The organism is Nonomuraea sp. NPDC049309 (assembly GCF_043196965.1).
In the GTDB taxonomy this organism is placed as follows: domain Bacteria; phylum Actinomycetota; class Actinomycetes; order Streptosporangiales; family Streptosporangiaceae; genus Nonomuraea; species Nonomuraea fastidiosa.
Genome location: NZ_JBICSH010000003.1, coordinates 113,707 through 229,049, shown reverse-complemented (window position 1 = coordinate 229,049; position 115,343 = coordinate 113,707). Strand labels below are relative to the sequence as shown.

Annotated in this window: 92 protein-coding genes and 1 pseudogene (2 of these 93 only partly in view); 39 read left to right on the top strand and 54 right to left on the bottom strand. The window is 71.5% G+C overall.

Translation table 11 applies throughout. The features are described 5' to 3' along the window. A protein-coding gene (locus tag ACGFIM_RS21840) for an NAD(P)H-quinone dehydrogenase (protein ID WP_393202934.1) crosses the window boundary here: on the bottom strand, positions 1 to 1,227 show its 5' portion. 162 nt of this gene lie to the left of the window's left edge; only the first 1,227 of its 1,389 coding nucleotides appear in the window; its start codon is at positions 1,225 to 1,227; its stop codon lies beyond the left edge, outside the window. Between the two features lie 72 nt (positions 1,228 to 1,299). On the opposite strand from ACGFIM_RS21840, the gene ACGFIM_RS21835 reads away from it, so the two are divergent. Further along, positions 1,300 to 1,752, top strand: coding sequence for a gamma-glutamylcyclotransferase (locus ACGFIM_RS21835; protein ID WP_364059720.1), 453 nt, complete (start codon positions 1,300 to 1,302; stop codon positions 1,750 to 1,752). Here ACGFIM_RS21835 and ACGFIM_RS21830 read toward each other — a convergent pair. Next, on the bottom strand, positions 1,749 to 3,053 hold the full coding sequence (locus ACGFIM_RS21830; protein WP_393202932.1) for an MFS transporter: 1,305 nt from the start codon (positions 3,051 to 3,053) through the stop codon (positions 1,749 to 1,751). The genes ACGFIM_RS21835 and ACGFIM_RS21830 overlap by 4 nt on opposite strands. 110 nt (positions 3,054 to 3,163) lie before the next feature. On the opposite strand from ACGFIM_RS21830, the gene ACGFIM_RS21825 reads away from it, so the two are divergent. Genes ACGFIM_RS21825 through ACGFIM_RS21810 form a run of 4 tightly spaced genes read left to right on the top strand, consistent with a single transcriptional unit; the run spans position 3,164 to position 7,903 of the window. Next, positions 3,164 to 4,156: an Lrp/AsnC family transcriptional regulator gene (locus tag ACGFIM_RS21825; RefSeq protein ID WP_393202930.1), complete on the top strand. Its 993-nt coding sequence runs from the start codon at positions 3,164 to 3,166 to the stop codon at positions 4,154 to 4,156. Continuing rightward, positions 4,153 to 5,457: a M20/M25/M40 family metallo-hydrolase gene (locus ACGFIM_RS21820; protein WP_393202928.1), complete on the top strand. Its 1,305-nt coding sequence runs from the start codon at positions 4,153 to 4,155 to the stop codon at positions 5,455 to 5,457. The genes ACGFIM_RS21825 and ACGFIM_RS21820 overlap by 4 nt, the downstream gene beginning before the upstream one ends. A gap of 2 nt (positions 5,458 to 5,459) precedes the next feature. After that, entirely contained in the window at positions 5,460 to 6,275 is an 816-nt protein-coding gene (locus tag ACGFIM_RS21815; RefSeq protein WP_393202926.1) for a purine-nucleoside phosphorylase, read from the top strand. After that, the gene (locus tag ACGFIM_RS21810) at positions 6,272 to 7,903 is read left to right on the top strand and encodes a phospho-sugar mutase (protein WP_393202924.1); all 1,632 of its coding nucleotides are present in this window, start codon (positions 6,272 to 6,274) and stop codon (positions 7,901 to 7,903) included. The genes ACGFIM_RS21815 and ACGFIM_RS21810 overlap by 4 nt, the downstream gene beginning before the upstream one ends. Before the next feature lie 106 nt (positions 7,904 to 8,009). Here the strand turns inward: ACGFIM_RS21810 and ACGFIM_RS21805 are convergent, their stop codons facing one another. The 10 genes from ACGFIM_RS21805 to ACGFIM_RS21760 form a co-directional block, all read right to left on the bottom strand. Then, a complete protein-coding gene (locus ACGFIM_RS21805; RefSeq protein ID WP_393202922.1) occupies positions 8,010 to 9,278 on the bottom strand; it encodes an MFS transporter in 1,269 nt (422 codons plus the stop codon). Between the two features lie 317 nt (positions 9,279 to 9,595). Beyond that, positions 9,596 to 10,081, bottom strand: a complete 486-nt coding sequence (locus ACGFIM_RS21800) for a GyrI-like domain-containing protein (RefSeq protein ID WP_393202920.1) — start codon at positions 10,079 to 10,081, stop codon at positions 9,596 to 9,598. 283 nt (positions 10,082 to 10,364) lie between these two features. Beyond that, on the bottom strand, positions 10,365 to 10,973 hold the full coding sequence (locus ACGFIM_RS21795; protein WP_393202918.1) for a PH domain-containing protein: 609 nt from the start codon (positions 10,971 to 10,973) through the stop codon (positions 10,365 to 10,367). After that, positions 10,970 to 12,043 (bottom strand): adenosine deaminase, encoded by a 1,074-nt coding sequence (locus tag ACGFIM_RS21790; RefSeq protein ID WP_393202916.1) that lies wholly within the window; start codon positions 12,041 to 12,043, stop codon positions 10,970 to 10,972. Before ACGFIM_RS21790 ends, ACGFIM_RS21795 begins: the two co-directional genes overlap by 4 nt. Positions 12,044 to 12,178: 135 nt before the next feature. Further along, positions 12,179 to 12,529 carry a cupin domain-containing protein gene (locus ACGFIM_RS21785; protein ID WP_393202914.1) on the bottom strand — a complete coding sequence of 117 codons (351 nt, stop codon included), beginning with the start codon at positions 12,527 to 12,529 and terminating at the stop codon, positions 12,179 to 12,181. Between the two features lie 6 nt (positions 12,530 to 12,535). Continuing rightward, entirely contained in the window at positions 12,536 to 13,252 is a 717-nt protein-coding gene (locus ACGFIM_RS21780) for a hypothetical protein (protein WP_393202912.1), read from the bottom strand. 37 nt (positions 13,253 to 13,289) lie between these two features. Further along, on the bottom strand, positions 13,290 to 19,376 hold the full coding sequence (locus ACGFIM_RS21775) for a hypothetical protein (RefSeq protein WP_393202910.1): 6,087 nt from the start codon (positions 19,374 to 19,376) through the stop codon (positions 13,290 to 13,292). 6 nt (positions 19,377 to 19,382) lie between these two features. Next, complete coding sequence (locus ACGFIM_RS21770) at positions 19,383 to 19,685, bottom strand: type VII secretion target (protein WP_393202908.1); 303 nt, start codon at positions 19,683 to 19,685, stop codon at positions 19,383 to 19,385. Continuing rightward, positions 19,682 to 20,080: a YbaB/EbfC family nucleoid-associated protein gene (locus ACGFIM_RS21765; RefSeq protein WP_393202906.1), complete on the bottom strand. Its 399-nt coding sequence runs from the start codon at positions 20,078 to 20,080 to the stop codon at positions 19,682 to 19,684. Before ACGFIM_RS21765 ends, ACGFIM_RS21770 begins: the two co-directional genes overlap by 4 nt. Before the next feature lie 30 nt (positions 20,081 to 20,110). Next, entirely contained in the window at positions 20,111 to 21,634 is a 1,524-nt protein-coding gene (locus tag ACGFIM_RS21760; RefSeq protein ID WP_393202904.1) for an MFS transporter, read from the bottom strand. 88 nt (positions 21,635 to 21,722) lie between these two features. On the opposite strand from ACGFIM_RS21760, the gene ACGFIM_RS21755 reads away from it, so the two are divergent. After that, complete coding sequence (locus tag ACGFIM_RS21755; protein ID WP_393202902.1) at positions 21,723 to 22,121, top strand: MarR family winged helix-turn-helix transcriptional regulator; 399 nt, start codon at positions 21,723 to 21,725, stop codon at positions 22,119 to 22,121. A 121-nt stretch (positions 22,122 to 22,242) separates the two neighbouring features. On the opposite strand, the gene ACGFIM_RS21750 is transcribed toward ACGFIM_RS21755, so the two are convergent. From ACGFIM_RS21750 to ACGFIM_RS21720, 7 genes are all read right to left on the bottom strand, one after another. After that, the gene (locus ACGFIM_RS21750; RefSeq protein WP_393202900.1) at positions 22,243 to 23,520 is read right to left on the bottom strand and encodes a thymidine phosphorylase; all 1,278 of its coding nucleotides are present in this window, start codon (positions 23,518 to 23,520) and stop codon (positions 22,243 to 22,245) included. Continuing rightward, positions 23,520 to 23,915 (bottom strand): cytidine deaminase, encoded by a 396-nt coding sequence (locus ACGFIM_RS21745; protein WP_393202898.1) that lies wholly within the window; start codon positions 23,913 to 23,915, stop codon positions 23,520 to 23,522. The genes ACGFIM_RS21750 and ACGFIM_RS21745 overlap by 1 nt, the downstream gene beginning before the upstream one ends. Then, positions 23,912 to 25,192 (bottom strand): ABC transporter permease, encoded by a 1,281-nt coding sequence (locus ACGFIM_RS21740; protein WP_393202896.1) that lies wholly within the window; start codon positions 25,190 to 25,192, stop codon positions 23,912 to 23,914. The genes ACGFIM_RS21745 and ACGFIM_RS21740 overlap by 4 nt, the downstream gene beginning before the upstream one ends. Then, complete coding sequence (locus tag ACGFIM_RS21735; protein WP_393202894.1) at positions 25,189 to 26,331, bottom strand: ABC transporter permease; 1,143 nt, start codon at positions 26,329 to 26,331, stop codon at positions 25,189 to 25,191. Before ACGFIM_RS21735 ends, ACGFIM_RS21740 begins: the two co-directional genes overlap by 4 nt. Next, positions 26,331 to 27,938: an ABC transporter ATP-binding protein gene (locus tag ACGFIM_RS21730; protein WP_393202892.1), complete on the bottom strand. Its 1,608-nt coding sequence runs from the start codon at positions 27,936 to 27,938 to the stop codon at positions 26,331 to 26,333. Before ACGFIM_RS21730 ends, ACGFIM_RS21735 begins: the two co-directional genes overlap by 1 nt. Before the next feature lie 89 nt (positions 27,939 to 28,027). Beyond that, the gene (locus tag ACGFIM_RS21725; RefSeq protein WP_393202890.1) at positions 28,028 to 29,095 is read right to left on the bottom strand and encodes a BMP family protein; all 1,068 of its coding nucleotides are present in this window, start codon (positions 29,093 to 29,095) and stop codon (positions 28,028 to 28,030) included. 548 nt (positions 29,096 to 29,643) lie between these two features. Further along, positions 29,644 to 30,867, bottom strand: coding sequence for a M20 family metallopeptidase (locus ACGFIM_RS21720; protein ID WP_393202888.1), 1,224 nt, complete (start codon positions 30,865 to 30,867; stop codon positions 29,644 to 29,646). Positions 30,868 to 31,415: 548 nt separating this feature from the next. Here ACGFIM_RS21720 and ACGFIM_RS21715 point away from each other — a divergent pair. After that, complete coding sequence (locus ACGFIM_RS21715; RefSeq protein ID WP_393202886.1) at positions 31,416 to 32,807, top strand: peptide ligase PGM1-related protein; 1,392 nt, start codon at positions 31,416 to 31,418, stop codon at positions 32,805 to 32,807. Here ACGFIM_RS21715 and ACGFIM_RS21710 read toward each other — a convergent pair. After that, on the bottom strand, positions 32,779 to 33,006 hold the full coding sequence (locus tag ACGFIM_RS21710; protein WP_393202885.1) for an SCO4848 family membrane protein: 228 nt from the start codon (positions 33,004 to 33,006) through the stop codon (positions 32,779 to 32,781). The two genes, ACGFIM_RS21715 and ACGFIM_RS21710, sit on opposite strands and share 29 nt — an antisense overlap. An 83-nt stretch (positions 33,007 to 33,089) precedes the next feature. On the opposite strand from ACGFIM_RS21710, the gene ACGFIM_RS21705 reads away from it, so the two are divergent. Then, the gene (locus ACGFIM_RS21705; protein ID WP_393202883.1) at positions 33,090 to 34,226 is read left to right on the top strand and encodes a D-alanyl-D-alanine carboxypeptidase family protein; all 1,137 of its coding nucleotides are present in this window, start codon (positions 33,090 to 33,092) and stop codon (positions 34,224 to 34,226) included. On the opposite strand, the gene ACGFIM_RS21700 is transcribed toward ACGFIM_RS21705, so the two are convergent. Further along, positions 34,215 to 35,186, bottom strand: coding sequence for a YihY/virulence factor BrkB family protein (locus tag ACGFIM_RS21700; RefSeq protein ID WP_393202881.1), 972 nt, complete (start codon positions 35,184 to 35,186; stop codon positions 34,215 to 34,217). The genes ACGFIM_RS21705 and ACGFIM_RS21700 overlap by 12 nt on opposite strands. Before the next feature lie 244 nt (positions 35,187 to 35,430). Between ACGFIM_RS21700 and ACGFIM_RS21695 the strand changes: the two genes are divergently transcribed. Then, complete coding sequence (locus ACGFIM_RS21695) at positions 35,431 to 36,621, top strand: helix-turn-helix domain-containing protein (RefSeq protein ID WP_393202879.1); 1,191 nt, start codon at positions 35,431 to 35,433, stop codon at positions 36,619 to 36,621. Between the two features lie 121 nt (positions 36,622 to 36,742). Then, positions 36,743 to 36,949: a hypothetical protein gene (locus ACGFIM_RS21690; protein WP_393202878.1), complete on the top strand. Its 207-nt coding sequence runs from the start codon at positions 36,743 to 36,745 to the stop codon at positions 36,947 to 36,949. 55 nt (positions 36,950 to 37,004) lie between these two features. Here ACGFIM_RS21690 and trpS read toward each other — a convergent pair whose 3' ends face one another. Then, a complete protein-coding gene (gene trpS / locus ACGFIM_RS21685) occupies positions 37,005 to 38,003 on the bottom strand; it encodes a tryptophan--tRNA ligase (protein WP_393202877.1) in 999 nt (332 codons plus the stop codon). A 14-nt stretch (positions 38,004 to 38,017) separates the two neighbouring features. Further along, positions 38,018 to 39,331, bottom strand: a complete 1,314-nt coding sequence (locus ACGFIM_RS21680) for a hemolysin family protein (RefSeq protein ID WP_393202876.1) — start codon at positions 39,329 to 39,331, stop codon at positions 38,018 to 38,020. 86 nt (positions 39,332 to 39,417) lie between these two features. On the opposite strand from ACGFIM_RS21680, the gene galE (ACGFIM_RS21675) reads away from it, so the two are divergent. Beyond that, positions 39,418 to 40,365: a UDP-glucose 4-epimerase GalE gene (galE, locus tag ACGFIM_RS21675; protein WP_393202874.1), complete on the top strand. Its 948-nt coding sequence runs from the start codon at positions 39,418 to 39,420 to the stop codon at positions 40,363 to 40,365. Positions 40,366 to 40,402: 37 nt separating this feature from the next. After that, a complete protein-coding gene (locus tag ACGFIM_RS21670; protein ID WP_393202873.1) occupies positions 40,403 to 40,555 on the top strand; it encodes a hypothetical protein in 153 nt (50 codons plus the stop codon). Positions 40,556 to 40,641: 86 nt separating this feature from the next. Here ACGFIM_RS21670 and ACGFIM_RS21665 read toward each other — a convergent pair whose 3' ends face one another. The 6 genes from ACGFIM_RS21665 to ACGFIM_RS21640 all read right to left on the bottom strand — a co-directional run bounded on the left by ACGFIM_RS21665 (position 40,642) and on the right by ACGFIM_RS21640 (position 48,574). Beyond that, positions 40,642 to 41,628, bottom strand: a complete 987-nt coding sequence (locus ACGFIM_RS21665) for a malate dehydrogenase (protein WP_393202871.1) — start codon at positions 41,626 to 41,628, stop codon at positions 40,642 to 40,644. A 55-nt stretch (positions 41,629 to 41,683) separates the two neighbouring features. Further along, positions 41,684 to 44,020, bottom strand: coding sequence for a serine/threonine-protein kinase (locus tag ACGFIM_RS21660; RefSeq protein ID WP_393202869.1), 2,337 nt, complete (start codon positions 44,018 to 44,020; stop codon positions 41,684 to 41,686). 241 nt (positions 44,021 to 44,261) lie between these two features. After that, entirely contained in the window at positions 44,262 to 45,290 is a 1,029-nt protein-coding gene (locus tag ACGFIM_RS21655; protein WP_393202867.1) for a polysaccharide deacetylase family protein, read from the bottom strand. Between the two features lie 595 nt (positions 45,291 to 45,885). Then, entirely contained in the window at positions 45,886 to 47,103 is a 1,218-nt protein-coding gene (locus tag ACGFIM_RS21650) for an NADP-dependent isocitrate dehydrogenase (protein ID WP_393202865.1), read from the bottom strand. 53 nt (positions 47,104 to 47,156) lie between these two features. Then, on the bottom strand, positions 47,157 to 47,456 hold the full coding sequence (locus ACGFIM_RS21645) for a DUF3017 domain-containing protein (protein ID WP_393202863.1): 300 nt from the start codon (positions 47,454 to 47,456) through the stop codon (positions 47,157 to 47,159). Beyond that, positions 47,453 to 48,574: a citrate/2-methylcitrate synthase gene (locus ACGFIM_RS21640; protein WP_393202861.1), complete on the bottom strand. Its 1,122-nt coding sequence runs from the start codon at positions 48,572 to 48,574 to the stop codon at positions 47,453 to 47,455. The genes ACGFIM_RS21645 and ACGFIM_RS21640 overlap by 4 nt, the downstream gene beginning before the upstream one ends. A gap of 181 nt (positions 48,575 to 48,755) precedes the next feature. Here ACGFIM_RS21640 and ACGFIM_RS21635 point away from each other — a divergent pair, with 181 nt between their 5' ends. Further along, entirely contained in the window at positions 48,756 to 49,403 is a 648-nt protein-coding gene (locus ACGFIM_RS21635; RefSeq protein ID WP_345396031.1) for an FHA domain-containing protein, read from the top strand. Positions 49,404 to 49,785: 382 nt separating this feature from the next. Here the strand turns inward: ACGFIM_RS21635 and ACGFIM_RS21630 are convergent, their stop codons facing one another. Then, positions 49,786 to 51,315, bottom strand: coding sequence for a glycoside hydrolase family 10 protein (locus tag ACGFIM_RS21630; RefSeq protein ID WP_393202859.1), 1,530 nt, complete (start codon positions 51,313 to 51,315; stop codon positions 49,786 to 49,788). An 86-nt stretch (positions 51,316 to 51,401) separates the two neighbouring features. On the opposite strand from ACGFIM_RS21630, the gene ACGFIM_RS21625 reads away from it, so the two are divergent. Both ACGFIM_RS21625 and ACGFIM_RS21620 read left to right on the top strand, forming a co-directional pair. Then, the gene (locus ACGFIM_RS21625) at positions 51,402 to 52,832 is read left to right on the top strand and encodes a glycoside hydrolase family 3 protein (RefSeq protein ID WP_393202857.1); all 1,431 of its coding nucleotides are present in this window, start codon (positions 51,402 to 51,404) and stop codon (positions 52,830 to 52,832) included. After that, positions 52,829 to 53,698 (top strand): MurR/RpiR family transcriptional regulator, encoded by an 870-nt coding sequence (locus ACGFIM_RS21620; protein WP_393202855.1) that lies wholly within the window; start codon positions 52,829 to 52,831, stop codon positions 53,696 to 53,698. Before ACGFIM_RS21625 ends, ACGFIM_RS21620 begins: the two co-directional genes overlap by 4 nt. A 120-nt stretch (positions 53,699 to 53,818) precedes the next feature. On the opposite strand, the pseudogene ACGFIM_RS21615 reads toward ACGFIM_RS21620, so the two are convergent. The 4 genes and pseudogenes from ACGFIM_RS21615 to ACGFIM_RS21600 form a co-directional block, all read right to left on the bottom strand. Continuing rightward, positions 53,819 to 55,280 (bottom strand): annotated as a pseudogene (locus ACGFIM_RS21615) (benzaldehyde dehydrogenase). Positions 55,281 to 55,302: 22 nt separating this feature from the next. Next, positions 55,303 to 56,898, bottom strand: coding sequence for a thiamine pyrophosphate-dependent enzyme (locus ACGFIM_RS21610; protein ID WP_393202853.1), 1,596 nt, complete (start codon positions 56,896 to 56,898; stop codon positions 55,303 to 55,305). Then, positions 56,895 to 57,056 (bottom strand): hypothetical protein, encoded by a 162-nt coding sequence (locus ACGFIM_RS21605; RefSeq protein ID WP_393202851.1) that lies wholly within the window; start codon positions 57,054 to 57,056, stop codon positions 56,895 to 56,897. Before ACGFIM_RS21605 ends, ACGFIM_RS21610 begins: the two co-directional genes overlap by 4 nt. Before the next feature lie 314 nt (positions 57,057 to 57,370). Then, positions 57,371 to 58,222 carry a bifunctional methylenetetrahydrofolate dehydrogenase/methenyltetrahydrofolate cyclohydrolase gene (locus tag ACGFIM_RS21600; RefSeq protein ID WP_393202849.1) on the bottom strand — a complete coding sequence of 284 codons (852 nt, stop codon included), beginning with the start codon at positions 58,220 to 58,222 and terminating at the stop codon, positions 57,371 to 57,373. 221 nt (positions 58,223 to 58,443) lie between these two features. Here ACGFIM_RS21600 and ACGFIM_RS21595 point away from each other — a divergent pair, with 221 nt between their 5' ends. Continuing rightward, entirely contained in the window at positions 58,444 to 62,748 is a 4,305-nt protein-coding gene (locus tag ACGFIM_RS21595; RefSeq protein WP_393202847.1) for an NEW3 domain-containing protein, read from the top strand. Between the two features lie 1,150 nt (positions 62,749 to 63,898). Here ACGFIM_RS21595 and ACGFIM_RS21590 read toward each other — a convergent pair. Then, on the bottom strand, positions 63,899 to 64,495 hold the full coding sequence (locus ACGFIM_RS21590) for a hypothetical protein (protein WP_393202845.1): 597 nt from the start codon (positions 64,493 to 64,495) through the stop codon (positions 63,899 to 63,901). Between the two features lie 55 nt (positions 64,496 to 64,550). Between ACGFIM_RS21590 and ACGFIM_RS21585 the strand changes: the two genes are divergently transcribed. Continuing rightward, a complete protein-coding gene (locus tag ACGFIM_RS21585; RefSeq protein ID WP_393202843.1) occupies positions 64,551 to 64,733 on the top strand; it encodes a hypothetical protein in 183 nt (60 codons plus the stop codon). Further along, complete coding sequence (locus ACGFIM_RS21580) at positions 64,733 to 65,881, top strand: ROK family protein (RefSeq protein ID WP_393202841.1); 1,149 nt, start codon at positions 64,733 to 64,735, stop codon at positions 65,879 to 65,881. The genes ACGFIM_RS21585 and ACGFIM_RS21580 overlap by 1 nt, the downstream gene beginning before the upstream one ends. A 180-nt stretch (positions 65,882 to 66,061) precedes the next feature. Here the strand turns inward: ACGFIM_RS21580 and ACGFIM_RS21575 are convergent, their stop codons facing one another. From ACGFIM_RS21575 to purN, 3 genes are all read right to left on the bottom strand, one after another. After that, positions 66,062 to 66,241 carry a hypothetical protein gene (locus ACGFIM_RS21575; protein WP_364068417.1) on the bottom strand — a complete coding sequence of 60 codons (180 nt, stop codon included), beginning with the start codon at positions 66,239 to 66,241 and terminating at the stop codon, positions 66,062 to 66,064. A 1,054-nt stretch (positions 66,242 to 67,295) separates the two neighbouring features. Continuing rightward, on the bottom strand, positions 67,296 to 68,837 hold the full coding sequence (gene purH / locus ACGFIM_RS21570) for a bifunctional phosphoribosylaminoimidazolecarboxamide formyltransferase/IMP cyclohydrolase (protein WP_393202839.1): 1,542 nt from the start codon (positions 68,835 to 68,837) through the stop codon (positions 67,296 to 67,298). Beyond that, positions 68,834 to 69,463: a phosphoribosylglycinamide formyltransferase gene (gene purN / locus ACGFIM_RS21565; protein ID WP_393202837.1), complete on the bottom strand. Its 630-nt coding sequence runs from the start codon at positions 69,461 to 69,463 to the stop codon at positions 68,834 to 68,836. Before purN ends, purH begins: the two co-directional genes overlap by 4 nt. A 144-nt stretch (positions 69,464 to 69,607) precedes the next feature. On the opposite strand from purN, the gene ACGFIM_RS21560 reads away from it, so the two are divergent. Next, the gene (locus ACGFIM_RS21560) at positions 69,608 to 69,958 is read left to right on the top strand and encodes a hypothetical protein (RefSeq protein WP_393202835.1); all 351 of its coding nucleotides are present in this window, start codon (positions 69,608 to 69,610) and stop codon (positions 69,956 to 69,958) included. A gap of 198 nt (positions 69,959 to 70,156) precedes the next feature. Here ACGFIM_RS21560 and ACGFIM_RS21555 read toward each other — a convergent pair whose 3' ends face one another. From ACGFIM_RS21555 to sucC, 3 genes are all read right to left on the bottom strand, one after another. Beyond that, complete coding sequence (locus ACGFIM_RS21555; protein ID WP_393202833.1) at positions 70,157 to 71,773, bottom strand: DUF6350 family protein; 1,617 nt, start codon at positions 71,771 to 71,773, stop codon at positions 70,157 to 70,159. Positions 71,774 to 72,004: 231 nt separating this feature from the next. After that, on the bottom strand, positions 72,005 to 72,880 hold the full coding sequence (gene sucD, locus ACGFIM_RS21550) for a succinate--CoA ligase subunit alpha (RefSeq protein WP_393202831.1): 876 nt from the start codon (positions 72,878 to 72,880) through the stop codon (positions 72,005 to 72,007). 3 nt (positions 72,881 to 72,883) lie between these two features. Beyond that, a complete protein-coding gene (gene sucC / locus ACGFIM_RS21545) occupies positions 72,884 to 74,065 on the bottom strand; it encodes an ADP-forming succinate--CoA ligase subunit beta (RefSeq protein ID WP_393202830.1) in 1,182 nt (393 codons plus the stop codon). 359 nt (positions 74,066 to 74,424) lie between these two features. Here sucC and ACGFIM_RS21540 point away from each other — a divergent pair, with 359 nt between their 5' ends. Beyond that, a complete protein-coding gene (locus ACGFIM_RS21540; protein WP_393202828.1) occupies positions 74,425 to 75,231 on the top strand; it encodes a hypothetical protein in 807 nt (268 codons plus the stop codon). Positions 75,232 to 75,433: 202 nt separating this feature from the next. Here ACGFIM_RS21540 and galE (ACGFIM_RS21535) read toward each other — a convergent pair whose 3' ends face one another. Next, positions 75,434 to 76,435 (bottom strand): UDP-glucose 4-epimerase GalE, encoded by a 1,002-nt coding sequence (gene galE / locus ACGFIM_RS21535; RefSeq protein WP_393202826.1) that lies wholly within the window; start codon positions 76,433 to 76,435, stop codon positions 75,434 to 75,436. A gap of 132 nt (positions 76,436 to 76,567) precedes the next feature. Between galE (ACGFIM_RS21535) and ACGFIM_RS21530 the strand changes: the two genes are divergently transcribed. From ACGFIM_RS21530 to ACGFIM_RS21515, 4 genes are all read left to right on the top strand, one after another. After that, positions 76,568 to 78,031, top strand: a complete 1,464-nt coding sequence (locus ACGFIM_RS21530) for a glutamate--cysteine ligase (RefSeq protein ID WP_393202824.1) — start codon at positions 76,568 to 76,570, stop codon at positions 78,029 to 78,031. A gap of 5 nt (positions 78,032 to 78,036) precedes the next feature. After that, positions 78,037 to 78,684 (top strand): neutral zinc metallopeptidase, encoded by a 648-nt coding sequence (locus ACGFIM_RS21525; protein ID WP_393202822.1) that lies wholly within the window; start codon positions 78,037 to 78,039, stop codon positions 78,682 to 78,684. 342 nt (positions 78,685 to 79,026) lie between these two features. Then, entirely contained in the window at positions 79,027 to 79,272 is a 246-nt protein-coding gene (locus ACGFIM_RS21520; RefSeq protein ID WP_393202820.1) for a WhiB family transcriptional regulator, read from the top strand. A 542-nt stretch (positions 79,273 to 79,814) separates the two neighbouring features. After that, positions 79,815 to 80,558: a CPBP family intramembrane glutamic endopeptidase gene (locus ACGFIM_RS21515; RefSeq protein ID WP_393202818.1), complete on the top strand. Its 744-nt coding sequence runs from the start codon at positions 79,815 to 79,817 to the stop codon at positions 80,556 to 80,558. 478 nt (positions 80,559 to 81,036) lie between these two features. On the opposite strand, the gene ACGFIM_RS21510 is transcribed toward ACGFIM_RS21515, so the two are convergent. Further along, positions 81,037 to 81,756 carry a PIG-L deacetylase family protein gene (locus tag ACGFIM_RS21510; protein ID WP_393202816.1) on the bottom strand — a complete coding sequence of 240 codons (720 nt, stop codon included), beginning with the start codon at positions 81,754 to 81,756 and terminating at the stop codon, positions 81,037 to 81,039. A gap of 287 nt (positions 81,757 to 82,043) precedes the next feature. Here ACGFIM_RS21510 and pcrA point away from each other — a divergent pair, with 287 nt between their 5' ends. Next, entirely contained in the window at positions 82,044 to 84,302 is a 2,259-nt protein-coding gene (gene pcrA / locus ACGFIM_RS21505) for a DNA helicase PcrA (protein WP_393202814.1), read from the top strand. Positions 84,303 to 84,742: 440 nt separating this feature from the next. On the opposite strand, the gene ACGFIM_RS21500 is transcribed toward pcrA, so the two are convergent. The 3 genes from ACGFIM_RS21500 to ACGFIM_RS21490 form a co-directional block, all read right to left on the bottom strand. Beyond that, complete coding sequence (locus ACGFIM_RS21500; RefSeq protein ID WP_393202812.1) at positions 84,743 to 85,741, bottom strand: L,D-transpeptidase; 999 nt, start codon at positions 85,739 to 85,741, stop codon at positions 84,743 to 84,745. A gap of 512 nt (positions 85,742 to 86,253) precedes the next feature. Then, entirely contained in the window at positions 86,254 to 86,886 is a 633-nt protein-coding gene (locus ACGFIM_RS21495; protein ID WP_393202811.1) for a response regulator, read from the bottom strand. Then, positions 86,883 to 88,091: a PspC domain-containing protein gene (locus ACGFIM_RS21490; protein ID WP_393202809.1), complete on the bottom strand. Its 1,209-nt coding sequence runs from the start codon at positions 88,089 to 88,091 to the stop codon at positions 86,883 to 86,885. Before ACGFIM_RS21490 ends, ACGFIM_RS21495 begins: the two co-directional genes overlap by 4 nt. Positions 88,092 to 88,108: 17 nt before the next feature. Between ACGFIM_RS21490 and ACGFIM_RS21485 the strand changes: the two genes are divergently transcribed. The 8 genes from ACGFIM_RS21485 to ACGFIM_RS21450 all read left to right on the top strand — a co-directional run bounded on the left by ACGFIM_RS21485 (position 88,109) and on the right by ACGFIM_RS21450 (position 98,909). Continuing rightward, positions 88,109 to 90,250: a PspC domain-containing protein gene (locus ACGFIM_RS21485; RefSeq protein WP_393202807.1), complete on the top strand. Its 2,142-nt coding sequence runs from the start codon at positions 88,109 to 88,111 to the stop codon at positions 90,248 to 90,250. Next, entirely contained in the window at positions 90,240 to 90,449 is a 210-nt protein-coding gene (locus tag ACGFIM_RS21480; protein ID WP_393202805.1) for a hypothetical protein, read from the top strand. Before ACGFIM_RS21485 ends, ACGFIM_RS21480 begins: the two co-directional genes overlap by 11 nt. 73 nt (positions 90,450 to 90,522) lie before the next feature. Next, positions 90,523 to 91,005, top strand: coding sequence for a (2Fe-2S)-binding protein (locus ACGFIM_RS21475; protein WP_393202803.1), 483 nt, complete (start codon positions 90,523 to 90,525; stop codon positions 91,003 to 91,005). Continuing rightward, positions 91,002 to 93,365 (top strand): xanthine dehydrogenase family protein molybdopterin-binding subunit, encoded by a 2,364-nt coding sequence (locus tag ACGFIM_RS21470; protein WP_393202801.1) that lies wholly within the window; start codon positions 91,002 to 91,004, stop codon positions 93,363 to 93,365. Before ACGFIM_RS21475 ends, ACGFIM_RS21470 begins: the two co-directional genes overlap by 4 nt. Then, positions 93,362 to 94,216 (top strand): FAD binding domain-containing protein, encoded by an 855-nt coding sequence (locus ACGFIM_RS21465; RefSeq protein WP_393202799.1) that lies wholly within the window; start codon positions 93,362 to 93,364, stop codon positions 94,214 to 94,216. The genes ACGFIM_RS21470 and ACGFIM_RS21465 overlap by 4 nt, the downstream gene beginning before the upstream one ends. Positions 94,217 to 94,349: 133 nt before the next feature. Beyond that, on the top strand, positions 94,350 to 95,114 hold the full coding sequence (locus ACGFIM_RS21460) for an SRPBCC family protein (protein ID WP_393202797.1): 765 nt from the start codon (positions 94,350 to 94,352) through the stop codon (positions 95,112 to 95,114). Positions 95,115 to 95,205: 91 nt separating this feature from the next. Beyond that, positions 95,206 to 97,851: a CDP-glycerol glycerophosphotransferase family protein gene (locus tag ACGFIM_RS21455; protein WP_393202795.1), complete on the top strand. Its 2,646-nt coding sequence runs from the start codon at positions 95,206 to 95,208 to the stop codon at positions 97,849 to 97,851. After that, the gene (locus ACGFIM_RS21450) at positions 97,848 to 98,909 is read left to right on the top strand and encodes a glycosyltransferase (RefSeq protein WP_393202793.1); all 1,062 of its coding nucleotides are present in this window, start codon (positions 97,848 to 97,850) and stop codon (positions 98,907 to 98,909) included. Before ACGFIM_RS21455 ends, ACGFIM_RS21450 begins: the two co-directional genes overlap by 4 nt. Before the next feature lie 126 nt (positions 98,910 to 99,035). On the opposite strand, the gene ACGFIM_RS21445 is transcribed toward ACGFIM_RS21450, so the two are convergent. From ACGFIM_RS21445 to ACGFIM_RS21435, 3 genes are read right to left on the bottom strand one after another with little or no spacing between them, the layout of a single operon-like run. Beyond that, positions 99,036 to 100,073 (bottom strand): sulfotransferase family protein, encoded by a 1,038-nt coding sequence (locus ACGFIM_RS21445; RefSeq protein ID WP_393202791.1) that lies wholly within the window; start codon positions 100,071 to 100,073, stop codon positions 99,036 to 99,038. 21 nt (positions 100,074 to 100,094) lie between these two features. Next, positions 100,095 to 101,072: a CDP-alcohol phosphatidyltransferase family protein gene (locus ACGFIM_RS21440; RefSeq protein WP_393202789.1), complete on the bottom strand. Its 978-nt coding sequence runs from the start codon at positions 101,070 to 101,072 to the stop codon at positions 100,095 to 100,097. A gap of 48 nt (positions 101,073 to 101,120) precedes the next feature. After that, the gene (locus ACGFIM_RS21435) at positions 101,121 to 102,599 is read right to left on the bottom strand and encodes a glycosyltransferase family 2 protein (RefSeq protein ID WP_393202787.1); all 1,479 of its coding nucleotides are present in this window, start codon (positions 102,597 to 102,599) and stop codon (positions 101,121 to 101,123) included. A gap of 156 nt (positions 102,600 to 102,755) precedes the next feature. Here ACGFIM_RS21435 and ACGFIM_RS21430 point away from each other — a divergent pair, with 156 nt between their 5' ends. Together ACGFIM_RS21430 and pseI are read left to right on the top strand one after the other, a co-directional pair. Continuing rightward, positions 102,756 to 103,247, top strand: a complete 492-nt coding sequence (locus ACGFIM_RS21430; RefSeq protein ID WP_393202785.1) for a GNAT family N-acetyltransferase — start codon at positions 102,756 to 102,758, stop codon at positions 103,245 to 103,247. Continuing rightward, positions 103,244 to 104,287, top strand: coding sequence for a pseudaminic acid synthase (gene pseI / locus ACGFIM_RS21425; protein WP_393202783.1), 1,044 nt, complete (start codon positions 103,244 to 103,246; stop codon positions 104,285 to 104,287). Before ACGFIM_RS21430 ends, pseI begins: the two co-directional genes overlap by 4 nt. Before the next feature lie 135 nt (positions 104,288 to 104,422). On the opposite strand, the gene ACGFIM_RS21420 is transcribed toward pseI, so the two are convergent. Continuing rightward, positions 104,423 to 105,430, bottom strand: coding sequence for a PseG/SpsG family protein (locus ACGFIM_RS21420; RefSeq protein ID WP_393202782.1), 1,008 nt, complete (start codon positions 105,428 to 105,430; stop codon positions 104,423 to 104,425). A 248-nt stretch (positions 105,431 to 105,678) separates the two neighbouring features. Next, positions 105,679 to 106,398 (bottom strand): cytidylyltransferase domain-containing protein, encoded by a 720-nt coding sequence (locus ACGFIM_RS21415; protein ID WP_393204160.1) that lies wholly within the window; start codon positions 106,396 to 106,398, stop codon positions 105,679 to 105,681. 113 nt (positions 106,399 to 106,511) lie between these two features. Between ACGFIM_RS21415 and pseB the strand changes: the two genes are divergently transcribed. Both pseB and ACGFIM_RS21405 read left to right on the top strand, forming a co-directional pair. Beyond that, complete coding sequence (gene pseB, locus ACGFIM_RS21410; protein ID WP_393202781.1) at positions 106,512 to 107,489, top strand: UDP-N-acetylglucosamine 4,6-dehydratase (inverting); 978 nt, start codon at positions 106,512 to 106,514, stop codon at positions 107,487 to 107,489. Beyond that, on the top strand, positions 107,489 to 108,613 hold the full coding sequence (locus ACGFIM_RS21405) for a DegT/DnrJ/EryC1/StrS family aminotransferase (protein WP_393202780.1): 1,125 nt from the start codon (positions 107,489 to 107,491) through the stop codon (positions 108,611 to 108,613). The genes pseB and ACGFIM_RS21405 overlap by 1 nt, the downstream gene beginning before the upstream one ends. Before the next feature lie 10 nt (positions 108,614 to 108,623). On the opposite strand, the gene ACGFIM_RS21400 is transcribed toward ACGFIM_RS21405, so the two are convergent. The 3 genes from ACGFIM_RS21400 to ACGFIM_RS21390 are packed head-to-tail and all read right to left on the bottom strand — an operon-like array spanning position 108,624 to position 113,244. Continuing rightward, the gene (locus tag ACGFIM_RS21400; protein WP_393202779.1) at positions 108,624 to 110,510 is read right to left on the bottom strand and encodes a glycosyltransferase; all 1,887 of its coding nucleotides are present in this window, start codon (positions 110,508 to 110,510) and stop codon (positions 108,624 to 108,626) included. A 20-nt stretch (positions 110,511 to 110,530) separates the two neighbouring features. Continuing rightward, the gene (locus ACGFIM_RS21395) at positions 110,531 to 112,150 is read right to left on the bottom strand and encodes a hypothetical protein (RefSeq protein WP_393202777.1); all 1,620 of its coding nucleotides are present in this window, start codon (positions 112,148 to 112,150) and stop codon (positions 110,531 to 110,533) included. Next, positions 112,147 to 113,244 (bottom strand): hypothetical protein, encoded by a 1,098-nt coding sequence (locus tag ACGFIM_RS21390; protein WP_393202775.1) that lies wholly within the window; start codon positions 113,242 to 113,244, stop codon positions 112,147 to 112,149. The genes ACGFIM_RS21395 and ACGFIM_RS21390 overlap by 4 nt, the downstream gene beginning before the upstream one ends. 164 nt (positions 113,245 to 113,408) lie before the next feature. Between ACGFIM_RS21390 and ACGFIM_RS21385 the strand changes: the two genes are divergently transcribed. Together ACGFIM_RS21385 and ACGFIM_RS21380 are read left to right on the top strand one after the other, a co-directional pair. Beyond that, positions 113,409 to 113,657, top strand: coding sequence for an acyl carrier protein (locus ACGFIM_RS21385; protein ID WP_364068490.1), 249 nt, complete (start codon positions 113,409 to 113,411; stop codon positions 113,655 to 113,657). Positions 113,658 to 114,627: 970 nt separating this feature from the next. Next, positions 114,628 to 115,343, top strand: the 5' portion of a protein-coding gene (locus tag ACGFIM_RS21380; protein ID WP_393202773.1) for an SDR family NAD(P)-dependent oxidoreductase. It continues 175 nt past the right edge of the window; only the first 716 of its 891 coding nucleotides appear in the window; its start codon is at positions 114,628 to 114,630; the stop codon falls past the right edge of the window.

The following is a 115,343-nucleotide window of genomic DNA, read 5'->3' as shown; positions in this document are numbered from 1 at the left end:
CACCACGCCGCCCAGCACGATGCCCGTGTGAGGGCGGCAGAACAGCTTCACGAAACCGTCGTTGAAGCCCTGCATCTTCGCGCGGGCGTTGGTGGCGAGCGGCAGCTTGACCACGTTCGCGTCGATCTCCCCCGCCTCGATGGCCCGCTGCGCCACGCCGACGGCGGCGATCTCGGGGTCGGTGAAGATGTTGGAGGCGACGGTGGCCAGCCGCAGCGGCTGGACGGCCTCGCCCAGCGCGTGCCAGACCGCGATGCGCCCCTGCATGGCCGCGACGGAGGCGAGCATCAGCACGCCGGTGCAGTCGCCCGCGGCGTAGACGTTGGGCGCGGACGTGCGCGAGACCTTGTCGACCTTGATGAAGCCGTTGCGGTCGAGCTGCACCCCGGCCTCCTCCAGGCCGATGCCCGAGGTGTTGGGCACCATGCCGACCGTCATCAGCGCGTGGGAGCCCTCGGCGGTGCGGCCGTCCTCCAGCGTCACCACCACGCCGTCGGCGGTGCGCTTGACCGAGGCGGCCCGCGAGCGGCCCATGACGTTCATGCCGCGCCGCCGGTAGACCTCTTCCAGCACCTCGGCGCCGTCGGCGTCCTCGTTGGGCATCATGCGGTCGCGGCTGGAGACCAGCGTGACCTCCGAGCCCAGTGACCGGTAGGCGCCGGCGAACTCGGCGCCGGTGACGCCCGAGCCGATGACGATCAGGTGCTCGGGCAGCTCCTCCAGGTCGTAGAGCTGGCGCCAGTTGAGGATGCGCTCGCCGTCGGGCTCGGCGCCGGGCAGCACACGCGGGGTCGCCCCGGTGGCCACCAGCACCACGTCGGCCTTGATCGTACGGTCGCCGGCCCGCACGACCTGCGGATCGACCAGCCGGCCCCGCGCCCTGATGATCTCGACGCCCTCGGCCTCGACCCGCGTCGCGATGTCGGCCGACTGCGCCTGTGCGAGCTCCTTGACCCGCTTGTTGACCAGCGGCAGATCGACCCCCACCGAGCCGGCGTCGCCATCGGCCCCGCCGGAGAACGACACGCCGAGCGAGGGGGCGTCGAGCAGCGCCTGCTTGCGCACGGAGGTCGCGATCAGCGTCTTGGACGGCACGCAGTCGGTCAGGACGCACGCGCCGCCGGGGCCGTCCTGCTCGACCATCGTGACTTGCGCGCCTAGCTGAGCGGCCACCAGCGCCGCCTCGTAGCCACCTGGTCCGCCGCCGATGATCACGATCCTCGTCACGTAACCATTGTCCCGCATGCCCGATGCCGAGAGCGAAACGGGGCGTGGTATCACGCGCTACTCTTGTTCGCTGTGCCTGTCTACGCCGCCTACGGCAGCAACATGGACCCCGAGCAGATGGCCATGCGCGCCCCGCACTCTCCGATCAGGGGCGTCGGCTGGCTGCCGGGATGGCGCCTGACGTTCGGGGGTCACGACATCGCCTGGGAAGGCGCGGTCGCCACGATCGTCGAAGATCCCAACGAGCACGTCTTCGTCGTGCTCTATGACGTGCCCGAGTGGGAGGAGACCTCGCTCGACCAGTGGGAAGGCGCCGTGCGCGGCGCGTACCACAAGGTGCGGCTGCGCGTGCAGACACTCGAAGGCGAGGTCGTGGCCTGGTTCTACGTGCTCGACGGCTACGAGGGCGGCCTGCCATCGGCCCGTTACCTGTGCAGCCTGGCCGAGGCGGCCGAGCGTGCGGGCGCTCCCGACGACTACGTCAAAGAGCTGCGAGAGCGCCCCTGCACGTCTTACGGCGGCTAGCTGAGCGGCCTGTCCTTGGTCTCCTTGAGCACGAAGAGGTAGACCAAGGTCGAGATCAGCGCCAGCGCCGACATGTACCACGGGAAGGCGCCGGGGTTGCCGGCGTCCTTCAGCGCCGTGCCGATCAGCGGGGCGGTGCCGCCGAAGATCGCCACGGTCAGCGAGTACGGGAACCCGGCGCCCGCCGCCCGCACCCGGGTGGGGAAGAGCTCGGAGTTCACCGCCGCCGAGATCGAGGTGAAGCAGCCGAGGAAGACCATGCCGATGAGCTGGATGATCAGCAGGCTCGCGTACGAGTCGGTGAGCAGCCCGAGCAGCGGCACCGGCAGCACGAGGAACCCGATGCCGAACGTGACCAGCATGGGCTTGCGGCCGATCTTGTCGGACAGCATGCCGAGCAGCGGCTGCAGGATCATGAAGAAGACCAGCGAGATCGTGCCGATCTGCAGCGAGTCGGCCTCGTCGAATCCGACGGTGATCTGCGCGTACGTGGGCAGGAACGTGGTCCACGTGTAGTAGGCGACGGTGCCGGCGATCGTGATGCCCACGATGGTGGCCGCGGCCTTCGGGTAGTTCTTGAGGAACTCGAACATCTTGGGCCGCTCGGCCTTGCCGCTCTTGACCTCCTCGGCGAGCGCGGAGGTCTCGTCGGCGCCCTTGCGGATCCACAGGCCGACGAGGCTGAGCAGGGCGCCCACGAAGAACGGGATGCGCCAGCCCCACGACTTCATGTCGGGTTCGAGCAGCAGCGTGGTCAGCAGGGCGGCCAGGCCGGAGGCGAGGAGCTGGCCGATGGTGGTGCTGACGTACTGGAAGCTCGAGTAGAGGCCGCGGCGGCCGGTCGGGGCCGACTCCACGAGGAACGTGGTCGCGGCGGCGAACTCGCCGCCGACCGACAGGCCCTGGATGAGCCTGGCCAGGGTCAGGATGACGGGGGCGAGCAGGCCGACGGCCGCGTAGGTGGGCGTCAGGCCGACGATCAGCGAACCCACGCCCATCAGCACGATCGTGAACGTCATCGCCGCCTTACGCCCGTAGCGGTCGGCGAACGCGCCGACCACCAGGCCGCCGAGCGGGCGCATGAAGAAGCCCACCGCGAAGACGGCGAACGAGCTGATCAGCGGTACCAGGGAGTTGTCCGAGTTCTCGGCGAAGATCAGACCGGAGAAGATGGGAGCGAGAAAGCTGTAGGCGTACCAGTCGTACCACTCGACGACGTTGCCGATGCTGGCCGCCATGAGCTGGCGGGTGCGGCTCTTGGGGATGCCGAGGGGTGAATGCGCCACCGGGGAAGTCGCCACGTGGGCTCCTTTGCTGACAACTGCAGTGATGGCCTACTGTGCAATCGGACGACCGAAACAGTCAAATGTCATCACAAACTTTTACAAACCAGACATAGAAACGGCATCAGGTGGATGTTCTCGACCGGCGACTCGTCGCCGCCCTGCAAGTCAGCCCCCGCGCATCGTGGGGCGAGATCGGCAGGGCCGTCGGCGAGCACGAGCGCACGGTCGCGCGGCGGCTGCAGCGGCTGATGGCCGACGGCGTCGTCCGCGTCACCGCCATCTACGACGACCTGCGCACCGGCCACGGCCGCCCCGTGCACCTGCACGTCCAGACACGCCCGGGCTCGGTGCCCGAGGTCGCCAGGGCGCTGGCCGCACGCAACGACACCCGCTCGGTCTACGCGCTGACCGGGGCCGCCGACATCGGCTGCGAGCTGGTCGCCCCCAGCAGGGAGGACCTGCACCACATCCTGTCGGCCGAGGTCACCGGCATCGACGGCGTGCTGCAGACGCAGACCCAGGTCGTGCTGCACACGTTCAGAACCGTCGCCGAGTGGCACGCGCCCTACCTGACCGAGCGCGAGGTCGCCGAGCTGCGCCCGCCGCCTCCCCCGGAGCCGCTGCCCGACGAGGAGGGCCTGACACCGCTGGAGATGGAGATCGCCGAGCTGCTCGCCGCCGACGGGCGGATCGCGTTCACCGCCGTCGCCGAGCGCCTCGACGTCTCTGTGCCCACCGCGCGCAGGCGGCTCACCTCGCTCATCGAGCGGCGGCTGCTGCTGCCGCGCGCCGAGGTGGAGCCCGCGCTGCTCGGCCTGGAGGTAGAGGCCATGCTCTGGCTCAAGGTCCGCCCCCACGGCCTGGACAGCGTCGGCCGGCAGCTCGCCGCGCATCCCGACGTCCGTTACTGCGCCGCCACCACGGGCACCCATTCCCTCATCGTGCAGGTCGTCGCCGCGCATGAAGCGGCGCTCTACCGATTCATGACCGGCGTCGTCGGCAAGTACGACGAGATCACCGACGTCGACCTCACCCTGATCACCCGCGCCTACAAGCGCGGTCACCTTCACAAGTCCGGATTGCTCACGCTCGATCACCGTTGGGAGAACACACCATGACCCCTGCCGAGAGGGAAGTCGCCGACCTGTGCGCGGAGCTCATCCGCGTCGACAGCAGCAACTACGGCGACGGCAGCGGCCCCGGTGAGCGGGCCGCCGCCGAGGTCGTCATGGCCAGGCTGGCCGAGGTCGGCATCGAGCCGACGTACGTTGAGAGCGAGCCGGGCCGCGGGAACGTCATCACCCGCATCGAGGGCACCGACTCCTCGCTGCCCGCGCTGCTCGTGCACGGCCACCTGGACGTCGTGCCGGCCAACGCCGCCGACTGGTCGGTGGACCCGTTCGCGGGCGAGGTGCGCGACGGCTACATCTGGGGCCGCGGCGCCGTCGACATGAAGGACATGGACGCGATGATGCTGGCCGTGCTGCGCCGCTTCAAGCGCGAGGGCGTCAGGCCGCGCCGCGACATCGTCTTCGCCTGGGTGGCCGACGAGGAGGCCGGCGGCGTCTACGGCGCCAAGTACCTCACCGCGAACCACCCCGAGCTGTTCGAGGGCGTCACCGAGTCGATCAGCGAGGTCGGCGGCTACTCGCTCGAAGTGGACCCGTCGCTGCGGCTCTATCTCATCGAGACCGCCCAGAAGGGCCTGGCCTGGATGAAGCTCATCGCCGACGGCACGGCCGGCCACGGCTCCATGCTCAACGACGACAACGCCGTCACCGAGATCGCCAAGGCGGTGGCCAGGATCGGCGCCCACGAGTGGCCGCTGACCTACACCGAGACCGTGCGCCGCTTCCTCACCGAGGTCGCCGACGCCTTCGGCATCCCGTTCGACGAGGACGACCCGCAGCCGATCCTCGACAAGATCGGGCCGCTGGTGCGGTTCGTCGGCGCGACGCTGCGCAACACCACCAACCCGACCCAGCTCGGCGCCGGCTACAAGTCGAACGTCATCCCCGGCCAGGCCACCGCCGTCGTGGACGGCCGCTTCCTGCCCGGCCACGAGGAGGAGTTCTTCAAGACGATCGACGAGCTCATCGGGCCGAAGGTGCGCCGCGAGTTCGTGCACCACGACATCGCGCTGGAGACCTCGTTCGACGGCGCGCTGGTCGAGTCGATGATCGCGGCGCTCAAGGCCGAGGACCCGTCCGCGCGGGCCATCCCCTACTGCATGTCGGGCGGCACCGACAACAAGACGTTCTTCGCCGACCTCGGCGTGCGCGGCTTCGGTTTCGTGCCGCTGCGGCTGCCCGCCGACATGGACTTCGCCTCGATGTTCCACGGCGTGGACGAGCGGGTGCCGGTGGAGGCGCTGCAGTTCGGCGTACGGGTGCTGGACAGGCTGCTTCTAAACTACTGAAGGTGACGAAAGACGCATACACCCTGGCCAGTGAGGCCGCCGCGGCGCTGCGCAGCGCCGCGGGCCTCGACAAGCTCGACGCGCCGCTCGACGTGGCGCTCGTCATGGGGTCGGGGTGGGTGCCCGCCGCCGACGCGCTCGGCGAGACGGTGAGCGAGATCCCCTTCACCGACCTGCCGGGCTTCCGCGCCCCCGCCGTCGCCGGGCACGGCGGCAAGATCCGCGTCGTCCGCACCCCCGGCGGCCGGCACGCGCTCATCTACCTCGGCCGCACCCACCTCTACGAAGGGCTCGGGGTGGACGCGGTGGTCCACGGCGTGCGCACGGCCGCCGCGGCAGGCGTGCGCACGCTCGTGCTCACCAACGCGGCGGGCGGCCTGCGCCCCGAGACCCAGAACGTCGGTGACCCGGTCCTGATCAGCGACCACATCAACCTCACCGGGGCCAACCCGATCACCGGCACCACGTTCATCGACCTCACCGAGGTGTACTCCCGGCGGCTGCGCGCGCTCGCGCGCGAGGTGGACCCGACCCTGGCCGAGGGCGTGTACGTGGCCTTCAGGGGCCCGACGTACGAGACGCCCGCCGAGATCCGCATGCTGCGCACGCTCGGCGGCGACATGGTCGGCATGTCCACCGTCCTCGAGGCCATCGCCGCCCGCGAGGCCGACCTGGAGGTGCTCGGCATCTCCCTCGTCACCAACCCGGGTGCCGGGCTGACCGACGAGCCGCTGAACCACGAGGAGGTCCTCGAGGTCGGCAGGGCCACCGCCGCCCGCATGGGCGTGCTGCTGGCCAAGGTGGTGGACCGGCTGTGAGCCTCCTGGAGGAGGCCCGCGCCTGGCTGGCCCAGGACCCCGACCCCGACACCAGGGCCGAGCTGTCGGCGCTCATCGACGCCGACGACCTGCCCGCGCTGCGGGAACGCTTCGGATCCCGGCTGGAGTTCGGCACCGCGGGCCTGCGCGGCGAGCTGGGCGCCGGGCCCAACAGGATGAACCGGGTCACGGTGATGCGCGCCGCCGCCGGCCTCGCCGCGGTGCTCGGGCCCGGCAAGCACGTCGTCATCGGCTACGACGCCCGGCACAAGTCCGACGTCTTCGCCCGCGACACCGCCGCCGTGCTCACCGGCGCCGGGGTGCACGCCTCGCTGCTGCCGCGCCCGCTGCCCACCCCCGTCCTCGCCTTCGCCGTACGCCACCTGGGCGCCGACGCCGGAGTGACGGTCACGGCCAGCCACAACCCGCCCCGCGACAACGGCTACAAGGTCTACTGGGGCGACGGCTCCCAGATCGTGCCGCCCATCGACGCGGAGATCTCGGCCGCCATCGACGCGGTCGGGCGGGTGGACGAGCTGCCGCTCGGCGGCCCCGGCACGCTGACCGAGCTGGACGACTCCATCGTCGGCGACTACATCGCCGCCCTGACCGCGCTCCCCCTCGGTGACGCGCGCGAGCTGCGGGTGGCGTACACGCCGCTGCACGGCGTCGGCGCGGACACACTGACCCGCGCGTTCCTCGCCGCCGGGTTCGACGCCCCGATCGCGGTCGAGGAGCAGCGCGACCCCGATCCCGGCTTCCCCACCGTCGCCTTCCCCAACCCGGAAGAGCCCGGCGCGATGGACCTCGCCGCCGCGCTCGCCGCCAAGATCGGCGCGGACCTGGTGCTGGCCAACGACCCCGACGCCGACAGGTGCGCGGTGGGCGTGCCGCTGCCGGACGGCGGCGTACGCATGCTGACCGGCGACGAGGTCGGAGGCCTGCTCGCCGAGCACGTCATCGCGCACACCAGCGGCGACCGCATGGTGGCCACCACCATCGTCTCCTCCAGCCTGCTCGCCAAGATCGCCCAGGCGCACGGCGTGCGCTACGGCGAGACGCTGACCGGCTTCAAGTGGATCATCAAGGCGGGTCCCGGGCTGGTGTTCGGCTACGAGGAGGCCATCGGCTACAGCGTCGGCTCCGACGCCGGCCTGCCCGTCCGCGACAAGGACGGCATCGGGGCCGCGCTCACCGTCGCCGCCATCGCCGCCGCCGCCAAGCGCGACGGGCGTACGCTGCTCGACCTGCTCCACGATCAGGCCCGCCGCTACGGCCTGCACGCCACCACCCAGCTCTCCTTCCGCGTCGCCGACCTGTCGCTGATCGCCGATGCCATGGCGCGGCTGCGCGCCGAGCCGCCCGCGAGCCTCGGCGGCCTCACGGTGACCGCCGCCGACGACCTCACACGCGGCGACGGCGGCCTCCCGCCCACCGACGGCCTGCGCTACCGGCTCGCCGGCGGCGCCCGTGTCGTCGTCCGCCCGTCCGGCACCGAGCCCAAACTGAAGTGCTACCTGGAGGTCGTCGTCCCCGTCACCACGACGCCCGCCGACGCCCGCGCGCTGGCCGCCGAGCGCCTGGAGGCGATCAAAGCCGACCTCGCCACCCGGCTCGGCCTCGGCTGACGGCGGCCGAACGCTCCCCGGCCCCCGGTTCTCGCCCTGGCCCGCCCGCCCCGCCTCGCGCGGGTGCTCGCGCCGCGCGGTGGGTGCGGGCGGGCCGGCGGAGGCCTCAGCTTGCGGGGGCGCTGACGGCTTCGGCAGGGAGGCGCTTGGCGAGGCGCAGCAGGCCGCCGGCGGCGAGGGCGAGCAGCGTGCCGAGCGCCGCCCACAGCAGCGGCGGCGAGCAGCTCACCAGCGCCGAGAACCCGGCGGGCGCCACCACCTGCCCGACCGCCCACGTCATCTGATGCACGGCCAGATAGCGGCCCCGCGACCCTGCCGGTGCCGCCCCGGCGGCCAGCGACGCGGCCGGAGCCGTGTGCATCAGCTCGGCCAGTGTGAAGACGAGGGTCGCCACGACCAGCACCACCACCCTGGGCGCACCTGGCGGGGCCAGGGCGGTGACCCCGTACAGGGCGCAGGCCAGCACGAACACGCCACCGGCCAGCGCCATCGCGTGCGTACGGCGGGCATGCCGCTGCACATGCCGCACCGGAAGCTGCCCCGCCGCGACGAGCAGCGTGTTGACCGTGTAGAGCACGCCCAGCAGCGCCGCCGGCAGCTCCAGGACGGAGACGGCGTACAGCGGCAGGCCCACGGACAGAATCAGGTGAGCCAGCGTGAACGCCTGCTCCGCCGCCACCAGCCCCATGAACGGCCGGTCGGCGAGCACCCGCCGGTACCCCGCCGCCCGCCGCCCACCAGGCACTCCGCCGCCCGCCGGCTCCTCCTCCGGGGACCCTCCGAGCCGCCGGGAATCGCTCAAGGGGCTGCTGCCGGGGAGGAGAAGGCAGGTCGCGGCGAGGGCGAAGCTGGCGGCGTTGAACAGGGCGATCAGTGTGAAACCCGGCTGACCGGCGAGCGACACCGCTCCCGCCGACAGCAGGCCGCCCAGGCCGAAGGCGACGTTGCGGGCGGTGGCCTGCATCGCGTACAGCCGGTCCCGGCCGCCGCCCGCCGCGATCGCCGCCACGTGACTGCTGGACGCCGGGTAGTAGGCGCGGTCGCCGACCGCGATCACGGCGGCGATCGCGATGAGCGCGCCGAAGCCGTCCACCAGCGGGTACAGGACGAAGGCGAGCGCGCGGATCACGTACGTGCCGACCAGCACCGTACGCGCGTCGAACCGGTCGATGAGCACGCCCGCCACGGGGTTGGCCGCGAGCCCCAGCCCGGCCGCCACCGTCACCCCCAGCCCCACCGTCGCCGGCGGAAGGCCGGTCACCTGCTGGATGAAGAGCAACGTCAGCGGGACGTACAGACCGTTGCCGAGCGCGTCGACGAACATGCCGACGAGGAAGAGCCGCACGGAGCGGTCACCGGATGGGGAGAGTCGCACCCGCACGAGTCTCGCGGCGAAGAGCCGCCCTGCGGATCCGGCACAGGCCCGGGAACGGATCGGCCATCCGTCCTAGGACCCGCCACGCACGAAGGACCACCGCTACCCGATCCGACGGGATCGGACTCGGCCGGAGGACGCGCCCGTCAGGCGGCCCAGGCCGGGGAACCGTCAGGCGGCCCAGGCCCGGGAACCGTCGGACGGCCCAGGCCCGGGAACCGTCAGACGGCCCAGACCCGGGAACCGTCGGATGCCCCAGGCCCGGGAACCGTCAGACGGCCCAGGCCCGGGAAGACGAAACCGGCCCAGGCGCCCGGCTACGCCAGGCGGATCTGGAGCTCAGTGAGCCAGCCGGCGGGGTCGGGTTCGGTGCGTGGGTCCGTGGTGTACAGCTCCAGGCGGCAGCCCCAGTGCTCGGCGCCGTCTCGATCGGTCACGTCCCACTTCACGCCCTGCTCCGCGCCCCATGCGAGCAGCGCTCCCGTGGCTCCGGCGAGGCCGTCGAAGGGGCCGCGGTGGGTGGCGGTGGCGTAGCGGCCGGCGGGCAGCACGCCGGCGAAGTAGTCGCCCTCCGCCTCCACCGGCTCGGCGACCGGGACGCCGGCCTGCAGCACCATCGCCTCGCCGTCCGGCTCGAAGCTCTCGTACCGCAGGAACGGCGCGCCGGCGGGGGCGACGCCGCGGCCGGCCAGCCAGCCGACGATCTCGCCGATCCGGTCGGCGATGGTGGGGATGGTGCTCATGGTGACGGTGCCGCGCAGCCCGATGTAGGGGCGCTCGGGGAGTTCCACGATTTCGGGCATGCTGAAACCTCCTACTCCCCCTTACAGACCGGCCACACCCGCACAACTCATCGCCCGGCTCAAGGGGATGTCCCGGGGGTCCTGGCCCTCGCCCTCAGGCGAACCCGGTCAGCCCCGGCCTCGGGCCCCAGCCCCGGCCCCAGCCCCGGCCTCGGCAGCAGGCTGAGCCGATCGGACCCAACCCCCGGCAGCAGGCTGAGCCGGTCGGGCTCAGCGCCGTCCCGAGGTGGTGACGCCAGTCGTCCCAGCGGTGGACCTCGGCTCGGCGATGCCGGTCACCGTCCTACGCGACGATCGCCGCGATCACCAGCACCAGCGCGATCGCCAGGACCGCGATCGAGTCGTACGACCACGTCACCCGGGCGGGCCCGGCCTCCTCGGAGCGGCGCTTGGCGGACTCGGCGCGCTCGCGGATCTGGTCGCCGACCCAGTCGGCGTGCGTCTTGCCGGCGAACGCCTCGGCCGCCGCCTGCTCGGCCTTCGGCAGGACCGGCTCGGTGGCGAAGCGGCCCCGCTGCTTGGCGGGCGTGCCGCGCTGCTGCGCCTTGGCCCGCTCGCGGGCGCTGCTCATCGGCGTCCACAGCCGGAGGACCTGGTCGTCGCCGTAGCGGACGTTGATCGAGTGGGAGACGCTGACGTCCTCGATGGAGGCCCACGGCAGGAACGTGGTGCGGAACGGGTTGCGCCCGACCAGCCCTTCCTCGGTGAGCACGGTGGCGGGGCGCAGCGCGACCGCGTAGACCAGCGCCGTCAGCGCGGCGAGCACGGCCAGGGCCACCAGCGACGACTTGCCGCTGTAGCGGACGATCAGGTCGACGACGTTGAGCGCGACGAACACCAGCCAGACCCACGCCATGACGTAGGCGGCCTTGCTGCGGTAGACCTGCTTCACGGCTGCCACTTGAGCTGCGCGAACCCGGGCTTGATGACGCCGTTGATGAGCGCGAGCCGCTCGTCGAACGGCAGGAACGCCGACTTCATCGCGTTGACCGTGAACCACTGCAGGTCGTCCCAGCCGTAGCCGAACGCCTCGACCAGCTTGTGGAACTCCTGCGAGACGCTGGTGGAGCTCATCAGGCGGTTGTCGGTGTTGACGGTGACGCGGAAGTACAGCCGCCGCAGCAGCCCGATGGGATGCTCGGCGATCGACGGGGCGGCGCCGGTCTGCAGGTTGGACGTGGGGCACATCTCCAGCGGGATGCGCTTGTCGCGTACGTACGCCGCCAGCCGCCCCAGCTTGGCCGTGCCGTCGCTGGACACCGAGATGTCGTCGATGATGCGCACGCCGTGGCCGAGCCGGTCGGCGCCGCACCACTGGATGGCCTGCCAGATCGACGGCAGCCCGAACGCCTCGCCGGCGTGGATGGTGAAGTGGGCGTTCTCCCGCTGCAGGTATTCGAACGCGTCGAGGTGGCGGGTGGGAGGGTAGCCGGCCTCGGCGCCCGCGATGTCGAACCCGACCACGCCGACGTCGCGGTAGCGCACCGCCAGCTCGGCTATCTCGCGGGAGCGGGCCTGGTGGCGCATGGCGGTCAGCAGCGTGCCGACCCGGATGCCGCGCCCCTGCGAGCCGCGCTCGAAGCCCTCGAGCACGGCCTCCACGACCTGGTCGAGGCTCAGCCCCAGGGTGGTGTGCTGCTCGGGGGCGAAGCGCACCTCGGCGTAGACCACCCCGTCGGCCGCCAGGTCCTCCGCGCACTCCTGGGCGACCCGGATCAGCGACTCGCGGGTCTGCATGACGGCGACGGTGTGATCGAACGTCTCCAGGTAGCGTTCGAGCGAGCCGGAGTCGGCCGCCTCTTCGAACCACTGGCGCAGGTTGTCGGGATCGTGGGTGGGCAGCCGGCCGTAGTCGGTCTCCCGGGCCAGCTCGACGATCGTCTCGGCGCGGAGCCCGCCGTCGAGGTGATCGTGCAGCAACACCTTGGGAGCCCGCCGGATCTCGTCAAGCGTGGGGCTCATCCGCCCATGATATGAGGACCGTCCGGCTCTCGGTCGCCCCCGGTCGCCGGGCACACACGGCTTTACACCGCATTTCGCCCGCCGCTCGCGCCGCGTTCGCTCTCAGCGCGCCGCCCGCGTGCGCGCACGGCCGCTCTACTCGCGGCCGGCGGTCTCGGGTGAGAAGGCGGGCAGGCAGACCGCGATGTACTCGGCGCCCTCGGGCCCGGCGCTGTAGCGGACCTTCTCCCCCGGCGAGGTCACCACCGACTGCCCCGCGTCGACCCGGGTGGTGCCGCCGTCGTGCTCGACCAGCACGGTGCCGCGCAGCACCACGGTGTACTCGGTGAACGACGGCGTCTGCGGCGGCTCCTCCCAGCCGGGCGGTGCGATCATGTGGGCGATGGACACCGCCTCGTCGCCGCTGTTGACGCGGCCCACGTGCTCGTCGATCACCTTGCCACCGGGTACGGGGATGCGCGAGGCCCCCTCGATCTTTCTCACCACGACAGGTCAGTGTGCCACGTCGAGCACGAGCCGGTCCGGCGACCCCTGCTCGGTGACCCGGAAGCCGGCCCGCCTGGTCAGCGCGAGCCCGATGCCGACGCGGCCCTCGAAGTCGCCGGTCCTGACGACCTTGGTGACGTTGCCGAGCCCGGCGGTGTAGACGGGACCGCCGCGCCAGGTCGGCTTGCCGTTGTCGTTGTGCGCCTGCGCGGGGAAGAGCGTGAGCAGCAGGTACGCCCCGCCGGGCACGTCGATGGGCTTGCCCGAGCCGTCCTGGACGAACTCCTCCACCCACGTCACGTCGTATCCGGGGATGCCGCCGCGCAGGTCCACCACGACCCGGTCGTAGGTGTCGTGCGCCGCGTACCGCACGCCCGTCACGATGGCCGGCTCCATGCCGCCGCGCTCGACCTTCACCTCGGCGGTGTGCGTCGGCGCCGGCTGCCCGGCTGCGGTGCTCTTCCCGGGCGATGCCGTGGGCGGGGTCTGGGAGAGCGTGGCCTGATGGACGTCGCCGCACCCCGCCAGCACGATCGGACCGGCGAACACGGCGAACGCGGTCAACACGGCCAGGCGGGCGGGCGCCCGGCGCATCGGCTGGGCGCGCGACGGCCGGCCCGGCTGGGGCACGCGGGCGCGGCCCGGCTCCGCCGGATCCCCACTGCTCGGCTGCGCCGGGCGGGCGCGCGGCGGCCGGCCCGGTGGCGGTGATGACGTGCGCATGCCCGGTAAATGCCCAGCGTGCGGGCCTGGCAAGCGCTTATCGTCCGAGCGCTCCCGGGTGGGCCTCCTCCAGCGCGGCGAGCCCTTCCGGCGTGAGCCTCAGGTAGAGGCCCCGCTCCACGTCCAGCACGAGCGGCGTGCCCTTGCCGCGGACCACCACCGAGACGTCGCACTCCAGGTGCGTGTTCTCGTGCTCCGTCTCCAGGTAGTTGCGTTCGCGCACGTCGGCGTTGCGCGACCCGGCCTCCTCGCGGGTCTTCCAGCCGCCGCCTGCGCCGCCGTACGCCACGGTCTGCGGCCCCGCGTGATGACCGCCTTCGGAGCCCGAGCCGTGGCCGCCTTCCCCACCGGGTGACGAATCGCTCAGGCTGCCGGACAGGCCGCCGCGCCCGGCCCGGCCGCCGCCCTTCGACTCGCCGTGCCCGGTCGTGTCCATGGCCTGCGCGTACACGCGCTGCTTGACCTGGGCGTGGGCGATCTCGCGGACCCCGGTGACCTCGATGCCGACCGTGCCGACACCGGGCAGCGGGTACGCGTGCGACAGCAGGTCACCGAGGTGGGCCCGCATCGTGCGTTCCTTGGTGGCCTCGTTCAGCGCGATGCCCTCGGGGCGGGAGAGCTCGAACCCGGCGGGCCGGTCGGCCGTCGCGGGCACCTCGGCGCGCAGCCTGGGCGCCACCGCCGCGAGCGGCGCCCACTCCTCCAGCACCCTGGCGGCGGGGAAGGCGACCTGGTTGACGTCTCCCTTGGGCACCCCCTGTCCGAGCGTGGCGGTCAGCGGGCCAGGCCCGCCCGGCTCCGCCCAGCGCGGCCGGTCCGCGACGACCTCGGTGCGCGCCGTGACCGGCGTGCCGTGCGGCACCTCCGTGGTCAGGTGGCCGGCCACCAGCAGCCCGACCTCGCCGTGCGCCTTCGCGCCGGTCGTCGTGGTGACCCCGACGTGCCGGTCGAAGAGGCGTACGGCGCCGTCGTGGCCGGTCAGCTCGCCCGCCCTGAGCAGCATGCCGCGCGCCGCGCCCTGCAGCGGCTCCATAACGGGGCCGACCTTGGTGCGTTCGAGCGTGATGTCGTACGTGACCGGGTGCCGGAACTCCTGCGGGGCCTCCCGGGTCTGGAAGCGGTTGATGTCCTTGACGTTGGTTCCGCGGGCCTCGACGCCGTGGGCGTCGTGGTAGGTCGCGGTCCCGGCCTCACCGCCGACGACGTCGCCGTCCGAGGTCCTGATGTAGCGGCCGAGCAGCTCGGCGCCGTGGTCGGTGCCCCGCTCGTGGAGCGCCTGGCCGCCGCTGAGCCGCTCGCTGCGCAGCATCAGGCCCGTGTCGGGGCGTGCTCCGACGTGGACGCCGTCGCCGAGCTCGGCGGTGACCCTGATGCCCACGCGCTCGGTGATCCGCCCGGCCCCGTCGGTGACGAACAGCCACGAGGACACGCCGTTCCCGCGCAGGTCGCCCAGCTTGGTGGCGAGCGCGCCCTGGCCGAAGTGGCCGCGCAGGTGCTCGGCCACCGGGTGCGTGGTGAGCTCCTGGCCGGGCGGGAGCAGGCCCTCGCCGCGCAGCGTCTCGACGATCGCGGGCAGGACACCGCGCGCGTCGAGGTGGTGCACGGAGGCGGTGCTCATCGCCGCCTCGGGTGCCACGTAGGCGCGCGCCACGTCCCCGGCCGTCTCCGGCTCCTCCGCCGCCTGCTCGGGGGGACGCGCCGCCTCCGCACCGGACGCCACGTCCCCGGCCGCCTCCGGCTCCTCCGCCGGGCGGGCGGGCGGTTCTGGGACGTCCAGGTCGTGGCGGCGGGCCAACTCGTCGGGCAGCACGATGTCCACGATGTCCGCCACGCGAAGATGGACCGGCTCCCCTTGCTCGACCACCCGCCCGTCGGTCCTGGTCGGCGTCACGGTCAGCACCAGGTCGCCCCGGTACCAGTGCGAGGTGCCGCCGTCGCCATAGGTGACGCGGCTGACGTCGCCGCCGCCCCGGTAGGACGTCTCCAGCGACATGCTCTTCGCGGCGGCGTGCACGCCGGCCCGAGCCATCAGCTTGTGCTCGGTCCCGGTGCCGGGGCGGCCGCCCTCGCCGTCGCCGCCGAGCGTGAGCCGCACGCCGGCCCGCGCGTGCCCGCCGACGCCGCGCGTGCCGCTCCCGCCCTCGATCACGCGCGAGTTGCTGCTGGCGTACGCCTCGTGCTCGACCCCGCTCTCCGACTTCACGTACGTCATGCCCGCCACGTCGGCGCGCACGTGCAGCTCGTACCGCCGGCCGCCGTGCTCGGCCACCAGGTGGGGCAGCCCTTCGGGATGCGAGGTGATCATGGTCTCCAGGCCGATCACGTCCACGACGTTCTCGATCGTGTACGGCACGTCGAGCCGCCGCACCGGCGCCGGCAGATCGGCCCAGGCGGCGTGGACCTCGCCCACCACCCGCGCGAGATCCGGCATCGCGCCCAGGCGGACGATCGCGTGCAGGCGGTCGTCGTGGGCCCACACGTCGCGCGGCGGCTCCGGCAGCCGCTCGATGCGGCCGACGCCGGCGACGTCCTCCGCCAGCAGCGGCGTCCGCTGCAGGTGCGGCTCGGGCACGACGATCTCCGCCCGGCTGCCGTCCACCCGCCAGGAGGTGTCCGCGACCACCTCGCCGTCCCGCGAGATCCGCATGTCGACGTCGAACGACAGGTCCCTGGTGAAGGTGAAGCCGCCGCCCGCCTCCGTACGGTCGTAACGCGTGTGCCCGGAGGAGACCGCGACCGCGTCGGCCTTCGTGCCGCTGACGATGCCCGCGATGTTGGGGGCGTCCACCTTCACCATGCCATGGGGCACGCCGGTGCTGAGCGCCTTGCCGATGTCCACGCGTGCCACGGCGGCCACCTCGCCGCGCAGGCCCGCCGAGACCTCACGCTGGCTGGTGCCGTTCCAGGCGGTGATGCGGCGCTCGTTCAGCACCTGGCCGGCCGCGCCGGCCTCCTGCCTGGCGCCGAGCTCGCCCCGCGCCACCACCTCGATCGTGTGGCCGGCGATGGTGCGTTCGTACCTGATGCCGTTCAGCGCGTAGGTCAGGTCCGCTTCCAGGGCGGCGCCGCCGAAGCGGAGCTCCAGGTCGCGGACGATCTGCCGCTTGACGCTCTGCGGCATGCCGGGCAGCGCCTGCTCGACGGCCTGGCGCAGCTCGGTGAACAGCCGCGTGTCCGCGTGGACCCTGATGGCGCTGCCCAGGCCGGGGCCGCGTCCGGCCGCGAGCGTGCGGGGTTCGAGCGGGTGGGGGTCGTAGGCCGTCCTGCCGGGGGCGAAGTCCCGGCGTACGCGGTTCAGCTCTCTGTGCAGGTCGGCCAGCTCCTGCTGGATGCGGCCGAACTCGCCGCGCGGGGTCAGCTCGTGGCCGAAGACGTCGCGTTCGAGTCCGGGCGCGTCGCGGGTGGGCAGGGCCAGCTCGGCGGGCACCTCCACGGTGAACGTGCCCATCGTCTCCGTCTCGACCCGCAGGCGCAGGTGGGCGTCGTACAGGGTGAGGTCGGCCCGCTCGGTGACCACGGTGTGGTTGCCGAGCGCCCTGTTCGAGGTCGCGATGTGATCGGAACCGAACCCGAAGCCGAAGACACCGCGCCCGATGGCCTCGGCGATGTGCCCGACGCGCACGCCGATCCTGCCGCCCACGTGCAGGTTGAGTTCCCTGCCCTGCCGGTGGCCCACGCTCTCGCCGTTGCGCCGGCCGAGGTCGTCCCTGAGCATGCCTTCGACGGGGGGACCGTCTGCGCGTACCGGCTCGACCCGCGCCACCTCGCCGGTGATCCTGATGGACTCCTCGGCCGAGCGCAGCATCGACGTCTTGAATCTGATCGCCTCGGAGACCGCCCCGCTCGACAGCAGCACCTGGCTGCGGTTCTTGATGCCCTGCTCCTGCAGGATGGTCGAGGTGAGGTGGTCGATGATCTTGACGACCTCGCCGGCGGGCACGCCCTGGGCGAGCGCGCGGCGCTGCACCTCCAGCACGAGCGGTGTCACGTCCAGGCCGCTGACCGTGATCCCGTGGTCGCGGAACTTGCCCGCCGCCGCCTGCGGCACCTCGTGGCGCGGGCGGGCCGGCGGATGGTCGGACGGCCGCGCCGGCCCCTCGCGGGTGAACTGCTCGGGGAACGGGAGGGTGACCGCCAGATCGGGGACCTTGCCCGTTCCCGCGAGCTTCGTGCCGTCGCGGTAGACGTCGATCGCGATGTCGGCGACGAAGTAGTCGTGCGTGGGCGAGATGACCTTGTGGCCGCTCATCACCTCGAGGGCGCTGCTGTGCGTGGTCCGCGTGGAGTCGACCAGGCCCGTACGGGGCAGCGCGGTCGACTCCTCCGCCGCGTCCGGCGACTCGGACAGGTTGCGGACCAGGCCGCCGTTGACCTCGCGCGAGGAGGAGCGTACGGACTTGCCCTCCACGCCGTCACCGCCGAAGGCGACCGGCTTCTCCGGGGCCACGTCCGGGTTCTCGACGTGCTTGAAGTCCTCGGGGCGCAGCTTGAGGTAGAGCGCCTTGTCCCCGACGCTCAGCGCGTGGCCCTTCGCCAGGCGCTTGGTCCAGGCGTCGCGGTCGCCGTCGGCGAGCACCCGCTCCAGCCAGTCGCGGACCGCCGCGTGCTCCCGCTTGGTGAGGCCGGCGACGCCGTCGGCCGTCGCCTGCGCGGCGGCCTTGGCATCGCGCGGGACCTTCACGTCGTGCACGGCCGTCTCGCCGAGCGCGCCGATCTCGACGGTACGCGGCGGGCGCAACGGCCCCCGCGCCTGCCCGGCCCCTTCCGAGCGAGCCGCCTGCCCGGCCCCTTCGGACTTCGCCGCCTGCCCGCTCCCCTCGGACCGAGCCCCCTGCCCCGCCCCCTCGGACCGAGCCCCCTGCCCCGCCCCCTCGGGGCGCGCCGCCTGGCCGCCGCCTTCGGACCGCGCGGCCTGCGGGGCCGCGCCTTCGGAGCGCGCGGCCTGCGCCGACGCCCCGCCCTGCCCGGCGGGCTCGGGGAGCGCCGCCTGGCCGCCGCCGTCCGGGTGGGCCGTCTGCAAGGTGGCCTCTCCCCTGGGCGCGGCAGGCTGCTGCGTGCCCGCCTGCTGAGAGCCGCTGTGAGACCCGGACTGCGGGGAGCCCGGCTCGCGGGGACCGCCGGGCTGAGGGTCCGGAGCCGAGGCGAGCGAGGTGCCGGGCATGGGCCCGCCCTGCCCGCCACTGGGCCCACCGCCGGGCCCGCCACTGGGCCCGCCGCTGGGCCCGCCGCTGGGCAGGGACGTCACCAGGTGCTGCCCGTCCGCGCCCAGCGCGCTGGACGTGACGCCCTTGGCCAGCATCTCCCAGCTGAAGTTCCCCTGCGCCAGCATGGTGCCCGCGGTGGTGAGGCCGCCGGCCACGGCGTACTGCGCCGCCTGGCCGTACAGCGAGGAGTGGGCCGCCGCGATCAGCTTCTCCGCCGTGGACATCTCGGCCTTGGTCAGCCCGGCGCGCAGGCCGGGGGTGGCCAGCCGGGACAGCCCGCCCGACATCAGGCCCATTAGCAGGCCCATCGCGCCGCCGCTCGCCGCCGAGATCGCGATCGTCTTGACGTCGAACTCGTCCCTGCGGCCCTGGTGGATCTGCAGCGCCTGGACGGCGGCCTCCATGCCGCCCACGATGGCGGCGTAGATGGCGATGTTGCGCAGGCATATCTTGGCGATCTGCATGACCGTCATGCGGGCGATCTGCAGGCGCGCGGGGATGAGCAGCAGCACCGCCTTGTTGACGATGGCCGCTTTGATCAGCACGGCGAGCTGGGCGATCAGCATCCAGACCGTGGCCTCGATCATGTATTTGGCCCATTGGATCTGCACGCCCACGCCGTTGAGCGACAGCGCGGCGTTCACCAGCCGCTCGACCAGGGTGGCGACCTTCGCGTCCGCCGTCTTCTTGACGTGCGCGGCGAAGGCGAGGTGCGCGTCGCCGTCCCAGTCGGCGCCGATCAGGCGGGCGCTCTGCGGCAGGTACGCGTCGGTGCCCTCGACCACCTGGTACGCGGCGGTGATGCAGGCGTCGGCCATGCGGAAGCAGCCGCTCTCGTCGCCCTCCGGCCAGTCCATGCCGACGACCCAGCCGACGTACGGCTTGGCCCAGTCGGGCACGAGGATCCCGTTGAACCCCATGGGCGGTCAGCCGCGCCGCTCCGGCGGCCGGTCCGCCGCCTCGTAATTACGGCTCGCCACGTTGAGTCCGGTGGTGAGGTCGTCGAGCTCGTCGAGGTAGGCCGTGAAGGCCTCCTCGATCTTCTGCTCGATGCCGGGGAGCTTCTTGGCCAGCTCGGCGCCGTACTCGTCGTTGCCGAGCGTCTTTCTGTCCCGGTCGAAGGCGGCGCGCAGGGCGGTCCTCGCCTCTTCGACGTTGGCCTTCAGTTCCTGGTAGCGGTTGCCGTGGCCGCGCAGCGACTCCGGCCGTACGTAGAAGCCGTCCTTCACCGGCCCGTCTCCCGCCGGGTCTGCGTCACGGAGCCGGGCGCGAAGGGGTCGATGCCGGGGTTCTCCCCGAAGAGCGCGTCGAGGTGCTCGGTGTCGGGCATGAGCGGGGCCATGAGCGCCCTGCCCCGCTCGGCGACCTCGGCGGCGGCGAGATCGGCCTGGCGCTTGATGGCCTCGGCCAGCTCGGACGGCGACAGGCTGCGGTAGACGCGCGGGTTCAGCTCGATGCCGAGCAGCCGGCCGCCGCTGCCGACGGTGACGGCGACCAGCCCGTCCTTGGAGCGCGAGGTGTGCTCGATCGCGTTGTACTCCGCGTACGTCTCCCGGACCCGAGCGACCTCCTGGTCGATCTCGCGCGCCATCTCCTCGATGGTCGCCTCGAACGCGTCGGCCACCCGGCCTCCTCCCCGTGTCGTCCCACGGGATCATAAGATGATCATCCTGACCCCAGATGGCGATTTTCGCACCATTGGTGGAGAGTTAACCCTTTTGTCACCTAGCCCCCACCCTGAGGAACTGTGGGGGCTATGCGATGACCACACCGTTTCGTAGGTCCGTACGGACTCTGCCTGCGCCGGAACCGCCTTGCGCGCCCGCAGCCCGGTCGCCGAGACCGCCAGCCCGATCAGCGCCAGCACCAGCGACACCACGATCGCCGCGCGCAGCGAGCCGATCGTGAGCGTCTCACCGCCGCCGCCCGAGGTGAGCACGGCGGTCACCACGGCCAGCACGATCGCGCCGCCCACCTGTCCTGAGGTGTTCAGCAGGCCGGAGGCCAGGCCCTGCTCGTCGTCGTCCACGCCGCTGGTGGCCTGGATGTTGAGCGACGGGAACGACAGCGCGAACGCGATGCCCAGCAGGATCATGCCGGGGATCACCATGCCGCCCAGGCTGGGGGTGCGGTCGATGCCGAGGAAGATCGCGTACCCGCCGGCCAGCGCGGCCGCGCCGATGACGATGAGCTTTCCGGTGCCGAACCTGTCGGCGAAGTCGCCCATCGTGGTCGAGGTGAGCGCGACGAGCAGGCCGGCGGGCAGGAACGCCAGGGCGGTGCCGAGCGCCGACCAGCCCAGCAGGTTCTGGAAGTACTGCATGGCCACGAACTGGAAGGCCACGTACGAGCCCATGAGGATGACCAGCCCGAGGTTGGCCCGCACGATGTGGCCGGAGCGCAGGATGCCGAGCCGCACCAGCGGGTGGCGCACCTTCAGCTCGGTGAACACGAACAGCCCGAGCAGCGCGGCCACACCCACCAGCGAGCCGATCGTACGGGCCGAGGCCCAGCCGGCCTCCGGTGCCTGCACGACCGTGAACACCAGCAGCAGCATCGACGCGGTGATCGTCACGGCGCCGAGGAGGTCGTGGCCGCCCTCGGCCCGCTCATCGCGGCCGCGCGGCAGCACCTTCAGCGCGGCGATCAGCGCGAGGATCGCGACCGGCACCGGCATCAGCAGCGTCCACCGCCATCCGAGCTCCGTCAGCAGCCCCGACAGCACCAGACCGAGGGAGTAGCCGCTCGCGCCGCAGGCGGCGAAGATGCTCAGCGCCCTGTTGCGCTGCGGCCCCTCGGGAAAGGTGGTCGTGATGATCGACAAGGCGGCCGGTGCGGTGAACGCGGCGGCCACGCCCTTCACGAACCGCGCCGCGATCAGCAGGCCGCCGTCGTTCACCACGCCGCCGAGCAGCGACGCCACGGCGAACACGCCCAAGGCGACCAGGAACACCCTGCGCCGCCCGAGCAGGTCGGCGGTCCTGCCGCCGAGCAGCAGCAGGCCGCCGTAGCCGAGCACATAGCCGCTCACCACCCACTGCAGCGACGAGGTCGTCAAACCGAGGTCGTGCTGGATGGCGGGCAGCGCGACACCCGCCATCGAGACGTCAAGAGCGTCAAGAAAGATCACTGCACAGAGGACGGCCAGCGCCGCCCAGCGCGAGGAAGAGGAGGTCATGACGCGACACAATACATGCACGCGCATCTTATGCAAATGCATTTAATGTCGTTGCATGCTCGTTTCACGTGGTGATAATCTCCGCGACATGGACGCGGAGCACGTGGTCGAGACCTGGCGTTACGTCCTGGCCAAACACTCCCAGGCGATGTGCGCGCTGGAGCGGGAGCTGGGCGAGCGTCACGGGCTCGGGCCCAGCGAGTTCGAGGTGCTCGACCGGATCGTCCACCACGACCGCAAGCTCCGCATCCAGGAACTGTGCGACGAGGTCCACCTCAGCCAGAGCGCGCTGTCACGGGTGGTAGGACGGCTGGAGAAGGCCAAGCTCGTCTCGCGCGGGGTCTGCGACGCCGACCGGCGGGGCGTGTTCGTCAGCATCACCGAGGAGGGCCGCACGCGGCACGCCGAGGCGCTGCCCACGCAGCGCGCCGTGCTCAACGAGATCTTCAGCGGCGCCCCCGCCCCCAGACCCGGCGCACCGGTCTAGGACGGCGGCACGCCGCCGCCGACCCGGAGAACGAGAACGCGCCACCGCGCGTGAGCAGCGCGATGGCGCGATGACGCGTCCCGCACGGCCCCGTCGGCCGTGCGGCGGTTCTGACGACGCGTCAGGGAGCGATGCGGTCGATGACGAGCGGCAGCCGCTCCTCGGCGGCCGCGCCCACCTCGTACGCGCCCTCCAAGGCTTCGAGCGCGCGCTCGAAGCGCTGGGCCTCGTCGGCGTGCAGCGTCATGAGCGGCTGCCCGGCACGCACCTCGTCACCGGGCTTGGCGTGCAGCACGACGCCCGCGCCCGCCGACACCGGGTCCTCCTTGCGCGCCCGGCCCGCGCCGAGCCGCCAGGCGGCCAGGCCGACCGCGTAGGCGTCGAGCCTGGTCAGCACGCCGGAGGCGGGCGCCTCGACCGTCAAGGTCTCGGCCGCCCTGGGCAGCGGCGCGTCGGGGTCGCCGCCCTGCGCGGAGATCATCCGCCGCCAGACGTCCATGGCCGAGCCGTCCGCCAGCGCCTTGGCCGGGTCCTTGGCCCCGCTGATCCCGGCGGCCTCCAGCATCTCGCGGGCCAGCCGCACGGTGAGCTCGACCACGTCCGCGGGGCCGCCGCCCGACAGCACCTCGACCGCCTCGGCGACCTCCAGGGCGTTGCCCACGGCCAGCCCGAGCGGCCGGTCCATGGCGGTGAGCAGGGCCACCGTGCGCACGCCCGCGTCGGTGCCGAGCGCGACCATGGTCTCGGCCAGCTCCCTGGCGTCGGGCACGGTCTTCATGAACGCCCCCGAGCCGACCTTGACGTCGAGGACGAGCGACCCGGTCCCCTCGGCGATCTTCTTCGACATGATCGACGAGGCGATGAGCGGGATCGACTCGACGGTGCCGGTGACGTCGCGCAGCGCGTACAGCTTCTTGTCGGCGGGCGCGAGGCCGGACCCGGCGGCGCACACGACCGCGCCGGCGGTGCGCAGCACGTCCAGCATCTCGGCGTTGGACAGCGAGGCCCGCCAGCCGGGGATCGACTCCAGCTTGTCGAGGGTGCCGCCGGTGTGCCCGAGCCCGCGCCCCGACAGCTGCGGCACGTACGCCCCGCAGGCCGCGACCAGCGGCGCGAGCGGCAGCGTGATCTTGTCGCCGACCCCGCCGGTCGAGTGCTTGTCGGCCGTCGGCCGGTCGAGCGAGGACCAGTCCATGCGCTCGCCCGAGCGGATCATGGCCATGGTCCAGTCGGCGATCTCGCGCCGGTTCATGCCGTTCAGCAGGATCGCCATGGCCAGGGCCGACATCTGCTCGTCGGCGACCTCACCGCGCGTGTACGCGTCGATGACCCAGTCGATCTGCGCCGTGGTCAGCTCGCGCCGGTCCCGCTTGGCGCGGATGACCTCGATGGCGTCCATCAGGAGCTCCTGCTGAGGTCCTGGGAGCCGAACGCGTACGGCAGGATCTCGGCCATGCGCTTGGGCCCGTCCTCGGTCTCGACCAGCAGGTCGTCACCGCCGAACTCGTACAGCAGCTGGCGGCAGCGCCCGCACGGCATGAGCAGCTCGCCGTGACCGTCCACGCAGGTGAAGGCCACCAGCCGGCCGCCGCCCGAGCGCTGCAGCTCCGAGACCAGGCCGCACTCGGCGCACAGGCCGACGCCGTAGGAGGCGTTCTCGACGTTGCAGCCGGTGACGACGCGGCCGTCGTCCACCAGTGCCGCCGCCCCCACAGGGAATTTCGAGTACGGCGCGTAGGCGTGCCGCATGGCTTCCGCGGCCTCCTCGCGCAGGCGGTCCCAGTCGATGCTCAATGTTGTTCCCCCCGGCGATAGCTCACGCCGTCCGCCTTGGGCATCCGCAGCCGCTGGGAGGCGACCAGGAGCACGAGCAGCGTGAGCACGTGTGGCGTGATGAAGACGAAGTCGTTCGGCAGCTGGTCGATGACCAGCCAGAGCCAGAACAGCACGGCCGCGCCCACGACGGCCAGAGCCATCAGCACATACTGCCTGACCCCCGGCGCGGCCGGCTCGGCGGGCCGGCCGGGCGCGGTCATGCGGCGGATCTGCAGGGCGATGTAGACCAGCAGCAGCACCGCGCCGAACAGGAAGAACGTGTTGACGGTCTGCGCGCTGCGCAGCTGCAGGCCGTTGGCGTAGCCGAACAGGGCGGAGCCCGCGGCCAGGCCGCCAGGCCGCCAGTTGCCGAAGATCATCGCGGCGAGGCCGATGAAGCCGCGGCCCTGGGTCTGGCCCTCGACGTACTTGTCGGAGACGAAGACCAGGAACACGCCGCCGAGCCCGGCGAACGCGCCGGAGATCACCACGGCGATGTACTTGATGCGGTAGACGTTGACGCCGAGCGACTCGGCCGCCCACGGGTTCTCACCGGCCGAGCGCAGCCGCAGGCCGAAGGCGGTGTGCCAGAGCACGAAGAACGTCAGCGGCAGCAGCAGCACGGCCAGCACCACGAGCAGGTTCATCTCGTGGGTGAGCCCGCGCAGCACGCCGGCGATGTCGGCGACCAGGAACCAGTGGGTCCTCTCCAGCGCGCCGAGCAGGTCGGGACCGGAGGACAGCAGCGGCAGGCTGATCGTGGGCGTGTCCCCGCTGATCGCGGGCGAGCTGGTGATGCCCGCGCCCGCCTCGGCGGCCGGCGTGCCCTCCTTGTAGAGCACCTCCGACAGGAAGCGGGTGATGCCGGGGCCGAGCAGGTTGATGGCGACGCCGCTGATGATGTGGTCGACGCCGAACGTGACGGTCGCGACGGCGTGCAGCAGGCCGCCGAGCGCGCCGCCGATCAGCCCGGCGACCAGCGCGGCCCATGGGCCCCACTGGTATCCGGCCCAGCCGGCGAACCAGGTGCCGAGCACCATCATGCCTTCGAGGCCGATGTTGACCACGCCGGCCCGCTCGGACCACAGGCCGCCGAGACCCGCAAGGGCGATCGGCACGGCGAGGATCACCGCGGCGCCGACGGTGCCGGACGCGGTGAGGTCGTCGAAGCCCGTCAGCACACGGACCAGCGACACCACCAGGATGAGCCCGGCGACGGCGATCAGCGCGAGGTGGTACTTGCGGACCCTGGTCATGCTGCCACCTCAACGGGGGTGTTCCTGCCGAGCTGCTGGGCGGCTCGCCGTTCTTCGATTCTCAGCGCGATGCGGTTCGTCACCTCGTTGGCCACGACGACCAGCAGCACGATCGCGCCCTGGATGATCGTGACGACGGAGGCGGGGATGTCGGCGAACTGCAGCGCGCCCTGCGCCCGGTCGAGGAAGGCGAACAGCAGGGCGGCGAACGCGATGCCGACGGGCTTGTTGCGGCCGAGCAGCGCCACCGCGATGCCGAGGAAGCCCAGCCCGGCGGTGAAGTTGTTGGTGTAGGCGCCGCGGTCGCCGAGGATCTCGGGCAGGCCGATGAGTCCCGCGATGCCGCCGGACAGCATCATGGCCGCGATGATCATCGTCTTGGGGTTGACGCCCGAGGCGAGCGCGGCCGGGCCGTTCAGGCCGCTGGCCTTGATGTTGAAGCCGAACCTCGTGCGTTCGAGCACCACCCAGATCACCACGCCCAGCGCGACGGCGACGAGCAGGAAGCCCCACAGGCCGCCGTTGCGGGTGGGCGGCAGCATGCCGAACCACTCGAAGACGAAGTTCAGGTCGGGGAACATGCCGGACTTCGGCAGCGGCGGCGTGGTCGTGTTGAGCTGGCCCTCCGCCCGCTCGCCCGCGAACGGCTCGCGCAGCAGGTACGCCGACAGCGCGATCGCGATGTAGTTGAGCATGATCGTGGAGATGACCTCGTTCACGCCCCTGGTCACCTTCATGACGGCGGGGATCAGCGCGTACAGGCCGCCGACCGCGGCCGCGACCACGATGATGATCGTGATCTGGACGGGGGCGGGCGCGGTGAACGTGGAGCCCACGAACGCCGCGCAGATGGCGGCGATGCGGTACTGGCCCTCGACGCCGATGTTGAAGAGGTTCATGCGGAAGCCGACGGCGACCGCGAGACCGGCGATGAACAGCGGCACGGCCCGGTTCAGGAGAGTGGCGACGGAGTTGGACTGCGCACGCGCGCTCTCTCCGAAGTCGAAGAAGGCGGCCAGCGCGTCGATCGGGCTGCCGCCCGCGACGACGATGGCCACGCTGCAGACGGCGATCGCCAGAACGACGGCCACGGCGGCGCCGACGACGGTGAGCAGTGCCCGGTTGAGCCCGGCGGGCATCACTTCTCCTCGTTTCCGGCGATGGCGCCGGTCATGTAACCGCCCAGCTGTTCGGGCGTGATCTCGCAGGGGTCGAGCGCGGCCACGAGCCGGCCGCGGTAGATGACCTGGATGCAGTCGGACAGGCCGATCAGCTCGTCGAGGTCGGCGGAGATGAGCAGCACGGCGAGCCCGGCGGCGCGGGCGTCGCGCAGGTGGTCCCAGATCGCGGCCTGCGCGCCGACGTCGACGCCGCGCGTGGGGTGCGCGGCGATGAGGAAGACGGGGTCGCCGCTCATCTCACGGCCCACGATGAGCTTCTGCTGGTTGCCGCCGGACAGGGCCAGCGCCAGGGTCTCCACGCTCGGGGTGCGCACGTCGTACGCGTCGATGATGCGCTGGGTGTCGGCCTTGGACGCCTTCCTGTCCACCCAGATGCCGCGCCTGGCGGGCTTTCTGGTCTGGTGGCCGAGCACCCGGTTCTCCCACAGCGACGCCTCCAGGAGCAGGCCCTGGCGGTGGCGGTCCTCGGGGATGTAGCCGATGCCGGCCTCGCGCCGCTTGAGCGTGGACCAGTGGCTGATGTCGCGGCCGTCGAGCTCCACCAGGCCGTGCGCCGGGCGGATGCCCATGATGGCCTCGATCAGCTCGGACTGGCCGTTGCCCTCGACGCCGGCGATGCCCAGGATCTCGCCCTTGCGGACCTGGAACGTGACGTCGTCGAGCAGCAGCCGCTTGCCCTCCTCGCGCAGCCTGGCGGCGTAACCGGCCAGGCCGGCCCCCTTGGGCGGCGGGTGGTGCCCGTCGGCCTCCACGGTCAGGTGGGAGACCTGGAGCGCGACGGTGTCGGTGACGGTGGAGTCGCGGGTCTCGGCCGTGGGCAGCTCGCTGCCCACCATCAGCTCGGCGAGCCGGCGCGCGGTGACCTCGCGGGGATCGACGCTGGCCACGGTCGTGCCGCGCCGGATGACGGTGATGGCGTCGGCGATGCCGAGCACCTCGTCGAGCTTGTGCGAGATGAAGATGACCGTCAGGCCCTCGGCCTTCAGCTCGCGCAGGTTCTGGAAGAGCTCGTCCACCTCCTGCGGCACGAGCACGGCGGTCGGCTCGTCGAGGATGAGGATGCGGGCTCCGCGGTAGAGCACTTTGAGGATCTCGACGCGCTGGCGGTCGCCGACGCCGAGGTCCTCCACCAGCTTGTCGGGGTCCACCCGCAGGCCGTGGGTCTCGGCCAGCTCGATGATGCGCCTGCGGGCCGATGCGGTGTCGAGCCGTCCCGCCCGCGTCGGCTCGGCGCCGAGAACGATGTTCTCCAGCACCGTGAAGTTGTCGGCGAGCATGAAATGCTGGTGCACCATGCCGATCCCGACCTCGATCGCGTCACTCGGCGTGCGGAAGCTGACCTCCGTGCCGTTGATCTTGATCGTGCCCTCGTCCGGCTTCTGCATGCCGTAGAGGATCTTCATCAGGGTGGATTTGCCCGCGCCGTTCTCCCCGACGATGGCGTGCACCGTGCCGGGCTGGACGGTGATGCAGATGTCGTGGTTCGCGACGACACCGGGGAAACGCTTGGTGATGCCCTCCAGCTCTACGGCGGGTCGCGCCGTGGCCAGGGTGTCAGCACTCATTTCGCCTCTCCTAGAAGCGGGTGGGGCGCATAGACAGAAGGCCCGAAGTGTACGGACTCCGGGCCCTCAGCTGTTCACTCCAACCCCGATTACGGCTTGGCAGGAACCGTGATCTTGCCGTCGACGATGTCCTTCTTGGCAGCGTCGAGCTTGTCCTTGATGTCGTCGATCTCGCCGCCCGTGGTGGACAGGCCGACGCCGTCGACCTTGAGGTCGTACGTCACGTCCGAGCCGCCCTTGGCGCCGCCCTGGAAGGCCTTGATGAACTCGAACACGCTGACGTCCACGCGCTTGAGCATCGAGGTCATGATGACCTTCTGCAGCTCGGGCTCCTTGACCGTCTCGCGCTGGTCGGAGTCCACGCCGATGGCCTTCTTGCCGGCCGCGGCCGCCGCCTGGAACACGCCGAGGCCGGAGTCGCCGGCGGCGTGGTAGACGATGTCCGCGCCGTCCTGGTACATCTTCTCGGCCGCGACCTTGCCCTTGTCGGGGGCCTTGAAGCCGCTGAAGTCACCGTCGGGGGTGAGGTACCGGACGTCGATCTTGGCGTCCGCCTTGACCGACTTCACGCCGGCCACGAAGCCCGCCTCGAACTTTTTGATCAGGTCGGACTCGACACCGCCGACGAAGCCGACGTGGCCGGTCTCCGACTTGGTCGCCGCGGCGACGCCCGCCAGGTAGGAGCCCTGCTCCTCGGCGAACAGCAGGCCGGTCACGTTGGGGGCGTTCGAGGCCGAGTCGACGATCGCGAACTGGATGTCGGGGTACTCCTCGGCCGCCTTCTTGACGTCCTCGGCGTAAGCGAAACCGACACCGATGATCGGGTTGTAGCCCGCGTCCGCCAGCTGGCGCAGCAGGTCACCGCGGTTGGAGCCGTCAGCGGACGGGCTCAGCTCCTTGATCTCCGCACCCAGCTCCGCCTTCGCCTTCTCCAGACCGGCGTACGCCGCGTCGTTGAAGGACTTGTCACCACGCCCACCGACGTCGAACGCGAGACCCACCTTCAGCGAGCCACCGCCCGCCTCCGAACTCGCGGCCCCCGTCGGCTCCTCACCGGCCGTGGTGTCACCACCGCCGCCGCCACATGCGGCGGCTGCCATGAGCATGACGCCCGCCACCGAACCGAGCATCAGCTTGCTGAATCGCTTGCCGAGCAAGGCGACTCCTTCCATTTCCCCGCCGCCGGATCTCATCGCAGGCGCGAAGAAACGCGCGGCACCTGCACGGAAGATAGTTGCTTGACCAGGGACAACCAAACCGTCGCACAGGGTCGCAACCGCTCCGTTATCGACATCACTCGCGTCCGTGACCTGGGATCTGAATCAGGCACGAAGCAGGCACACGGTACGACATCTGGAAAGTTTTCCCCAACTTCGCCCCACGCTCCCCTCTTGCCCCAGGGCTCATCGTGACGGAGATTCCCAGCGAAGGCCGAAAACTCTCATCGGAGCCCGCCTGCATCCTCCCCAGGCCCGCAGGAGGCTCGCCGTACCGCCGGCCGCGTTGCTCGTGGCCACGCTCACCGGCACCACGCCCGCCTCGGCGACGTCCGCATCTCCGGCACGCCGACCGTGAAAGTGCGAGCCTCGTTCAAGGACGGCGCCTCGCCGTACCTGACCCCCTACACGGAAGGACCCCCGCCGGAGTGGGGCGGAGGTCCTTCCACGGTGGTGGGTGGCCGCTCGTGCGGCCGCCCGAAGTGCGGTCAGGCCATGGCGTTGGTGATGGAGTCGATGGGGCCGACCTCCCACAGGGAGGTCAGGGCCGTGGTGGCCATCACGCGGATGCCGGCGGCGATCGCCTTCTCGTCCACGTCGAACGTCCCCTGGTGGATGTCGTACGTGACCCCGCCGGGCGAGCGGGTGCCGAGGCGGGCGAAGGCGCCGGGGATCGACTCGAGGTACCAGCCGAAGTCCTCGCCGCCGAGCGACTGCTGGGTCGGGACGACGGAGCCGGCACCCAGGGCCTGCTCGGCCGCGGCGGACATCATCTCGACGCTGAGCTCGTCGTTGACGACGGGCGGCACGCCGCGGGTGTAGTCGAGGGTGGCCTCGACGCCGTAGGCCCCGGCGACGGACTCGAGCAGCGACTTGATCAGGTCGGGCGCGGCGTGCCAGGCGTCCTCGTCGAGGCAGCGTACGGTGCCTTCGGCCACGCCGTCGTCGGGGATGGCGTTGGCCGCGGATCCGGCGGCGACCTTGCCCCAGACGAGGCTGAGCGAGGAGCGCGGGTCGACGCGGCGCGAGAGCGCGGCGGGCAGTTCGGTGAGGATCTTGGCCAGCGCGAAGACGAGGTCGGCGGTCAGGTGGGGGCGGGCGGTGTGGCCGCCGGGCCCGGACACGCGCACGGCGATCTTGTCGCAGGCGGAGGTGATGGGGCCGGTCCTGATGCCGAGCCGGCCGGCGTCGACGCGCGGGTCGCAGTGGAGGCCGAAGATGCGGTCGACGCCGCTGATGCCGCCGTGCGCCATGACTTCGAGCGCGCCGCCGGGCAGTTCCTCGGCGGGCTGGAAGATCAGGCGTACGCGGCCGGGCAGCAGTCCGGCCTCGGCCTGCTGGGCCAGGAAGAGCGAGGTGCCGAGCAGGACGGTGGTGTGCACGTCGTGGCCGCAGGCGTGGCAGGCGCCGGTCACGGTGGAGCGGTAGGGCACGTCCTTCTCGTCCTGCAGGGGCAGGGCGTCGATGTCGGCGCGCAGGGCGATGGTGGGGCCGTCGCCGCTCCCGACGTCGCAGATCAGCCCGCTGCCCTTGGGAAGTACGGAGGGCTTGAGCCCGGCGGCGGTGAGCCGCTCGGCGATCCGCTGCGTCGTGCGAAATTCGGCGAAGGCCAGCTCCGGGTGCATGTGGAGGTCGCGGCGGAATGCCACGAGCTCCTGCTCGGTCTCCGCCAGGAACGCGTCGAGCTCTCCTCGAAGCTCACGTCCCCGCATATGTCACCGTCCCGTCCTGTGCCATGCTCTGCCCGGGAAGCGCTGGGCGATGCATGACGTCATGCGCTCGAAAAGAACCACTCCATCGCCGCGTGGCCGCCAGCTGGTGAAAGCGGCCCAGTGCGGCGCGAGGTCGCGTCGCGGGATCCACCCCGCCTACGGGGTCTGAAGATCCACCCCGCCTAGTTGGCGTCGAATCGTAGGCGCACGGCAGCGTTCGTTCCATGTTCGCGAGCAGCCGTGGCCGCACCCAGGCCCACAGCGATCGGCCGTGCAGCCCGCGGCGATACCTTCGACTTTATCGCCCTCAGGCGCCTGCGGACCGACAGACTCCCCAAAAGTTGGCCTGGAGCACGTCCGAAATCGCAGGTCGCCACTCTTCGCGTGGAGGGACCTGATCCTGAAATAGTCACAAGGGATCAGTAGATCGTGACCCGATGCTGCCAGTTCAAACGTGGTCAGCGATTCCGAATCCTGTCACCTTCCGTCATGGTCATCAGTCTTCGACGGTTGATGTTTTTGGGAGGATTGCGTGTTTCACTCGCAATATGATCACTAAAATCCCGTTCGGGGAGAAGTATGCCGGGTTGAGCATCTTCGAGCCGGGCGAGGGGACCCTGGTGGTCGTACCCTCGCTCTCCCTTCCGCAGGACGAGCTCCGCCGGATCAAGGCGGCCAGGTCCTACGAGGAGCGCCTGCTGTTCCTGCTGCTGACGCTCCGGGAGCCCGGGGTCAAAGTGGTCTATCTGTCCTCCGCACCCGTCGATCCCGACATCATCGACTACTACTTCGGCTTCCTGCCCGACCCGGACGACGCGGCCAAGCGTCTGACGCTGATCACCCTCGACGATCCCTGGTCCCAGCCGTTGACCAGGGGTGTGCTCGACCGCCCCGACGTGATCGAGCAGCTGCGCGCGGCGATCGACGGGGACGCTTGGCTGGTGCCGTTCGTGCTGAGCGAGCTGGAGGAGGAGCTCGCCTCGCTGCTCGGCGTGCCCCTTTACGGACCCGCCACGTCGCTGTCCTATTACGGCTCCAAGAGCGGCGCCAGGGAGGTGGGCCACGAGGCGGGGGTGCCGATGGCCCGCGGCTTCGGCGACGTGCGGACGGTCTCGCAGATCGAGGAGGCGATCGAGGCCCTGCCGGGCGAGCGGGTGATCGTCAAGCTCAACGACGGCTACTCGGGGCTGGGCAACGCCATCGTCCAGCGCTCCGACCGGTCGATGATCAGCTTCTCGGCCGACGGCGAGAACTGGGAGAGCTTCACCGCGAAGATCCGGGAGCGGGGCGCGGTGGTGGAGGAGTTCATCGAGCACCGGCCGATGTACTACCCCAGCGCGCTGGCCGGCATCACGCCCGGCGGCCAGGCCCGGGTGCTGGCCACCCACGACCAGGTGCTCGGCGGCCCCAACGGGCACGTCTACCAGGGCTGCACGTTCCCCGCGGCGCCCGAGTACCGGGCGGAGGTGGGCGCGTCGGCCTCCCGCATCGCGCAGGTGCTCGCCGAGCGCGGCGTGGTGGGGCTGTTCGGCATGGACTTCTTCGCGCTCAAGGGCGACGCCGGGTACGCGGCGCTGCTGTGCGAGATCAACCTGCGCATCGGCGGCACCACGCACCCGTACGGGGCCGCCGTGCTGACGACCGGCGCCACGTACGACCCGGGCACCGGCCGCCTCATGGCCGGCGACCAGCCCAAGTACTACACCGCGACCGACAACTGCTCATCGGCCTGCCTGCGCGGCCGCACGCCCGGTGAGGTGATGCGGACCGCCGAACGGCTGGGCATCGGCTTCGACGCCCAGCGCCGTACCGGGAACGTCTTCCATCTGCTCGGGGCGCTGCCCGAGCACGGCAAGATGGGCTTCACGTCGATCGGCGACTCCCGTGAGGAGGCCGACGAGCTGCACGCGCTCACCCGCCGTCTCCTGTGCGGCCTCTGACCTCTCCCGAGCCGCGCCAGGCGCGCCAGCCGATGACCCCCAGGATCACGCCGAGCACGACGTTCACCACGATCAGCACCCCGTGCACCACGTAGAAGGCGGTGGGGTGGCCATCGGCCAAGTTAAACCCGAGGTTCACCCACTCGAAGATCATGAATGCGCCGAGAATGATGAGGAATCCGGCGATCTTTCGTGACACATGTGCCTCTCTAGCATCGAACGTGGATCTTCGGGGGATGTGTCGCCACATGTGCACCAACACGAAGCTACGCTGAGACCGCCATGTGGACGAAACTCGTGCCGGTCACGGCACTCATCGCCTCGGTCGCGCTCACCGGCGGGACCGCGCACGCCGAACCGACGACGCCGATCGGCGGCGAGGCGCTGGGCAGCCGCGGCCTGGTCGCCCCCGCAGGCGTCAAGAAGCCGCCCAAAAGCAAGGCTACTTCGTACGTCATCGCGGACGCCGACACGGGCGACGTGCTCGCGGCCAAGGACGCCCACGGGCGCTACCTGCCGGCCAGCACGCTCAAGACGCTGACCGCGCTCACGCTGATCCCCAAGCTGGACAAGAACCGCAAGGTCCGGCCCAGCAGGAACGCCTGCAACCAGGAGGGCAGCGCGGTCGGCCTGTCGCCGAAGGCGACGTACAAGGTCGAGGACCTGTTCAGGGCGCTGATGATGGCCTCGGGCAACGACGCCGCCATGGCGCTCGCGGAGACCAACGGCGGCGTGGCGAAGACCATGGCCGACATGAACGCCGAGGCCAAGCGCCTGCAGGCGTACGACACGGTGGCCAAGACGCCCAGCGGGCTGGACGAGAAGGGGCAGAGCAGCTCCGCCTACGACCTCGCGCTGATCGCCCGCGCGGGCCTGGCCAACCCCGACTTCCGCCGCTACATCAGCACCAAGACCGCCAAGTTCCCGGCGCCCAAGGGCTACTACGAGATCAGCAACCACAACAAGCTGCTGTGGCGCTACGACGGCATGATCGGCGTGAAGAACGGCTGGACGTCGAAGGCGCGGGCGAGCTTCGTCGGCGCGGCCACCCGCGGCGGCCACACGATCGTGGTGAGCATCATGCGGCACGAGGGCTTCTTCTGGGACGAGGTGGCCAAGCTGCTGGACTGGGGCTTCTCCGTACGCGGTAAGGCCACCCCGGTCGGCAAGCTGGTGGACCCGCTGCCCGCCAACGCCCCCGCCGGGCCGCAGGCCGTCAAGGCCTCGCCGTCGGCGGCGGCCTCGGGCGCCGCGTCCGTCACGCCGGCCGCACAGCCGCCGCTGCTCGACACCGCCGCCTCCAAGCAGACCGACTCCACGAGGATGGTCGGGTCGATCGTGATCGGCGGCGGGCTGCTGTTCGGGCTGCTCTGGCTGGGCTTCGGCATCCGCCGCAAGCGCTCGCGTTCAGGTCTCTGACGCGCGCTCCCGCTCCGGCTCCCCCGCGGCCGCCTGCCCGGCGGCCGGGATCGGAGAAGGAGCGGGCGGCGGGGCGAAGCCCGCCGTGGCCGTCCACGCGGCCGCGAACAGCACGAGCCTGGCCGAGAAGTTGATCCAGACCAGCAGGCCCACGATGACGGCGAAGACGCCGTACAGGGCGGAGTTGCCGAGCGTGTTGGCCAGCAGCAGCGTCGCGGCCTGCTTGAGCACGCCGAACCCGATCGCGCCGAGCAGCGCCCCCTTGGCGATCACGCGGAACGGCTGGTCCACACGCGCCACCCAGCCCAGCAGGATCACGAACAGCAGCCAGTCGGCGCCCACGCCGGCCCCCACCGCGGCCGTGCGGAGGCCGAAGGCGGCGAGCTCCGACTCGGAGCCGAACAGGAAGCTCATGACGTTGGTCGTGGCCGTGGTGGCGAACCCGGCGACCAGCACGGACGAGATCGCCGTCACCCCGATCAGCAGCAGCGAGACCAGGTCGCGCAGCTTGCCGAGGAAGAAGTTCAGCGGCGGCGCGCTGGTCATGTACATCTCGCGGAGCGCGCCGCGCAGCGCGTCGAGCGCGCCGAGCCCGGCGTAGAGCAGGCCGAGCAGGCCGATGATGCCGGCGGTCTCCCTGGCGGTGGCGATGGAGGTCAGGTCGAGCTGCTGCGAGATGCCGGGAAGGCGCTCCTCGATGGCCTTGGTCAGGGCCGCCTTGGTGGTCTCGCTGGCCGCCACCACATAGCCGAGCACCGCGTACGAGAGCGCCACCAGCGGGAAGAACGACAGGAACGCGAAGTACGTCACCGCCCCCGCGAGCCGGTCGCCCGACTGGAGCCGGTAGCGCTGCACGGCCCTGATGAGGTGGTCGAGCGCGGGCCTGCGCACCCGCCAGTCGGCCAGCCTGCCGCGTCCCCATGCCTTCGCCGCCGCCACGCGCTCCGCCAGACTCGCCATCACACCCTCTTACCCCGGGCACGGGGCGGGGATCATCCGACCATCGCCGCCCCTCGTGGGAAAGGCACTGCCCAGGACGTCTCGCGGCACGCCCAGGCGACCGCTTACGGGACCGAAAACGTGAGCGTTTCACGCGTTCCGCAGGCCGTCATATGTGCCCTGAGCAGGGCGGAAACCAGGACGGGCGGACTTCGCGCGGCCTAGCCTGTGCTGTGTTCCGACCGACCCAGGAGGCGTCACGCCCATGGCCGAAATCAGCACCGGGCACATGGTCAGGCTCCAGCGCGAGCGAAGGGGAATGAGCACCACGGCGCTGGCGACGCAGTCCGGCTGCACCCCCAGGCACATCGAGCTGATCGAGCACGGCAAGCGCACCCCGTCGCTCCCCCTGCTCAGGGAGATCGCCAAGGTGCTCGGCGTCCGTACGGCGGTGCTGCTCGGCGAGGCGCCGCGCGACTCGCACGAGCCCAGCAGGCCGCAGATCGGCGACATCGAGCGGGCCCTGTTCACCAGCCGCTCGCAGCGGCCCGACATCGAGCCGCCCGACGCCGAGCAGCTCGCGGAACGGGTGGCCGCCGCGCGCAACGCCTGGTTCACCTCCACCCGCCGCTACTCGATCCTCATGTCCGCGCTGCCCGCGCTCGTCACCGACGCCGAGAGCGTGGCCCTGGAGCGCACGCCGCGGGCCTGCGCGGCGGCGACGGACGCGTACCTGCTGGCCAGGGGCGTGCTCAAGCACCTGCGCAGGGTGGACCTCGCGCATCTCGCCGCCGACCGGGCCATGCGCTTCGCCGAGGAGTCGGAGGACCCGCTGATGACCGCGTGGGCGTACTGGAGCCTCGGCCAGTCGATGCTGTCGGACGACATGCACCAGATCGCCTACGACGTGGCCAGGCGCGGGCTCGAGCTCCTCGAACCGCACGTCCCCGACGGCGATGAGCGGCACCTCAAGGCGCTGGGCGCGCTCCACCTGCTCGCCGCCGTCGGCGAGGCCCGCAGAGGCGACGACGAGGCGGCCAAGGAGCGCCTGCGCGGCACCGCCTCGCGGCTGGCCGAGCGCGTGGACGACGCCTCCGGCTGCTACGACCTCGCCTTCTTCGGCCCCACGAACGTCGCCATCCACATGGCGAGCATCGAGAACGACGTCGGCCGCCCCGAGAACGTGCTGCGCATCGCCGACGACATCGACCTGCGCCGCACACCGTCCATCGAGCGGCGCACCAGCCACCTCGCCCAGGTCGCGCGGGCCTGCGAGGACCTCGGCGACGACGCGGCCAGCCTGCTCCACCTGCTGCGCATCGAGCGGGAGAGCCCCGAGGAGCTCGATCACAAGCTGCTGCTGCGGGAGATGGTCAGGTCGCTGGCACGCCGGGCCCGCCCGTCGTGGGCTCCCGAGGTGCGCCACCTGGCCGAACGGCACGACATCACCGTCTGAACCCCCGCGAACCCCGCCGGATCGACCGGCCGGACCGAACTCTCAGTTCGGTCCCTGCGAACGGGGAGATCTTTACCCCGAGTTCGTCACCGTCAGCCGCCGAGATGCCACGCTGCGTCCCATGACCAGAGCGCCGAGTGCCGATTTCGTCATGGAACACCTGCTCCAGGAGGCCACGCGGGAGTTTCCTGGATGGTCGTTCGAACGCGACCGCTCGGGCTGGATCGCCACCCGCGACCAGACCCGCCTGCGCAGGCCCAGCCTGGCCGCCCTGCGCGCCATCCTGCGCCTGCACCGGGCCGTCCGCCACGACGGCGAGCACGTTTGATCCAGGGCCCGGCCGCGCACGCGAGGCCGGGTCCTCGAAACCGCGGAGCGGAGCGTCAGACCAGGAAGCCGACGCGGTCGCGCACCTGCTCCATCGTCTGCCTGGCCACCGCCGACGCGCGCTCGGCGCCGATCGCGAGCAGCCGGTCGAGCTCCTTCTCGTCGGCGAGCAGCTTCTCCGTGCGCTCCCTGATCGGCGTGAACGTCTCGACCACCGCCTCGGCGACGTCCTTCTTGAACGTGCCGTAGCCCTGGCCCTCGTAGCGGGCCACCAGCTCGGGGATGGGCGTGCCGGTCAGCGCGGACTGGATGCGCAGCAGGTTGGAGATGCCCGGCTTGTTCTCCTCGTCGAACAGCACCTCGGAGCCGGTGTCGGTGACCGCCCGCATGACCTTCTTGCGCAGCGGCCCCGGCTGCTCCAGCACGTCGAGGATGCCCGCGGGGCTGGAGGACGACTTCGACATCTTCGAGGTCGGGTCCTGAAGGTCGGTGATCTTCTCGACCTCCTTGAGGATGTGCGGCTCGGGCAGCGTGAACGTCTCGCCGAAGCGGTGGTTGAAGCGCTGCGCGAGGTCGCGGGTCAGCTCGAGGTGCTGCTTCTGGTCGGCGCCGACCGGCACCCGGTCGGCCTGGTAGAGCAGGATGTCGGCGGCCTGCAGGATCGGGTAGGTGAAAAGACCCACGCTGGCCGCGCTCTCGCCGAACTTGGCCGCCTTGTCCTTGAACTGCGTCATCCTGCCGGCCTCGCCCATGCCGGTGAGGCAGATCAGGATCCACGCCAGCTCGGTGTGCTCGCGTACGTGCGACTGCACGAAGACCGTGGACCGCTCGGGGTCGAGGCCGGCGGCGAAGAGCTGGGCGGCGGCCACGCGGGTGCGGCGGCGCAGCGCGGCGGGCTCGGTCGGCACGGTGATCGCGTGGAGATCGACCACGCAGTAGAACGCGTCGTGGGTCTCCTGCAACGTGACCCACTGACGGAGAGCACCCAGGTAGTTGCCCAGGTGGAAGGAGTCCGCTGTGGGCTGGATGCCGGAGAGTACACGAGGTCTGGCCATAGCAGGCAATTGTGTCAGGAATCCTGCTCGGGTGCCGACTCGACGGGCGGTCGGCGTTTCACTCGGACGCGGGCGATCCTGCGTCCGTCGAGCTCGGTCACGATCAGTTCGAAGCCGGAGAACTCCACCCGCTCCCCCACCTCCGGCATGTGGCCGAGCATCGCCATGACGAAGCCGGCCAGCGTCTCGTACGGGCCGTCGGGCAGGCGGATGCCGGTCTCGGTGGCGAAGTCGTTGAGGTTCGTCAGGCCGTCGATCTCGATCTCGCCGGCGGGCAGGACGACGACCTCCTCCTCGAGGTCGTACTCGTCCCTGATGTCGCCGATCAGCTCCTCGACCAGGTCCTCCATGGTGACGATGCCGGCCGTGCCGCCGTACTCGTCCACCACGATCGCGAGGTGCTGGCCCTCGTCGCGCATCTCGTTGAGCGTGGTGAGCAGGCGCTTGGAGGCGGGCACGAACTTGGCCGGCCTGATCGGCACCACGGCGCTGATCGGCTCGGTGCGCCCGATCAGCTCGGGGTCCAGCAGGTCGCGTACGTGGACGAAGCCCACCACCTCGTCGTACGACTCGCGGTAGACGGGGAACCGGGAGTGCGGCAGCGTCGCGGCCAGGCGGGCGGCCTCGTTGAACGGCGTTTCGGCGTCCATGAACTCCACCTCGGTGCGCGGCAGCATCACCTCCCTGAGCTGCCGTTTGCCGGCGGCGAAGACCTCGACGATGAGCTTGCGCTCGTCGGCGGTGAGGTCGGTGTGCCCCACCACCATGTCGCGCAGCTCCTCGGTGGTGACCTCCTCCCTGTCGGCCGCCGGGTTGCCGCCGAGCAGCCGGACCACGAGGTCGGTGGACTTCGACAGCATCCAGATGACCGGGCGCGACAGCGAGGCGATGCGGTCGAGGAAGGGGGCGACGAAGAGCGACAGCCCCTCGGTGCGCTGCAGCGCGAGCCGCTTGGGCGCCAGCTCGCCGAGGACCAGGGAGACGTACGAGATCGCCAGCGTCACCAGCACCAGCGCGAGCACCTCCGCCACGGCCTCCGGCACCCCCCAGCCCACCAGGACGGGCGCGAACTGCGCGGCGAGCCGGTCGGCGCCGAACGCGGCCGACAGCATGGTGGCCACGGTCACCCCGATCTGCACGGCCGACAGGAACCTGTTGGGGTCCTGCGCCAGCTTGGCCACGCGCTCGCCGCGCTTGCCCTGCTGGGAGAGCCTGCGGACCTGGCTGTCGCGCAGGGACACCATGGCTATCTCGGCGGCGGCGAAGAAGCCCCCGATCAGGATGAAGAGCAGGACCAGGGCGATGTTGGCCGCGACGGTGTCGAACATGGTGGTTGGCAGCGTACTCGCCGTGTTTCCGGCGTATGCTGAAGCGCGAGCCTTACAAAATCAAACATATTTCCACAGGGGTACACATGCGGCTACTGGTCACCGGAGGGGCCGGATACATCGGCAGCGTCGTCGCGGCCCAGCTCATCGAGGCCGGGCATGAGGTGACCGTGCTCGACGACCTGTCCACCGGGCACGAGGACGCGGTGCCGGAGGGCGCCGGGTTCGTCCGCGCCGACATCGCCGAGGCCGGGCAGGCGCTCGACGGCGTCGACGCGGTGCTGCACTTCGCCGCCAAGTCGCTGGTCGGCGAGTCGGTGCAGCAGCCCGAGCGCTACTGGGCCAACAACCTGGGCGGCACGCTGGCGCTGCTCGACGCCATGCGGGAGCACGACGTGAACCGGATCGTGTTCTCCTCCACGGCGGCCACGTACGGCGAGCCCGAGCGCACGCCCATCGAGGAGACCGATCCCACGCGGCCCACCAACCCGTACGGCGCGACGAAGCTGGCCGTGGACAGCGCGCTCACCGCGTACGCGAAGCAGCGCGGCCTGGGCGCGGTGAGCCTGCGCTACTTCAACGTGGCCGGCGCCTACGGCCGCTACCGCGAGCGGCACGCGGTCGAGACCCACCTCATTCCCAACGTGCTCAAGGTCGCGACCGGCGAGCGGGAGTCGGTGAGCGTGTTCGGCACCGACTACCCGACGCCCGACGGCACCTGCATCCGCGACTACATCCACGTCGCCGACCTGGCCAGGGCCCACCTGCTCGCGCTTGAGGCGGTCACGCCCGGCCGGCACGAGATCTACAACCTGGGCAACGGCACCGGCTTCTCCGTGCAGGAGGTCATCGACGTCTGCCGCGAGGTCACCGGTCACGAGATCCCGGCGGTCGTGGGCGAGCGGCGGCCCGGCGACCCGGCCGTGCTGGTGGCGTCGTCCGCGAAGATCCAGCGCGAGCTGGGGTGGAAGGCCGAGCGGGCTTCGCTGCGCGACATCGTCGCCGACGCCTGGGGAGCGCTTTCTCGGAATTAGCCCTCCGAGGGGGCGATCTGTGCTGTGATACCGAAATGTGAGGAGCTTTTCACCAAGGGTCACGAAGGCGCTTTACGTCGCCCTCGTCGTGGTGGGCGGCCTCCTGACCGCCGCCGGCGTGGTCATCGCCACGCCGGACTCCGTACCGGCCGCCGACAGCGCGCCCTGCGTCGAGACGCGCCCCACGTGACCGGCCGGGACACCAGGCCCACGAACGCGAGCGCGCGCCCCCGCCGAGGCGGAAGGCGCGCGCACCGCGGCTCGACCTGACGGTGCTCAGATGAGGCCGAGCTCCTTGACCGCCCGGCGCTCCTCCTCCAGCTCGCGCACGCTGGCGTCGATGCGCTCGCGGGAGAACGGGTCGATCTCCAGACCCTGGATGATCTCGTAACGGCCGTCCACCGCGCGCACCGGGAAGGACGAGATGAGGCCCTCGGGCACGCCGTAGGAACCGTCGGAGACCACGGCGGCCGAGGTCCACTCGGTGCCGTGGACCCAGTCGTGGACGTGGTCGATCGCGGCGTTGGCGGCGGAGGCGGCCGAGGACGCGCCGCGCGCCTCGATGATGGCCGCGCCGCGCTTGGCCACGGTCGGGATGAACGTGTCGCGCAGCCACTCCTCCTCGACCAGCTCGGCCGCGGTCTTGCCGCCGACCTCGGCGTGGAACAGGTCGGGGTACTGCGTCGCGGAGTGGTTGCCCCAGATCGTCATGTGCTTGATCTCGGTGACCGGCACCTGGAGCTTGGCCGCGAGCTGCGAGATCGCGCGGTTGTGGTCAAGGCGGGTCATCGCGGTGAACCGCTCGGCCGGCACGTCGGGGGCGTGCTGCTGGGCGATGAGCGCGTTGGTGTTGGCCGGGTTGCCCACCACCAGGACCTTGATGTCGTCGGCGGCGTGGTCGTTGATCGCCTTGCCCTGCGGGCCGAAGATGCCGCCGTTGGCGCCCAGCAGGTCGCCGCGCTCCATGCCGGCCTTGCGCGGCATGGCGCCGACCAGCAGCGCGATGTTGGCACCGTCGAAGGCGACATTGGGGTCATCGGTGATCTCGATGCCGGACAGCAACGGGAACGCGCAGTCGTCCAGCTCCATCGCGGTGCCCTCGGCGGCCTTCACCGCCGCCGGGATCTCCAGCAGGCTCAGCTTCACCGGCGTGTCGGCACCGAGCATCTGCCCGGACGCGATGCGAAACAGCAATGCGTAGCCGATCTGGCCGGCGGCTCCGGTGACGGTCACCTTGACGGGCTCAGTGGCTGACGACGCCATGGCCTTCCCCTAACTCGCTGCGTGGTTCATTGACGTTCGGGATGTTACCCGCTCGTCATTTGCAGGTTTCCATCGCGGGCACCTTCAGCTCCTCGTCGAAGTCGACCTTGCTGAAATAGCTGGTCAGGAGCTGCTTGATGACGCCCTTGGCGTACATGTCGGCGATGATGCCGGACACGGCCTTGCAGGTCTTGACGTCGCCCTTCTTGATGCCGACCGCGTAGCGCTCGTTGCTGAGCTTGAGCCCGAGGATCTTGTAGCGGATGTTCTCGCGGGCCGCGAACCCGGCCAGGATGAGGTCCTCGCCGGGCACCGCGTCCACCCGGCCGGTGCGCAGCATGTCCATGCAGGCGGCGTAGTCGCTGGCGGCCACCGGCTTGACCGGCACGCGGTCCTGGACGGCGCCGACCGACGGGGAGTTGGGCGCGCAGATGGCCTTGCCCTTCAGGTCGCCGATGTCGTTGATGTCGCCCTTGCGCACCAGGACGTCCTGGTGCGCAAGGTAGTACGGCCCGGCGAACTGCGTGTCGCTGTCGTCGATCGAGTACGTGGCCACGACGAGATCGACCCGCCCCTCGGCCAGCGCGGACGCGCGGTCGAACCGGCCGACCCTGACGAACGTCGTCTGCCTGGCGCCCAGCTCCGCCGCGATGCGCTTGGCGACGTCGACGTCGAAGCCCTGGAAGGAGTCGCCGTTCTGCAGGCCGATGCCGGGAAGGTCGCCCTTGACGCCGATCACGATCTTCCCGGTCTCGGCCACCTTGTCCACGACCGAGGAGTACCGGGTCTTCCCCGACGGCCCCTTGCGCGGCGGCGTCGGGCCGGTCTGGTCGCCGAAGGCCAGCGGGTTCCAGCCGTTCGCTAACAGGGCGAGCGCCGCGGCGGCGAGCAGCACGAGCACCGCGGCCACCGCGATCCACAGCCGGGCCCGCCCACGCCGGGCGGGCGCGGCGGGCCCGGTCACCCCGTACGGCACCGCTCCCCCGTCCGGCGGCGCGACGCCGCCGGTGTGCCCGGGGCCGGTCGGCGGGTGCTGGATCCCGGAGGCCGCGGTGGGGGCGGTGGGAAGCCCCGCGGAAGGTACGGCGTGGGGGCCGGACGCGCCACCGTGAGGCACCGGCGTGCCGCCATGGGAGACGCCGGTCTGGGGCGCCTGGGCACCGGTCTGCGGCGCCGGCGCGCCGCTCTGCGGGGTCTGGGCGCCCGCCGGAGCCGCCGCCGCGCCGGGCTGAGCCGCCGACGTGCCGCTCCGCGGGGCTCGGGCGCCTGTCTGAGGCGCTGACGTGCCGGAACGGGTGCCGGACACCGGCTGCGCGCCGCTGCGGCCGCCCTGCGCGGTCTGGGAGCCGGTGCGCGTGCCCGGCACGGCGGAGGAGCCGGAGGTAGACGGCGCCCCCGCAGCCCCCGCAGCCCTCGCAGCCCCCGTGGCCCCGGCGGTCCCGCTCGTCCCCGTGGCCCTGGCCCCGGTCGCGCCCGGGCGGTCGGTGATCGACTTGGCCGACACCCGCAGGAACGGCGTGGTGTCGTCGTTGGCCATCTCGGCGCCCTTGGTCAGCACCGCCGTCGACGCGCCCTTGGCCGAGGAGGACTGACCGAGCAGCCGCAGCAGGATCTGGTCGGCGGACGGCCGGTCGGCGGGGTTCTTCGCCAGCGCCGAGCGCACCACGCTGCGCAGCGGCTCGTCCATCATGGTGACGTCGACTTCGTGGTTGAGTATGCGGTTCAGCACGACCGCGATCGACTTGCCCTCGAAAGCCACCTTCCCCGTGGCGGCGAACGCGATGGTCGCGCCCCACGAGAACACGTCGGTGTACGGCCCGATGTCGTCGCCGGCGATCTGCTCGGGCGCCATGTAGGCGGGCGTGCCGATGGCGCGGCTGGTGATCGTGCCGGTGGAGTCGATGATGCGGGCGATGCCGAAGTCGACCACGCGCGGCCCGTCCGCGGCGATCAGCACGTTATCGGGCTTGAAGTCGCGGTGGATGATCGAGGCGTGGTGGATGGCGGTCAGCGCGGTCGCGGTGCCGATGGCCAGGCGGTCGAGCACGGTGCCGGTGAGCGGCCCGTCGGTCTCGACGATCTCGCGCAGCGGCCGGCCGTCGATGTATTCGCTCGCGATGTACGGCGTGTCGCCGTCGAGGTCGGCCTCGATCACCCGGGCCGTGCAGAACGACGCGACCCGCTGCGCCGCCTTCAGCTCCCGCGCGAAGCGCGAACGCGCGATCTGGTCGCCGCTGAACTTGACGTGCAGCAGCTTGATCGCGGCTCGCTCACCCTGGCCGTTGACCCCCAGGTAGACGATGCCCTGCCCGCCCTCACCGATCCGTCCTGACAGCCGGAAGGACCCCAGCTCGGTGGGATCGCCGGCGACCAGCGGCGAGATCTGCGGCATGCGTCATCCCCACGTGTACTGAACCCATCGACGCAAACTTTACGACGCTCAGCAACATCTCAGGGATCGGTTGAGGCTTAGGCACGTCACGGCTTCGCCTCTTTCCCGCCCCGGCGGGCACCGCCAGGAGCCGGAACCGTGCGGCCGGGAAAAGCCGTCCGCCGCGGTCCCGTGAAGGGGGCCGCGGCGGACGGCGGAAGGTCAGTACCTGATCACTCGGCTTCGATCTGATGAGCATGGATCAGTAGGGCAGGCTCCAGGTGGCGAACGCCTTGCGCAGCGAGGGCGCCTTGAACTTCGGATACGCCACCGTGCTCACGTCGCCGTCGGAGGTGTAGCGCATGTCCGGGTTCTTCTTCAGCCAGTCGAGCCAGGCCTCGGAGCAGAACTGCGCGCAGTCGCCCTTCTTCTCCATGACCTTGATCCTCGGGATGCCGGCCGGGTCGAACGCCTTGCTGAACGGCGACTGCGACGGTGTGTAGCCCGCCAGGAACGCGCCGGCGTGCTTGTACGTCTTGCCGCGCAGCGCCCACTGCTTCTTGTTCGGCTGGTTGCCGTACGGCAGGGCGATGGTGACCGGCTTGATGTACGACAGCTCCTCGATCTGCTTGCCGATGGTGCCGATCTGCTCCTCGACCTCCTTCTGCGAGCGGCCGCGCAGGTTGAGGTGGTCGCGGGTGTGGTTGCCGATGTCGAATCCGTTCTCCTTGAGCCAGAGCAGCGCCTGCGCCTGCTCCTCGCGAACGGTCCTGCCGAACATGTCGCGCGTCACGTAGAAGGTGGCCTTCGGCTTCCAGCCCGGGTGCTTGGCGGCGACCTCCTTGAGGATCGCGACCGCGGTGTCCTTCTGGGGCACGCCGAGCGCGTTCAGCGTGAGCTGGGAGGGGGAGGAGTCGTCGAACGTGAGCACCACGGGGTGCTTGCCCGCCGGAATGTCGATCTTGCCGGTGACGAGCTCGGCCGCCGAGATGGGCACGTAGTCCTCTTTCACCAGCCGTTCCAGGTCGGCCCTGAACTGCGCGGGCGTCCGGTCGTCGGTGGTCTGCGGCTTGGGCACGATACGGTGGAACATCAGCACCGGGATCTGCCCGAGCTCGTTGGCCTTGACCGCGGCGGCGCGCTTGATCTTGGCCGCCCTCTCCGCCTTGGCCTTGGCGACGGCGTCCACCTTGTTGTTGGCCAGCTTGGCGGTCTCGGGCTGTGAGTCGCAGCCCGTCAGGATGGCGGCGGCGATGAGCGCCCCCAGCCCACTCAGAATTCGCAGTCGCATCCTAACCCCCCGAAACGCGTACGACTGTTCTGAGCTGGCTCTTACCCACGTGATCAACTACGCCACGCCGCTACACCGGTCAAGACCTGGGAAAACGCCGCGATCAAGGCCGCCAAGACACGCCCGGGAAGCTCAATGGCGAACGACCGCGGACAGCACGGCGGGGTCCTCGGGGCCCGTTCGCGGGCTCCTCTTCAGAGGTCCCGCCGTACTTCGGTGCCGTCCTTCGGGGAAAGGGGGGCGGTGGGCTTGCCGTCGCTCGCCCCGAGCCCCGGACGGACACAGCGCCGTGAGCGCAGAGCAGGAGGGCACAGCGCCTCTAGCGCAGAGCAGGAGCACACAAGCGCCGCAGACGAACAGCAGGAGGACGCGGCGCCGCGGACACAGAGCAGGTGGACGCGGAACCGGCAAGGCGGCCGTGGAAAGGGCGGACACCGGCAAAGCGGCCGTGGAAAGGCGGGCCCGGGGGAAGGCGCACCCCGAGAAGCGGCGCGGGAAAGCGGGCGCGGGAAAGAGCGGGCGCGGGAAAGCGGGCGCGAACAGCGAAACGGCCCCTGCCGGAGGGCAGAGGCCGTCGCGGAGAGCGAAGGTCCGTTCAGGCGGACATCTTCTTCTTGAGGTTCTCGTCCAGAGCGGCGAGGAACTCCTGCGTGGTGAGCCACTTGGTGTCGCCGCCGACGAGGAGCGCGAGGTCCTTGGTCATCTGGCCGCCCTCGACGGTCTCGATGCAGACCTGCTCGAGCTTCTCGGCGAACTCGGTCACCGCGGGGGTGTTGTCGAGCTTGCCGCGGTGGGCGAGGCCGCGGGTCCACGCGAAGATCGAGGCGATCGGGTTGGTGGAGGTGGGCTTGCCCTGCTGGTGCTGGCGGTAGTGGCGGGTCACGGTGCCGTGGGCGGCCTCGGCCTCGACGGTCTTGCCGTCGGGGGTCATGAGGACCGAGGTCATCAGGCCGAGGGAGCCGAAGCCCTGGGCGACGGTGTCGGACTGGACGTCGCCGTCGTAGTTCTTCGCGGCCCAGACGTAGCCGCCCTCCCACTTGAGCGCCGCGGCGACCATGTCGTCGATGAGGCGGTGCTCGTAGGTCAGACCGGCCTTCTCGAACTCCTCCTTGAACTCGGTCTCGTAGACCTCGGCGAAGATGTCCTTGAAGCGGCCGTCGTACGCCTTGAGGATCGTGTTCTTCGTGGAGAGGTAGACCGGGTAGTTGCGGGCCAGGCCGTACCGCATGGAGGCGCGGGCGAAGTCGCGGATCGACTCGTCCAGGTTGTACATCGCCATCGCGACGCCGGGGCCGGGGAAGTCGTAGACGTCGAGCTCGATCGGCTCGGAGCCGTCCTTCGGCGTGTACGTCAGCGTCAGCGTGCCCTCGCCGGGGATCTTCAGGTCGGTGGCGCGGTACTGGTCGCCGAAGGCGTGACGGCCGACCACGATGGGCTTCTTCCAGCCGGGCACGAGCCGGGGCACGTTGCTCATGATGATCGGCTCACGGAAGATCACGCCGCCGAGGATGTTGCGGATGGTCCCGTTGGGGGACTTCCACATCTTCTTGAGCCCGAATTCCTCGACCCGCGCCTCGTCAGGGGTGATGGTGGCGCACTTCACACCGACGCCGTACTTCTTGATGGCGTTGGCGGCGTCGATGGTGACCTGGTCGTCGGTCGCGTCCCGGTTCTCGATGCCGAGGTCGTAGTACTTCAGGTCGATGTCGAGGTAGGGAAGGATCAGCTGGTCCTTGATGAACTTCCAGATGATCCGGGTCATCTCGTCGCCGTCGAGCTCGACGACGGGGCCCTCCACCTTGATCTTGGGCATGCGAATGGTTCCCCTTCAATGAATGGATGCGTTGAGGCTATCGGACCGTCAGGTCACGGGGCGAAAAGGGACAGGATGATCGCTTTCAGCTCGTTGTTGCCGAGCAAGAGCGAGGTCAGAACGAGTACGAATCCGGAGACGGACAGCGTGACGACGTCGACCTTCTTGCTTCTGATCGCGAGCTGACCGCCGTATCCGGCGAAGCGCAGAGCGCCGGCGATCATGATGACGGCCCCCAGCACGAACCCGCCCCAGCGCGGGTCGGCCATGAACATGGTGAGCACACCGGCGACCGCACCCACCAGGATCAGCGGGTACGGCCCCCAGGTCTCGTGTTCGGTCCCGTTGCTCAACGCTCTTCTATCGGCTTCCACTTCTGGTCGGTCTCACCGATGTACTCACTGTCGGGGCGGATCAGCCGGTTGTCGGCGTGCTGCTCGATCACGTGAGCCGTCCAGCCGGCCATGCGGCTGACGGAGAAGACCGGCGTGAACAGGTCTGTCGGAATGCCAAGGTAGTGGTAGACGGAGGCGGCGTAGAAATCGACGTTCGGATAGAGCCCCTTTGCCTCGAAGACGACCTCCTCCATCTCCTTCGACATCCGGTAGTAGGTGTCGTCTCCGCTGGCCTCGGCGAGCTCGGCGGACATGCGGCGCAGGTGCGTGGCGCGGGGGTCCTCGGTCTTGTAGACGCGGTGGCCGAAGCCCATGATCTTCTCGCCGCGGGCGAGCCTGTCGCGTACGGCCTGGGCCACGCCGCCCGGCGAGATCGACTCCAGCGTCTTCATGACCTGCTCGTTCGCCCCGCCGTGCAGCGGGCCCTTGAGGGTGCCGATGGCGGCGACGATGGCGGAGTGCATGTCCGACAGCGTCGCGGCGCAGACCCGGGCGGCGAACGTGGAGGCGTTCATGGTGTGGTCGGCGTGCAGCACCAGGCACTCGTCGAAGATCTCGACCTCACGCGGGTCGGGGGTGCGGCCGGTGACCTGGCGCAGGAAGTTCGCGGCGATGCTCAGCGACGGGTCGGGGTCGGGGACCTCGGCGCCGGTGCGCGCGGCGTGGTAGCGGGCCACGAGCAGCGGCTGCTGCGCCACCAGGCGGGCGGCCTTGCGCAAGTTGGCCTCGGGTTCGACGGAGTCCTTGTCGGGGTCGTCGGCGCCGGCGAGGGAGACGAGGGAGCGCAGCGCCTCCATCGGTTTCTGTTTCTCGGCGATTTCGGCGATGTTCGCGGACACCAGGGCGCCCAGCTCGCGGCCCCGCGCCAGCTCGTCGCCGTAGGCGTCGAGCTCTGAGCGGGTGGGCAGCTTGCCACGTTGCAGCAGGTGTGCGGTCTCCTCGAACGTCGCGCGGCCGGCCAGATCATGGATGTCGTATCCACGGTAGAAGAGGCGACCGGCCTTTCCGTCGATGTCGCTCAGCGCGGTGGACGCGGCGACGACATCGGCCAGACCTTTCGTGGGCTTGTCCGCCATGAGTGTTTCCTCCGCTTATCTCCGCCCGAAGTCTACCCGTGAGCAGGCAAAACCGGCCGTAAAGGTCCAGACCAATTTCACGACGGATTCTCCTTACGGCAAAGGCGATTCCGCATCCCCTCGGTTGGGTAAGCCGGAGCTGTAGTAATAGTTACGGCGGGCTACCTGGGGAGGAACTGCCGTGGAGGGGCCGTTCATACGCATCGAGGACACTGGCGAGGTGGTCCCGTTGCGCCCCGAGATCACGACGGTCGGAAGGGGCCGGGGTGTCGATATCCGGCTCACCGACCCCAGCGTGTCTCGACTCCATGCCGAGTTCGTCAGACGAGGACCGTACCTGTATGTCGTCGACCTGGGGCTGTCCAGGAACGGCACGCGGGTGAACGGCAGGCCGATCGCCCGGAGGGTCCTCGACGACGGCGACGTCGTGTCCTTCGGCGCGGCGCGCGGCCGGATCGGTGGAGTCCCCCGTGAGGACTTCACCCCGGAGGTCGAGCTGCGCAGGGCGGCGGCGCCCGAGCTGACCAGGCGCGAGGTCGACGTGCTGACCTCGCTCTGCAGGCCGGCGCTGTCCGACGAGGCGTTCGTCGCTCCGGCGACGGCGCGCGAGATCGCCGACGACCTGGTCGTGACCGAGGCCGCGGTCAAGCAGCATCTGCTGCGGCTCTACCAGAAGTTCAGGATTCCCGAGGGCACCAACCGGCGCACGCGCCTCGCCAACGAGGTCGTGGCGCTCGGCCTGGTCCGCCCGACCCCCGTGGTGCCACCGCAGAGGTCGTCGGGAGCCGCCCCCGAGCAGGCTTCGGCCGCCGGGCGCAGGGCTTCGTAGTCTCGGAGTCTCAGGATCGCGACCTTCCTTCGCGACCGGGGCCACGGCGAGGGGTTCCGGCAGCGTCGGAACCTGAACATCCGACACCGTGCCCCCTTACATGCCCTGAGGTGTTCTCGGGGGCATGGGGGCACGGGCCCGGCATCGGCGTACGCCTGCGGGCAGGGGGCGCGGCCACGGCCGGTCGCCGGCCGGGACGGCGACACGTGCGCGTTCAGCGCGCCCTGATAACGGCTCGGCGCGCCAGTGAAATGGGTCGGCCGCGCCCTGATAACGGCACGGCGCGCCGTGGAACAGGCCACTCGCGCCGCGATTCCGGCCCGGCGCCGTGGAACAGGTCAGGGCGCCCTGAGACGGCTCAGCGCGCCCTGGAACAAGGCCCTCAGATCACCTTGAAGCCGTTGCTCGGCTCGCTGGTGCGGTTGGCCCGGTCCACCGCGAGCGCGTAGTAGTGGTGACCGCGCTCGCCGTCGGGGTCGGTCCAGCGGACCTGCCGGTCGCCCGGCACGATCGCGACCAGGTTGCGAGCGTCGTCGAAGGCGCCGGGGCCCGCGGGCCGGTCGAAGCGGAAGACGGCGTACAGGAAGGGCTCCTCCCTGCCGGTCGCGACCATCCGCACCTCGACCCCACCGTTTCGGCGCAGCGCGTACGCCACCACCGGCCGCGACGGCGCCTTGCCGCGCGCGAGCCTGGGCAGCACGGGCGCGAGCGCGGGCCGCTGGTAGTGGTCGGCGACCGCCGTCGAGATGGAGCCGATCCTGTCCACCTTGACATCGTTGGCGTTGTACCAGATGTCGCCGCTGATCTCAGGGTGGTCGCGGTTGAGCGTCAGGTGCCTGGACAGCTCGTCCGGCTGCTGCCACTCGGCCGCCTGAGCGGGGTCGCCCGCCTTGTACGCCGCCTGCCCGATCCACAGCAGCGTCTTGGTGCCCGAGGCCACGTCGGCCCACCACGGCACGAGCTTGGAGTAGTCGGCCGGCGGCTGCCCGATGTACCAGTAGAGCTGCGGCGCGATGTAGTCGAGCCAGCCCTTCTTGACCCAGCCGCGGGTGTCGGCGTGCAGGTCGTCGTACGACTGGCCGCCGCTGGTGTCGGAGCCGAGCGGGTCGCCGGCCTTGTTGCGCCAGATGCCCGACGGGCTGATGCCCCAGGCGATCTCCGGCTTGGCCTCCAGCACGCGCTGCTGCATCTCCTGGACCATGAGGTCCACGTTGTTGCGCCGCCAGGCGGCGAGGTCGGGGAAGCCGGCCCCGTACTCGGCGAACTCCTCGGCGTCGTCGAAGTCGGTGCTGCTGGTCGGGTAGAAGTAGTCGTCGAAGTGCAGGCCGTCGATGTCGTAGCGGAGCACCGCGTCCATCATCGCGTCCTGGCAGAACTTCCTGACCTCGGGGATGCCGGGGTTGTAGTAGAGCTTGCCGCCGTAGGGCACGATCCAGTCCGGGTGCTTGCGCCCGGGGTGGTCGGGGTGCAGCTGGGCGGGGTCGGCCTGCATCGAGACCCGGTACGGGTTGAACCACGCGTGGAAGGCCAGGCCGCGCTTGTGCGTCTCCTCGACGGCGAACTTCAGCGGGTCGTAACCGGGGTCCTTGCCCTGCTCGCCGGTGAGGTACTGCGACCACGGCTCGTACGGTGACGGCCAGAACGCGTCGGCGGTGGGCCTGATCTGCACGAAGACCGAGTTGAGCTTGCGCTGCACGGCCACGTCCAGCCAGGCGAGGTATTCCGCCTTCTGCTGTTCGGCGCTGAGACCGGGCTGCGACGGCCAGTTGATGTTGACCACCGACGCGATCCACATGCCGCGCATCTGGCGCAGCGGGGGCACGTACCCGGGCTGTGCGAAGGCCGGGAGGGGAACGGCCGATGCGGCGGCGGCGAGGGCGAGACCCTTCAGGAGAGTCCTTCTGCTGGGCATGGGGGGTGCCTCTCGGAAGTGGTTGTATCGAAGGCGACGATGACAGAAAATTACCTTCAGATCAACAACCATGAAGGAAAATGCCGATGAGCGGTGACCTGTACAGACTGGCGAGGACGGTGCTGCATCCGGGGTTCGAGGGGACCTCTGCTCCCGACTGGCTGCGCCGCGCGCTGGGCGAGGGTCTGGGCGGCGTGGTGCTGTTCGCCCGCAACGCCATCGGCGCCGGCCTGATACGCGAGCTCCGGGCCGAGAACCCGGACGTCGTCATCGCCATCGACGAAGAGGGCGGCACCGTTACCCGGCTGGAGGTGGAGGACGGCAGTTCCTTCCCCGGCAACCGGGCGCTCGGCGTGGCGGACGACGTGCATCTGACCGAGCGGGTGGGCCGCCAGATCGGCAGGATGCTCGCCGGCCTGGACATCACGCTCGACTACGCGCCCTCCGCCGATGTGAACGCCGACCCGGCCAACCCGGTGATCGGCGTTCGCTCGTTCGGGCCCACGGCCGAGCTGGTCTCCCGCCACACCGCCGCGTACGTGCGGGGCGTGCAGGGCGCGGGGGTGGCCGCCTGCGCCAAGCACTTCCCCGGGCACGGCGACACGGTCACGGACTCCCACCTGGCGCTGCCCACCGTCCACGCCTCGCGGGAGCTGATCGAAGAGCGCGATCTGCCGCCGTTCCGCGCCGCGATCGAGGCCGGGGTGCGCTCGATCATGTCCGGCCACCTGCTCGTCCCCGCGCTCGATCCGTCGCTGCCCGCGACGCTCAGCCGTACCGTGATGACCGAGCTCCTGAGGGGCGAGCTCGGTTTCGACGGGATGCTGGTCACCGACGCGATCGAGATGCGGGCGGTGGCCGCCATGTTCCCGCCGGGCGAGATCGCCGTGCACGCGCTCGACGCCGGCGTGGACGCGATCTGCGTCGGGCTGACCGATGAGGACGGCCTGCGCGAGATCGTCGAGGCGGTCGTCGCGGCCGTGCGCGAGGGCCGGCTGGCCGAGGACCGGCTGGCGCAGGCCGCCGCACGGGTGCGCGAGCTGTCCGCCTGGTACGCGGGCCAGGCCGAGTCGCGCGCCAAGGTCCACGGCGACGTGGACGAGGAGGTCGGCCTGGACGCCGCCCGCCGCGCGCTCACCACGACCGGCACCGGCAGGCTGGAGCGCGCCCCGCTGGTCGTCGAGGTCAACACCCGGCTCAACAAGGCCATCGACGCCGACACGCCGACCGGCGTCTCCGCCGCGCTGACCGCCCTGCTGCCGGGCACCGCGCGGCTGCGGCTGGAGCAGGGCGGCGAGCTGCCGCCGTTCGACGACAGACCGGTGGTGCTGGTGGTGCACGACGCGGCCAGGCACCCCTGGGTGCGCGAGACGATCGCCAGAGCCCAGGCGGAGCGGCCGGACGCGATCGTGGTGGACACCGGCGTGCCCGCGCCGGCCGGGTCGGGGACGCACGTGCACACGCACGGCATCTCCCGGGTGTCGGCGCAGGCCGCGGCAGAATGGCTGGTCCGATGAGCGCAGAACCCGCGAACCCCGTGGCGGCCGTACGCGCCGTCCTGCCCTCGCTCACCCCCGCCGCGCAGTCGATCGCCCGCCTCATCGTGGAGGACCCGGGCCTCGTCGTGCGCAGCACGATCACCGAGTTCAGCGCCGTGTCGGGGACGAGCGAGGCGACGATCGTGCGCACCGCGCGGGCGCTCGGCTTCGCCGGCTACTCGCAGATGCGCTTCGCGCTGGCCGCCGCCGTCGCCAAGGAGCCGGAGCGCCTGGTGCCCGGCGACCTCGCCCCGGACGACCCGCTCACCGACGTGATCGCCAAGGTGGCGCGGGCCGAGTCGGAGGCGCTCGCCGACACCGCCGCCCAGCTCGACCCCGACCGGCTCGGCGAGGTCGTCAAGGCCATCTCGGAGGCGCGGCGCATCGACGTGTACGGCGTCGCCGCATCGGGCCTGGTGGCCGCCGACATGTCGCAGAAGCTGCTGCGGATCGGGCTGTCCAGCCATCCCTTCAGCGACGCCCACCTGGCGCTGACCAGTGCGGCCCTGCTGCGCGAAGGCGACGTCGTGGTGGCGGTGAGCTGCAGCGGCGAGACGCCCGACGTGCTGGTGCCGGCCCGGACCGCGTCGGAGGCGGGCGCGTTGGTGGTGGCCATCACCGACAACCCGCGCTCGTCGCTTGCGCAGCTGGCCGACCACACGCTGGTCTCGGCGGGCCGCGAGACGGCCTTCCGCCCGGCCGCGCTGGCCAGCCGGATCAGCCAGCTCCTCATCGTGGACTGCATCTTCGTGGGGCTGGCGCAGCGGCGGTACGAGACGGCTGAGGCCGCCATCCGCGTCACCCGCGAGGCGACCGACCGCTACCGCAACCGGCAGTCCCGCTGATCACCCACCGCCCGGTCAAGCCACCCCGCCGCCGGCCGCTCTGACCCCGCACCGTGACCGCCCGCCACCGGCCGCTCTGACCCCGCGCCCTGACCGCCCACCACCAACCGCTCTGACCCCCTAGAAGGGATATTTCGCGATATCCCCCTGCATGGTGACCCACTGGGTCTCGGTGAAGGCGTCGAGGTTCGCGCCCGTGCCGCCGAAGCGGCTGCCGGTGCCCGAGGCGCCCACGCCGCCGAACGGCGCCACGGCCTCATCGTCCACCGTCTGGTCGTTGATGTGCACGATGCCGGTCGGCACCCGGTCGGCCAGCGCGAGACCCTTCATCACGTCCTTGGTGAGGATGCCGAGCGACAGGCCGTACTCGGAGTCGGCCGCCAGCGCCGCCGCCTCCTCCAGGGTGGAGAACGTGGTGACCGGCGCGACCGGGCCGAACACCTCCTCGGCGTACGCGAGCGCCTGCCTCGGCACCTCGGCGAGCACCGTCGGGCGGTAGAACAGCCCCTCGTACGAGCCGCCCGCCGCGAGCCTGGCCCCGGCCGCCACGCTCTCGGTGACCAGACGGTGCACCCGGTCGCGCTGCCCGGCGTCGATGAGCGGGCCGAGCGCGACCTGCCCGGTGGCCGGGTCGCCGACCGGCAGCCCGTCGGCCTTGGCGGCCAGGCGCTCGACGTACTCCCTGGCCACCGACTCGTGCACGATGTGCCGCCCCGAGGTCATGCAGATCTGGCCCTGGTGGAAGAACGACGCCCACGCGCCCGCCGAGACCGCCGCGTCCATGTCGGCGTCATCGAAGATCACTAAGGCGGAGTTGCCGCCCAGCTCCAGGTGCACCCGCTTGAGCGCGCGGGCGGCCGCCTCGCCGACCTTGCGCCCGGCCGCCGTCGAGCCGGTGAAGGAGATGACGGGGACGTTCGGGTCGGCGACCAGCGCCTGCCCGGCCTCGGGTCCGCCGGGCAGCACGTGCAGCAGCCCGGGTGGCAGCCCCGCCTCCTCGAAGACGCGGGCGATGGCGTACCCGCCGCAGACGGCGGTGCGCTGGTCCGGCTTGAACACCACGGCGTTGCCCAGCGCCAGCGCGGGCGCGACCGACCTGATGCCGAGGATGAGCGGGAAGTTGAACGGCGCGATCACCCCGACCACCGCCGACCGGCACCCTGCGGGCGAAGCTGAGCCGCTTGCGCGCCGTGGGCAGCACCTCGCCGGCCGGCCGGCTGGCCAGCGCCGCCGCCTCGTAGCACTCCTGGGCGGCCACGTGCGTCTCGAACGCGGCCTTGCCCGGCACCCCGCCCGACTCCCTGACGATCCAGTCCTGGATCTCCTGGGCGTGCTCTTCGAACAGACATCCCGCGCGGCGCAGCAGCGCGGCGCGCTCCTCGTACGACGTCTCCGCCCAGGCCCGCTGCGCCCGCCTGGCCGTCTCGGCGGCGGCCGCCACGTCGTCCGCACCCGCCGTGCCCGCCCGGCCGAGCTCCTTGCCCGTCGCGGGCTCGATGACGGGCGCCTCACCGGCCCGCGACGCGGTCCAGCTCCCGTCGAAGATCATCCCGGTCCACGTCTTCGGGTCTAGGAACGTCATGACTGCGCCTCCTCAGGGGCTTTCAGGGCTGGAACCGCTGGTCCACCGCCACGGCCACGTCGAGCAGCACAGGGCTGTCGCGGTCCGGCAGCAGGGGCATGATGTCGTCGAGCACGGCGGTCAGCTCAGCGTGCGAGCCGATCTTGACGGCCGGGCAGCCGAGCGACCCGGCCAGCGCGGCCATGTCGATCTCGGTGAACGCGGGCCACGGCGCCTTGCCGCCGCCGTGCCGCTCGGCCAGCCGGTCCATGATCGCGTACCTGCCGTTGGAGAGCACCACGAACAGCGCGCCGGCGCGGTAGTGCGCGGCGCTCCACAGGGCGTGCAGGCCGTAGAGCGCGGAGCCGTCGCCGACGACGGCCACCACCGGCCGGCCGGGCAGCGCCATCTTCAGCCCCACCGCGGCGGGCAGCGCGAACCCGAGCCCGCCCATCGCCGCCGACAGAAAGCCGAGCGAGGTCCTGGCGGGGACGAGGCGGTGCAGGTCGGGGCGGGCCGACGGGGCCTCCTCGATGAGCGCGGCGTCGGCGGGCAGCCGCTCGGCCAGCTCGCGCAGCACGTCGGCGGGCCACAGCGGCCCTTCCGCCACACTCTCCCGCGGCTCCTCCTGCGTCCCGCGCTCCGGGCGCGGGCGCGGGCGCTGCGGCAGCAGGGCGGCCAGGCGGGCGCAGACGGCGGCGGGCGCGGCGAGGACCGCAAGGCCCGCCGGGCTGCGGTGGGCCTCTGCGGGGTCGTCGGTGACCAGCGCGACGGTGGTGCCCTCCGGCACCAGCGGCCCCGGCACGTACGGGTACTGGCGGAACACCGGCGCCCCCACGGCGAGCACCACGTCGTAGGCCGCGAGCAGCTCGCGCAGCCTGGCCCTGTCGGCGGGCAGCACACCGGCGTACTGGGGATGATCCTGGGGGAATCCGGCCCGCCCGCCGAACGACTCCTGGTGCACCGGGCAGCCCAGCCGCTCGGCCAGCTCGACGAGCGCGTCCCAGCCGTCGCGGACACCCGCGCCGGCCACGATCGCCGGCCTGCGCGCCCCGGACAGCAGCTCCACCAGCGGGGCCAGCTCGGCGTCCGAGACCGCGGCCGGCCGCAGCAGCCGGGCCGGGGCCGCGACGATCTCGCCGTCGAACGGCGCGTCCCAGTCGTCCATCGGCACCACGACCAGCGCCGGCCCCCGGTGGGTGCGCGCCTCGTGCGCGGCTCTGGCCACCGCTCCCGGCACGTCCTGAGGGCGTACGGGCTGATCCACCCGGACCGGATAGTCGCCGGCCAGCCCCGCGAGCCGCCCGGCGAGGAACGGCTCAAGCGCGAGGTGCCGCCGGTCCTGCTGGCCGACGAGGACGACCAGCGGCGCCCGGTTCTCACGCGCGGTGGCGATCGCGCCGACCGCGTTGCCCAGCCCCGCGGTGGTGTGCAGGACGGCGAGCGCGGGCGCGTCGCGGCCGATCGCCCAGCCCGTCGCCATGCCGACCACCGAGCCCTCGTGCAGCCCCAGCACGAACCGCAGGTCGTCGGGGAGCCCGGTGAGCAGCGGCACCTCGGTCGAGCCCGGGTTGCTGAACAGCGTGGTCAGCCCGTGGCGGCGCAGCACGTCGAACACGGCGTCCTTGACGGTGGTCATCGCTTCCCCCTCGCCCGCTGGATCCGCCGGTAGACGTGCCCGCGCGGCTCGCCGACACGCGGCGGCGGCCCCACCGCCGCCCAGGCCCCGTCGATCGGCACCCTGCGCGGCGCGGCGGGCGCGACGGTTAAGGCGGTGCGGACGAGAGCGCGACGCACGGGCTGCTCCTTTGGTGTTCGCTCTGCGCACAGGCGTTCTCTTGCCGAACAACCCCGTATCGCGGAAGCTACGCTCTTGCAGGCCGCTGTCAAGGGGGCGTCCCATGGCCGGCCACGCGCGGTCGCTCGCCCGCGGCCCCGCCGTGATCCGGGCGTTCTGCGCCGACCGGCCGAGCCGACGCGACAGGCGTTCCCCTGACGCTCTCCGCATCGCCCGCCGGTGCCGCGGCCCTGGAGAAGCGCCGGCGAGCACGGCGACGCCGGCGTCCCGGGAACAGCGGGACGCCGGCGTCGGACGGCCGCGTCAGCGGAGGTCAGGGGTTGAGGCGTTCGGCGGCTTCGACGACGTTGGCCAGGAGCAGGGCGCGGGTCATCGGCCCGACGCCGCCCGGGTTGGGCGTGAGGTGGCCGGCGACCTCTTCGACGTCGGGCGCGACGTCCCCGGCGATCTTGCCGTCCACCCGCGAGACCCCGACGTCGAGCACGGCCGCGCCGGGCTTGACCATGTCACGGGTGATCAGCCCGGGCACGCCGGCCGCCGCCACGACGATGTCGGCGCGGCGCACGTGCGCGGCGAGGTCGCGGGTGCCGGTGTGGCAGAGGGTGACCGTGGCGTTCTCGCTGCGCCGGGTGAGCAGCAGCCCGAGCGAGCGGCCCACCGTGATGCCGCGCCCGACCACGGTGACCTCGGCGCCCTTGAGCGGTACGCCGTACTCGCGAAGAAGCAGCACGATGCCGTGCGGGGTGCAGGGCAGCGGCGCATCGACCATGTGGACCAGACGCCCCAGGTTGACCGGGTGCAGACCGTCGGCGTCCTTGGCCGGGTCGATGCGCTCGAGCAGCGCCATCGTGTCGAGGTGCTCGGGCAGCGGAAGCTGGACGATGTAACCGGTGCACTCCGGGGAGGCGTTGAGCTCGTCGATGGCCGCTTCGACGTCGGCCTGGGTCGCGGTGGCCGGCAGGTCGACGCGGATGGAGGCGATGCCCACCTCCGCGCAGTCGCGGTGCTTGCCCGCGACGTAGATCTGGCTGCCGGGGTCGTCCCCCACCAGAACGGTGCCCAGGCCGGGCGTGATCCCGCGTTCCTTGAGCGCGGCCACCCGCTTGGTGAGATCTGCCTTGATCTTTGCGGAGGTGGCCTTGCCATCGAGTTTCACAGCGCTCATGCGGCAATCCTGTCATGCCGTCCGACCTCTCCCGCACCGCCCCACGCTGCCGCCGCGGTGTCCGTACGCGGTGCATCGGTTGCGATCATCAGCGGCCGGTTATCCACAGGCAGCAGGCAGCGGATCCGGGTTATCCACAGCCGCCGGCTGACATCGTTGTCATCCCTCCGGCGAAGGCTTAGTGTTTTCGGCGCCAGCACACGCTCGCCCGGAGGTCCCCCTTGCCGTTCCGCCTCTTGTCCGCCGAGTCCACCGACCTGTTCGTCGGCTCGCCAGAAGAGCCGCACCAAGTCCTGCGCGTCACCGTGGCGGCGGGCGAGCGAGAGTCCTCGCTGGAGCTGCGCGGCGACGGCGTGCGCCTCGCCGGCCCCGTGACGATCCCGGCCGCCGAGGGGGTCCACGAGGTCCCGCTGGCGGTGTCGGTCCCGCCGGGCACGACCGTGCCCTGCCTGCTCACCCTCGACGGCGAGTCGCTGGAGGTGGAGGTCACGGCGGAGGAGCCGGGATGGACGATGTTCATGGTCTCCCACTTCCACTACGACCCGGTGTGGTGGAACACCCAGGCCGCCTACACCAGCCCGTGGGAGCTGCTGTCGGCCGACGCCACCACCAGGCCGCTCTGGGAGGGCAACGCGTTCGCCCTGGTCGAGGCCCACATCGACCTGGCGCTGCGCGACCCCGACTACCGCTTCGTGCTGGCCGAGGTCGACTATCTCAAGCCGTTCTTCGACACCCATCCCGAGCGCAGGGCCGACCTGCGCGCGCTCATGGCCGAGGGCAGGGTCGAGCTGGTCGGCGGCACCTACAACGAGCCCAACACCAACCTCACCGGCGCCGAGACCACGATCCGCAACCTCGTCTACGGCATCGGCTACCAGCGCGACATCCTCGGCGGCGATCCGCGCACGGCGTGGCAGCTCGACGTGTTCGGCCACGACCCGCAGTTCCCCGGCTACCTCGCGGCGGCCGGGCTGACGGCGAGCGCGTGGGCGCGCGGGCCGTTCCACCAGTGGGGCCCGATCAGCAAGAACTTCAAAGAGGCCAAGAACGACGCGGCGCTCATGCAGTTCCCCAGCGAGTTCGAGTGGATCGCGCCGTCCGGCCAGGGCGTGCTGACCCACTACATGCCGGCCCACTACTCCGCGGGCTGGTGGATGGACTCCTCGGCCTCGCTCGACGAGGCCTGCAAGGCGGTCTACGACCTCTACCGCTCGCTCAAGCCGGTCGCCGCGACGAAGAACATCCTGCTGCCCGTCGGCACCGACTACACCCCGCCCAACAAGTGGGTCACCGACATCCACCGCACGTGGGCCGCCCGCTACGTCTGGCCGCGCTTCGTCTGCGCCACCCCGCGCGACTTCCTCGACGCCGTACGCGCCGGGCTGTCGTCGTTCAGCCCGCAGACGCGGGACATGAACCCCATCTACACCGGCAAAGACGTCTCCTACATCGACACCAAGCAGGCGCAGCGCGCGGCCGAGGTGGCGGCGCTCGACGCCGAGCGGCTGGCCACCTTCGCCCACCTCCTGGGGCTGGGCGGCTACCCGCACACCGCGCTCGACAAGGTGTGGCGGCAGCTCGCCTACGGCGCACACCACGACGCCATCACCGGCTCCGAGTCCGACCAGGTCTACATCGACCTGCTGACCGGCTGGCGCGAGGCGTACGACCTGGCCGTGGAGGCCCGCGACAACGCGCTGGCGGCCCTGTCCGGCGAGATCGCGGCCGGGGCGCCGGGTGTGGTGGTCGCCAACACGCTGCCCTTCGCCCGTGACGGCCTGGCCTCGGCCGTCCTGCCCGAGGGCCACGTGCCCGCCGACGCGTCGGGCGCCCCGCTTCCCGCCGTGGCGGAGAACGGCACGCTCACGTTCCTGGCCCGCGACGTGCCGTCGGTGGGCTGGCGCACGTACGACGTGGTGCCCGGCACCCCCGAGACATGGCGGCCCGTCCCCGGCGTCACCATCGAGAACGACCGCTGGCAGGTCACCGCCGATCCCGCCAAGGGCGGCACCCTCGCCTCGATCCGCGACCGCGCCACCGGCCAGGAGCTGCTCACCGGCCCGGGCAACGAGCTGCGCCTCTACGACGAATACCCCCAGCACCCCGACATGGGCGAGGGCCCCTGGCACCTCATCCCGACCGGCCACGCCGTGGGCTCGTCGGAGGCCCCGTCCACCGATGTCCGTGCCGAGGCCAGCCCGATCGGCCGGCGGCTGATCGTCACAGGGCGGGTCGGCGAGATCACGTACGAGCAGGTCGTCACGCTGCCGGCCGGCTCCGACCGCATCGACTTCACCACCCGCGTCATCGACCACACCGGCGCCGACCGGCTGCTGCGGGTGCGCTTCCCGGCCCGCGTCGAGGGCGCGCTGCCGGTCTCCGACGTCTCGGGCGCCGTGGTGGGGCGCGGCTTCGCGCTGCCCGACGTCGACACCGCCGAACATCCGTGGACGCTCGACAACCCGGCCAACACCTGGTTCGGGCTCTCCGCCACCGCGAAGGTCGACCTGGGCGCGGCCGGCGCCCGCGCGCTCGGGGTGGCCGAGGTCGTGGTGCCCGCCCTCGAGGACGCCCCGCAGGCCCGCGACCTGGTGGTGGCCCTGGCCAAGGCCGGCGTCACCGCCACCACGTCGTCGGCCGCCGGCACCCGCTACGGCTGGCTCGACGTCGACTCCAACCTGCCCGACGTACGCCTCGTGCTGGGCGGCCCCGACATCAACCCGGTGGCCGCCGAGCTGCTCGCCCGGTCCGACGAGGCGTACGCCAAAGCGCTGAGCGAAGGGGCCGCCCGCGTCTGGATCCCCGCCGAGCGTCCCCTGGCCGAGGCCTGGCAGCCCAGCGCCGACCTGCGCGACCTGCGCGCCCTGCCCGCCCTCATCGTCACCGATCCCGTCGCCGACCTCGTGGCCGACCTCGCCGACGCGACCATCGAGGCCGTGTGCCCGCTGGGGGCCGAGCGGCTCGAAGACCGTACGGTGGCGCTGATCGCGTACGGGCTGCCCGGGTTCGCCGTCGATCCGTCCGGCGCCCTCCACCTGTCGCTCATGCGGTCCTGCACCGGCTGGCCGTCCGGCATCTGGCTCGACCCGCCCCGCCGCACCACCCCCGACGGCTCCGCCTTCCAGCTCCAGCACTGGACGCATGAGTTCTCCTACTCGCTGGTCTCCGGGCCCGGCGACTGGCGCGCCCTGCGCCTGCCCGCCGCCGCCCAGGAACACATCACCCCGCTCCACACCCGCGTCCTCGACGCCCCGCAGCCCGGATCCCTGCCGCCCGTCCACTCCCTGCTCACCGTCTCGCCGGAGCGCGACGTCCTGCTGAGCACCCTCAAGGCCACCGGCAACCCGCACGCCCACGGCCTGTCGGCCACGGCCGAGCTCGGCGAACCGGCCGGCGGCGAGACCGCGGACGAGACGGGGCACCAGACCACGGACGAGACCGGGCAGGCGGCCGGGGGCGACTCCGCCCGCTCCTCGGCGGGTTCTCCGGCCCGTTCCTCGGTGACCATCCGCCTGATCGAGTCCACCGGCCTGGGCTCGCGTGCCGAGCTGTCCTCCCCCGTCCTCCCGCTCGACGCCCTCACCCCCGCCACCCTCCTCGAAGACCCCACCTCCCCCGCACCCGCAGGGCGGCCCGGGGCAGCGGCCGCCGCCTCGGGGGCGGGCATCGACCTCGGCGGGTTCGAGGTCGCCACCTACCTCGCCTCCGCCCCGCTCCCGGCCACGGCGCCCGAGCTCGCCCGTACGACGGAGCAGGCCCAGCCCGTCTACAGCCGCTACTGGCTGCACAACAAGGGCCCGGCGCCGCTCGGCTACCTGCCGGTCTCCATCGCCGTCTCACCGGGCCTGGTGGAGTCGCCGGAGGGGCCGTTCGAGGTGGAGGTCGTCCTGGCCTCCCACCTGACGGACGCCCCGCACGAGGGGGTCGCCGAGATCCGCGTCCCGGAGGGCTGGACGGCCACCCCGTCGGCCCGCCCGTTCCGCCTCGCCCCCGGCGGGCACCTCCGTTTCCCCGTCACGGTGACGCCGCCCGCCGACCCCGCGCCCGGCCTGCACTTCGTCTCCGCGCGCACCCGTACGAACGGGCAGCTCGTCGAAGACGTCACCACCGTGGCCATCGGCCCCGCGCCCGAGCTGCCCGTCCCCGGCGAGTGGCCCGAGCTGTCCGTCGCCACCAAGGGCACCACCGCCGACACGGCGCGTCCCACGGGCCTGTCCGTCACCCCGGTCACGGACGCCCTCACGCTGCGGCCGGGCGACCGGGCCCGGCTCACGCTGCGGCTCGCCAACACCACCGCCGACGAGATCCGCGGCGAGGCCCAGCTCGCCTCCCCGTGGGGCACCTGGGCCATGCTCCCCGAGGTCATCCAGGGCTTCACGGTGGCGGCCGGGGGGACCGCCGAGGTGTCGTTCCCGGTGGAGGTCCCCCACGACCACGCGACCGGCCACGCGTGGGCGCTGGCCAAGGTCATGTGGTTCGGCCGCTGCCAGTACGCACCGGCAGTACGCCTGGAGGTGACCCGATGACCCCGCCGCACCACCCGGACGCGGACACCCGAACCGCGCCGATCGGCAGGCCGCCCGAAGACGGTGCGGCGGCGTCGGTGATCGGGTGGGTGGATGGCCAGCCGGTTCCCCGGGAGCGCCTCGACGCCCGCCTCGCCGCTCTGCGGAACGGCCCCCTCAGGGCCGCCCTTCCCGTCCCGGGCACCTCAGAGGACCGCCAGCTGGCCCGCTGGCTCACCCAGGTCATCCTCACCGAGGCCCTCTGCGAGTCCACAGCGGCCGACCTCGGCCTGACCCCGGGCCCACAACCACCCTCCCCGTCCTCACCACTGCCGGCTTCAGGTCTGCCGACCTCAACCACCCCGTCCGCCCCCACCCCGGCCTCCCGACCGGCACCGACCCCGGCCCCGTCCTCGCCGCCGGCACAGGGCGCGGCCCCGCCACCGGCACAGGGCGCGGCCTGGCCGCCGGCACAGGGCGCGGCCCCGCCCTCAACACCAGGCGCGGCTCTGCCCTCGCCACTGGGCGCGAGCTTTCCCGCGCCATCGGACACGGCTCACCCCACACCCTCAACACCGGGCACGGCCACCCCCTCACCATCGGACACGGCCCTTCCCGCGCCACCGAGCGAGGCCTCCCCCTCACCATCGGGCGCAGCCTTTCCTGCGCAGTCGGACTCGCCTTCCTCCTCACAGTCAGGCTCGCCTTCCTCCTCACAGGCGGCTTCGGCTCCTGTGACGGCGGCGGCTGGTGCCGCCTTGGGAGACCCGGGCGTAAGGGGCGAAACGGGAGCCTTTACTCTCGATCGGGTGGCCGCAGTAGAACTTGGTTCGATCAACGCCGCCGCCTACAACGGCAGCCCCTGGGTGCGAGCCGTGTTCGAGCACGTGACGGCCACGGTGACCGTTCCCGAGGAGTGGCGTCGTCCAGCGGCTCCCGAACAGCCGGCCCGGCATTACGTGCGCCACCGTCTCTTCGACACCTTCACGGAAGCGCAGGCGGCCACGCCGTCCGACCTCGAGCCCCTCGGCCCGATCACGCTCGACTCACTGCCCAGCGCGATCGCCGAAGCCCTGCAGAGCCACCCGTACGACACCCTGGTCGGCCCCGTCCGCGACGCCCTCGGCTGGCACGTGGCCACCGCCGCCCCCACACCCACATCCCCGGCGCCTCAGGCCGACACTCCCACGTCGCCCCAGGTGGACACGCCTACGGCGCCGCAGACGAACATGCCCACGGTGCCGCAGACGGACGGAGCCACCGCCCAGCGGACCAGATCCACCCGCCTCTCCCAGCCGATCACAATCACGCGGGCGACCCAGACGGCGGCCCCGACCGTGTCCTCGACCGAGACAGCCCCTGACGCGTCGCCGACCGAGACGACCCCGACCGCACCATCGACCCGGAGAACCTCTGCCGCGCCGTCGCCCCAGACGGCCTCTACCTCGACGCCGCTCAGGACGCCGCCCACCACGCCAGCGTCCCATGCGGCCCTCGCCACGTCGCCGACCGGGACCGCCCCGACCACGCCACCGACCGGGACCGCCCCGACCACGCCACCGACCGAGGCCACCCCGACCTCACCACTGGTCGAGGCTGCCCCGGCGGCGCCACCGGCCAAGACCACCACCACACCGCCGCCCCGGACGACCGCCACCGCGCGGCCGCCCCAGACGACCACCACCGCGCGGCCGCCCCAGACAGCCACCACCGCGCGGTCGTCCCAGGCGGCCACCACCGCGTCACAGCCTCCGGCAGCCGTCGCCACGTCACCCTCCCCGGCAGCCGGCGCCTCACCCCAGCCCTACGTACCGGAAGGAACCGTGCAGACACCGACCCGACACGCCTCCCGGCGGACAGGCCCCGACGCCGGCCTGCTCGCCGCGGCCAAGCGGAAAGCGTTCGCGCGCTGGCTCGACGACATGCGGGCCAGGAAGGTCACCCTCGTACCCGGCCTGGAGCATCCTGGCGACCCCCGCCAGCCCGACAACCACCACAAGCACTGATGAACTGCGTACTTGCCATTGACATCGGAGGGACCAAGCTCGCCGCCGCGCTGGTGGACGAGCATGGGGGCATCCTGCGCTCCGCGACCAGGCCGACCCCGCGTACGGAGGTCATGTCCGCCCTCACCGCCCTCATCGCCGAGGTGACGACCGGCGGCCCCGAGCCGCAGGCGGTCGGCATCGGCTGTGCCGGCCCGCTGGACCTGGCGACCGGCACCGTGAGCCCGGTCAACATGCCGAGCTGGCGTGGGTTCCCGCTGCGGGACGAGGTGCACAAGCTCACCGGGCTGCCGACGCTGCTGGCGGGCGACGCGCAGTGTTTCGCACTCGGGGAGCACTGGCTGGGCGCCGGACGCGGGTGTTCGTCGCTCCTGGGCATCGTGGTCTCGACCGGCATCGGCGGCGGCCTGGTCATCGACGGCGCCCCGCTCCTCGGCCCAACGGGCAATGCCGGGCATGTCGGGCACATGAGCATCGACCCGTACGGCGAACGCTGCGAGTGCGGCGGGCGCGGCTGCGTGGAGCGCTACGCCAGCGGGCCGAACATGACGCGCTGGGCGCTGGAGAACGGGTGGTCCCCCTCCCTGAACAGCGCCGACGACTCCCCTGTCGGTGCCCCCGTCCGCGGCGCCCCTGGAGACGCCAGCCGGGGCGCCCCCAGAGACACCAGCCGCGGCATCCCCGGAGACACCAGCCGGGGCGTCCCCGGAGACGAGGGACGCGTTCCTGGAGACGAAGGGCTTGTTCCCGGAGGAGGAGGCAGCCAGGCCCAGGGCGAAGCGACCCAAGCTCCGGGCGAAACGGGTCAGGCTCAGGGCGAGGGGCAGCGGCCGGATGCTCGGGCGCTGGCCAGGGACGCCGCCGCCGGGAACGAGATCGCGATCAAGGCGTTCGAGCGGGGGGCGCGGGCGCTGGCCGGGATGATCGCCTCCACGGCCGCCGCTGCCGAGGTCACGATGGTGGTGATCGGCGGCGGGGTGTCGGCTGCGGGCCCCGTGCTGTTCGATCCGCTGGAACGGGCGCTCGATGACGTGGCCGGGCTCGCGTTCGTACGGGCCGTCCAGGTGAAACAGAGCACGCTGGGGGTCCGGGCCGGGCTGGCCGGGGCCGCGAACCTGGCCTGGCAGGCGCTCGCGTCAGCGACCTGACCGCGCGGATGGGCGTTCGCACCCCTCTCGGTGGTGTCGCCTTGAGGAGGTCGTGGTGTCCTGCGCGGCGTATCGCGGCCGCGGGCGCGAAGAGGGGTGCTCCGTCTATGGAGTTCGCATCGCCGTTGGCGGCCGAGTGCCTGCGCGGGCGGGCCGGTGGGCGCGTGCGCGGGTGGCCGGCTACTCGCGTTCGGCGAGCTGCGCCTCGCGGCGCTCGATGATGCGGCGGGTGTACGGGATGAGCTCTACGACGCGTCCGCCCAGGTAGGCACCGATGAGGGCGAGCACCACGAGGACCACGGGGTTCGTGGCGAGGCCGTTCAGGGTGATGAATGCCTGCAGGAACGTGTCGAGGGCCATAGAGGGACTCCGAAGGACGGGTGAGGAGAGGTGTTCAGGCTAACCGCCGTCAACGGCTGATCGCCACATAAACGGATAAAAGCGACAAGATTTAACAAAGTTCTCTTGGGGATTGTACGAGAAGCGGCGGCCGGCATCAGTCCAGGGGCTTGAGCTGCCGGAACGTTGGTGGGAGCCGCCCGAACGTGTCGGCGGAGGCGCACGTCTGGCGGCGGGCGCCTCAGTGGCAATGCACGGAACGCGGCTCCCAACTGCGGACGCCTCAGCGGCAATGCGCCGAACGCGCTCCCGACTGCGGGCGGGTCAGCGGCAGCGCACGAATCCCGCGTCGACTCCACACCTGCTGCACTCCGGCGGCTCCCCGCCCCCCGCACGTCTGGCCGCACGCTTCCGGCTCCCCGCTTCCGCGCGCTTCCGGCGGCTCCCTGCCCCCGCAACATCCGCCCGCACACCTCCGGCTGCTCGCTTTCGGGCGAGCTACGGACGTGGCCGCTAGGGGTCGTGAGCTGCAGCGTTGTCGGTGCAGGTGATCGGTGGCGGGCGCCTTCGGTGCGGACGAAGGCATGGGGCGCCTCGACGGGCGGAGCCCCCACTCGACACGGACGGACACACGGGCGACGCACTGCCCGAGAGCCGCCACGACCACCAGGCCGTGCCGACGTCCCAGGCGCGGTGCCGACGTCGTCCCAGGCGCGCGGTGCCGAAGAACCGGGTGCGCAGTCCCGGCGGCCCCGGAACGCCTGCGTCCGTCCGGCCCGCGTCAGATCACCGGCATCCTGGGCGCCTCAGCCTCGCATGGACGACCTCTGCGCGCGTAAGGCACCCCTGCGTCCGGCGTCCTCCGCGTCAAACCACCATCGGCATTCCGTCGCCGCCTCGGAGTCGCAGAGCCCGGCCTCTGCGCGCCTGAGGCGCCCGGACGGCCGGACGCCATCAACGCCGCCGGGCACGGACGGCCGGGCGCCATCAACGCCGCCGGGCACGGACGGCCGGGCGCCATCAACGCGGCCGGGCACGGACGGCCGGGTCCTGCGGCGCGGTCGAGGTCAGTGGGTCAGTGGAAGAAGTGGCGAGTGCCGGTGAAGTACAGGGTGACGCCGGCCTTCTCGGCCGCCTCGATGACCTCGGCGTCACGTACCGACCCGCCGGGCTCCACGATCGCCCGTACGCCGGCCTCCGCCAGCACCTCCAGCCCGTCCGGGAAGGGGAAGAACGCGTCGGAGGCGGCGACGGAGCCGGAGACGCGCTCGCCGGCCCTGGTGACGGCGAGGCGGCAGGAGTCGACGCGGTTGACCTGACCCATGCCGACGCCCACGGTGGCGCCGCCGCTGGCGAGGAGGATGGCGTTGGACTTGACCGAGCGGCAGGCCCGCCAGGCGAACTCGAGGTCGGCGAGCACCTCGGGCGAGGCGGGTTCGCCGGTCTTGAGCTCCCACTGGGCGGCGGAGTCGCCGGGGGCGTCGACGCGGTCGGTGGTCTGGACGAGCAGGCCGCCGTCGATGCGGCGGAACTCGGTGGCGTTGGCGGGGCCTTCGGGGCAGCGCAGCAGGCGGAGGTTCTTCTTGCCGCGCAGCACCTCCAGGGCTTCGGCGTCGAAGTCGGGCGCGATGACGACCTCGGTGAAGACGTCGACGATCTGCCTGGCCAGCTCTTCGGTGACGGGCCGGTTGACGGCGATGACGCCGCCGAAGGCGGAGACGGGGTCGCAGGCGTGCGCTTTGCGGTGGGCCTCGGCGACGTCGGCGCCGATGGCGATGCCGCACGGGTTCTGGTGCTTGATGATGGCGACGCAGGGGTCGGAGAAGTCCCACGCGGCCCGCCAGGCGGCGTCGGCGTCGAGGTAGTTGTTGTAGGACATCTCCTTGCCGTGCAGCTGCTCGGCGCTCGCGAGCCCGCCTTCGCCCGCGGTGTAGAGGGCGGCGCGCTGGTGCGGGTTCTCGCCGTAGCGGAGGGTGGCCTTGCGCTCGTACGCCGCCCCGGTGAAGGCCGGGAGCTCCTCCCCGCCCACGTACGTGCCGGCGAACCAGTTGGCCACGGCCACGTCGTAGGAGGCGGTGTGGGCGTAGGCGATGCCGGCGAGGCGGCGCCGCTCGGTGAGCGTGAAGCCGCCCGCGTCGAGCGCGTTGCGGACCTCACCGTAGTAGGAGGGGTCGACGACGACGGCGCAGGTGTTGTGGTTCTTGGCCGCGCCGCGGATCATCGCGGGCCCGCCGATGTCGATCTGCTCGACGCACTCGGCGTCGGACGCGCCGGAGGCCACCGTCTGCTGGAACGGGTAGAGGTTGACGACGACGAGCTGGAACGGGTCGATCTCCAGCTCTTCGAGCTGGGCGACGTGGTGAGGCTTGCTGACGTCGGCGAGCAGCCCGGCGTGCACGCGCGGGTGCAGGGTCTTGACCCGCCCGTCGAGGCACTCGGGGAACCCGGTGAGCTGCTCCACCTTCGTCACGGGGATGCCGTAGGAGGAGATCGCGGCGGCGGTGCCCCCGGTCGAGACGATCTCCACCCCGGCAGCGTCGAGGGCTCTGGCCAGCTCTTCGAGCCCGGACTTGTCGTATACGGCGATCAACGCGCGCCGGATGGCGATGCGAGTCACGTGGTTTCCCCTCCTGTGTGGTTGCCGATGCGGACCATACGTCCGCTGACCGTCCAGCCCTCGCGGGCCATCCGGCCGACGGTTTCGACGAGCAGGCGCCGCTCGACCTGCTTGATGCGTTCGTGCAGGACCGCCTCGTCGTCGCCGGGAAGCACGGGCACGGCCGCCTGCGCCACGATGGGCCCGGTGTCGACGCCCTCGTCGGCGAGCATCACCGTGCAACCGGTGATCTTGACGCCGTACGCGAGCGCGTCGCGCACGCCGTGGGCTCCGGGGAACGACGGCAGCAGCGCCGGGTGGGTGTTGAGCACGGGGAACGCGTCGAGGGTGGGCGCGCCCAAGATCTTCATGAAGCCGGCGGACACGACGAGGTCGGGTTCGTACGCGGCGATGCGGGCCGCGATCGCGCGATCCCACTCTTCGCGCGTCGCGTAATCGCCCAATTTTTCGACAAAAGTCGGGACTTGTGCCCGTTCGGCCCTGGCCAGCCCTTCTATGCCATCCCTGTCCGCGCCTACCGCGACCACGCGGGCGCCGTACGACGGATCGGCGGAAGCGTCCAGCAGGGCCTGTAGGTTGGTTCCAGAGCCGGAGACGAGGACGACGAGCCGCCCAGCCTTAGACACGCACACTCCAAGTGAGGAAACAGGGTGGGGGTCACAGGGTATCTGTTCAACGTCCGGCGACGCAGAGGAGGTCAGGTGTCGACACCGGTGAGGGCACCGGCAGGCCAGCAGCCCGCGGAGTCAGCGGGCCGCCGAGCGATCTGGTTGTCCATCGCAGCGCTGGCCATGACGTTCATGTTGCCCCTCGCGGGCCTGGTCATGGCGTTGTTCGCGCTGATGGCGGGGATCCGGGCGCTGCCGTTGCTCAAGAGCGAGGGCAAGCCCACGGGCGTGGCGGTGGGCGGCATCACCGTCTCCTCGCTCGCGCTGGTGCTGTCGGCCATGGCCACGGCCATGCAGCTTTATCTCGCGGACGAATACGCCGCCTACCAGGAGTGCATGAAGGGCGCCGGTACGGTGGCAGCGCAGGGCGAGTGCTTCGCCGAGTTCAAGGAGGCGGCGCAGCGCAAGCTTCCCGCCGACGTCCTGCAGATGCTCGGAGCGATGCAGCCCTGACCCGATGCGGCCGTCGCGCGCGCTCCCGGGCCATCTTCCCCGCATCCGGCTCGATCGTCACGACCTCGTCACGGGTGCCGGTCACCGACACCTCGAGCGCGCGGCCGTGACGGCGGTTTTCCGCGGCTCCAGCCGTCGCGCGCTCCCGGACGGAGCGGCCGTGACGGCGGCCCTTCGCGGTCCCAGCAGTCGCGCGCGCTAGTCGCGATCCCAGGCGTACGGGTCGACGTAGATCACGTGACCTCCCTTGTCGTCCGACTCGTCCACGATGTCCTTGCGCGGTGGCCGTGGCCCCGACGGGTCGGGCCCTGCGGGCCGCGGCCTGGCCTGGGCCAGCGTCTCGGCCTCCGCCGAGGCGTGCTCGTCCTGCCAGTCGTCCCTGATGACGGGGATCTCCTGGGTGTCGGCCTCGGTGGCGTCGAGCCAGTGACCGGGCAGCGGGCGCGGGTCGCTCTCGGCGAGCCCGACCTTGCTCGCCGCCCTGGCCAGCGCGGCACCGGCCTTGCGTACGGGAGCCGCGGCCTTGTCCAGCGGCTTCCTGGCCCGCTTGTTGAGCAGCAGCAGGTTCGTCACGCCGGCGGAGATGCCGGCCGCCACGCCGACCTCCAGCGCCACCGACAGCGCCACCTCCCAGGGCGACGGCCCGACCGTGGCCAGCCGCGCGCCGCCGATCGGCCCGCCCGACAGGGCCGCGAGCACCCCGGCCGCGAGCCCGCTGGTGATGCCGGTGAGGAACCCCCACAGCGGCGCCGCCTCGTACGACGGGGAAGGCGAGATGCGGGCCACCATCACGCCCGCCACCGCGCCCGCCGCGAACGGCACCGCGATCACCGCCATCATCCACGCGGGCACGGGACCGCTCTCGGGCAGCGCGCCCAGCATCGGCAGGCTGGGCACGGTGCCGAGCTCCACGCCGGTGGGCGCGACCAGGGTGTCCGCGCCGATCGCGAACCCGGGCCCGGCGATGTAGGAGAACGCCCAGATGACGGCGTTCAGCAGGTAGAGCAGCTGGAGCAGGATGAGCAGCAGCCCGCCGACGAACCCCGGCGAGAGCACCTCGGACAGCTGCCTGACCTGGCCGAAGTTGAGCACGAGTGCGAGCAGCACCAGGGCGAGCCCGGCGACCAGCTGCACCGCCGTGGCGACCGCCGTGCCGACGGTCAGGGCGCGCACGCGCTCGGGCAGCAGCCGCAGCATGACCCGCCACGGCCCGATCATCCTGGCCGTGGCCAGCGAACCGGCCAGGAACGCCAGCAGGAAGTGGCTGAGCAGCGCCTCGCCGATGAACGGCTGGGTGATCTCGTTTCTGGCCACGAGCGCGATCAGGCCGGCCAGCATCGCGTACGGGGCCGCGAGCGACACCCCCGCCTGCACGACGAGCACGAGCTGGGCCCGGCGCCGCGCGGTCGCCTGCTCCTTGGGGCTGTTCTTGGGCAGCCGGGCGGGCAGGCGCAGCCGCAGGTCGGCGTCGCGGGCCATCCACCGCGCCGCGCGGTAGAGCAGCATGGCGGGCAGGATCACCAGGCCGAGCGGCAGCAGGCCGACGCGGCCGCCGGGGATCGCGAAGCCCGCGTGGTGCGCGGCCAGCCAGAGCTGCGCCGCCGTGCGGAAGACTCCGGGCAGCCCGGCGCCCAGCGTGCCGCGCGGCGCGGCTATCCAGCCGACGAGCGTGAGCGTGGTGAGCACGGCGAGGCCGACACCGAGGGTGCAGGCGGCGGCCAGCATTCCCGACACCGGCAGCGGCCGCCGCGTCTCGTCGTCGTCGCTCGGGGCTCCGGGGAGCTTGCCGAGTACTGACCGGGGGGCAGTACGCAACTGGTCGAGGATCGCCGTCACAGTAGGCGATTTTCTCAATCTTTCCCGACCGAAGCTTGGTTGACGCGCCGGGCGTCGCCTTGTTCTGTCGTCGTTCTGCCGTCGTTCTGCCGTCGTTCTGCCGGCTCTTCGGACACCGGCTCTTCGGACACCGGCGCGGGCGCGGGAAGGCCCCGGACACGCGAAGGGCTTCGCATGGCGGCATACCACGCGAAGCCCTGCGGGAAACGATCAGCGAGCCTGCATGATCTCGCGCATGAGGCGGGCCGTCTCGGAGGGGGTCTTGCCGACGCGGACGCCGACCTTCTCCAGCGCCTCCTTCTTGGCCTGGGCGGTGCCGGCCGAGCCGGACACGATGGCGCCCGCGTGGCCCATCGTCTTGCCCTCGGGGGCGGTGAAGCCCGCGACGTAGGCGACGACCGGCTTGGTGACGTGCTGCTCGATGTAGGCGGCGGCACGCTCCTCGGCGTCACCGCCGATCTCACCGATCATGACGATCGCGTCGGTGTCCGGGTCCTCCTGGAACGCCTGCAGCGCGTCGATGTGGGTGGTGCCGATGACCGGGTCACCGCCGATGCCGACCGCCGTGGAGAAGCCGAAGTCGCGCAGCTCGTACATGAGCTGGTAGGTGAGCGTGCCGGACTTCGAGACCAGGCCGATGCGGCCGGACGTGGTGATGTCGGCGGGGATGATGCCGGCGTTGGACTTGCCGGGCGAGGCGATGCCGGGGCAGTTGGGGCCGATGATGCGGGTCTTGTTGCCCTTGGCCACCGCGTACGCCCAGAACTCCGTCGAGTCGTGCACCGGCACGCCCTCGGTGATCACCACGCAGAGCGGGATCTCGGCGTCGATGGCCTCCTTCACCGCGTCCTTGGTGAACTTCGGCGGCACGAACACGACCGACACGTCGGCGCCGGTCTGCTCGATGGCCTCCTTGACCGTGCCGAACACGGGCAGGCCCTCGTGGACGGTGCCGGCCTTGCGGGCGTTCACGCCGCCCACGACCTTGGCGCCCGAGGCGAGCATGCGGCGGGTGTGCTTGGTGCCCTCGCCACCGGTCATGCCCTGAACGATGATCTTGCTGTTCTCCGTCAACCAGATGGCCATGGGTCACGCACCTACCGCAGCGAGCTGGGCGGCGCGCTTGGCCGCCTCGTCCATCGTGTCAACCAGCTCGACGCCGGGAAGCGCGGCGTCGGCCAGGATCTGCCGCCCGAGCTGGGCGTTGTTGCCGTCGAGCCGCACCACCAGCGGGCGGGTCACGGCCTCGCCGCGGCTCTCCAGCAGCTTGAACGCCGCGACGATGCCGTTGGCGACGGCGTCGCAGGCGGTGATGCCGCCGAAGACGTTCACGAAGATCGACTTCACGTCGGGGTCGGAGAGGATGATCTCCAGGCCGGCCGCCATGACCTCGGCGGACGCGCCACCGCCGATGTCGAGGAAGTTCGCGGGCCGCGGCTTGCCGGGGAACTCCTCACCGGCGTAGGCCACCACGTCGAGCGTGGACATGACCAGACCGGCGCCGTTGCCGATGATGCCGACGCTGCCGTCGAGCTTGACGTAGTTGAGGTCCTTCTCCTTGGCCCTGGCCTCGAGCGGGTCCTCGGCGGCCTTGTCGGCGAGCGCCTCGTGGTCGGGCTGGCGGAACGCGGCGTTGTCGTCGAGGGTGACCTTGCCGTCGAGCGCCTTCACCTGGCCGTCGGCCGACAGGATCATCGGGTTGACCTCGACCAGCGTGGCGTCCTCGTCGACGAAGCAGCACCAGAGCTTCTCGATGAGCTCGGCGGCGCCTTCGATGGCCTTCTCCGGCAGGCCGCCGGCGACCGCGATCTCGCGGGCCTTGGCGCGGTCGACACCGGTCAGCGCCGAGACGGGGACCTTGGCGACCTTCTCCGGCGTGGTGTGCGCGACCTCTTCGATGTCCATACCGCCCGAGGCCGAGCAGATGGCGAGGAAGGTGCGGTTGGCCCGGTCGAGCAGGAACGAGAAGTAGTATTCCTCGGCGATGTCGCTGGCCTCTTCGACCAGGACCTTGTGGACCGTGTGGCCCTTGATGTCCATGCCCAGGATCGCCTGGGCCTTGGCCACGGCGTCGGCGGCGTCGTCGGCCACCTTCACACCGCCGGCCTTGCCCCGGCCGCCGGTCTTGACCTGGGCCTTGACGACAACGCGGCCGGTCAGCTGCTCGGCCGCCGACCGCACCTCCTCCACGTTGTGGGCGACGATGCCGCGTGGCACCGGGATGCCGTAGTCAGCGAAGAGCTCCTTCGCCTGATGTTCGAACAGGTCCACGAGGGTCCGTCCTTGCTTATCCGACTGATGTTCGACGGCCCGGGCATCTGCGCTGATGGTCGCGTTCGCTTCGCCGTGCGCGGCTTCGTTCCTCGCTCTGCTCTGTCACGGCGAGCTCCTACGCTCAGGGGTCGTGCCGGGCGTTTCCGCCAGTGAAGCCTAGCCCGAAGCTTGACCTGCCCAGGTCATCGGGTCGCGGTTCTTCCGGTATGTGACGGTGATCTCACTTCTTCAGGACGGGCGTCAGATCTCAATTCCATCATTGAGCTGACATAAGGCACGGCGCTCGATATATCGTCGTGATCTTCCAATGTCAGGCTTGCTCGCCGCTCTTGCCTTTAAATGCTGAAGGAAACTCTATGAAGCGAATTATCGCGGGTCTGGCGCTGGCGTCTGCGACCGCGCTCGTGACCGCAACGCCCGCGCAGGCCGCGCCCGCGGACCCCGTGAAGGCGCTGAAGAAGCAGTTCGCCGCCGGTAAGGGCGTGCGGATCTCCGAGTCCGCCGTCAACAAGGTCACGGGTTCGAAGGCCGGCGCGCCCGTCACCACGAAGGGCGTCCTCGGTTTCGGTAAGTCCGGGGTCGTATCGGCGGACCTGCGTACCGGAGGGAAAGGCGCGGGCCTTCTCAGTTCGCTGCCGCCGCACACGATCACCGTCGGTAAATACACGTACGCGCAGGGCGGGTTGTTCAGCGAGCAGCTCCCCGACGGCAAGAAGTGGGTGCGCTACCCGAGCAGCGGCGCTCCGCGCACCGGCAACCAGCCGCTGGACATCTTCCGGCCCAACGTGCTCAAGGAGCTCGTGACCTCGGCCAAGAGCTTCAAGGGCGGCTCGTACCGGGGAGCCATCACCTTCGGACGGCTCGCCAAGCTCTACGGCGAGAAGCTCGACAAGAAGTACGGCAAGGTCGCCATCAAGTACGTGCTCGACGTCAACTCCAAGGGCCTGGTCAGCCGGCTCCGCACCGAGTACTCGCTGGACTTCGGCCTGCTCGGCAAGACCACGTCCACCGTGAGCACCCGCTACACCGGCTGGGGCGGCAAGGTCACCGTCAAGGCCCCGCCGACGGACCAGGTCATCGACTACACCGAGCTCGGCGAGGACAGCGGCGTACCGGAGGAGCTCCCCGACGGCTCGCTGGACTCGCTCAAGCCGGTCGAGTGACCACCCCGGGACCCGCCCACCGCGGGCCCCGGCCCCGCCCGACCGCCTCATGGCACCGGCCACCGGCCGGTAGCACCGTCGGCCCGAGGCGCGTACCGACCTGAGACGCCTGCCGACCCGGGGCCCGTGCCGACCTGAGGCCCCTACCGCCCCGAAGTTCGTGCCGGCCCGGGGCGCGTTGCGGGCCGGGGCGAGGATCGCCTCACTCTGACGCGGCCTCCGCGGGGTCGGGGAGGCGGGCGGGGCGGAGGGCGGACCATTGGAGCGAGTGGCGGATGCCGTCCTCCAGCGAGTAGCGGGCCCGCCACCCCAGCAGCTCGCGGGCCCGGTCGCTGCGGGTGTAGGCGCCGGCCACGTCGCCGGGTCGCGCGGGCGCGTCGACGGTCTCGATCGGCCGGTCCGCCACCCGGTTGAAGGCCTCCACCAGCTCGCGGACGGTGGTGCCCGAGCCGGTGCCGAGGTTGATCGCGTCGGTCTCCAGCGCGTCGAACCGCCGCAGCGCCGCCACGTGGGCCTCGGCGAGGTCCCAGACGTGGATGTAGTCGCGGATGCCGGTGCCGTCGCGGGTGGGGTAGCGGGTGCCGGTGATCTGGAACGGCACTCCTTCCTCGTACGCCTCGATCATCTTGCCCAGCGCGTGGCTGGGCCGGCGGAGCTGCAGGCCGGTGCGCATGCGCGGGTCGGCGCCGACGGGGTTGAAGTAGCGCAACGACAGGATCTTGATGGGCCGGCTCGCGGCGATGTCGGCGAACATGCCCTCGCAGACCGCTTTCGTCCGCGCGTAGGGGCTCTGCGGGGCGAGCGGCGACTCCTCGGTCACCGTGTGGTCGTCGCCCGCCTGGTAGATCGACGCCGACGAGCTGAAGATCATGCGCGTGCATCCGTTGCGGATGAGGTGTTCGACGAGATCGAGGCTCTTGGCGACGTTGGCGCGGTAGTAGCCGATGGGGTCGGACACGGAGTCGGGGACGACGATGAGCGCGGCGCAGTGGACGACGGCCGCGATGTCGGGATGCTCGGCGAAGATCTTGTCGATGAGCGGCCCGTCGCTGATGTCCCCCTCGTAGAACGCCCGCCCCTCGGTGAACTCCCGCCGTCCCGTGACGAGGTTGTCGAGGATCACGGGGTCGATCCCCGCATCGAGGCACGCCGAGGCGATCGTGCTCCCGATGTAACCGGCTCCGCCGGTGATCAGTACGCGCATGCCTGAACCCTAGCCAGGCCCGCGAGCACCGCGAGCCACCCTGTGGACAACGCTCCCGGCCCTGTGGAAAACCGGGGTTCCTTTGCCTTCGCGGTATGGCTTAGTGAGCTTCGGCGTGCGACATTTCGAGATATGGGCAGGGATGTGCCGGTCGTCGTGTTCAGCAGGGACGACCGCCGGCAATACCGGGAGAAGGTGCACCGCTGCCTCGACGTGCTGGCCACGATGCTGCGCGAGTCCCGCTTCGCGTTCGAACACCCGCTCGCCGGCCTGGAGATCGAGCTGAACATCGTGGACGCGCGAGGCGAGGCCGCCATGCGCAACGCCGACGTGCTCGCCGCCATCGCCCGGCCGGACTGGGCCACCGAGCTGGGGCAGTTCAACGTCGAGATCAACATCGAGCCCCAGGACCTGGCGGGCGACGGCGCCCTGCGCCTGGAGAACGACGTGCGGGCCCGGCTCAACCACGCAGAAAACCGGGCGCGTTCCGTGGGCGCGCACCTCGTACTGGTCGGAATCCTGCCCACGCTGCGCGAACAGGACATCGGCGAGGGCACGCTCTCGGCGAACCCCCGCTACCGCCTGCTCAACGAGCAGATCTTCGCCGCCAGGGGCGAGGACCTGCACCTGCTCATCGAGGGCGTCGAACGGCTCGACACGCACGCCGACAGCCTCGCCCCCGAGGCCGCGTGCACCAGCGTCCAGCTGCACCTCCAGGTCAGCCCCGACATGTTCGCCGCCTACTGGAACGCCGCCCAGGCCATCGCGGGCGCCCAGGTGGCGGTCGCGGCGAACTCGCCGTACCTGTTCGGCAAGGAGCTGCACAGGGAGACCAGGATCGCGCTGTTCGAGCAGGCGACGGACACGCGGCCGACGGAGCTGAAGGCGCAGGGCGTACGGCCGCGGGTGTGGTTCGGCGAACGGTGGATCACCAGCGTCTTCGACCTGTTCGAGGAGAACGTCAGCTACTACCCCGCACTGCTGCCCCTGTGCGCCGACGAGGACCCGCGCACCGAGCTGGAGCAGGGCCGCATCCCCGAGCTGCACGAGCTGACCCTGCACAACGGCACCATCTACCGCTGGAACCGTCCGGTGTACGCGGTCGTTGACGGAGTACCGCATCTGCGCGTGGAGAACCGCGTACTGCCCGCCGGGCCCTCCGTGGCCGACATCGCGGCCAACGCGGCGTTCTACTACGGGCTGATGCGGGTGCTGCCGTACGACGAGCGTCCGGTGTGGAGCCGGATGTCGTTCCAGGCGGCGGCGGACAATCTGGCCGCGGCTGCGCGATACGGTCTTGACGCGCGGCTGTACTGGCCGGGAGTGGGCGAGGTGCCGGCCGCCGAACTGATCTTGCGGCGGCTGCTGCCGCTGGCGCGTGAAGGGCTTGCCGAGTGGGGTGTGGACGGGGTCGTGGCGGACCGGTTGCTGGGGATCATCGAGGGGCGGTGCCTGACGGGGCGTACGGGGGCGAGCTGGCAGGTGGAGCAGGTGCGCGCGCGGGGCGGCGACAGGCACGCGGCGCTGCGGGCCATGACCTTGGAGTACATCGAACGCATGCACGCCAACGAACCCGTGCACACGTGGGACGTGTGAGGCCCATGGGGCGCGCGCTGGTCGCCGCCGTCCTGACGCTGGTGCTGGTCGCCGTCTCCGGCTGCGGGGTGATCCGGCGGCCGTCCATGGACCGGGCGGGGGACGACACGTTCGAGGGGGACGTACGGACGGCGCGGACGCTGACGGAGCAGTTCTGGCGGGCACAGTTCGAGGCGTCCGGACGGATTTATCGGCCTATCGCTGACTTCATCCCGTATTCGGGGCGGTTCGGGCCGAGTTGCGGTGACGAGCCGGCCGTTCCCAACAACGCCTTCTACTGCCCGATCGGGCACTTCATCGCGTTCGACCAGGACTGGCTGGAGTCCTTGTGGAGCGAAATGGGGGACGGATCCGTTTATGTCATCATCCCGCATGAGTTCGGGCATGCCGTTCAGGCGCAGCTTCGCACCGGCTTCGAACTGAACATCCAGATGGAGCTGCAGGCCGACTGCTACGCCGGCGCCACCCTGGCCGGCCTGGTCAACTCCGGCAGCCTGATCGCCGAGGAGGGGGACGATGACGAACTGCTCCTCAGCCTCGCCGCGGCCGGCGACCCCACGGACGACTGGCTCGACCCCTCCGCCCACGGGACGGCCGAGCAGCGGCAGGCGTCGTTCGCCACCGGCTACCAGAAGGGCGTTGGCGCCTGCTGACCACCAGGTCCGGCACCTTTGACCCCACGGCCTGCAGCCTGCCGGCTCCCGAGCCCGAGGCCTGCCGGCCACCACGCCCCATGACCTGCCGCCCCCATGACCCGAGGCCCGCCGATCCTCCACGAGCCCGGCCCGCCAGCCCCCACAGCCCGAAGCCTCTTGCCACCACAGCCCCGAGGCCCGCCAACGCCCACGACCCGAGACCCGCCGATCCCCACAGCCCGAGGCGTGCCGGCCACCACGGTCTGGGACGTGACCGGGACGCGTCACCGCCTGGTCGTACACCACAGTTCAACCCACAGGATGATGCCGCCGATCTTCCTTTGGGCCTACCGTTGCTGCATGCCACTGCAGGAGATCGGCTGGTTGCGCAGGGGGGCGTGCCGCACCAGCGACCCTGACCTCTTCTTCCCCCTCGCCCCCACCCCGACGCAGGAGGCCCAGGCCAAGGCGATCTGCGCCGGCTGCCAGGTGCTGGAGGAGTGCCGCGCGTACGCATTAGACGCCGGAGAGGCGGAGGGCATCTGGGGCGGCCTCACCCCGGCTGAACGCCGCCGCACCCGCCTCGCCCGCTCCACCGCCTCCTGACCCGGCGGTTGTGAAACCGTACCCGCGGCCCGTGGCTCGGGACGGCGACACCGTCGCGACCAACGCCCGGCACGTGACCTCCGCCTGGGCGACCCGTCGACTCAAGCATCCGCGCCCTCCCGAGCCGCCCCAGAGCCTGCCCGGCCGCCTGGCGCAGTGCGCAACCATCGCGCCCTGCTCGGCGTCTCCGCGCCCCAGGCAGCCCAGGTGAACGCGGATGCCTGCGCAAAGGCGAGCTCCGACGCAACGGCTGTCCAGGGCGCGAGTCCGCAACGGCTGTCCAGGGCGCGAGTCGATCGACCGGGGCGTGAGGTGACCCACCGCGGTCCGGGAGCGACCAGGGCACTGGGACCGCACGAAGCTCGCCTGGCCATGTCTCGCGTGGCCACGTAAAGCACGCGCAGCGGTGCGGGACCCTGAGGGCCGTACAGGACGTGACCGGAGGGCGACCCCAAGACACGGAGCCCGGCGAAACACACAACCGTGCGGGACCCGGAGAACCGTACAGGGCGTGGGGCGGGGCGGGGACGTAGCCTGCAAGGGTGCTGCTTCGCTCCTTGGCCGTGCTGGCCGCCGCCAACGTGCTCAACAACAGGGTCGCCCCGCGCCTCGGGCCCCTGACGTCGACGGTCGCCACCGGCGCGCTGGTGGCCATGGCGCGCAGGTCCGGGCTGACGTGGGAGGAGATCGGGTTCGAGCACGGGCGACGGGGAGCGGTCGCCGGGAGCGTGCTGGCGGCGGCGGTGGCCGCGGTGTACACCGTGGGCGTCGCGTCGCCGCGTACCAGGACGCTCTTCCGCGACGAGCGGGCGCTGTCGTTGTCGCGCGCCCGGGTCGTCGAGGAGGCGCTGCTTCAGGTTCCTCTCGGGACAGTGCTGCTGGAGGAGGTGGGTTTCCGAGGGGCGCTGTACGGCGTGCTGCGCAAGCGCCACGGCACGCTCGCCGCCACGGCCGCTTCCTCCGGGCTGTTCGGGCTGTGGCACATCCTGCCGTCCATCGACATGGCCAGGGCCAACCCGACACTGGGCGCGCTGACAGCCGGGGAGCCGCCGGGCCGGCTCGACGTGGCCCGGGTGGTCGCGGGCAGCGTCGTCTCCACGGCGGCCGCCGGGGTGCTCTTCTGCGAGCTGCGCCGGCGCCGGGGGCTCCTCACCCCCGCCATGCTCCACCTGGCCACGAACTCCCTCGGCTACCTCTTCGCCCGCGTCTCCGCCGCGCTCCCCACCCGCGACGGCCGGTCGTCGCCCGTCCCGGCTCGGTCCGTCCCAGAAGGCCCTCCGGCGTAGGGCCGGTCAGCGGGCCGCCCGACGTTCCCCACCGGCCGATGTGCAGGGCAGCCAGGCCGTTTTCACCGCTCGGCGCGTTTCCACCGCCCGGTGTGGAAGGCAGCCGGGCCCTCCCCTCACCGCTCGGTGCGGAGGGCTGCAATGCCCCCTCTTCACCGCTCGGTGTGGAGGGCCGACGCACCCCTCCCAACGCTCCACACGAAAGGCCGACGCACCCCCTCCCCACCGCTCGGTGTGGAGGGCCGACGCACCCCTCCCAACGCTCCACACGAAAGGCCGACGCACCCGTCCCCACAACTCGGCGTGGAGGGCCGACGCATCCCCTCACCACCGCCCGACGCGAAAGGCCGGCACGCCCCCTCCCAACGCCCCACACGGAAGGCAGGCGCACCCCCTCTCCACCGCCCGAGGCGCAGGACCAGCACCCCCTTCCACCGCCGGTGTGCATCGAGGGCGGGGGTGCGCTGGGGATTCGGGGTCAGGCGGTGGGGACTACCTGGAAACCTTCGGCGTAGTGGTCGGGGCCGAAGCCGGCCTGTTCGGCCCACGCCGCGAAGCGGCTCCTCACGGAGTCGGCGAAGCCCTCGACGTGGGCGACCTGGCTCACGTGAGACTGCAGGGCCGCGAGCTTGCGCTCCATGGTGGCGGTGATGTCCACCCAGTGGTCGGGGGCGGGCCCGCCGGTGAGCCAGACCTCTCGTACGGTCCACGCCTCCAGGCCTTCGTCCTTGAGCAGCTCGGGGAACGCGTACGGGTTGCGCGCGTCGGGGTAGACGGCGTCGAGGGCGGCGCCGCCGACGGCGCGGTGGTCGGGGTGGCTGGGGGCGATGAACGTGTAGTTGCGGTCGGGGTGGTGGGTGATGACCAGGTCGGGTCTGACCTCGCGGATGACGCGGGCGATGTCGCGGCGGAGCTCCAGCGTGGGGGTCACCCGCCCGTCGGGGTAACCGAGGAAGCGTACGTCGGTCACGCCCACGGCCTTGGCGGCGGCGAGCTGTTCGGAGCGGCGAAGCTGCGCCATGCCGGAGTTGTCGAGCGTGCGCTCGTTGCCGCCCGCATCGCCGTCGGTGACCAGCAGGTACGTGACCTGCACCCCCCGTTCGACGAACCGCGCCACCGTGCCCGCCGCGCCGAAGTCGACGTCGTCGGGGTGCGCGGTCACCGTGAGCACGCGGTCGATCTCGGTTTCAGCCAGCATGGTCCCTCTTTCCTGACTCACACGGGGGTTTCCTGACTCGCACAGGGCCCTGACTCGCACAGGGCCCTGACTCGCACAGGGTCCTGAAGGCGTACAGGGTCCTGGCTCGCACAGGGTCCTGAAGGCGCACAGGTCCTGACTCACTCAGGGTCCTGAACGCGCGCAGGTCCTGGCTCGCACAGGGTCCTGGCTCACCTCAGAGTTTCTGACCGCCTCGGGGGCCGACCGGAGGGCCCGTCGCCGGCATCCGGGCGCCTTTTGTCGGTGAAGCGTCTTACCCTGGGTGGGTGCCGACCCAAGTCTCTGTTGACCACCCCTTGCTCGATGGCCTCAACGCACAGCAGCGCGAGGCCGTGATCCATCATGGCAGTCCCCTGCTCATCGTGGCCGGGGCGGGCTCGGGGAAGACGCGGGTGCTCACGCACCGCATCGCCTACCTGCTGGCCGAGCGCGAGGTGCATCCCGGCGAGATCCTCGCCATCACCTTCACCAACAAGGCCGCCAAGGAGATGAAGGAGCGCATCGACAAGCTCGTCGGTCCGCGTTCCCGGGCGATGTGGATCATGACGTTCCACAGTGCCTGCATGCGGATTCTGCGGCGTGAGGCGAAGCGGCTGGGATTCCCGTCCGGTTTCTCCATCTACGACCAGACCGACTCGCAGCGGCTGATGGCGATGGTGTGCCGGGAGATGGATCTCGACCCCAAGCGCTATCCGCCGCGCTCGTTCTCCGCGCAGGTGAGCAACTTCAAAAACGAGCTGGTCGACTACGAGACCGCGCTCGACCGGGCGGGCTCGCATCTGGAGAAGACGCTCGCGCAGGCGTACAAGGCCTATCAGCTCAAGCTGACCGAGGCCGGCGCGATGGACTTCGACGACATCATCATGAACACGGTGACGTTGTTCCAGCTCTTCCCCGACGTCGCCGAGCACTACCGGATGCGGTTCAGGCACGTGCTGGTCGACGAGTACCAGGACACCAACCACGCCCAATATGTCCTGATCAGGGAGCTGGTGGGGCATCCCGAGCTGCGCACCGACGACGGCGAGCTGGTGCGGTCGGGCAGCGACATGTCCGAGCTGTGCGTGGTGGGCGACGCCGACCAGTCGATCTACGCCTTCCGCGGCGCGACGATCCGCAACATCCTGGAGTTCGAGCGCGACTACCCCGACGCCCGCACGATCCTGCTGGAGCAGAACTACCGCTCGACCCAGAACATCCTGGCCGCCGCCAACGCGGTCATCTCCCGCAACGAGTCGCGCAAGCCGAAGAACCTCTGGTCCGACCAGGGCGACGGCCCCAAGATCGTCGGGTACGTCGCCGACAACGAGCACGACGAGGCCATGTTCGTCGCCCAGGAGGTCGACCGGCTCAGCGACGAGGAGGGCGTCAGGCCCGGCGACGTGGCGGTCTTCTACCGCACCAACGCGGCCTCCCGCGTGTTCGAGGAGATCTTCATCCGCACCGGCCTGCCCTACAAGGTGGTCGGCGGCGTGCGCTTCTACGAGCGCAAGGAGGTCAAGGACCTGCTGGCCTACCTGCGGGTGCTGGCCAACCCCAACGACGTGGTCTCGCTGCGGCGCATTCTCAACGTGCCCAAGCGCGGCATCGGCGAGCGGGCCGAGGCGATGATCGAGGCGCTGTCGTCGCGCGAGCGCATCTCGTTCTGGGACGCGCTGCGCCGCGCCGACGAGGCGTACGGGATGGCCACGCGCTCGCTGAACGCCGTGCGCGAGTTCGTGGCGCTGATCGAGGAGCTGATCGGCAAGGCCGAGGGCATGCCGCCGTCGGCGCTGGCCGAGGAGGTGCTGGTCGCCACCGGCTACCGCGCCGAGCTGGAGGCCTCGGAGGACCCGCAGGACGAGTCCCGCCTGGAAAACCTCAACGAGCTGATCTCGGTGGCCCAGGAGTTCGAGGAGGCCAACCCGGAGGGCACGCTGGTCGAGTTCCTGGAGCAGGTGTCGCTGGTGGCCGACGCCGACCAGATCCCCGACGACGACGGCGGGCAGGGCGTGGTGACGCTGATGACCCTCCACACCGCCAAGGGCCTGGAGTTCCCTGTGGTGTTCCTGACGGCCATGGAGGACGGCGTGTTCCCCCACGTGCGCTCGCTCGGCGAGCCCAAGGAGCTGGAGGAGGAGCGGCGGCTCGCCTACGTCGGCATCACCAGGGCCCAGCAGCGGCTCTACCTGACCCGGGCGGCCGTGCGCAGCTCGTGGGGCGCGCCGTCGTTCAACCCCGCGTCCCGGTTCATCAACGAGGTGCCGGCCAAGCTCATCGAGTGGCGTACCGACCCGGAGAAATCCGCATGGAGCGCGGCCACGCGGCGCGAGCCGGCCGCGCGCCCGGCCCCGGCCAAGAAGAGCGGGGGCGGCCGGTCGGTGCCGTCGCTGGCGCCCGGCGACCGGGTCTCGCACGACGCGTTCGGTCTGGGCACGGTGGTGTCCGTCGACGGGGTCGCGGAGAAGACCAAGGTGAAGATCGACTTCGGGAGCGGCGGGGAGAAGACGCTGTTGCTGGCGTACGCGCCGCTGGAGAAGCTTTGAGCCGCACGCACGTACCGAGGAGCGGGCGGTACGGCGCTGCGTCGCTCTTGAAAGGGCCGTTACGGCACCGGAGCCGCGCTGTTCGAGAAGCCGGCGGTACGGCGCGCCCTCGCTCCTGAAGCGCCGGCCTGTACAGCGCTGGAGCCGCGCCATCGCTCCTGAAAAGCCGACTCGTACGACGAGGGCCGCGCCACCGCTCCTGAAACGACACTAGGGCCGCGCCGGCGCTCCTGGAAAGCCGACCCGTACGGCACTAACGCCGCGCCGCCGCTTCTGAAGGGGCGGCGCGTACGGTGGCGGATCTGCGCCGCCGCCGTCTTCAGGCGCCCTGCACCGGGCCGACGCCTGGAGCCGGGTGGCTCGGGTGTTCGCGTGCCAACGGCGCAGGGCCGCTCCCCCGGTCCGGGTGAGCGGCCCTGCGGCGGGACTCCAGAGGCGGGTCAGCTGCTCTTGAGCGCGCTGCCCTTCTTCCACTGGGTCCAGTTGAGCTGCCAGTAGCTCCAGCCGTTGTTCCACTGGAGCTTGCGCTTGGTGCCGGTGATCTTCACGACGTCGCCGCGCTGGGTGATCTTGTAGAACCACTTGGCACCGGCCGGGGTGGCGCGGACGCAGCCGTGGCTCTGGTTGGAACGGCCGAGGTACTGGTAGTAGCCGGCGCTCTGGTGGACGTACTCACCGCTGTCGGAGATCCGCACCGCCCACGGGATCTCCTCCTTGTAGTAGCGCGGGTCCTTCGGGTCGGTGACGCCCATCCAGGAGGACGTCATCGTCTCCATGGCCTTCTTGCCCATGGTGAGGTGAACGCCGCTGGTGGTGAGGTAGACGTCCACGCCGTTGCGGATGAGGCCGCCCCTGCCCGCGCTGATCGGGATCTTCTTCGCGAGCTTGCCGTTGCGGTACACCTTCATCTGGTGCGTCCGCGTGTTCACGACGGAGATGTTCTTCGCGCCCACCGCGAACGTGCGCGAGACGTCCTTCTCGGTGTTTCCGGGCAGTTCGGACAGCCGCGCGGTGAATCGCACCTTCTGGTACGGCTTCCAGTACGTCTTCGTCCGGTAGATCACCTTGCGCTTCGACACCCAGCGCCAGGCCCCCTCGACCGGCTTTTCAGGCTGCACGTCGAGCAGCGCCTCGACCTGAGCCTTGTTCTTCACATCGCGGTCGAAGGTGACGATGATCGGAAACCCGACCCCGACCTTCTCCGTCTTCTCCCCCATCGGGGTGATGTCGGCGATGCCCAGCTTGACCTTCTTCACCGTACGGGCCGTGCCGGACGCGGGGGTCGGCGTGGCCGCCGGAGCGGCGGTGGGGCTGGTCGTCACGGCCGCCGGGACGACGACCGCGCTCTGGGCTTTGAGGGCGGGGGCGCTCTGCGCCGCGCATGCCGGCGCGGCGGCGAGCGCGACCAGGGCCGGAAGCATCCGGGTGACGCGCTTCAAGGGGGTTACTCCTGGACTAAGTGCTTTCGACTACCTCCTTATCTGACAAACTGGGCGACCGATTCGACTGCCTAATGCGGGTAACTTTCTCGTAACGTCCAAAACTGAACAAAAAACTGCACGTTGGGTGGGTAATCCGGCCGGCCGCCGAACGCCACCGCCCCGCCGCACAGAGAAGGGCCTGTTCGGGCCAGAACGGCGATCACACGACCGCCGCACGGCCGGGGGTGTGAAGAGCCAGACGCCGGCGGGGCGGGCGACCACACGCAGCGTCGATCACGCAGCCGACGACGGCACGACTCCGGGGAAGCCCGATGAGAGGCGTGCGGCGGGGTCAGGCGACCACGCGGGCGGCGCGCGGCCCCGGGGATGCCCAGACCCCGGCCGGTCTCGACGGGCGGTCAGACGGCGGGCCGGCCGGTGATCGGGGTCGGACGAGGCGGCGGGCGGCGGGCCGGCCGGTGATCGGGGTCAGACCAGGCGGCGGGCGGCGGGCCGGCCGGTGATCGGGGTCAGACCAGGCGGCGGGCGGTGGCCCAGCGGGAGAGCTCGTGACGGTTGGAGAGCTGAAGCTTGCGCAGCACCGACGACACGTGCGTCTCGACGGTCTTGACCGAGATGAACAGCTCCTTCGCGATCTCCTTGTACGCGTACCCGCGCGCGATCAGCCGCAGCACCTCGCGCTCCCGCTGGGTGAGCGAGTCGAGCTCGGGGTCGATGGACGGCGCCTCGGAGGAGGCGAACGCGTCGAGCACGAAGCCCGCGAGCCGCGGCGAGAAGACCGCGTCGCCCTCGGCGACCCGGTTGATGGCGTCGGTCAGCTCCTTGCCGCTGATGTTCTTGGTGACGTAGCCGCGGGCACCGCCCCGGATGACGCCGATGACGTCCTCGGCCGCGTCGGACACCGACAGCGCCAGGAACCGCACCTGCGAGCCGGACCCGAGCACCCGCCGCAGCACCTCCTGGCCGCCGCCGCCCGGCATGTGCACGTCCAGCAGGACCACGTCGGGCTGGTGCTCGGCGATCGCCTGGACCGCCGACTCGACGTCCTCGGCCTCGCCGACCACCTCGATCGAGTCGCCCAGCTCGGCGCGCACGCCCGATCGGAACAACCGGTGGTCATCGACGATCAGTACGCGCGTCATGCCTTCTCCACCTTCATCGTCAACATCACTTCCGTGCCCTCACCCGGCGCGGTGCGGATGCGGGCGGTGCCGCCGTGCCGCTCCATTCTGCCGATGATGGACTCCCTGATGCCCATCCGGTCGACCGGGATCGCGTCGAGGTCGAACCCCTTGCCACGATCCTTCACGAAAATCGTGACTTCTTCACCCTCGACCTCCGCGTACACCGAGATGGACGGACTTTCAGAGTATTTCGCCGCGTTGACCATCGCCTGGCGGGCCGCCTTCAGCATGGCCGCGAGCTTGCCGCCCGGGTCGAGGTCGGCATCGCCCACGCAGACCACCTCGATGGGCACGCCGTGCGCGTCCTCTTCCTCGGCGGCGATCCTGCGTACGGCGGCGGCGATCGTCTTGTCGGCGTCCTGGGCCGGCTGGTAGAGCCAGTTGCGCAGCTCGCGCTCCTGGGAGCGGGCCAGCCGCGTCACCTCGCGCGGGTCGTGCGCCACCCGCTGGATCAGGGTGAGGGTGTGCAGCACGGAGTCGTGCACCATGGCCGCGACCTCGGCGCGTTCCTCCTGGCGGATGCGCTCGCGCCGTTCGAGCTGAAGCTCCTTCCACAGGCCGGCCAGCCACGGGGCGGCGATGACCGCGAGGCCGCCCACCACGACGACCGTGAACAGCAGCCCCTGGCTGGCCTGCACCAGCTCGCCCTGGGAGTACAGGAAGCCCGCCGCGCCGACCACCACCAGCGCGACGCCGAGGAGCGTGCGCACGCGGTTCTTCCTGATGCTCTTGGTCGCGCCGCTCATCCAGCTCCGGCGCCGCTCCGGGTCCGCCTGCTGCCACAGGATCAGCGCGCCGATCCCGCCCACCGCGAACGGCAGCATGCCGATGCCGCCCTGCGAGGCCCCGGTCAGCCAGCCGAAGGCCAGCAGCGCCACCCCGATCGCGCAGAACGCGGCGAGCTGGCTCCAGTCGCGCGGCGGGACCTGCCCCTCATGGGGCTCGCGCGGCGTCACCATCCACAGCACCGCGTACGCCACCGCGCCCACCCCGCCCACGACGGAGAGCAGCACGAACATCAGCCTGATCACGACCGGATCGAGCTTGAGCTGTGCCGCGAGCCCCTGGGCGACACCACCGAGCAGGCGGCCCTCCATGGGGCGCATCATCCGGCGATAAGGCGTGTCGCCGCTCTGCTCGGCGAGTGTCTTCTGGTCAGCCATAACATGGCCATGGTCACATGTCCCGGGGCGACAAGGCATCAGGGAACGGCCCCAGGGTCCGGTCAGGGGTCTCCCGGATGCGAGCAAGGCTCGCGCGCGTCACGATGGGGTACATGACAGAAGCACCGCCAAGGCAACCGGCCTCGCCCCCCTCCCAGCTGCGACGCAGCGCCGAGGGACGCTTCCTCATGGGAGTCTGCGCCGGGCTCGGGCGGTATACCCGCATCGATCCCGTGGTCTTCCGCGTCGCCTTCGCGGTGCTGCTGCTCGGGTCCGGTATCGGGCTGTTTCTGTATCTCGCGGCGTACCTGCTGATGAAGGAGCCGAACGGGCGGCCGGGGATCATCGAGCAGTGGACGCGGCGCGACTTCGACGCCGAGACCGTGATGGCGCTGCTGACGGCGGTGCTGGCGTTCGGGCTGGCGATCAACCTGGCCACCGTGTGGCTGGACACGGGCTCGCTCGTGGTCGGGGTGTTCCTGGCCATATCGCTGCTCGCGGCCCACACGCACGGCGTCGATCTGGTGGCGCTGGTCCGGTCGATGCCGGAACGCCTGAGCCGCCGGCGCCCGGCCGGGTCGGTCGCGTTCGACCCCGGCCCCGCCTCTCCGGTCTCCGCGCCGGGCTTCGGCGCTCCCGCCGGTGCGGCTCCGCCCACCACCGCGGTGCGCCGCCCGTCCCCGGCCACCGAGCCGGGCCGCGACCGCGTGGACTCCCCCGCCGGCCCGCCTCCCTCCGCGAGCGTCCCGGGGGGATCCGGTACGAGTACGCCGGAGAGGGCGGCCGCTGCCTCCCCGGACAGCGAGGCGGCCGTACGCCAGGAGGGACTGCCGGTCGAGGAGGCCGCCGGCACGACGACGCCGGTGGAGGAGCCCGCCGGCGAGACCACGCCGGCCACGGCCATCGAGGGCCTGCGCCAGGCGGCGGCGGGCGTCCGCGACGCCGCCTACCGGGCCAGCCGCCACCGCCAGGGCGACCGCGACACCGCCACCCCACCCGCCGCTCCGGACACGAACGCACAGGCGCAGAACGCGGACGCGCCGACATCGCACGCTGACGCACATGGCGCGGAGACGCCGCACGCGAGCACGCCGGTGCAGGCCGCGGACGCGCAGGACGCGGGCACGCAAACGCAGGACGCACAGGCGCAGGACGCGGGCGCGCAGCCGGAGGACACGGACGCGCAGGCGCAGGACGCGGGCCCGACCGCGGCGCAGGAGACGCCGCGCTCCACCCGCAGAGACTGGGAGGAGCGGCAGTACTGGCGGGAGCAGTTCGAGGGCCCGGCGTCGCCTGAGGCGGTGACGGCCGAGCACCCGGTGCCGCCGTACGCCCAGCAGCGACAGCAGGGCTACCGCCCCGACCCGCCGACGGCGGTGGATCACGGGCAGGGCGAGCCGTTCGCCCCGCACGGCCCGTACCGCCCGCTGGATCCGGCCAAGAGGGCCGCCGCCTACTCGCCGTACGATCCGGCGCTCTACCGGCGCCCGATGCCGGCGCCGGGGCCGCATCCGCGGCCGCCGCACCGGCCGAAGCGCACGCCGCAGCCGAAGTCGTACATCGGCGCCATCACCATTTTGCTCGCCATCATCGTTGGAGGGATCGTCGTGGTCGCACAAGCCCGGTCGGCAGCCGGGGTGAGCCCGACCATCGTCGGCGGCGCCATGCTCATCACCATCGGCGCGGGCCTGCTCGTGGCCGCCTGGTGGGGCAGGGGCGCCGGCCTGGTGGCGGGCGGCACGGCGGTGACGCTGGTCGTGGCCATGGGGTTCGTGCTCGGAGGCATACCCAAGAACATCGGCGTGGCGGAGTGGGTGCCGACGAGCGTGGCGGAGGCCGGCCGGCTCTACGACGTGGGAGTGGGCGACGGCAGGCTGGACCTGTCGGAGCTGGAGCTGCCACCGGGGTCGGAGGTGACGTTCAACGCGGCGGTGCAGGCCGGTGAGCTGGAGGTGATCGTGCCGCCGACGGTCAGGGTCGAGGTGCACGCGACGAACAAGGTCGGCGACATCACGATCGGCCAGTCGCTGCGCGGCGGTGTGGACCTGAAGGTGAACAAGGTGCTGGAGCCCGAGGTCGAGCCGGAGGGCAAGGTCGCGACGATCGTGCTCAACCTCAAGGGCGGCCTCGGCGACATGACGGTGCGCCATGCGGCGTGACCTCGAGGAGCAGCGGCCGCGCCGCGTGCACAGGACGGACTGGATGGCGCTGCTGAGCGGCGTCCTGTTCATAGTTTTGGGAATTTTGACGGTGACCCGCGCGCTCACGGATCCGCTGGTCCTGGTGGGCGTGCTGGTGCTGGGGCTGGCCTTCGCGGGCCTGGTGGCGATCATCAGCAAGGCGATCCGCGGTAAGTGACCCTTGACCGGGAAAGACACCGGCGTAGGTTCGGAGTGTCCGCTTTTCCCCCTGCCAAGTGAGGGAGGGACGTATGCCCCGAATCACCGTCACCGTCGACGGGGTCACGTACGAGGAGGACGTCGAGCCGCGGCTCCTCCTCGTTCACCTGCTACGAGAGCGGCTGGGAAAGACCGGCACGCCCGTCGGTTGCGACACCAGCAACTGCGGGGCCTGCACGGTCATGCTCGACGGCAAGAGCGTCAAGAGCTGTTCGGTGCTGGCCGTGCAGGCCGACGGCTGCGACGTCGTCACCATCGAGGGCCTGGGTGCGAACGGCCAGATGCATCCGATGCAGCGGGCCTTCCACGAGGAGCACGCGCTGCAGTGCGGCTACTGCACGCCCGGCATGGTCATGGCGGCGATCGACCTGCTCAGGGAGGATCCCGAGCCGTCGGAGGAGGCGATCAGGCAGGGCCTTGAGGGCAACCTGTGCCGCTGCACCGGCTACTGCAACATCGTGCGGGCCGTCCGCAAGGGCGCCCAGGAGATGGGGCAGGCGGTGAGCACGTCATGACCGTCCAGGAGATCGGCCGTCCGCGCAGGCGGAAAGAGGACACCAAGCTGCTGACGGGGCGCACGCAGTGGACGGACAACCTCTCCCGGCCCGGCATGCTGCACGTGATGTTCCTGCGCAGCCCGATGGCGCACGCGAGGATCACGCGGGTCGACGTTTCCGGGGCGCGCGACCTGCCGGGCGTGGTGGCCGCGTTCAGCGGCCGGGACCTCGCGGATGAGCAGGGCAGCCTGCCGTGCGCGTGGCCGGTGACCGAGGACATCGTGATCCCCGACCATCCGCCGATGGCGGTGTCGGAGGTCCGGTACGTCGGCGAGGCCGTGGCCTGCGTGATCGCGACCGACCGGTACCGCGCGGCCGACGCGCTGGACGCGATCGAGGTCGACTACGAGCCGCTGCCGGCGGTGCTCGACATGGAGGAGGCGCTGGCGCCGGACAGCCCGAAGGTCCACGAGGCGGGCAACAAGGCGTACAGCATGAGGACCGTCTCGGGCGACATCGAGGCGGCGTTCAGGGACGCGCCGGTCGTCATCGAGCGGACGTTCCGGCAGCAGCGGCTCATCCCGAGCGCGATGGAGCCGCGGGCGGTGCTGGCCGACACCGACGGCGAGTCGTTCACGGTGTACTCCTCCACGCAGATCCCGCACGTGCTGCGGGTCATGCTGGCCGTGGTGACCGGCATCCCCGAGCACAAGCTGCGGGTGGTGGCGCCCGACGTGGGCGGCGGGTTCGGCTCGAAGCTGCAGGTCACCGCGGAGGAAGTGCTCTGCCTGGTGCTGGCGCGCAAGCTCGGCAGGCCGGTCAAGTGGACGGAGTCGCGCTCCGAGGGCAACCTGACCGTGCATCACGGCCGCGACCAGATCCAGCGCCTGCGCCTCGCGGCCGACGCCGACGGGCGCATCCGCGGCCTGAAGGTGGAGCTGCTCGCGGACATGGGCGCGTACCTGCTGCTGCTGACGCCCGGCGTGCCGCTGCTCGGCGCGTCGATGTTCAACGCGATCTACAAGATGGACGCGTACGAGTTCGCCTGCACGGGCGTGTTCACCACGAAGATGCCCACGGACGCCTACCGGGGAGCGGGCCGGCCCGAGGCCACGTTCGGCATCGAGCGGATGATGGACGAGCTGGCCGCCGAGCTGCACCTGGACCCGCTGGAGGTGCGCAGGCGCAACTGGATCAGGCACGAGGAGTTCCCGTACACCACGATCTCGGGCCTGACGTACGACTCGGGCAACTACGAGGCGGCGACCGAGCGGGCACTGCAGCTCTTCGGCTACGACAAGCTGCGCGCCGAGCAGGCCGACCGGCGTGACAGGGGCGACCCGCTGCAGCTCGGCATCGGGGTCAGCACGTACACGGAGATGTGCGGCCTCGCGCCGTCGCGGCTGCTGGCGCAGGCCAGGTTCGGCGCGGGCGGCTGGGAGCACGGCGCGGTGCGGATGCTGCCCACCGGCAAGGTCGAGGTCGTCACCGGCAGCTCGCCGCACGGTCAGGGCCACGTCACGTCGTGGAGCCAGATCGTGGCCGACGCGCTGGGCGTGCCGTTCGAGGACGTCACGGTGCTGCACGGCGACACGGCGATCGCGCCGAAGGGCATGGACACCTACGGCTCGCGCTCGCTGGTGATCGGCGGCATCGCGGTGCTCAAGGCGTGCGAGAAGGTCAAGGACAAGGCGCGTACGCTGGCGGCGCACCTGCTGGAGTGCTCGCCCGACGACCTGGAGTTCGAGGCCGGGACGTTCAAGGTGCGCGGCACCGATTCGGCCAAGACGATCCAGGAGCTGGCCTACGCCGCGTTCACCGCCCACGACCTGCCCGACGGGGTGGAGCCGCGGCTGGACTCCGAGGTCACCTTCGACCCGGAGACGTACTCGTTCCCGCACGGCACCCACCTGTGCGCCGTGGAGGTGGACACCGAGACGGGCCGGACGAGGATCCGCTCGTACGTGGCGGTGGACGACATCGGCAAGGTGGTCAACCCGCTGATCGTGGACGGCCAGCTCCACGGCGGCATCGCGCAGGGCATCGCGCAGGCGCTGTTCGAGGAGGCCGTGTACGACGCCGAGGGCAACCTGCTGACCACGACCATGGCCGACTACCTGCTGCCGTCGGCCGCCGACCTGCCCTCCTTCACGCTGGACAGGACGGAGACGCCCTCGACCACGAACCCGCTGGGCGTCAAGGGCGTCGGCGAGGCGGGCACGATCGCCTCGACCCCGGCCGTGGTGAACGCGGTCGTGGACGCGCTGCGGCCGTACGGGATCACCGATGTGCAGATGCCGTGCACGCCCGAGCGGATCTGGAGGGCCCTCCAGGAACGGACGCAGCAGGAGCGCGCGCAGGAAGGAGTGCGGCCATGATCCCCGCGCAGTTCGACTACGTGCGTCCCGGCTCGGTCGCCGAGGCGTGCGAGGTGCTGGCCGGTGACGAGGACGCCAAGGTCCTGGCGGGCGGCCAGTCGCTGCTGCCGCTGCTGCGGCTGCGGCTCGCGTACCCGTCGACGCTGGTGGACGTGGGGCGGCTGGACGAGCTCAAGGGCGTGCACGACCGGGGCGACCACGTCTACATCGGCGCGTTGACCACGCACGACGAGGTCATGCGCTCGCCGGTGGTGCGGGCGGGCTGCCCGCTGGTGGCGCAGGCGACGGCGCACGTGGCGGACCCGGCGATCCGGCATCGGGGCACGTTCGGCGGCTCGCTGGCGCACGCGGACCCGGCCGGTGACCTGCCCGCCGTGGTGCTGGCGCTGGACGGCGTCATGGTGGCGGTCTCGGCGCAGGGCGAGCGGGAGATCCCGGCCGCGGAGTTCTTCGTGGACTACTGGGAGCCGGCGCTGACCCAGGGCGAGCTCCTGGCCGGCGTGAAGATCCCCAAGCTGGGCGAGGGGTGGGGCTTCCACTACGAGAAGTTCCACCGCACCGCGCAGTCGTGGGCGATCGTCGGCGTGGCGGCGGCGGTCAAGCGCTCGAACGGCTCGATCGCCGAGGCCAGGATCGGGCTGACGAACATGGGCACCACCCCGCTGCGGGCCGCCGCCGCGGAGACCGCCCTGAGCGGCGTGGAGCTGGGCGACCAGGTGCGCGAGGCGTGCGAGGAGGCGGCGGAGGGCACCTCGCCCCCGGCCGACCTGCACGCCCAGCCGGACTACCGGCGGCATCTGGCCAGGGTGCTGACGTACCGCGCGGTCCGCGCCGCGGCGGGAGCGCCCTGACGGTGTGACGGGGGCGCCCTCTTCCTGGGCGTCCCCATCCTCCGGGTCGCCCCGCCGTCCCGGGGCGACCCCGGTCTTCCAGGGCGTTTCCATCGCGACGTAGTGTCACAGCATCGGCAGAAGGAGCGGATCGATGGCGATGCGGTTCGAGCACGAGTTCACTGTTCCGGTCCCGATCGAGCAGGCGTGGGCCGTGCTGCTCGACGTCGAGCGGGTCGCGCCGTGCCTGCCGGGGGCGACGCTGGACACCTTCGAGGGCGACGAGTTCACCGGCAGGATGAAGGTCAAGGTCGGCCCGATCACGGTCACCTACCGGGGCACGGCCAGGTTCGAGGAGGTCGACAAGGACTCCTACTCGCTCACGCTCCAGGCGTCGGGCAAGGAGGCCAGGGGCACGGGCACCGCCTCGGCCACGGTGAAGGCCCGCATGCGGCCGCGTGAGGAGTCCACGCTGGTGACCGTGGAGACCTCGTTCAACGTCACGGGCCGGCCGGCGCAGTTCGGGCGCGGCGTGATGGCGGAGGTGGGCGGCAAGCTCATCGAGCGGTTCGCGGCCAACCTGGCCGAGCTGCTGTCGGAGTCCACCGTGGAGCAGGTGGAGCCGCCCCGGCCGTCCGGTGGCGGGGTGCACGAGGAGGAGCGGCGCCTGAGCGCGGTCCCCGAGCCCGCGCGAAAGCCATCCGAGGAGCAGGCCCGGGAGTCCGCGCGGGAGTCGGCCCGGGAGTCGGCACAGCAGCGGCGGGTCGACTCGCTGCGCTCGTCGCGCACGCCCGACGAGGAGGCCCTGGATCTGCTGGAGATCGCCGGGCAGCCGCTGCTCAAGCGCGTCCTGCCGATCGCGGGCGCGGCCGCCGCCCTCCTTGTCATCATCTGGGTGATTCGTCGGATAATGCGGTGATTTTGGGCAAATAGTCCATCAAGTCCGGTCACTTCTCTCGGGCCGGGGGAAGTGCCATTCCCGCCGGGTTCGTCTCACGGGGGGATGTGCGATGCCGGACTGCACCGTGGTCGTGATCACCTACAACGACGCGGCCCGCCTGCCCAGAGCCGTACGTTCCGTGCTCGGCCAGTCGCTGCGCGACCTCGAAGTGATCATCGCCGACGACGCCAGCCCCGACGGCACCCCCGAGGTGGCCCGGCGCCTGGCCGCGAGCGATCCCCGCGTCCGCTACCTGCGCAGGCAGGTCAACAGCGGCGGCTGCGGCGCTCCGCGCAACGACGGCATCGACGCCGCGCGCTCCCCGTACGTGATGTTCCTCGACAGCGACGACGAGCTGCCGAGGCACGCCTGCAAGAGCATGCTCGCCGAGATCGAGCGCACCGGGGCCGAGTTCGTCGCCGGCCAGATCTCCCGGCTGCACGAGTCGAACGGCCGCCTGCACCCCTACTACCCGTCGCTGTTCGCCCGCAGGCGCGTCGTCGAGGGCATCAGGCAGGAGCCCGAGCTGTTCTTCGACAGCTTCAGCACCAACAAGCTCTACGACGTGCGGCTGCTGCGCGACAACGTGCTGCGCTTCCCCGAGGACATCCACTACGAGGACCACGTCTTCGCCGCCGAGCTGTACGCGGTGGCCCGCAGGTTCGCGATCGTGCCGTGGACGGTCTACCACTGGCACCGCTCGACCGCGAACGACTCCATCTCGCTCAGCATCACCGACCTGGAGAACGTGCGCCAGCGGGTGATCGCGGCCCGGCTGAGCGACGACATCCTGCGCGAGCGCGGGGCCGCCGACCTGGTGCCGCACCGGCAGTACCGGTTCCTGCGCCAGGACCTGCGCGTCTACCTCAACCCGCTGCCCGCCCGCGACCTGGTGTGGGTCAAGGAGTTCGCCTCGATCGTGCGGCCGTACCTGGAGGAGATCCCCGGCGAGGTGCTCGACCGGCTGGACCCGCTGGACCGGGTCTGCTCCCAGCTCATCCTGGACGACCGGGCCGAGGACCTGCGGGTGGCGGCGGGCTCGCTCACCGGGCCGCGCGCCGCGCCCAGAACGGCGGTGCAGCGCGGCGGGCGCACGTACTGGGGCAGCACGCCCTCCCCCGGCATGGACATCACCCGGCTGCGGCTGGCCGAGCTGCCGTTCAGCGCCTCCCGGCTGCGGCACGAGGTGATCGACCTGTCATCCGACGGGCGACGGGTGCGGATGACCGTGCGAACGTACGATCCGTTCGGCGCGCTGCCGCCGGAGTGGATGGCCTTCCTCCAGCTCGGCCGCATCCGCGTGCCGATCGAGCCGCGCCCGTCGGCGGAGGGCGCGTACGTCACGCACGTCGAGTTCACGCCGCCCGCCGCCAGGTGCGAGCCGCGCATCGGCTTCACCCGGCTGTCCGACGGGCTCACCACGACCGACCGGCTCATCGTGGACCCGCGTACCGAGGCGATCGAGCTGCGCGGCTGCACGGTCGGGGTCGAGGGGTACGCGGCCTACCTGGTCGTGCGCCCCGACTCGGTCACCAGGGCGGTGCTGCGGCGGGTCAAGCGGAAGGTGATCAAGAAGATCAGCACGCCGCGGACGAAGCTGCTGGCGTACAAGCTGCTGGTCAGGGTGGTGCCGCCGCGCAAGAACCTGGCGCTGTTCGAGTCGGACGTCGGCAAGAACTACAGCGGCAGCCCGCGCGCCATCTACGAGGAGATGCGCAGGCGCCGGCTGCCCATCGAGGCGGTCTGGTCGGTGGCCAGGGGGCGCGGCAACTTCCCCTCGGACGTCAAGCTCGTGCGCAGGGGAAGCTGGCGTTACGTCTACACCATGGCCAGGGCGGGGATCTGGGTGGACAGCCACGGCTTCCCGCTCGACTATCCCAAGCCGCGCGGCACCCGCTACCTGCAGACCTGGCACGGGCAGGGCATCAAGTCGATCGGTTTCGACGCGCCCGACCTGCGCGGCGACTTCGACGGGCCGCGGGCGCGCTGGCGGGCCGCGGTGGCGCGGTGGGACGCGCTGGTCGCGCCGAGCGCGGAGTTCTCCCGGCTGTTCCTGCCGTCCAACGGCTACGCGGGCAAGGTCTACCGGTGCGGCACGCCGCGCTGCGACGCGCTGGTCACGGCGGGCGACCGCAGCGACGGTGCCCTGGAGGTGCTGCGCCGGCTCGAAGTGCCGCCGGGCAAGCGGGTCCTGCTGTACGCGCCGACCTACCGCGACCGGGCCAAGGGCAGCGGCCGGTCGGTGCGGGTGGACCTGGAGCTGCTGGCCGAGGAGCTGGCCGACGAGTGGGTGGTGCTGCTGCGCACGCATCCGGTCGAGCGCTACCGGCCGCCCGAGCGCCTGCGGCACTTCGTCCGCCCCGCCGGCTCCTATCCGGAGATCAACGACCTCATCCTCGCCTCGGACGCGCTGCTGACCGACTACTCCTCCGTCATGTGCGACTACGCGCTGACCGGCAAGCCGATGGTGTTCTTCATCGACGACTGGGACGAGTACCGCCTGTCGGAGCGCGGCGTCTACCACGACCTGCCGTCCATCGCGCCGGGGCCGTGCGTGACGACCACCGAGGACCTGGCCGAGGTGCTGCGCCGCCTGCCCGCCGTGCACGAGTCCTACGCCGAGCGCTACGCCGCCTTCCGCCGCATGTGGTGCGCGGACGAGCACGGCGACGCGGCGGCGCGGATCGTCTCCGACTTCTTCGAGGAGGCCCGGTGAGCAGCGTCGTGTTCACCTGCCTGGACGCCGACACGCTCGGCGGCATCCAGCAGGTCACCCACACCCTGGCCCAGGGGCTGGCCGAGCGCGGCCACGAGGTGCACGTCATCGGCCTGCACCGCACCGGCCGCCCGTTTCGCTACGTGGACGCGCCCCGCTACCACCGGCACCTGATCAGCAGGCGGCCGGCCGACGGCCCGATCGCCCGCAGGCTGGCCGACCGGCGGCTGAGCGAGCTGCTGCGGGAGATCCCGCCCGGCTACGCGGTGCTGACCTCGCCGTCCGTGGTGGCCCGCGTGTCGGGGCTGCTGCCGCACGGCTTCCGGCCGATCGGCCAGTATCACGGCTCGTACGACCACGCCCGCGGCTGCTGGCACCTGGGCTCGATCCGCCGCCACTACCCGCCGCTGGACCAGGCGCTCTTCCTCAGCGACGACGACGCGATGCGCTTCTCCGAGCACGCGCTGCTGCCGAACGCGGCCGCGCTGCCGAACCCGCTGGCCCGCTGGCCGCAGGAGATGTCCCGGCTGGACGCGCCCCGGGTGCTGGGGGTGGGGCGGCTTGAGGGGGTCAAGCGCTTCGACCGGCTGATCAGCGCGTTCGCCAGGTCGCAGGCGCCGCCGCCGTGGGAGCTGCACCTCATCGGCGACGGCGGCGAGCGGGAACGGCTGCGCGCGCACGCCGAGCGCGAGGGTGTGGCCGATCGCGTGGTGTTCCGCGGGGTGGTGCCCGCGGAGAGGCTGCCGGGCGAGTATCTGAACGCCTCGATCTTGGGGCTGACCAGCGAGCACGAGGGCCTGCCCATCGTGCTGCTGGAGGCGGCGGCGCACGGGGTGCCCGCGGTGGCGTTCGACGTGTCGGGCGGCGTGCGCTCCGCCGCGCCGGTGCTGGTGCCGCCGGGCGACGTGGCGGCGTTCGCGGCGGAGCTGGCCCGGCTGATGGCGGACGAGGAGGAGCGGCGCAGGGTGGGCGCCGACGCTCGCGCGCGGGCCGAGGCGTTCCGCCTCGACCACGTGCTGGACGGCTGGGAACGGGTCTTCGCCCACATCGAGCGGTGATCCCGCCCGATGGCCGGACCGGCCCAACACTCAGACCGGCCCATTACCAGGCCGGCCCAGGATCAGACCGGCCCAGGATCAGACCGGCCCAGCATCAGACCGGCCCAGGATCAGACCGGCCCAGCATCAGACCGGCTCGGTGAGCTCCTTGCGCTGCTGCGGCACCCCGGCCAGCGACCGCTGCCGCGAGGTGAGCAGGGCGGCGACCGGGCTGGGCTCGCGCAGCCGGTTGATCCGGTCGCGCATGTGCTTGCGCATCCTGCTCGCCTTGCGCTTCTGCATCGTCTTCTGGGCCGTGGTGATGTGCTCCTTGGACGGCTTGGGCGCGCCGCTCAGCTCGTAGCCCATCTTCTCCAGGCGGTCGCCGAGCATGTGCTCGCACAGCGAGATCTCCCAGGGCTCCAGCCGGCTGGCCCAGCTGCCGACCCGGCTGCGGGTGACCTCGCGGTGGGTGTTGCTGTGCCAGACCTTGTGCTGCGGCACGGCCACGCTGGCCGCCTCGCGCGGCGAGATCATCGCGGGCGAGAACTCCTCATCGAGGAAGTGGCAGAGCTTCTTCAGCTCGGTCATCGGGTCGTCGGTGAGGTCTTCGTAGCGCAGCTCGTAGTAGGTGTCGTCGGGCAGCGTACGGCGCAGCTTGCCGCCGGCGTCGATGGCCTCGGCCCAGGTCGAGATGGCGTGGAAGGAGTCGAGGGTGTACCAGGGCATCTCCTTCAGCGAGGCCACGCAGTCGCGGCCGTCCCTGATGAGGTGGATGAACTGGGCGTCGGGGAAGAGCCTGAGCAGCATGTCGACCTGCTTGACGTAGCTCGGGCGCTTGTCGCCCCAGCGGACCTTGTCGAAGCGGTCGGCGTACATGCGGAAGGCGGTGCCGAACACCGAGCCGAGCGAGCCGGGGCCATCGACGACCTGCTGGACGAACTCGTCCTTGTCGAGCTTCAGCTCGCGGAACTTCGTGCTGCGGTCGGTCGCGATCCACTGCGCCAGCGCGCGGCGCCGCTGCGGGATCCGCAGGTCGCCCCACTTGCGCCGGCGGTAATAAGCGGGAACGAGGAAGCGCGTCTCGGGCGGCACCGCGATGCGCGGGTGCGAGTGGAGCATGAGCTGGAGCATCGTGGTGCCGGACCGCGGGCATCCGATGACGAAGACTGGCCGGTCGTTCATGTCGTACTAACCCCCGAAAACTTAGACGAGAACGTGCTCTCGGCTCTGCTGAGGCGAGCCCACGCCGTGCCTGCGCGTGAAGAGCCACATCCGGTACACAAGGAAGACCTCGTTGGCGAGCAGCAGCGCCCCCGACGCCGCGGCGAGCGGAATGAGCGCCCACGCCCCCGCGATAGGCGCGATCACGAACACCGCCGCGTGGAACTCGATGCCGCTCATGAGGTGCGAGCGCACGCGATGACGGGCCAGGAACCTGTTGAGCCTGCGGAAGAACCGGTGGACGGCCCGCGACCGGGGCGCACGCCCCCGTGGCTCGCCCTCCGGGTGCTCGGTGAGGAAGGGATCCGGGCCGACCGGGTCCGCCCCGAACTGATCGGCCCCGGACTGATCGGCCCCGAACTGATCGGCGCTGAGATGATCGGCGCTGAAGTGGTCGGCCCCGAACTGATCGGTGCTGAGCGGATCCGCGCTGATCTGCTGCGGGCCGCCCACGAGATGCGGTCCGGCCTCCTGCCGTTCCTCCCTGATGGCCTCGCGCACGCGCTTCATCTGCGGCGCGTTGACGTATCTGAACAGGTCCAGGACCGCCACCGCCGCGCCGAGCACGACGTAGCGCACGTCGCCCGTCAGCGCGTACTGCCCGTACGCCAGCCCCCCGGCGCACAGGACGACCCTGATGCGATCCCCCACGTAGTCCAGCCAGAGGCCGAACGGCGTGCCCGTGCCCTTCAACCGGGCGATTTTGCCGTCCACGCAGTCGATCATGAAGCTCAGATAGAAGAAGCCCGCGCCCGCAATGAGGTGGTTCGCCGCGAAACATGCGGCCGACACCGTGCCGAGGACCAGCGAGAGCACGGTGAGGGCGTTGGGCGTGAGCCGGGTGTGATTGGCGATGGGAAGGGCGACCCGGCAGGCGACCGGATCCACGAAATAGACGGTCCACCAGGAGTCTCTCCGCTTGCGTGTCTCGTAGACGTCATCCAGCGAATAGGTCCTCATGGCTCCCAGCATGACCACGCGCCGCACGGAAGCGATTACTCTCTGGAACTACTGGGTGATGTCCATGCCTGTTCTTGACCATCCCGGCACGGATTCCAGCGACGACCCCGCTGAAGACCATCGCCACGTTCCTCCCGATTCGCCGTTGCGGCACCAGCCCTTGAAGACCAGGCCGCGCATCTCGGCCCGCACGCCGAGCTTCCAGGGCCGGGCGGCGCCGGCGAGGCGGGCGGGGTCCACGGTCGCGATGACGCCGTATCGGCCCTTGCGCCGCACCTCCAGCGGCACCTTGCGGCGGCCGTCGCTGAGCCAGAGGTTCACCTTGGGCACCTTGCGGTCCACCCGGTGGATGCCGACGTACGCGCGCAGCCGGTACTCGCCGCCCGTCCACGTCCACTCCTCGACCTTGGCGATCAGTTTGAGCTCGTCGCGGGCGTCGAACACCTCGTCGGGGATGCGCAGGCGGCGGTCGCGGAAGTACGGGTAGTCGCCGTACCAGCCGGTCGTGCGCCAGCCGCGCGGCACCACGCGGGCGCTGTCCTCGCGGCCGCGGCGGAAGTCCCGTACGGTCCGCAGCTCCCGCAGCAGCCCGCGCCGCAGCAGGTGCAGCTCAAGACGGCGCAGCGACGGCGCGCTCGCGAGCACGTGCGGCCCCAGCTCGGCGAGCCAGGTCCGGCCCAGCTCCAGCAGCGGGCCGGGGTCCCCCGAGCCCTCCGCGCACCGCTCCAGGGCCTGGAACAGGAAGACCGTGTCCTTCTCCAGCACGAGCGCGTCGAACCCGTCCAGCAGCTCGGGCGCGCGGTCGTCGAGGAACGTGCGCACCGAGCGGATGGCCGACAGCCGCTCCTGGAGGTTGGGCAGCTCGGAGCGGCGCTGGGTGATCGAGCTGCCGCCCTCCTCGCGCTTGCGCCAGTGGTAGACGACGTCGCCCACCATGTCCACGCTGGTCGCGAGCACGTGGGCCTGCATGGCGACCGGCACGTCCTCGTAGATGCCGGCGGGGAAGCGCAGGCCGCAGCGGTCCCAGAAGGCGCGCCGGTACACCTTGTTCCACACCGTGCGGTCCCTGATCAGGACCGGCTTGTCGGTGATGTGCGTGCACAGGTGCGGCCGCCTGAACACCTTCTCGTGCAGAGTGGACTCTTCGAGCCGGCCGTCCACGAGCCGCCGCACCGCGCCGGTGGCCAGGTCGGAGCCGGTCTCGGCGAGCGTGCCGACCAGCCGCTCGTACGCCTCGGGCGGCACCACGTCGTCGCCGTCGGCGAAGGCCAGGTACGTGCCGCGCGCCTTGGCGATGCCCTGGTTGCGCGCCGGTCCCGGCCCCATGTTGCGCTGGACGACCAGGACGAAGCGGCTGTCGCGCGCGGCGAAGTCCTCGGCGACGCGCGCGCCGCCGTCGGTGGAGCCGTCGTCCACGACGATCACCTCGATGTCCTCAAGGGTCTGCGCCGCCAGCGACTTCAGGCACTCGGTCAGGTACGGCTCCACGTCATGGATGGGGACGACCACGCTGAGCAGGGGGATCATGCCTTCTTGCTCCTTGCACTCGGTGTGCGTTCGAGGGCAGCATGCCGTGGCGTCCGCCCCGCCTACGCCTGCGATGGCCGTCCCTGATGAGCTCTTTACCGAGCACGTAATCCGCTACGTTGTGCAAAGGATCGAGCACGAACGGTAGGGGGAGCCGTGTTGAGAGCAGCCCGCGAGGACGACCTGCCGGCCATGCGCCGCTGGCGCAACCACCCTCGGGTCCGCGCCACCAGCTTCACCACGCACGAGATCACGCCGGACGAGCACGCCCGCTGGTGGGCGGCCACCCGCGCCGACACGAGCAGGCGCGTGCTCATCTACCAGCACGAGGGGGCCGCCGCCGGGGTCGTCACCTACACCGGCATCGCGGGCGGCGCCGCCCACTGGGGCTACTACCTCGACCTCGACGGCCTGGAACGACAGGGGCTACTGCTGCCCGCCTGGATCGGCCTGGAGCGCGCGGCCATCGAGCACGCCTTCGGCCCGCTCGGGCTGACCACGCTGCGCGGCGAGGTGCTCGCCGGCAACGAGCCGGTGCTGCGGCTGCACCGGCGGTTCGGCTTCGCCGAGGTGGGCTCCTACCGGCGCGACATCGACGGCGTGCCGCGCGATGTCGTCACCATCGAACTCAGGAAGGAGCAGGCATGATCTCCATCGGGGGGCGGCCGGTCGGCCACGGGCATCCGCCGTTCGTCGTCGCCGAGATGTCCGGCAACCACAACGGCAGCCTGGAGCGGGCGCTGGCCATCGTGGACGCCGTCGCCGACGCCGGGGCCCATGCGCTGAAGCTGCAGACGTACACGCCCGACACGCTGACCGTCGACTGCGACGCGCCCGCCTTCCGGGTGGGCGACGAGCACGAGCTGTGGGGCGGCGAGACGCTCTACCGGCTCTTCGAACGCGCCTGCACACCGTGGGAGTGGCACCGGCCGATCTTCGAACGGGCCCGCGAGCGCGGGCTCGTCGCGTTCTCCGCGCCCTTCGACCCCACGGCGGTCGAGCTGCTGGAGAAGCTGGAGACGCCGGCGTACAAGATCGCCTCGTCGGAGATCGTGGACCTGCCGCTGATCCGGCTCGCGGCCGGCACCGGCAAGCCGCTCATCATCTCGACCGGCATGGCCACCGCCGCCGAGATCGACGCCGCCGTCGCGGCGGCCAGGGGCGCGGGCTGCACGCAGCTCGCCGTCCTGTCCTGCACGGCCACCTATCCCGCGCCGCCCGGCGAGAGCAACCTGCGCTCGCTGCCGCTGCTGTCCGCGCTCACCGGGGCGGTGGTCGGCCTGTCCGACCACACGCCGGGCATCGGGGCCGCGCTGGCGGCGGTCGCGCTGGGCGCGTGCGTGATCGAGAAGCACGTGACGCTGTCGCGTGCCGACGGCGGCGTGGACGCCGCCTTCTCCCTGGAGCCCGCCGAGCTGGCCGCGCTGGTGGCCGAGAGCGAGCGGGCCTGGCAGGCGCTGGGCGAGCCGGTGATCGGGCCGCGGCCGTCGGAGCGCGAGGGGCTGCGGTTCCGCCGCTCTCTTCACGTCGTACGTGACGTGCGGGCGGGCGAACCCGTCACCTCCGACAACGTGCGCTCCATCCGGCCCGCCGGCGGGTTGCATCCCGACGCCTTCGACCAGGTGGTGGGGCGCCGGTTCGTCCGCGACGTCGCGCTCGGCACCCCGTTGAGCTGGGACCTGATCTAGCGCCCCTTACGGCAGGAGCCGGCGCTTCGGCGCAGCCGGCTCCTGGGAGAGCTCGTTTCGGCAGGAGCCGACGCCTGGGCGGGAGCTCGTTTCGGCAGCAGCCGACGCCTGGGCGGGAGCTCGTTTCGGCAGGAGTCAGCGCTTCGGGAGGAGGGCGAGGAGGGCGTCGGCGACGCGCTCCCTGCCCTTGCCGTCCACCAGCCCGCTCCCCCGGCGGCCGAGCTCGGCGCGGGCGGCGGGGTCGGCGAGCAGCCGCGCCAGCACGGCCACCGCCTCGGGGCCGGGTTCGCGCGCGGGCACGGCGGCGGGCTCACGTGTAGGTGCGGCGGCGGGCTCACGTGTGGGCGCGGTGATGGGCTCATTGATGGGCGCGGCGGCGGGGTTCGCGGGCGGCTCCGGGCCGAGGGGGGCGGCGGCGCCCAGGCGGGTCAGCTCCTCGTAGCCGATGAGCTGGTTGGCGGCCACCCAGGTCAGCGCGGTCGGGACGCCGAGGTGCAGCAGCTCCCAGACGGCCGAGCCCGCCGCCGTCACCACCAGGTCGGCCGCCGCCATCAGCTCGGGCAGCCGGTCGGTGGGCGGGATGACGGTGATCGGGCCGGCGTCGAACGGCACGGGGCTGACGACCGTCGCGGTGAACGGCAGGCCGGTGGCGTTGAGCGCGGCCGCCCAGCGAGGGGCGACGCCCGCGCTGTCGGTGCCGCCGAAGAAGCAGAGCACGCGCGGCGGTCCCGGCTCGCGCGACGCCCGCGTACGTCCCCGCACGCTGTCGCGCAGCAGCACGTAACGGGCCCCGGCAAGCCGCCGGCCCGGCAGCGCGAAGGGCCGCCGCTCGGCCCCGAGGTTCTGGTCGAGGTAGAGGTCGGCCTCCTGGCCGAGCGGGTCGCCGTCGATGACGGCCAGCACCGGCAGGCCCGCCGCCCTCAGCGTCGCCCCGGTGTCCCGGGGCAGCGCGTACGAGTCGAGCACCACCGCGTCCAGGGCCAGCTCGCGGGCCAGCGCCGCCAGGCCGGCGGGCTCGTCCGGGGCCGGGACCAGCGGCAGCCCGCGCCCGTCGAGCTGGGCCCGCGCCCACGGCGAGTCGCGCACCTCGCCCAGGAAGACGACGTCGGCGCCGCGGGCGACCAGCTCCTCCGCGAGCGCCACGCACCGTACGAGATGGCCGGCCCCGCTGCGCGCGCCCGCGTCGCAGCGCACCCCCACCCGCACCGCACCGCCAGACACCACGCCGAAGCCCGGCCGCTCACCCGAAGACCCGCCCGGCCGCTCACCCGAGACCGCGTCCGGCCGCTCACCCGAAGACCCGCCCGGCCGCTCACCCGAGACCGCGTCCGGCCGCTCCCCTGAAACCCCGCCTGGCCGCTCACCCGGAGCCCCGCCCGAAGACCCTGCGCTCACGCGTCCTGGAGGGCCTTCTGCCTGACGTGGGCGTTGAGACCGGACACCTCGGGATGCTCGCGCAACCACCCGATCAGCGTCCTCGCCGGAACGCACCGGTCGCCGAGCGCGGCGACGACGGCGGAGATCAGCCGCCAGTCGTCCTCGGTGTCGAGCGTCACCCGCAGGTCGCCGGCCGCCGGGCGGTAGGTGAGGCCGAGCAGCCGGGACTCGCCGGGATGCTCGTACAGGTAGGAGGTGACGTGGACGCGGTGGAAGCCGGTGGCCTCGCGATCGGCCCTGGCCAGCGCGGAACGCCGGGCGATCTCGACATCGAGCCCGCGCGGCAGCGTGCGCTCCAGGCTCGTGCTCAGGTAGTCGAGGCCGGGCACGGCGCGGAAGACGAGCGCCGCCTCCCTGATCACGGCGGGGTCGAGCAGCGGGCAGTCGGCGGTGAACCGCATGACCGCATCGCACCGCCGCCCTTCCAGCGCCTGCACGAACCTGGTCAGCACGTCGTCGACCGGCCCCCGGTGGCAGGCCACTCCGAGCCGGTCGCACTCGCGGGCCACCGCGTCGTCGGTCTGCTCGACGGTGGTGGCCACGAGCAGGTCGTCGAGCGCGCCGGCCTCGCGCGCCGCGCGTACGACCCAGGCGAGCACCGAGCGCCCGCCCAGCTCGCGCAGCACCTTGCCGGGCAGCCGCGTCGATCCCATCCGAGCTTGGATGATCCCCACAATCCGCACCGAAGCCCCAATCCCCCGTGTGACTCTTCGTCATCGTACGGTCGCGCTATGCTACCGGCTTGCCACGACGACTACAGCGCCGTCAGGCGCACTCAGGGGGCCACGTGAGCATTCTCAGTGGATCGTCGATTCTGATCACCGGAGGCACGGGGTCCTTCGGCAAGGCCTTCATCCGCCACGCGCTCGACTCGCTCGGGGTCCGCCGCCTGGTGGTCTTCTCCCGCGACGAGCTCAAGCAGTACGAGAGCAGGCAGCTGTTCGGCGACGACGAGCGCCTGCGCTGGTTCATCGGCGACGTGCGCGACCGCGACCGCCTCACCCGCGCCATGCACGGCGTCGACCACGTCGTCCACGCCGCCGCGCTCAAGCAGGTCGACACCGCCGAGTACAACCCGTTCGAGTACGTCCGCACCAACATCGCCGGGTCGCAGAACGTCGTGGAGGCCGCCATCGACTGCGGCGTGCGCAAGGTCGTGGCGCTCTCCACCGACAAGGCGAGCAGCCCCATCAACCTCTACGGCGCCACGAAGCTGGTCGCCGACAAGCTGTTCGTCTCGGCCAACCACTACGCCGCCGCCCACCAGACCCGCTTCTCCGTCGTGCGCTACGGCAACGTCGTCGGCAGCAGGGGCTCGGTGGTGCCGCTCTTCCAGCGCCTGGCCGAGCAGGGCGGCAGCCTGCCGATCACCGACAAGCGCATGACGAGGTTCTGGATCACGCTGGAGCAGGCGGTCAGGTTCGTGGTCGACTCGTTCGACCTGATGCAAGGCGGCGAGCTGTACGTCCCGCGCATCCCCAGCATGCGCATCACCGACCTCGCCGAGGCGGTGGCGCCGGGCAGCCCGATCTACGAGATCGGCGTGCGGCCGGGCGAGAAGCTCCACGAGGAGATGATCGGCCCCGACGACAGCCGCAGGGCGCTGCGCCTGGCAGATCGCTACGTCGTCCAGCCGACCATCGCGACCTGGGGCTACACGCCGCCGGAGGGCGGCGAGACCCTGCCGGAGGGCTTCTCCTACCGCTCCGACACCAACGACCAGTGGCTGTCGGTCGACGACCTGCGCGCGATGGTGAACGGCTGATGCTGCCCTACGGACGCCAGTCGATCGACGAGTCCGACGTCGAGGCGGTCGCCGAGGTGCTGCGCGGCGACTGGCTGACCACCGGGCCCGAGGTCGCCAGGTTCGAGGCGGAGCTCGCGTGGTGGACGGGCGGCGTGCCGTGCGTGTCGGTCACGTCGGGCACCGCCGCGCTCCACGTCGCCTACGCCGCGGCCGGGGTGGGCGCGGGCGACGAAGTGATCACCTCGCCGCTGACGTTCGTCGCGACCGCCTCGACGGCGGCGCTGCTCGGCGCGCGGGTGGTCTTCGCCGACGTGCAGCCCGACACGGGCAATCTCGATCCCGACGCCGCCGCCGCGCTCGTCACGTCCAGGACGCGGGTGATCACCGCGGTCGACTACGCCGGGCACCCCGCCGACTACGACGAGCTGCGCGATGTGGCCGGGCGTTGCGGGGCGACGCTGGTGGCCGACGCCGCGCACTCGCTCGGGTCGGCGTACAAGGACCGGCCGGTGGGCTCGCTCGCCGACCTGACGACGTTCTCGTTCTTTCCCACCAAGAACGTCACCACGGCCGAGGGCGGCGCGGTGGCCGCGGCCGACCCCGCCATGCTGCGGCGCGCGGCCCGCTTCAGAAACCACGGCCTGGTCAGGGAGCCGGCCGAGCAGCGCCACCCCGGCGAGGGCGGCTGGCACCAGGAGGTGCACGCGTTCGGGCTCAACTACCGGCTGCCCGACGTGCTGTGCGCGCTCGGCGTCAGCCAGCTGCGCAGGCTCGCCCGCTTCCGCGGGCGGCGGGCCCGGCTCGCCGCCCGCTACGACACGCTGCTGCGCGACGTGCCCGGGCTGACCCTGCCCGCGCAGCGCGCCTATGTCAGCCCCTGCCGGCACCTCTATCCGGTCAGGATCGGCGGCGGTCGGCGGCGCGAGGTCTACGACCGCATGCGCGCGGCGGGCATCGGCGTGCAGGTCAACTACGTGCCGGCGTACTGGCATCCGGTGTTCGAAGACCTCGGATACCGCCGCGGGCTGTGCCCCAACGCCGAGTCCTACTACGCCGAGGAGCTGTCGCTGCCGCTGTGGCCGGGCATGACCGACGCCCAGCAGGACCGCGTCGTCGAGACGCTGGCGGGCATCCTGCGCTGAGCCCTCGGCGTCATCGTTCCGCGAGCAGCAGGCAGCCGTCCTCGCCGCGGTCGATGAGGAAGCGGCGATCGTCCACGGTCGTGGTCGCGCGCCGGCGGGAGCGTACGATCGGGCGCAGCGGGCGGCCCTGGTCGATCAGCACCTCCCACCACGACTCGTAGCCCACGCACTCGTCGATGCCGCCCAGCGGGACGCGGGCGCTGAAGTGCCGCCCGTCCAGCTCGACCGGGAAGTACATCTCCTCGCCGTCGCTCTTGCGCCGCAGCCGCAGCACCGGCTCGCCGTCGCCCAGGTCGGACAGCCGCCCCGACAGCAGCAGGTCGCCGCCGTCCACCCGGCAGTCGCCGATGACCGCCTTCGCGGTGCGCACCCGGACGCCCCAGGCGCCCTTCGCGCTGCGCACCGGCACCAGCCACACCCCTGAGGCGCGTTGCGGCGCCGGTATCAGCGGCGGCAGCCAGCGCGGCCCGGCCACCCGGCACTCAAGGCGCAGCCCGCCGCCTCTCACCCGCACGTACAGGTCCCACAGGCCGTGCCGGGCGAGCTGCCGGTGCGACATCGCCTCCGGGTCGAAGGCGAACCTGAACGGGAAGGCGTGCTCAGGCAGCCGGAGGCCGTCCTCCTGCTCGACGTCCTCCCAGATGGGGAAGCTGTCGTTGTCGGAGAGCACGAGGGTGTCGCCGGTGCCGCGCTCGCGCAGCCACGTACGCACCCGCGCCCTGCGCAGGTCGCCCACGTCGAACCTGCCGACCGCGACCCGGCCCGCGCCGTGCAGCACGCCGTCGTGCCAGTCGAGGCTGACCAGCCTGGCCCGCAGGCCCAGCTCCTCCGAGACCTCCGACAGGTGGCCCGGCATGGCGGGGTGGCGGCCGTACCAGCGCCGGCGCAGCAGCCCCGACGAGCCGACCTTCGGCAGCAGCCGGCCCTGCCTGGCCTCGGCGTAGACCCGCGCCAGCTCGCCGAGCCTGCGCTGGTGCAGCAGGTGCACCATCAGGCGGTGCTCGAACGGGATGCTCAGCCACGCCTCGCGCGAGACGCCGTCGAGGTAGCGGACGGCCAGGTCCACCAGGCCGGGGTCGGCGTCCTCGCCCATGGCCGCCATCGCCTCCACCGCCACCGTCATGTCGATGTCGAGCGTGTCGCGGTCGAAGTCGGTCTTGAGCCCGGGAGCGCCGCGCGCCAGCAGCTCGGCCGTCTGCGTCACCGACAGCAGGCGGTCGCGCAGGTTGTCCGGTTCGAGGCGGCGCTGGGTGATCGAGGCGTTCTGCTCGTCGCGCTGCCGCCAGTGGTAGACGACCTTGGCCAGTACGTCCACCGACTCCGCCCCGACGTGGGCGGCCATGGCGACCGGCTGGTCCTCGTACATGCGCTCAGGGAAGCTCAGGCCCAGGCGGTCCCAGAAGGAGCGGCGGTAGACCTTGTTCCACAGCATGCGGTCGCGGACCAGCAGCGGGCGCCGGGTGATGTGGGTGCGCTTGGCCGGTTTGGCGAACGCCTGCCGGTGCGCCCACGACGGCATGAGCAGGTTGCGGTAGAGCCGCATCACGTTGCCGCAGGCGAGGTCGGAGCCGGTCGTCTCCAGCGAGGACACCATGCGCTTGAACGCGTCGCGCGGCACGGTGTCGTCGCCGTCCACGAACGCCAGGTAGGTGCCCGTCGCGTGACGTACTCCCACGTTGCGGGCGTGACCCACCCCGTGGTTGCCCTGGCTGAGCAGCGTGATGCGGGGGTCTTCGGCCATCCTGGCGGCGACGGCGGCGGCCCCCTCATCGGAGCTGCCGTCGTCCACGCAGATCACCTCCAGGTCGTCCAGCGTCTGCGCGGTGATGGAGTCAAGGCAGGGTCCGATGTACTTCTCGACGTTGTGGAACGGGACGATCACCGAAAGAACCGGCACAGGAGCTCCTCATCGTGTGGTCAGCCGGACAGCAGCCGCATGACGCGGCGGGCGACCTTGCGGGGGCGGGCCAGTCGGCGGGAGAGGCGGTATCCGAGCGTCCTGCGGTAGGCGGTGGCCTTGCGCTGCGTCCTGCGCAGCTTGGCCTTGGCGCGCACCAGCTCGCGCTCGCGGTACGACAGCTTGGTCTCCAGGCGGGAGATCCTGGCGAGGGCGGCGGTGAGCTGGTCGGCGAGCCGGTCGCGGGCGCCCAGCAGATCACGGTACGTCGGCGCGTGCTCGCCCAGCTCGGCCGGCTGGCCCAGCTCGGCGTCCAGCTTGCGGGCCAGGTCGAGGTCACCGTGGTCGCAGGGCCGCTCGGCCATGCCGCACAGCGTCAGCGTGAGCTGGTCGGCCTCCAGCGGCCACGGCCACGGATGGTGGTGCCCGGCCGCGAGCAGCCGGACCGCGAACCGCCACAGGATCCGGCACAGCACCACCCGCGGCTCCTGCGGCGCGACCGGGGCGGCCGGCGGGTTGACCGCGGCGAAACGCTCGCCGTCGTAGACCAGGCTGTCGGTCGCCGCCGACACCTCACCGCTTCGCTCAAGCCACTCGGCCAGCGCCGACAGCAGCTCGCGCACGGTCTTGACGTCCTCGCGGGCGCACGCCTCGACCAGGATCTCCTCGACCACGCGACCGGCGGGGATCGGGCGCTCCTCACCGTCCGGCAGGGGCCTGGTGCCGTGTCCGGTCAGCTCGTACAGGGACCGGCCCTCCTCGATGAGGCCGAGCGGCAGCTCCACCGGATGCACCGGGTCGTCTTCGGCGTGCGGCGGGCGCGTGGCGATCGCCAGCCACAGCGGCGCCAGTTCCTCGCCCAGCCCGTGCCTGAACACCAGCCTGGTCAGGCTGAGCGGATCGGCCACCAGCATGCGGTCGCTCTCGCGGGCGCTCAGCGGGAACGTCAGCGCCTCGGGCAGCTCGCCCGCCAGCGCCTCGCGCGACAGCAGCGAGCGCGGCGCCTGCCGGTCGGGGTAGGCCGCGTAGCAGCGCTGCAGGCTCAGCCCCGCCGACTCCAGCCCGCGGTCGAGCGCCGCCGGGCCGCCCGGGTAGCTGGGGTCGAAGCCGTGCGGCGCCCACTGGTCGTCGCCGCACTCGCGGTCGGCGGGCCTGGCCTCGATGAACCGGTCGATGCCGAGGTCGTTGCGCACCACGAGGACCAGCCGGCCGCCCGGCTTCGTCAGCCCGGCCAGCGCGGCCAGCGACTCGCTCCACGCCGACGCGGGCGCCTCCGCCGAGTGCGTGCGCAGCAGGCCGTCGAGCGCCAGCACCAGGTCGTACGGCTCGGCGACGTCCAGCACCTCGAGCCGGCCGCAGAACACCTCCAGCTCCGGATGCCGCTCCCCCAGGGCGCGGGCGTCGGGGAACGAGCGCACCAGCACCGCGGCCGCGCCCGCCCTGGCCACCACGTCGTCCACCACCGCCTGCGGGTGCGGGCCGACCAGCAGCACCCTGCCGTCCGGGGGCACCAGCCGCCTGATCAGCTCCAGTGCCGCGCCGCGCCACTCGGTGACACCCCCGATACCGGACATGTCCGACCAGAGCAGCATCTCGCCGCCGATCAGCCGTACGTTCGCGGGCGCCTCGTTCACGCTCATCCCCGCACTCCACCCCGTTCGCCCGCCTCAGCCCTCGTGACCCCGGCCGTTACCCCCGGAACCCGTTCGCCCGTCTCAGCCCTCGTGGGGCCGGCCGCCGCCTTCGGAAGGGCGGCGCGGACCAGCGCCTCGGACCGACCGGCGAGGACCGCCGCACTCGCTCCAGGACGGACCGCCGCTTCTGCGCAGGCGGACGGGCCCGCTCCGGGGTGGGTGAGTGCGGTGGTGAGCCGGGAGCGGCGTTTCCTCACCGCCGCCGACGGTGCGCTGCGGACCCGCTTCCATCCGAACATTCGCCGTAGCTCCTCCGGTGTCGCCTGATACTCGAATCCCAGCTCGCGCCGCGCCACCTCGGCCGCCAGCTCGGCATCGACCTGCGTGCCGTGCAGCTCGGGCCAGAGCCGCATGCGGCGGGCGGTGCCGCCGTACTCGGGCCGCTCGTCCTCGTACTGCATCGGGTCTCCGTAGACGGCGACCTCGCACCCGACGGACGCGCCGTAGAACACCGCGCTGCCGAGCCGGTTGGAGGCCACCCTGCGATGGCGCCGCAGCTCCACGAGCTGCTTGCGCAGGAAGTCGCGGCCTTGCGCGTCCCAGCGCGAGCCGCGCTCGCCGTGACAGATGACCCGGAACCCCCTCGATTCGTACGCCCGCCGAATGTCCGGATTTGCGAATTCCAACCAATAAAGGCAGACCGTTACCGGGCCAATCTCGACATCTCGGATTTCATCGGCGAGCCTAGCGTGATCTCCGCTGACGGAATATTTCTCCCAGCCATGAAAGGGATACCAGATCGTACCCTCGCGATCCTCCCGCACACCGAGGTCGGGCTCCAGGTAAAGAAGGTAGATCCACGGTGCGCCGATGAGATAGTGACCCCTCCGGCCCATCGACCACCCCCTGCGCCGCAGCACGTCCGACCAGATGAAACGCGGATATCCGGGGCTGCACCAGTGGTCGTTCGGCGGAAATCCATGAAGATAGTTCCATCCATGCTGAAGGAAGCCCTGAATGCGCCTCGGCGCCTCATCCGGCATGCCGCAGTATCTGCCGAGAATGCGGGAGTGCCCGTACCAGTGATTGGATTCGTCCATCATTCCCCCTGTACGGCTGGCGTGTCCTTCCCGACATTCCCAGCACCCATCACGGGTCACGCATCGTTATACGCTTCCATTACTCAGGTCGGGGGCTTGGTTTTTCAACGCGTTCCCGATACGGCTACACTTCGTCATGGCTCGAAGACAGAGAGTGAGTGATCATGAGTCATCTCGACCGCCTGCGGGCCGTGTTCCGCATGGCGCTCAATCTTCCGCCCGACGCCGGCGTCGACGACCTCGAATACCGCGCCATCCCGGAGTGGGACTCCCTCGCGCACATGGCGCTCATCGCGGCGATGGAGGACGAGTTCTCCATCATGATCGACACCGATGAGATGATCGACATGAGCTCGTTCGCCAAGGCGGCCGAGCTGCTGGAGAAGCATGGCATCGGCGCCGCCGCCGTCTGAGCGCGGGGTCGTTCCAGCCGCCCTTCTCACCCCCGGTGCCGTCCGGGGATCCGATTCGCGTACGCTCCTCCGCCCACGCCCCTCGCACGCGGGCAGCCTCCGCGGCAGGGGACGATCGCTCCCCGAGCCGGTGGCGACCCGCCGGCCGGCGACACGCCGGACGCAGACGCGGAGCCGGGTTTCACCGATCCGCCGAGAGCCGCCACCGACCGGCCGAGAGCCCACAGCGCCTTCCGAAGCCGGCGAGGAGCCCACGAAGCGCCGCACGACGGCGGTGGGCCCATCACCCGCAGCTCCTGCAGAGCCGGCAGCGCACCGACAGCCCGCAGCGCCCCGGGACTCCACAGTGCACCGAGCAGCCGCCACGCTCCGGGCGTCCGCAGCGGCCCACCCGTCCGCCACCGGCCGCCGATCCGCAGCAGGCCCCGCACCGGCGACAGCGCGCAAACCGCCGACCGGCCGAGAGCCCAGCGCCCTCCGAGGGCCCGCACACCGGCGGCTCGCCACCGGCCAGAGACCCGAAATGAACCGCACACCGCAGGAAGACCGGGCGGCCGCCACGCACCGCGCATCGGCAGGCGGGCGAGAACCCGCCGCACACCACGCTCCGGCCGCGAGCCGTGATCCGGCGGTGAGCCACGCTCCTACCGTGGGCCGCGACCCTGCCGCGGGCCACGATCCGACCGTAAGCCGCGATCCGGCCGCGGGCCACGATCCGACCGTAAGCCGCGACCCTGCCGCGCGCCGCAATCCGGCCGTCAGCCGCGATCCGGCGGTGAGACGAGAAGCCGCCGCCCCTCAGCCATCTTCAGCGAGCCGGGAGCCTGCCGTGCATCTGGAACCCGCACTGAGTCGAGCATGCGACGCGCGTCGGGGGCCGGGAGTGAGCCGAGACGGCGCGACCGGGCGAGAACACACGAGCGACCGAGAACACGTGAGCGGCCGAGAACATGCGACCGGGCGAGGACACGTGAGCGGCCGGGACGGCGTCGTCGGCGGGGAGGGCGCGGCGCGCTCGCGGGCTGTGCAGCGGCGCACTCCCCACCCCGTCGACGGGCGGGGCGGCGCGGAGGCCGGCCCTGCGCGGGAGCCGAACGTCGAGCCGGAGGAGGAGGCGGTGGCGATGGAGCCGCGGGTGGCGCTGGTCACCGGATCGACGACGGGGATCGGGCGGGCGGTGGCGGTGCTGCTGGCCGCGTCCGGATACGTGGTGGTCGTGCACGGCCGGGACGAGGAGCGGGCGGCGAAGGCGGCGGCCGAGGTGGCCGCGCAGACCGGCGGCGCCGCCGACTCCGTGCACGGCGACGTGGCCGACCCCGCACAGGTCAACACGATGATGCGGCGCATCTACCAGCGGCACGGCCGCCTCGACGCGCTCGTGGTCAACGCGGGCGTGCACGCGGCGGGCCTGCTCGGGCTGACCGGCCGCGACACGATCGGCCGGCTGTTCGACGTCAACGCCGTGGGCGCCACCCACACCCTGCAGGCGGCGCTCAGGCTGCTGCGCAGGGGCGGCGATCCGGCCGTGGTGCTGGTGTCGTCGGTCATGGGCAGGGCGGGCGGCGCCGGGCAGACCGTCTACTCCGCCACGAAGGCGGCGGTGCTCGGCCTCACCATGGCGGCGGCCAAGGAGCTGGGCCCGCACGGCATCAGGGTCAACGCCGTCGCGCCCGGCTACATCCGTAC

Excerpts from the sequence above, each read along its gene's own strand:
- ACGFIM_RS21470 (WP_393202801.1), top strand. The coding sequence starts at position 91,002 with ATGACCGTCCAGGAGATCGGCCGTCCGCGCAGGCGGAAAGAGGACACC.
- ACGFIM_RS21520 (WP_393202820.1), top strand. The coding sequence starts at position 79,027 with ATGCCACTGCAGGAGATCGGCTGGTTGCGCAGGGGGGCGTGCCGCACC.
- ACGFIM_RS21625 (WP_393202857.1), top strand. The coding sequence starts at position 51,402 with ATGAGCGGTGACCTGTACAGACTGGCGAGGACGGTGCTGCATCCGGGG.
- ACGFIM_RS21680 (WP_393202876.1), bottom strand. The coding sequence starts at position 39,331 with ATGTTCGACACCGTCGCGGCCAACATCGCCCTGGTCCTGCTCTTCATC.
- ACGFIM_RS21650 (WP_393202865.1), bottom strand. The coding sequence starts at position 47,103 with ATGCCCAAGATCAAGGTGGAGGGCCCCGTCGTCGAGCTCGACGGCGAC.
- ACGFIM_RS21405 (WP_393202780.1), top strand. The coding sequence starts at position 107,489 with ATGCTGCCCTACGGACGCCAGTCGATCGACGAGTCCGACGTCGAGGCG.
- ACGFIM_RS21720 (WP_393202888.1), bottom strand. The coding sequence starts at position 30,867 with ATGCGGGGACGTGAGCTTCGAGGAGAGCTCGACGCGTTCCTGGCGGAG.
- ACGFIM_RS21705 (WP_393202883.1), top strand. The coding sequence starts at position 33,090 with ATGTGGACGAAACTCGTGCCGGTCACGGCACTCATCGCCTCGGTCGCG.
- ACGFIM_RS21475 (WP_393202803.1), top strand. The coding sequence starts at position 90,523 with ATGCCCCGAATCACCGTCACCGTCGACGGGGTCACGTACGAGGAGGAC.
- ACGFIM_RS21750 (WP_393202900.1), bottom strand. The coding sequence starts at position 23,520 with ATGGACGCCATCGAGGTCATCCGCGCCAAGCGGGACCGGCGCGAGCTG.
- galE (WP_393202874.1), top strand. The coding sequence starts at position 39,418 with ATGCGGCTACTGGTCACCGGAGGGGCCGGATACATCGGCAGCGTCGTC.
- ACGFIM_RS21800 (WP_393202920.1), bottom strand. The coding sequence starts at position 10,081 with ATGCCCGAAATCGTGGAACTCCCCGAGCGCCCCTACATCGGGCTGCGC.
- ACGFIM_RS21495 (WP_393202811.1), bottom strand. The coding sequence starts at position 86,886 with ATGACGCGCGTACTGATCGTCGATGACCACCGGTTGTTCCGATCGGGC.
- ACGFIM_RS21390 (WP_393202775.1), bottom strand. The coding sequence starts at position 113,244 with ATGGACGAATCCAATCACTGGTACGGGCACTCCCGCATTCTCGGCAGA.
- ACGFIM_RS21540 (WP_393202828.1), top strand. The coding sequence starts at position 74,425 with ATGAAGCGAATTATCGCGGGTCTGGCGCTGGCGTCTGCGACCGCGCTC.
- ACGFIM_RS21530 (WP_393202824.1), top strand. The coding sequence starts at position 76,568 with ATGGGCAGGGATGTGCCGGTCGTCGTGTTCAGCAGGGACGACCGCCGG.
- ACGFIM_RS21525 (WP_393202822.1), top strand. The coding sequence starts at position 78,037 with ATGGGGCGCGCGCTGGTCGCCGCCGTCCTGACGCTGGTGCTGGTCGCC.
- ACGFIM_RS21665 (WP_393202871.1), bottom strand. The coding sequence starts at position 41,628 with ATGGCGTCGTCAGCCACTGAGCCCGTCAAGGTGACCGTCACCGGAGCC.
- ACGFIM_RS21445 (WP_393202791.1), bottom strand. The coding sequence starts at position 100,073 with ATGAACGACCGGCCAGTCTTCGTCATCGGATGCCCGCGGTCCGGCACC.
- ACGFIM_RS21700 (WP_393202881.1), bottom strand. The coding sequence starts at position 35,186 with ATGGCGAGTCTGGCGGAGCGCGTGGCGGCGGCGAAGGCATGGGGACGC.
- ACGFIM_RS21735 (WP_393202894.1), bottom strand. The coding sequence starts at position 26,331 with ATGCCCGCCGGGCTCAACCGGGCACTGCTCACCGTCGTCGGCGCCGCC.
- ACGFIM_RS21600 (WP_393202849.1), bottom strand. The coding sequence starts at position 58,222 with ATGAGCGCTGTGAAACTCGATGGCAAGGCCACCTCCGCAAAGATCAAG.
- ACGFIM_RS21510 (WP_393202816.1), bottom strand. The coding sequence starts at position 81,756 with ATGCTGGCTGAAACCGAGATCGACCGCGTGCTCACGGTGACCGCGCAC.
- ACGFIM_RS21620 (WP_393202855.1), top strand. The coding sequence starts at position 52,829 with ATGAGCGCAGAACCCGCGAACCCCGTGGCGGCCGTACGCGCCGTCCTG.
- ACGFIM_RS21640 (WP_393202861.1), bottom strand. The coding sequence starts at position 48,574 with ATGGCGGACAAGCCCACGAAAGGTCTGGCCGATGTCGTCGCCGCGTCC.
- ACGFIM_RS21490 (WP_393202809.1), bottom strand. The coding sequence starts at position 88,091 with ATGGCTGACCAGAAGACACTCGCCGAGCAGAGCGGCGACACGCCTTAT.
- ACGFIM_RS21630 (WP_393202859.1), bottom strand. The coding sequence starts at position 51,315 with ATGCCCAGCAGAAGGACTCTCCTGAAGGGTCTCGCCCTCGCCGCCGCC.
- ACGFIM_RS21440 (WP_393202789.1), bottom strand. The coding sequence starts at position 101,072 with ATGAGGACCTATTCGCTGGATGACGTCTACGAGACACGCAAGCGGAGA.
- ACGFIM_RS21485 (WP_393202807.1), top strand. The coding sequence starts at position 88,109 with ATGTCCCGGGGCGACAAGGCATCAGGGAACGGCCCCAGGGTCCGGTCA.
- ACGFIM_RS21460 (WP_393202797.1), top strand. The coding sequence starts at position 94,350 with ATGGCGATGCGGTTCGAGCACGAGTTCACTGTTCCGGTCCCGATCGAG.
- ACGFIM_RS21655 (WP_393202867.1), bottom strand. The coding sequence starts at position 45,290 with ATGCGACTGCGAATTCTGAGTGGGCTGGGGGCGCTCATCGCCGCCGCC.
- ACGFIM_RS21780 (WP_393202912.1), bottom strand. The coding sequence starts at position 13,252 with ATGCGCACGTCATCACCGCCACCGGGCCGGCCGCCGCGCGCCCGCCCG.
- ACGFIM_RS21790 (WP_393202916.1), bottom strand. The coding sequence starts at position 12,043 with ATGAGCCCCACGCTTGACGAGATCCGGCGGGCTCCCAAGGTGTTGCTG.
- pseI (WP_393202783.1), top strand. The coding sequence starts at position 103,244 with ATGATCTCCATCGGGGGGCGGCCGGTCGGCCACGGGCATCCGCCGTTC.
- ACGFIM_RS21775 (WP_393202910.1), bottom strand. The coding sequence starts at position 19,376 with ATGGGGTTCAACGGGATCCTCGTGCCCGACTGGGCCAAGCCGTACGTC.
- ACGFIM_RS21760 (WP_393202904.1), bottom strand. The coding sequence starts at position 21,634 with ATGACCTCCTCTTCCTCGCGCTGGGCGGCGCTGGCCGTCCTCTGTGCA.
- ACGFIM_RS21755 (WP_393202902.1), top strand. The coding sequence starts at position 21,723 with ATGGACGCGGAGCACGTGGTCGAGACCTGGCGTTACGTCCTGGCCAAA.
- ACGFIM_RS21690 (WP_393202878.1), top strand. The coding sequence starts at position 36,743 with ATGACCAGAGCGCCGAGTGCCGATTTCGTCATGGAACACCTGCTCCAG.
- ACGFIM_RS21820 (WP_393202928.1), top strand. The coding sequence starts at position 4,153 with ATGACCCCTGCCGAGAGGGAAGTCGCCGACCTGTGCGCGGAGCTCATC.
- ACGFIM_RS21610 (WP_393202853.1), bottom strand. The coding sequence starts at position 56,898 with ATGACCACCGTCAAGGACGCCGTGTTCGACGTGCTGCGCCGCCACGGG.
- ACGFIM_RS21385 (WP_364068490.1), top strand. The coding sequence starts at position 113,409 with ATGAGTCATCTCGACCGCCTGCGGGCCGTGTTCCGCATGGCGCTCAAT.
- ACGFIM_RS21580 (WP_393202841.1), top strand. The coding sequence starts at position 64,733 with ATGAACTGCGTACTTGCCATTGACATCGGAGGGACCAAGCTCGCCGCC.
- trpS (WP_393202877.1), bottom strand. The coding sequence starts at position 38,003 with ATGGCCAGACCTCGTGTACTCTCCGGCATCCAGCCCACAGCGGACTCC.
- ACGFIM_RS21435 (WP_393202787.1), bottom strand. The coding sequence starts at position 102,599 with ATGATCCCCCTGCTCAGCGTGGTCGTCCCCATCCATGACGTGGAGCCG.
- ACGFIM_RS21465 (WP_393202799.1), top strand. The coding sequence starts at position 93,362 with ATGATCCCCGCGCAGTTCGACTACGTGCGTCCCGGCTCGGTCGCCGAG.
- ACGFIM_RS21695 (WP_393202879.1), top strand. The coding sequence starts at position 35,431 with ATGGCCGAAATCAGCACCGGGCACATGGTCAGGCTCCAGCGCGAGCGA.
- galE (WP_393202826.1), bottom strand. The coding sequence starts at position 76,435 with ATGCGCGTACTGATCACCGGCGGAGCCGGTTACATCGGGAGCACGATC.
- ACGFIM_RS21455 (WP_393202795.1), top strand. The coding sequence starts at position 95,206 with ATGCCGGACTGCACCGTGGTCGTGATCACCTACAACGACGCGGCCCGC.
- ACGFIM_RS21715 (WP_393202886.1), top strand. The coding sequence starts at position 31,416 with ATGATCACTAAAATCCCGTTCGGGGAGAAGTATGCCGGGTTGAGCATC.
- ACGFIM_RS21740 (WP_393202896.1), bottom strand. The coding sequence starts at position 25,192 with ATGACCAGGGTCCGCAAGTACCACCTCGCGCTGATCGCCGTCGCCGGG.
- ACGFIM_RS21730 (WP_393202892.1), bottom strand. The coding sequence starts at position 27,938 with ATGAGTGCTGACACCCTGGCCACGGCGCGACCCGCCGTAGAGCTGGAG.
- ACGFIM_RS21575 (WP_364068417.1), bottom strand. The coding sequence starts at position 66,241 with ATGGCCCTCGACACGTTCCTGCAGGCATTCATCACCCTGAACGGCCTC.
- ACGFIM_RS21395 (WP_393202777.1), bottom strand. The coding sequence starts at position 112,150 with ATGAGCGTGAACGAGGCGCCCGCGAACGTACGGCTGATCGGCGGCGAG.
- sucD (WP_393202831.1), bottom strand. The coding sequence starts at position 72,880 with ATGGCCATCTGGTTGACGGAGAACAGCAAGATCATCGTTCAGGGCATG.
- ACGFIM_RS21480 (WP_393202805.1), top strand. The coding sequence starts at position 90,240 with ATGCGGCGTGACCTCGAGGAGCAGCGGCCGCGCCGCGTGCACAGGACG.
- ACGFIM_RS21660 (WP_393202869.1), bottom strand. The coding sequence starts at position 44,020 with ATGCCGCAGATCTCGCCGCTGGTCGCCGGCGATCCCACCGAGCTGGGG.